Raw genomic sequence first — 90,794 nt, 5'->3', positions numbered from 1 at the left:
AGGGACTTTTCATTTGCCTATTTTGGATAATTGCATATGAAAAGTGCCTCACTTAAATTTTAACTCTAAGTGTTGCACTTTAAATTTCAATCGAGGAAAAAGTGTTTTTAGCACTTTTTTTATTTTTTTATTAAGAAAATAAAAAAAGAACTAAGCAACAAGTCCTTTTTTCTTAAGAGTTTTAGCTGTTTTAGCAGAAACTTTAATTTTTTTCTTTTGTCCGTTTTCGATAACTGTAACTTTTTGTAAGTTAACACCGAAAGTTCTCTTAGTTGCGTTTAAAGCATGAGATCTATTGTTCCCTGACATTGGGCCTTTTCCTGAGATTGAACATCTTCTTGCCATGATTCCTCCTTATAATTTATATTAATATTTTATTACATATTAGGTATCATTATTATAAACTAAAAACTAAAAAATAGGTAAAAAATATATATTTAATGGTTTATGTTAGTATATATATACAAGTATATATATGAAATAAATGGTATAATAGATTGGTAAATTAAAGGGGGCTTAAATGTCAGAAACAAAAATTCAAGTATTAAAGGAAGGAATAATTAATGCTATTAGTACCGTTCCTGGTCTTGTTGGATTGGTAAATAAAGAATCAGAAGCACTTAATCCAAGAGTGCTATCTGAAAAAAATTACACAAAAGGAATTGATGTAGTTCAAACAACAAAAGGTATAGATATAAAGGTATTTATTATTATTTCCTTAAATGTTAGAGCTGAAATAGCATCTCGTGAATTATTATCTGCAATACAGTCATACTTTAAAACAATCGAAGAAAAAATATTGAAAGTAAATATTTATATTAAAGGAGTTAAATAATGAAACAAATTAATGGTAAGTTACTAAAAGAGGCTCTTGTATCAGGAGTTAATGGAGTTAGGAATGATGCAAATAGAATAGATGCATTAAATGTTTTTCCAGTTCCTGATGGAGATACTGGTTCAAATATGTCTGCAACAGCAAAATATGCTTCTGAAGAAATTCAAAAAATTGATTCTGACTCAATTTCTGAAATATCAGCTAAATTCGCAAGAGGTATGCTATTAGGTGCAAGAGGTAATTCAGGTGTTATTCTTTCACAAATTTTTAAAGGTTTTTCAGTAGGTCTTAAGGATAAAAAAGAAGCAAACGGATTTGATATAGTAAAGGCGTTTACGCAAGCAAAAATATATGCTTATAAATCAGTTATGAAACCTGTTGAAGGAACTATTCTTACTGTTATTAGAGAAACAGCAGATGCATTGGAGAAAGTTGTTACTCCTTCAATGTCAATTACTGAAATCTTTTCATTAGCAACAAAAGAAGCTAGGAAATCAGTAGATAATACACCGAACTTATTACCAGTTCTTAAAGAAGTTGGTGTTGTCGACTCAGGTGGAGAAGGATTATTCCAATTCCTACAAGGTATGTCTAAACATCTTGAGGGGGAAGCTACACCATTTATTGAATCAACAGGTGAAGCGATATTACTTTCAGAAGAAACATTTGATGGTGAATTTGGATATTGTACAGAATTTATTGTTAACTTAAAAAATCAAAAAACATTTAAAAAAGAAAAATTTGAACAAGGTCTTAATAAATTAGGTACATCAGCGGTTGTTGTTGTTGATGAAGAGATTCTTAAAGTACATATTCATGCATTAAAACCTGGAACAGTCTTAAATTTTGCACATAAGTTTGGTGAGTTTTTCAAAATTAAAATTGATAATATGACAGAACAAGCGACTGAAAATAAAGCTGCTTCTCAAAAACAATCTTCACCAGCTGCATCAAAATCCAAAACTATGAATATAGGAATTGTATCTTGTAATGTTGGTCAAGGTATTATTAATGATATGAAAGAATATGGTGCTAACTTTATTATTGAAGGTGGTCAAACTATGAACCCTTCAGCTTCAGATATTATTAAGGCAATTAATGATGTTGAGTCAGACAAAGTAATTATTTTACCTAACAACTCAAATATTATTTTAGCTGCTCAACAAGCAGCACAAACAATTACCGATAAACAAGTGGTTATTGTACATACAAAAACTCAAATGCAAGGAATCTCAGCAATATTAAATTTTGATCGTGAAGGAACACTTTCGGATAACAAAGATGAAATGCAAGAAGCAATTCTAGCTACTAAAACAGTCCAAGTAACTAAAGCTTCAAGAACAACTAGAATTGAAGGAGTTAAAGTTACTGAAGGAGAATATCTTTCAATTGCAGATAAAAAAATTCTTGGTACAAATCCATCTTCAGTTCAGGCAGCAATCACTGCTATTAAAACTGTTATTAATGATGAAACAGAAATTATTACAATTTATTATGGTGATGATTCTACTAAGAGTGACGCTTCTGAAATATCAAGTTATTTAGAAAACAACTATGATGTTGAAATAGAAGTCAAAGCAGGAGATCAACCAGTTTATAACTTCTTGATTGCAGCTGAATAATTTTAAATATGAAAGGAAGTAAATATGACAACGATAGCATTTGATGTAATGGGTAACGATAACGGACCAAAACCTGCCGTTGTTGCTTCTTTGAATTTTATTAAAAAAAATCCAAACTATAAGATTATTTTAGTTGGAGATAAAAAACAAATTGATAAATTTTTAACTGAAAAACATGAAAGAATTTCTATACTAGACATACCAATAACTGTAGATGTAAAAAAAGGTGCCATGGTAGTTAGAGATAGAACAACTTCAATGTATAAAGCAATTGAATTGGTGAAAAAAGAAGAAGCTGACATCGTTCTTTCTTCTGGATCGTCAGCAGGTTACATTGCTTATGCAACTTTAGTTTTAAAAAGACTTAAAGGTGTTTCCAGACCAGCATTTATGCCTGTTTTTCCGACAAATAAATCAGGAAAACGTTTTGTAATGATGGATGTGGGTGCAACTTTGGAAGTAGAAGGAGAATTGCTTTATCAATGAGCTAAAATAGGAAATGTATTTGCTGAGCATATTTTAGGCGTTGAAAATCCTAGGGTTTCTATTATTAATGTTGGTACTGAAAAAGGTAAGGGTATGAAATTCCATAATGATGCATATGAGCTTCTTGAAAAAGATGAAAATATTAATTTCCAAGGCTTTATTGAATCAAGAGGATTATTAACACATACAACTGATGTTGCTGTTGTTGATGGTTACGCTGGTAATATGATACTTAAATCAATGGAAGGAACTGGACTAACAATTGGGAAAACTCTTAAAAAAGAAATTAAGAAAAATCCTCTAAGATTATTCGGTGCTCTACTTTCTAAGGGTGCTTTCAAAAATCTTAAAAGCACTATGGACTTTAGAACTGTTGGAGCTGCTTGAGTTATTGGTGTTGATGGAATTGTTATAAAATGCCATGGTTCAAGTGATGTAAAAGCTTTTGCAGGTGCTTTTGGTCAAATTAAAGAAGCTGTTAATAATGATGCTATGAATAAGATTAGAAAGGTTACAGAATAATGGAAAAAATATTAGATCAATTTGGAATTAAACCAAAGAATATCGATATTTATTATCAAGCGTTCACACACCAAACGTTTGCTAATGAAAAGAGATATAACTACACATATCAACGTTTAGAGTTTGTTGGTGATGCTTTAATAGATGCAGCGGTGGGTGTTTATTTATTTAATAATTTCCCAAAACTTTCAGAAGGTGAGATGACACTTTTAAGAGCTAAGGCTGTTAATAAAGATTCATTTGCTAAATTATCTAAAAGATTAAAATTAGGTGAAATACTTCGTGTTGGTAATGGTGCAGAAGAATTAAGAGAAAATGATTCTATACTTGCTGATTTATTTGAATCATTTACAGCAGCAATATTCTTAGATCAAGGTAGAGAAATATTTGAGGCATTTATGGATGTTACTGTATTCGAAAAATTAAGAAAATTTTCAAAGAAAGAATTAAAAGATTCGAAGACATTATTACAAGAATTCTTACAAAGTGAATCAAGGGAAGTTGTAAAATATAAAACTCATAAAGATGGTGAATTATTCTTTTCTAAAGTTGAACATGATGGACATCACTTTGGTGCTGGAAAAGGAGCATCCAAAAAAGAAGCGGAACAAAGGGCAGCAAAAGCAGCACTGAAATTATTAAAAGGGGGTAAATAATGAAATTAGTAAAAGTGGTAGCGCATGGTTTTAAGTCATTTGCGGACAAAACAACATTAAATTTTGATGGTGGTGTAGTTGGAATTGTTGGTCCAAATGGATCAGGTAAATCAAATATTAATGATGCTATTAAGTGAGTTTTAGGTGAACAATCATCAAAATCACTTCGTGGTGATTCAATGGAAGATGTAATTTTTGCAGGTTCAAAAACAGTTAAAGCAATGAATCAAGCAGAAGTAACACTTACTTTTGATAATTCAGAAGGAAAGGTATCCATTCCACATAAAAAAATATCTATTACAAGAAGATTAAAAAGAGGAAAAGGTGGGAACCAATATTTTATTAATGGAGAATTAGCAAGATTAAGAGATATTAAAGAAATAGCCATGGAAACAGGTATGTCAAAATCTTCATTAGCTATAATTTCTCAAGGAACAATTTCAGATATAGCTCAAGCAACACCCGAAGAAAGGCGTGGAATTTTTGAGGAAGCTGCTGGTATTTCTAAATATAAATCTAGAAAAAAAGAAGCTATGAAAAAATTAGATAATACAACAGAAGCTTTAGAAAAAGTTCAAACTGTTGTTTACGAGTTAGAACGTCAATTAAAACCATTGAGAAAACAAGCTGATAAAGCTAAATTATATTTAGAAAAAACAGCTGAGTTAAAAGATGTTGAAATAGGGTTAATTGTCGAGGATGTTAAATTTTATAATGCTGAATTAGAAGTACTTAATGACAAATTAGTTGATGTCATTGAAACAAAAGAAGATTTAGAGTCAAGAATTAGAACTTCTGAAGATGAAGTAGAACAAAAAACATCATATAAATTAAATCTTGAAAACGAAGTTTTAAAATTAAATACAAGATTTCAAGAAGTTTCTGAAAGTATTCGCGATTTAGAACTTAAGGATTCAATTAACGCACAAAGACGTCAAATGATAATTGATGGCCAAGTATCTTCTTCTGCGACTGCTAAAACTGATGCTATGAAAGAACAACTTGAAGAAATGTCTATGAAGTTGTTGCAATATAAATCATGAATCACAAAGGCTGAAGAGGATGTAAAATCTAAAAAAGCTGAAGCTTCAGAAAAAGAACTTCAAATTACAAGTCTTAAAAATAAAAAAGAACTTGATTCTTCAAAACTACTTAAAATTAAAACTAAAATAGATATTTTAGAAGATCATAAAAATAATAAAACTAACTTATTTCAAGGTACAAGAACAATAATGAATAATAGAACAATATTTCCTGGTGTTAAGGGAATAGTTGCAGATTCATTAGAAGTTCCGGAAGAGTTTGCTCTTGCTACAGAAACAATTCTTCAAAATGCATTACAACATATCGTTGTTGATAAATCAGAAACAGCTGTAAAATGTGTTAATTTCCTTAAAAGGAATAGAGGTGGGCGTGCAACATTTATACCGCTACAATCAATACAACCAAAATCAGTTAGAGAAGATCATAAATTAGCTCTTCAATCACAAGATGGGTTTATTGGTGTAGCAGCAGATTTAGTGAAATCAAAACCTCAATATAATATACTTAGAAAATTCTTATTGGGAAATATTATTGTTGTAGATCACATTGAGAATGCAACATCTATTTCTAAATTACTTGGTCAACGTTATATGGTTGTTACTAAAACTGGAGATATTATTCGTGTTGGTGGTGTTATTGCTGGTGGTCAAGCTGGTAAGTCAAGAGATTTACTTGGTGTTGATAAACAAATTGAAAAATTGAAAAATGCTCAACCATTAATTGAACAAGAAGTTTCTAAAATAACTTCAACTATATCCGCATTATCAAATGTTATTTCAGAAGATAGAGCAATCATTGGAGAATTGTATGTTGAAGTTGCCAAAACAAAAGAAAAACAATCTAACATCCAAGAACAATACTCATATTTAAAAGATAAGTATGAAGCTGCTTCTAATCAAAAATTCAATATTTCTAAGACACAGGAAATTTCTCTTGGATCTGTAGAAAACCTTGAAGCTGAAAAATCACACTTATCAGCTAATCTTAAAGCTAAGCGTGAAAAAATCATGTTTATCAATAATGAATTGACACAAGTGACTTTGGTTAAAACGGAACTTGAAAAAACATTGCGTAAAATTAATTCTGATTCATCAGAAAATATGACTAAAAAGAATCAAGCAGAATTTTATGTTAAGACTGCAACAAAACGTCTTTCTGAAGAATACTCATTAACTATTGATGCAGCAACAGAAGAATTTAAACTTGAATTAGACAAAGAAGAAGCAAGGGAAATAGTTTCAGTTTTAAGAAGAGAAGTTTCTGAAATAGGACATGTAAACCTTGATGCAATTGATGCATTTGAGGAAGTTAATACAAGATTTGAAAAACTTAAGACTTCTGAGGAAGAATTATTTTCAGCACAACAAACAATCCTTTCTGCAATTAATGAAATGGATAAAATTATTATTACTAAACTTGATACAACAGTTAAACAAACAAGAGAAGAATTTCAAAGAGTTTTTGAAACAATGTTTGGTGGTGGTACTGCTGAAATTAAGTATACAAATCCAAATGACTTATTAGAAACTGGTATAGACGTTATCGCACAACCTCCTGGTAAATCGGTTAGAAATTTAAAATTATTCTCAGGTGGGGAAAAGGCCATTATTGCTATTTCACTACTATTTGCAATTCTTAAATCTAAACCGCTTCCTCTATGTATATTGGATGAAGTTGAAGCCGCACTTGATGAAGCTAATGTTTTAAGGTATGCACAATTCCTTCAATCTTTAAAGGAGTCTACACAATTCATTGTTGTTACTCACCGTGTTGGTACAATGGAAAATGTAGATCATCTATTTGGTGCTACAATGCAAAATAGAGGTGTTACTTCTTTCTTCACTGTTAAGTTAGAAACAGCCAAAGAATTAATTGAAAGCTAGCGCTTTCTTTTTTCTTTTTAATTTTTGATATTAACATTTTAAACCATCTAAAATTTATTCTTTATTAATGTTAATAAATAAAATACCTATCCGAGTATATATTGGTTTTTTAATAACTTCTAATATTATTTTCTTAACTATTTAACACTCATTTTTAATTAAAAGAAATATTGATAAATTTGCAAGAAGATAGACATAAATAAAGAGTTCTACATTTTTTAAAGACGCTATTAATTAGGTGAATTAAGGAATCAATGAAATTTCAAAAGGAAGTTTTCTTATAATGGATGAAAAAATATTTTTCATTTACGTTTTAGTTTTTTTTATTAGCTGATTTATTATTGACATATTAATTTCATATTTTACATGTATATATGTGAAAACATAGATTAAAAATACCTTTTTTGAATAATATTCTTCAGCTTAAGCATATTAATAATTTGTTTCTATTTTTTTATTTTAAAATACCAATGTTAGTTTTTGCTTGCATATAATTGAGATTGTACTCAAAAATGTATAATTTAAAAGCATATAGGGTAAAACCCTAAAGTAATGCGATAATTTAAAAAAACAACAAAATAAAATTAGGAGAAAATAAATGATTAAATCAAAAAAAATTATGACGGGTGCACTTGCTACAATGGGAGTAATTGCAGTTCCTGTTATTTCTGTAGTTTCGTGTGGTGTTAAGGGTATCGAACAATATGATACTGATAATGATGGCCAAATTATTATTCAAACAGGTTGAAGTGCAACTGGTAACCAAAAGAAAGCTTTAGATCTTGCTGTTGCAGAATATAATGCACAACAAAAAGGTACAAAAGGATTTATGCCTGTCAAGGTTGTTGGTATTGAAGGCGGGTATGGTAAAATGGCTTCTACACTTTCAAGTAAAATTCAATCCAAAAAAACTAAAGGTATGCCAAACTTACTTATTGAGTATGCAGATGCATTAGGTATTATTAATAAATATAAATTTGCATTTGATATGAATAAGACAACACCTAGACTTGATAAAGGTCTTATTTCTGATAAGTTCATGAAAATTAATTCACAAATTGGTGGAGCAGATTCTTCAGGTGCATATATGGTTCCACTTGGTAAATCAACTGAAATGGTAGGAGTGAACAATGTTCTTTTATATATGGTATTACACCAAGCTGGATATCAGCCTGGTAAAAATCCTAAGCTAGATAATATTTATAATGATGTAATTAATAAAGCAGATGCTACTGAACAAGAGAAACCTAAAAACTGAGGAAGTTTAAAACCCGGAACTCAAAAGGCTATTGTAGATGCTGCTGATGACTCAATCTTCGACTCTTGAGAATCACTAATGAAATTCTCGGATGCTGTTGCAAAGGGATATGGGCTTAAAGCTGATGGAGAAAAATTTGTTGTTGGGCATGATTCAGGTACAAACCTTGTCTACTCTCTTGGATATCTAAAAGAAAATAATGATATGGATAAATTCTTATTTTCTAAAGAAAAAGGCGGAAAAGGTTATGTAGACTATAAGTTATTTGATGAAAAATCTGAGCAAAATAAAATATTTAAGGATATCTTGGGAGAACTTAAAAAACATGTTGAAACAGGAGCGCTTAAAATTGCTGGTGGTGGTGAATATACTTCTTCACTAATGCAACAACATGGTGTTATATTCTCAATTGGATCTAGTGCTGGATATTCACACTTATCAACTAAAGGCGGTATGGTTAATATTATGGAGGAAGCTAAACTTTCAACTGGAAAAACTGTTTCAATTGGTAATTTTAAACCTTACAAAATATTTGAAAAGGCTGGAAAATTAGTTGGTCAAGCATCAAAAAACTCTCATTACAATCCTATTGTTGCAACCAAAGATAAAAATGATAAAAACCAAAAATATTACATTGAAGTTGGTGAGGATGCCATAAAAGGTATTAACGAATATGCAAAAACACACAAAGAATTCGTATTATTAAAAGACGCATCTGATGGAACAAAAGCTAGCTCTTTAAATCTTAAGGATTACAAAGAAATTAAGGGTGGGTACGGTGTTATTCCAATTGGTGAATCAACTATTATTCCCTATGCTAAATCTTCTAATGAATCATTACAAGAAAATGAAATGCAAGCATTTCCTGGTATTTCAAAATTAAATAAAGATTCTAAAAAAACAATGGCATTTGCACAAGGACCTTCGTTTGTTGGGATTCATGCAAATAAACCAGAGGATAATGCAACAGTATTATTCTTAAATTGATTTTATAATCAAAAAAGTATGACTAAAACAGAGTGAAGTGGTAAATATAATGTTAAAGTCCCAGCTGGTAATTCAATTGTTGAAGCATTTGATAAAATGTCAGGATATATGACACCTATTTCAGGATTTGAAGAAAAATTAAACCCAATTTTTAATAGTGCAACGCAAACAATTCATACAAAAGGTGCTCAAATTGCCTTTAATTCTTACAAAGAACAAGTTAAAAGTGATAGTGGAAGTGTATTCTTTACACCAGTTGATGATTACTCTTCAAGTTTAAGACAAACATTATCAGCAACTATTAAATCTATCTTTACAAATGCTCATACAAGTAATGGTAAAGCTGAATCTGTAAGTAAAATTTATAGCAAAATTAAAATTGCTGCAAGAACAAATAAAATTATTTAAGGAACAAAATATGAATAAAAAAATTAAAATAACACTTGGAACTGCTGCTATTTCATTAGCTGCAATTGCCCCTGCTGCATTTGTGGTTTCGTGTGGAAGTGAAAATAAGGATTCAAAGCCAACATTTGAAAGTAGAAATAATACCTTTGAAAAAGCACTTCAAACTTTAAAATCTTCTTATAGTATTGAACCTTATAAGGTTAAGATAGTTAATTGGCATGATGGTGACACTCCAAAAGTTAAATTTTTAGATAAAAAGATATGAGGTAGACCAGGTGTTGATATCAAAACTGGAATAGCTAAAATAAGAATAGCTTCTATAGATACTCCTGAAATTGGAACTGGTGGATATGGTGGCAAACCATATGCCCCTACAACAGGAGATGAATATAAATATGCTAAAGCAGGTAAAGATTTAGCTGATAAAATAATGCCTGTTGGTACTACTGTTTCAGTATTTACTTCATTTTCCCAAACATATGACAGAATCGCAGGTAGTATATTTTTCGATAGTGATAATAATGGTTCTTTTGAATCAAGTTGAGCAGTTACAATAATGAATAAAGGATTAACTCTTCCTTTTGTTTCTAGTCCAAATGATGTAATTGATGAAAACAATATACTTCACTATATTGGTATTCCTTTTGCAGATGCATTTAATTATGCTTACAATAATAAAATTGGTATGTTTTCTAAAAATATAGAAGAAATTTCCAAAATACATGGTTCCACTGACTTCTCTAGCGTTAAATGGCATAGTGCAGATAATGATAGTGCACCACGTAACGTATATGATTATTACAAAGCATGAGAAGAAATTAATGCTGAATAATAAATTTAATTTAGATAAAGGTTCACACTTATAAAGTGGTGCCTTTTTATTCGCTATTTTTATTTGCTTATACATTTATCTAATGCTCTTTATAGATCTTTTATGTTAAATTTAAGTTGGTTTTTGTTTTATAAATAATATTTTCTTATTATCATGCTAATATCATTAATTATAATTGCTAACAAGAACAAAAGTAAGGTATGTTTTATTTTGTGTAAGATATGGCATTGTCTTACTTTTTAAAGACTTTTTATAGTAAAATATATATAGTAAAATATAAAATAAAAATTAGAAATATCTAAGGAGAAATAAATGTCTGAAAATTCTAAAAGAATTATTGAAGATAACACAATTGAAGTTGTTACTAAGTTTGGTTTAAAAAATAAAGAGATGAATAAATCTGCACCCGCAATTGAAATCAAAGATTTGGTTATTGATTTTGGTGAAACTGTAGCTGTAAATAAAATAAACTTTAAAATTAATGAGGGTGAATTGGTTACTTTATTAGGCCCTTCTGGTTGTGGTAAGACAACAACATTGAATGCAATAGCAGGATTGTTGACACCAACGTCTGGTGATATTAATTTTTCTGGTAGAAATGTTACCAAACTTTCTCCTCAAAGAAGAAAATTAGGGTTAGTTTTTCAAAACTACGCTCTTTATCCTCATATGTCAGTTTATAAAAATATAGCTTTCCCTTTGTACAACGATAAAAATTGAAAAGATAAACTAATTAAAAATAATAAAAAAAATAAGCTGAAAATTGAATTGATAATTTTAAAAGCTAATGGACTTACAAAAGAGAAAGAAGATAAATTAATTGAGGCTTCTCAAAGACGTTTTATTGTTGCTCAAGAAACTAAATTATATCTTCAACAATTAAGAACTAATTACTTAAAAGAAGTTAAAGAAGCTAAAAAGAATGTTGGTTTAGTATCTTCTCATGAACAAGGAAAAAAATCTCTTCTTAATAAGGAAATTTTAAAACATATTAACGTAATAGATTTAGAAAAAAAATCAAAAACTATTACAAGTGAAGAAGCAAAACAAAAAATTGAAAAGTTAAAAAGTGTTCATAAAGAAAAAATGGAACAAATAAAAATTGAAACTGCTAGAGAATTAGAAGAAACTAAAAAACAATATGAAATTGCAAAACAAAAGGCTGCTAAAACTTCTAAAGAAGACAAAGCATTAATTGCTGAAGCTAAAAAGAATCGTTGAAAATTACCTACTCTTGCAGAAAAGCAATATAAGCAATTATTAAATGATTTAAAAAATGAATTTGGAAATTCTGCAAGTCTTTCTAAAGAACAAGAGGAAAAAATTGAACAAATTAAATCCAATATACTTTCATTTAAGCAAGCGGTTCATAAATCAGTAATGGATGTTTCTGAAAAAGTTGATATTGTTAAAAATTTGAAAAAAAGACCAACAAAACTTTCAGGTGGTCAACAACAGCGTGTTGCTATTGCAAGAGCTATTGTTAAAAAACCTAGAGTTTTATTAATGGATGAACCACTTTCTAACCTTGATGCTAAATTACGTATTTCAACAAGAGAGTGAATTAAAAAAATAGTTAGAGAACTTGGCATGACTACAATCTTTGTTACTCATGATCAAGAAGAAGCTATGTCCATTTCAGATAAGGTTGTTTGTATGTCTGAAGGATTGGTTCAACAAGTTGGAACTCCAATGGAACTTTATGGAAAACCAAAAAATGATTTTGTTGCAAAATTTCTTGGAATGCCTGAAATGAAATTATTTGATGCAGAAGCATTAAAGGGGATTGTTAAAGTTGGTACTACTCAAGTTGCAACCATTAAAGGAAAGACTAAACAAAATATAAGAGTTGGTATGAGAGCGGAACACTTTCAAGAAGTTGAAAGAGGTGGAATGAAAGCAACTATTAAACATGTTGAGTACTTAGGGAGAGAAGTTTTAGCTTCTGTTGAGTTTGAAAAACACGGAGAAGCAAAAGTATTTTTAAGAAAGAAATCTGAATACAAAATTGATGAAGTAATTAAGTTAAGCTTATCAGAGAAAGATATTCACATATTTAACTTAGAAGGGAAGCGTATAAACTAATGTTCTGAACTTGAATAATTAAAAAAGGATCAAAAACAAGAGCTAACGACCTGTCTTTTGTTAATAAGAGAACGCCATTTTGAAAAGCGTTTTTACTATTATCACCAGCATTAGCAATAGTTATATCTTTCATAATTGTACCCTTCATATTTGCTGTCCAAAATGGGTTTCTATTTGCACCTGATAAACATGACTTAAGTGTTTTAACATTCGGTACTAAAAACTTTACGGATATTTTTGCTGATCCTAACTTTATTAAAGCAATAAAGAACTCTATGGGTTATGCAGCATTTGCTGTGCCTACAACAATATTTGCTTCTATTATTATTTCAGCATCTATTGCTCATATATCTGGTAAAAAAACAAGGGGAATAATACAAACATTATTCTTTTTACCATATGTAACTTCAGCAGTTGCTATTTCCATAGCATTTGCTTATTTGTTTGACTTTGATAGAGGTCTTATAAATGTCATAATTGGCAAAAAAATTCCTTGACTAACAGATCCACAAGGTAATAGTGCTATGAAAGCAATGATTATTTATGGTATTTGAAGAGGATTGGCTTTCCAAATATTGATATTTACAACTGCTATGCTTACAGTTGATAAAACTTTATACAAAGCAGCTTCTATTGATGGTGCAGGTCCAATAAAACAACTTTTTAGAATTACTTTACCTGCAATAAATAGGACTACAAACTTCATAATAACTATGGCTATTATTGGTGCATTAAAAGTATTCCCATTAGCATTGTTCCAAAACAATCCAACTGATGCTATGACATATGGTGGTTCTACATTGATGCTTTATGTATATAACTTAGTTAAAATTGGTGAACCATATATGGCTGGAGCAGCTTCTGTTCTTCTTGTTGCTATTTCTATTGTGTTCTCTGCGATTGTAAAACAGGGTATGAATATAATTGTAAAACTATGTTTGAAAGCAGGTGAGAGAAATGTTTCGAATAAAATTAAAGCTTAAAATAATTATTAATAAATTAAATTTATCTAAAAAGGCTGAGAAAACTTCGGCTATGGCTGGTCATCAATCAATCACATCCGTTATTTTAGGTATGTTGGTTAAATGAATTATCATTGCATTTTTTGGTGCAATTGTATTATTCCCATTCTATTACATGCTTTCTTATGCATTAATGTCAGATACCGAAGTTGCGGATACGCTACATGTTCATCTTGCACCTAAAAAACCGATGTGAGAAAACTTTGGAAGAGCATTTGAAAGTGGATATTGAAAAGCTGTTTGGTTTACACTAGCAGTAACAACACTTTCTATTGTTATCAAATTATTTGTTACCATGCTTGCAGGATATGCATTTTCACTTCCCAAATGAAGAGGTAAGAAGATTCTGTGGTTATTATTCTTATCATTAATGATGTTACCTGAAGTTGCACTTTTAACAGGGCAATTAAAAATAATGGTAGATTTTGGATGGGATTATGGGAAACAGGTTATTTTAGCACTTGTTGTTCCATTTGCCGCTTCTGTATTTTCTGCGATTATGTTTAGAAATGCATTCTTAGCTATTCCTAGCAGAATTAAGGAAGCATCTTTAGTTGATGGTGCAAATGGTGCAAAATACTTTTGAAAAGTAGCTGTACCAATGATTTCACCAACAATATGAACTGTGGGTATTTTAACAGCGTTTGCTGCTTGAAACTCATATCTATGACCTTCTTTACTACTTGCAGGACAAGAAGATCAAGTTATTAATACTTGAGTATTTACAACAGGATTCCCAAAAACGGGAACAGATACAAGGATTCTTGCCAATGTTCGTATGGCTGCTGCTATATTGGCAATTCTACCAATGTTTATTACCTACTTCGTTATGAGAGGTAGAATAATGAGAGCTATCTCAAGACAGGGTTCAGCAATTAAAGGATAATCCAATGGATTATTTTTTTATCTCTAAAGTTTTTGTATAATTTAATTATGAAAATAGCTATCTTCCCAGGATCTTTCGATCCATTTCATGAGGGACATAAATCAATTTACTTAAAAGCGCGAAAATTATTTGATGAAGTTTTTATCTATATAACCAATAATGAAGAAAAAACCAAACAAAAAAGTTTTTTAGAAAGAAAAAAAATAGTGGAAACTTTCTTGCCTAATGTAAAAATTATCACTGATTCAGATCTTACAATTAATGTAGCAAGAAAGTATAATGCTTCATATATCATAAGAGGTCTTAGAACTATAAAAGAAGTGGAATATGAGCAATTTTTAGCATCCGTTAATAAAAAATTAGCTTCTGAAATAGAAACTATTTTGATTTTTGCTGATGATGATATGAGTAATATTTCCTCAACTATAATTAGAAAATTAAAGGAAAAACATAAGTAAAACATAATGATGTATGCAAATTTAGATTGCAAATGTTATGTTTTTTTAATATAATTATTTTATGACATTAAGAAACACACTACAAATTTACTTTGTTACAGACGTAAAAAGAAAAGAATATAATGAATTATCAGAAATTTGAGCCGCATATTTTAATATGAAAGTATTTTATATTGAAGAGAAAAAGGTATCTGAATTAATTGGCAAAAGAGTTGATTTTATTTTCATTGATAATGATATTAAAAGAAGCAGTGTAAACTGAGAATTTTTAAATGAAATTAGAAAATTCAATCCTTATTTTAAAAATATTTGATTCCACAATAAATTTTTCCCTGATAGAACTTATGAATTCTTAAAAGCAGGTGCTGATGATATTATTTACTTTGAAGCTGAAGCAGAATATATGAAATGAAAAACAATTGCCTTATTAAGACGTAGGTGAGAAACTCACTCTAACGACAATGTTGTTCTCCATAGAGGACTTATCGTTGATAAAATTAATAATGAATGTGTTTTAAATGATAAAAACATTGAACTTTCTAAAAAAGAATTTCAAGTTTTAAAAGTATTAGTAGAATCTGATCCAGATGAATTTGTACAAAGACAATATATATATAAAACTGTTTGAAAACACGATGATAATGATCCAACACGCGTTGTTCAACAAATAATACAAAACTTAAAACGTAAAATTGGTAAGGACTATTTTGAAATAGTGCGTAACAAAGGTATTAAATTAGCATAATTTTATGCTTTTTTTAATATAATTAATTTATGAGAAAATTAGATTTACATGGATTAACAGAAAGCGAAGCTATTGGTAAGATTCAAATGGCTCTTTATTCTTTTGAACAAAATTATGACGATGAAATTGAAATCATTACTGGGTTTGGCAGCGGTAGATTAAAAGCTGTATTGGAGGACGAACTTTATAGATCGGGTTTTAGATGACACCATAGAAATGGAAATAAAGGTTCTTATATAATAACTAAATAAGAAAAGTTATTATTAAAAATTACATATTAAATTTATAACACTAAATTCTATTAGTGTTTTTTTAATGCTGCCTTTCTTATATTGGGATTTGCATATAATTTAATATACTTTTCGGCATTAAAACTAGTGCATTCTAATTTCAAATTTTACTAAGTGTATAACTAAGTAAATATTTATACAAGGAATTTTGTTATTTTATTCATATTTAAATATTATGTTCCTTAATTGAAGTGAGGTGTGATACTTTTTATTTTAATCCAACTAATGCATCGAAGGCTAATTTATTATGTTTTGTAAGAATGAATGAAAAATTACTAATAAAAATACCACCTTGTTTTGAATGATGTTTAATTTAATGAATATATTTAACATAAGTATTTTTGTTATAAAAAAAGAATGCATTTAAAAAACGCTAGCATATGCTAACGAATTTGTAAATTACAAAGCTTATTTTTCTTTAAGTGTAGATTTTTTTTCAGTTTTTTCTGCAGTTGCTTTTTTTGTTTTTTTGTATTTTGAAATCTTAATTTCTGTTGTACCTTTAAATCCGTTGGCTTCTTCAAATACTTTAGTAATATTATGAATTTTACCAATTATAGTTAATTTATCATTTTCTTTAAGCATTAAACTACCATGAGGAAGTATAACTTTAGAATTTCTATTAATTGAAACAATAGATACACCCATTTTTACAAAGTTCATATTTTTAAGTGCGCGTTCAAATCAACCTGCATTTTTAATTATTGTTGTACCGATTGCATAACCATCACCAACCTCTTGAAGCCCTTCTGCATATTTAATGAAAGAAGAATTTGTTGCGATTATAGCTGTACGTATACCTGATTCAGCTTCTGGTCTAACAATAATGTCTACACCAATTTGTCTTAAAACACGTTCATGTCTAATTGATCTTGCTTTTGCAATAACGTGCTTAACTCCAATTTCTAATAATGCAGCAATAATTTCTATATTATTTGAAACTCCTACAATAACTGTTTCAAATGTTTCAAGACCCAATCCTTTTAGTCCTTCAATGTCTGCACCATCAGCAATCGCTACAGAGTTGGCGATTCTAGACACTTGTGTTAGATTTTTTTCATCATTATCAATTGCCATAACATATCTATTCATGCTTACTAATTGTTCAACAACCGAAGTTCCAAAACGCCCTGTACCAATAACGGCAATATCTTTAGTATTTCCTTTTTTAGCCATTTTTCATCTCCTTATTTAAATGTGATGTTAAATATTTATTAATTATATTATAGGTGATATTTATTTTTTTACTATAATTTATATATGCTTTTTAAAAATAAAAACAAAAACACTAAAAAAACAAATAGTAAAAATTTGTCTCAAAAGTCATATGATGGACAATGATTTAAAAAATTGATATATAGAATAAAAAGTTTATCAATCCTTAAACATATATTGATATTTTATTTATTTATTACATTTATTGGTTCTGCTGTATTAATGCTTCCATTTTCACATAAGGTTCCAATTAAATATATTGATGCACTATTTACATCTGCTTCTGCCTTTTCAGATACAGGTCTTGTTACGATGCAAACTTCTACAACATGAACTATATTTGGCCAAGCTACAATATCCATCTTAATTTTATTTGGTGGTATTGGATGATTTGCACTTAAAATATTTTTCTTCAATATATTATTTGGAAAACCAATATCACTTACATCTCGTACAGCTCTTTCTGCTGAAAGGGGTAACGTTAGGATTGGTGAGACAAGACAATTAATTAAAGTTTCAGTTATCGCTATTTTTACAATGATGACAATAGCTGGATTGATATTATCTATATATTTCTACTTTTCAAATACTTTTTGAGTTGGTGGGCCAGGTGCTAATATGGGTATGAATCCACATGGGAATTGAGACCTTTCAATAAGATATGGTGTTTTCCATTCAATATCGGCAATTAATAATGCTGGATTTGATATTATGGGTGGCCATTCAATTGCACCTTACTTTTCAGATTACTTTGTTCAAATAATATTTATCGTCTTATTTGTTTTTGGTGGAATTGGTTATCCTGTTATATATGATGTATGACAATTCTTTAAATATAAAAGAGAGGGTAAAAAATTCAAATTCTCTTTATTTACAAAGATATCTTGTATTACTTACTTCTTAATATCTATTATCGGTATTGCAATAACTTTTGGGATAGAAACTACGGCTAAATCCACAGTGAACAATCCTTCATTTTGGAGTTCCACTGAATTATTATTTGATGGTCAGGGAATAGGTGAAGGTCAAGTTATGACAACAAGTAATAAAACTATGGCTCTAATATTTAATACATTATCTACACGTAATGCTGGATTTGGAACAATTAATTTACATCACTTTACTTCAGCAACATTAGTTGTCCACTCAGTTATGATGTTTATTGGTTCTGCACCTTCTTCAACGGCTGGTGGTATTAGAACAACTACTTTCGCGATTGTTGTAATTGGGTTTTGAACAAAAATACGTGGAAAATCATCTGCACGTGTATTTAAAAGAAGACTTAATAGAGACACAGTATGGAATGCATATGTTGTAACCACAATATCTGTATTTTTAGTAATTGTAGCCACATTAATAGCTACAACATCATTTAACACCCATGGTGGGCATATTAAATTTGGTGCTAATTATGATAATCAAAGAACGCCTAGTTATGATTTTATAGATTTATTCTTTGAAGTTTCTTCTGCCTTCGGTACTACTGGTCTTTCGACTGGACTTACTTCACAATTAAACAACGCAACAAAAATATTATTAGTTATTATAATGTTTATTGGTCAATTAGGTGTTTCTTCAACAATATTTGCTTTTGGTTCTAAGAAACAAAGATCAAGACACTATAAATATGTAGAAGAAGATGTAACTATTGGATAAAAATACTCCTGCTTCGCTTGAGTATTTTTATTTTTAACGCTCTTTAAACCTTATTAAATGGGACTTTTCGATAAATTTATGAAAAAAAATAAAATAATTGGTGCAAGTTGCATTTTTTCACTTATAATAATTAAGCACATTCATCAATGTTGCCGATTTAGCTCAGTGGTAGAGCAGCTGGCTGTTAACCAGTTGGTCACAAGTTCAAATCTTGTAATCGGCGCCAATGGCCCGTTGGTGAAGCGGTTAACACACATGGTTTTCATCCATGCATTCACGGGTTCGAGTCCCGTACGGGTCACCATTTTGGAACGTTAGCTCAGTTGGGAGAGCATCGCCCTTACAAGGCGAGGGTCGTGGGTTCGAGCCCCTCACGTTCCACCATATGCTGGTTTAGCTCAGCTGGTAGAGCAACGGTCTTGTAAACCGTAGGTCGTAGGTTCGACTCCTATAACCAGCACCATACGCGCCCTTAGCTCAGTTGGTAGAGCAAATGGCTTTTAACCATTGGGTCAGAAGTTCGAATCTTCTAGGGCGTACCATATGTCTAATTAACGACACCAAATTAACCTAAACCCTGCGCGGGTGGCGGAATTGGCAGACGCGCTAGTTTTAGGCACTAGTACTTTACAGTGTGAGGGTTCAAGTCCCTCTCCGCGCACCATATCATCCCAATAAAGGATGTTTTTTTTATTCTTTTTTATTATTGAGTTATGTTAAATAGTGTATAATATTTAAGCGGAATGTTAGCTCAGTTGGGAGAGCATCGCCCTTACAAGGCGAGGGTCGTGGGTTCGAGCCCCTCACGTTCCACCATATCATCCATACGGATGTTTTTTTATGCCATTTTCTTATTTTAGGGTAAAAATATTCAAAAATTTAATTAGTCTAAAATTTGCATTTAATGAAGAAATATGGTAAAATTTATAAGAATTATTCCTCATTGGAAAATTCATCAATCACCACAGAGGATTCGCTAGGGTGTGCTTGAGAAAAGTGCTTAGCGTTAGAATCTATGGGCAGAACAACAAACATTAAGGAGACAAATATGTCAGAAAACGTACAAAAAGAAGCAAAAAAAGAAATTGTTTCTAAACAAAAACTTCTTGAAGCTGGAACATACTTCGGTCACAGAACAGCTCAATGAAACCCAAAAATGAAACCTTATATCCATATGGCTAAAAAAGGTACTCATATTATTGATATTCAACAAACACAAAGAACTTTAGAATTTGCTTACCAAATTATTAGCAAATTTGCATCAAGAGATGCATCATTTATCTTTGTTGGTACAAGAAAACAATCTAAAAAAGCAGTTAAAGAAAATGCTTTAAGAGTTAGACAATCATATGTATCAGAAAGATGATTAGGTGGTATCTTAACTAATAATAGAACAATCTTCCAAAGAGTTAGAAGAATGCAAGAACTTGAAAGATTACAAGAAGCTGGTTACGTAGGTTACACTAAAAAAGAAGGTGTATTATTTACTAAAGAATTAGAAAAATTACAAAGAAACTTAAACGGTATTAGAAACATGAAAGGTAGACCTCACGTTATGATCGTGGTTGACCCTCAACATGACCTAAATGCTGTTAAAGAAGCAAGAAGATTAGGAATGAAAATTGTTGGTATAACAGATACTAACTGTGATCCTTCATTAGTTGACATCGCTATCCCCGCAAACGATGATTCAGCAAAATCAATCACACTTATTCTTACAATTTTAGCAGATGCTATTGCTTCAGCTAAAGGTGGAACAGAATTATTTGCATTTAAATCAGATGAAGAAATTGTTTTACCAGAAGAACCAAGAAAAGAAAGAACTTTCAATAGAGGTCCAAGAAGATTCAATGATAATAGAAGACCTTTCAATAGAAATGAAAGAACAAACACAAGAAGAGAAGAACCTAAAAAAGAAGAAGTTAAAAAAGAAGTTAAAGAAGAATCAAAAGACTTATCATCACATACAGTTGCAGAATTAAGAGAAATGGCAAAAGCTAAAAAACTTAAAGGTTACTCAACACTAAAAAAAGCAGAGCTTATTGAAGCTTTGAAAGCGTAAGGAGATAAAATGGCAGTTACAGCACTACAAGTTAAAGAACTTAGACAAAGAACTGGAGCAGGAATCTTAGATTCTAAAAAAGCTCTTGAAGCTACAGATGGTGACATCGATAAAGCTATTGAATGATTACAAGAAAGAGGAGCAGCTAAAGCAGCAAAAAAAGCTAATAGAATTTCTGCTGAAGGTCTTGTATCAACAGCACAAAATGATCAAGCAGCAGTTATGATTGAAATTAATTCAGAAACTGATTTTGTTTCAAAAAATGCTCAATTCCAAAAATTAGTTAAGGAAATTGCTGAAGGTTTACTTTCAATTGATTTCTCAAGCGATGCAGAAGCAGCTAAAGCAGTTATCAACGGTAAAACTGTTGAAGAATTATGTATGGAAGCTACAACTACAATCGGTGAGAAAATTTCATTCCGTAGAGCAACTAGAATTATTAAATTAGAAAATCAATTCGTAGGAGCTTATACACATGCTAACGGACAAATTGCTTCATTAGTTACTATTGAAGGTGGAAATGCAGAAGCAGCTAAAAATGTTTCAATGCATGTCGCAGCTATGAATCCAGAATTCCTTGATGCATCTTCAATGCCTCAAGAAAAAATTGAAGCATTTAAAGCTGAAATCATGGATGAACTTAAAGATGTTCAAAAACCTGAAAATATTAAGGAAAAAATGGCTGAAGGAAAACTAAGAAAAGTTCTTTCTGACTTAACATTAGTTGACCAAGAATTCGTAATGGAAAAAATGCCAGTTTCTAAATATCTTAAAGGGCAAAATGCAACAGCATTAGCTATGACTAGATTCCAAGTTGGTGAAGGAATTGAAAAGCAAGAATCTGATTTTGCAGCAGAAGTTGCAGCTCAAATGAGTGCTTAATTAATTCAAAAAAAATAACTTTTCAAAGAGGTTATTTTTTTATTGCCTTTTTTTAAATAAGTATTTGTAATTTACCTTTATAATTTAATTAAATACTTTTAAAAAGTAATATTTAGGAGAAAAAATGTATAAAAAAATAGAATTAGAAGATAAAGTAATACAAGAGGCTATTAATAATGAATTTAAAAGGCAACAAAATCATATTGAATTAATTGCCTCTGAAAATTATGTTTCGGATGATGTTATGAAAGCTACTGGATCAGTATTAACAAATAAATATGCAGAAGGTTATCCAGGTAAAAGATACTATGATGGAACAGAATTTGTTGATATAGTAGAAAATGCTGCAATTGAAAGAATTAAAAAATTATTCAATGTTGGATTTGCCAATGTTCAACCACATTCAGGTTCATCTGCTAATGCTGCTGCAATTGCCGCTTTAATTAAACCAGGAGATACTATTTTAGGTATGTCTCTTGATGCTGGTGGACACTTAACACATGGTTACAAAATTAATTTCTCTGGTAATTTTTATAATCCAGTATCATATGGTGTAGATGATAATGGTCTTATTGATTATGATGAAGTTTTAAGAATTGCTAAAGAAACAAAACCTGATTTAATTATTTGTGGTGCTTCTGCCTATTCAAGAACTATTGACTTTTCAAAATTTAAGGAAATAGCTGATGCGGTTGGTGCGAAATTAATGGCTGATGTTGCTCATATTGCTGGTCTTATAGTTGCTGGATTGCATCCATCACCTGTTGAATATGCTGATGTTATAACATCTACTACTCATAAAACATTACGTGGTGCAAGAGGTGGGTTAATAATTACAAATGATCCAAAAGTTGCAAAGAGTATAAATAGATGAATTTTTCCAGGATATCAAGGGGGACCATTATTGCATTCCATTGCTGGAAAAGCAATTGCTTTTGGAGAAGCGCTTAAACCTTCTTTCAAAAAATATCAAGAACAAATTATTAAAAATGCTGATGCATTTGCCAATAGATTTATTGAATTAGGCGCTCCAGTTGTTTCTGGTGGAACAGACACTCATTTATTCACTGTTGATGTAAAAAAAGGTTACGGAATTACTGGTAAAGATGCCTCTAATATACTTCAAGGACTTGGTATAACAATCAATAAAAATACGGTCCCAAACGATACTGAATCTCCATTTGTAACATCAGGGATTAGACTAGGGACTCCCGCAATGACTTCAAGGGGTTTAAAAGAAAAAGATTTTGTTGAAATCACTGATATTATTCACTCAGCATTAAAAGACTCAAATGATCAAAAAATAATGGAATCGCTTAAAAAAAGAGTTGAAAAACTAATTAATGATTTTCCTATAGTAACTAAATATTAGTTTCTATTTTTTTTATGCTAATTTTCTTTTCCAAATAATGCAAAAAGGAGTAAAATTATATTGGGTATTACAAAGTAATATAAATTAAGTTAAAACTTTGGGTTAATCCCAAGTGTTTTTGTTTAATTAAAAATGACTTCCTAAATATACCCGGAGGTATAAGTGCTAAAAGATTCTTTAATGAGAAAAATACTAATCACTTTAGCGATTATCAGTTCAATATTGATAATTGTTTTTGGTGTAATTGCTATTTGGAACTGGACTCTTTTAATTGGATTTGTAATAGGGGTTTTTGCTTCTTTTATATCATTCATGTTTAATGCCTTCTCAGCAAAAAAAATGCTTTCTAAAAAGCGTAGCAAAAAAATAGCATCTCTATTTGGAGTTGCTAGAATAACATTTCAAATGACTTGATACGTCATATGTGTATTAGCTATCATTGCAATTGATAGTTCTACACAAGGTTATGGATTTGGACAAGGTGGAATTAAATCTCTACTCAGTCCAGTTCATTTCATAACATTTATAGTGGGAATTAGTATGGTGGCTATAAGTATATTTGTTGTTCACATCCCTAGTTTCTTTAAAAAGAAACAAAAGGAGAGTGAAAATGGATAAAATAGCTAAAAACATTGGAAAATGATGACAACCACAACTTGTTTCACTAATTTTGGTAACTATTATTCTTATAGTTATCGCAATAATCATTTATAGCAAAGTAAAGAAAACACAAACAAACAAAGCACCAAAAGGTGTCGCATTTGTTGCAGAACAATATGTAATGGGAGTTGACAACTTATTCAAATCTGTTACCGGAGAAAACAAGCTACAACCTGTAGCACCTTACATCTTCACACTATTAACATTTTTAATGGTAGGTAACTTATTTGGACTAATAGGTTTAGAACCACCTACAACATCTTATTCAGTACCCCTAACACTTGGTATGGTTACTTGAATAGGAATATATGTTGTTGGTATTATGTATCAGAAACACAGATTCTTCAAGAAATTTTTAAATCCTCTTGAAATAATCGGACAGTTTACACCACTTATTTCAATCTCTTTCCGTTTATTCGGAAATATGATTGGTGGGTCAACTATTATGTTTCTTGTATATCACCTAACAGGGGCAATGTGATCACACATTCCTTATTTAGGTGAGGTCAATCTATTGGGTTCACTAATAGCACCACCTCTACATTTCTACTTTGATGTTTTTGACGGAATTATACAAGGATTTGTTTTCACTCTTCTTACTACAGTGTATTGATCACTAGAAACAGTAGAGAATGATGAACAACGTCCAGTAGTTAAAGATGAAAAAGTTATCGCATTTGCTAAACAAAAAGGAAAGCTAAAAACACAAACAAATTAAAATTGCTTACAAACAATTAATATATAAATAAAATATAAATTTAAAGGAGAAATATTATGATAGAACTTATCACACAAAACGCAAGTATTGTTAAAAATGCTAGCACAAATATATCTACAGGTACAGGACTTGCTTATGGACTAGTTGCTGTTGGTGCAGGACTTGCAATGGTTGGTGCAGCTGGTGCTGGTGCTGGTCAAGGTATTGCCGCTGGTAGAGCCGCTGAAGCTGTTGGTAGAAACCCAGAAGCAGAAGCAAAAATCCGTACAATGATGATTGTTGGTTCAGCTATCGCTGAATCTGCAGCTATCTACGCGCTAATCATTTCAATTCTTTTAATCTTCGTTTACTAATTACTAAAAAATGAACAAGATTACATCTTTAGTGGAACAACGTGCAAATTTATCTGAAGATTTAAATGATAAATTTAGTGCTTTATTTCCATCATGAGTAACAATCGTTGCTACTGTATTAGCATTTACCATTCTTCTTATAGTTCTTACACTCTTAGTGTGAAAACCTGTTAAGAAAATGGTTGCTGATAGACAAGCATACATTCAAAATAATATCGATGCAGCTGATGCTCAAAAAGTTGAAGCTACAAATGATAGAGAAAAAGCTAATCAAGAATTAGTTGAAGCAAGAGTTGAGTCTGCAAAAATAGTCTCAGATGCTAAAATTGCTGCGGAACTTAAAAAATCTGCAATTAACGAAAGTGCAAAATTAGAATCTAAAAAAATTCTAGCTGATGCTAAGCAAGAAATTGAAGCAGAAAAAGTTAGATTAGAACGTGAAACTAAACAAGAAATAGTTGAAGTTGCTCTAGCTGCTGCTGCAAAAATAGTTGAAAAAGAAGTTGATAGCAAAGTTAATAGAAAACTTGTTAACGACTTTATTAAACAGGCATAATGCAAGAATACATTAACGGATATTCATTAGCATTACTTGATATAGCAAAAGAAGAAAAGAAACTTAGCGAATACAAAGAACAATCAACAATTATCGTTGATGTGTTAACAAAGAATTCAGGATATGTTGAAATCCTTAGTTCATATAATATTGAAACTAAGAAAAAACTGGACTTAGCCAAAGAAACTTTCGGCGGTAAATTAGAACAGTCTTTAGAAAATTTCATTTTACTTTTAGTAGAAAGAAAGAAGACAAAATATATCATACCTTCACTCAAAAAAATGATTTCATTTATTAATGATATTAATGACATTCATGAAGGAATTGTATATTCTGTAAAAAAATTAACTGCAAAACAAATTAAGGGTATTGAAGAAACTTCTTCAAAAACACTTGGGTTTGCTGTTACATTAACTAACAAAATTGATATTGAATTAATTTCTGGTATCAAGGTAGTAGTAGAAGATCAAGTTCTTGATAATTCTGTAACTACAAAAATAAATAAACTAAGACAACAATTATTAGAAGGGCAGGTACAATAATATGGCCTTAAAAGCAAGCGACATTAGTGCTGTTATTAAGTCACAGATCAAGTCATACGGATCTAAAGTTGAAACTGCAGAAATTGGAACAGTAATTTCTGTAGGTGATGGTATTGCTCTAGTATCAGGTCTTGATAAAGCAATGCTAGGAGAACTTTTAGAGTTTGAAGGCGGAGTTTATGCAATGGCACTTAATCTAGAAGAAGATGCAGTCGGAGCCGTACTTATGGGTTCAGACCAAAATATTAAAGAAGGTGACACTGTTAAAAGAACTGGGAAAGTTATCTCAATTCCAACAGGGGATCAATTACTTGGACGTGTAGTTAATGCACTTGGACAAGCGCAAGATGGTGGAAAAACTATCGAGAAGAAAAATCAAAGGGAAATTTTTAGAATTGCTCCAGGGGTTATGTCTCGTGAAGAAGTTAACCAACCATTAGAAACAGGTATTGTTGCAATTGACTCAATGATTCCTATTGGTAAAGGACAACGTGAATTAATCATCGGGGATAGACAAACTGGTAAAACAGCTATTGCTCTTGATGCGATTATTAACCAAAAAGGTAAGAATGTAAATTGTGTTTATGTTGCTATTGGACAAAAAAATTCAACAGTTGCACAAATAGTTGAAAAACTTAAAGCTTCAGGAGCGTTAGAGTATACAACAATTGTTACTGCAACTGCTTCAGAATTAGCACCTTTACAATATATTGCTCCTTACTCAGGAGTTACAATTGCCGAAGAATGAATGGAACAAGGGAAAGATGTCTTAGTAGTATATGATGACTTATCTAAACATGCTGTTGCATATAGAACATTATCACTACTACTTAGAAGACCACCTGGACGTGAAGCTTATCCTGGTGATGTATTCTACTTACACTCTCAATTATTAGAGCGTGCAGCTAGAGTTAATAAGGAATATGGTGGTGGTTCAATTACTGCTTTACCAATTATTGAAACACAAGCAGGTGATATCTCAGCTTATATACCTACAAATGTTATTTCAATTACAGATGGTCAAATATTTACAATGTCTGACTTATTCAACTCAGGGCAAAGACCTGCTGTGGATCCTGGATTTTCAGTTTCTCGTGTTGGTTCAACAGCTCAAATTAAAGCTATGAAACAAGTATCTGGTACTTTAAAATTAGAATTAGCTCAATATAATGAAATGGCAGCTTTTGCTCAATTCGGTTCAGACCTTGACGAGTCAACAAGAGCTATTTTAAATCATGGTGGACGTGTATTAGAAATACTAAAACAAGGGCAATATGCTCCAATTGATCAAATTGATCAATCAATTATTCTTTTAGCAGTTAAAGAAAGATTAGTAAATCCTATTCCTGCAAAAGAAATTATCAGATTTAAAGAAGAACTTATTAGTTTCTTTAATGTAGATAAAGACGCTAAAGCTTTAAAATCTGTTTTAGCAGAAACAAAAACTTACGATGACCTATTACAAGACAACATTAAATATATTATTCATGAATTTGTTAAAAAATTCATTACAACAATAACAAACTACAACGAAAAAGAAAACGATAAATTACCAGAAGTTGCAAAACCAGGTAAATATAAAGCTCCAGCCAAAAAAGCTCCAGCCAAAAAAGCTGCCGCAAAAAAAGCTCCAGCCAAAAAAGCTGCCGCAAAAAAAGCTAAAGCTAAAAAACCCGCAACAAAAAAAGTTACTAAAGCAACAAAAAAGAAAACAACTACTAAGAAGAAATAATGGCTTCATTACAAGAAACAAAAAGTAGACTCCAATCAATTGGGACTACTAAAAAGATCACAAAAGCAATGCAACTTGTTGCAACTGCTAAATTAAGAAAAGCTAAAAGTAACTTAGAGTCAATTCAAGAATATTACACTGCAGTATATGAAACATTTCAAAAACTATTGAACAGTGTTTCAGATGTTAAAAAATTATTTCCACAAAATGCAGAGGAATCAACTTTATATATAGTTATCACATCAGATTTAGGTCTTTGTGGTGGTTATAACTCAAACGTGCTTAAAATGTTAAAAGCAGATTGAAAAAAATCTGATAAAGTAATTATTTTAGGTAATAAAGGTATTTCTCATTTAAAAGCAATTGGTAAACAAGCTTTTAAAGAATATTCATCAGTTGGTGATGAACCAAATTATGACTATGCATCAGGTGTTGGGCAAGAAGCAATTGCTCAATTCTTATCAGGGAAAATAAATAAAGTTAAGTTAATTCACACTAAATTTATTAACTCAGTAACATTCGAAGCAAAAACAACTCAATTACTACCAATTGAGAAACCAGAAGGAGTAGAAAATTCTTCAAACGGAATTAGTGCCGTTACAGAATTCGAACCATCACCAGAAGTTGTTTTGAAAAAATCAATTCCTCTATATGTTTCAGCTATGATTTTTGGTTCAATGGTTGAATCAAAAGTTTCTGAAATGTCTTCGCGTAGAACAGCAATGGAAAACGCAACAGATAATGCAAATGAACTTATTAAAAAATTAGATCTTGAATACAATAGAGCTAGACAAGCAGCAATTACACAGGAAATTTCTGAAATTGTTGGTGGATCTGAAGCTCAATAATTAAAGGAGACATTATGAAAAATATAAAAAATACAGGTAAAGTGGTTCAAGTACTTGGACCCGTAATCGATGTTAGATTTGATAATGATAAATTACCAAATCTTCTTAATGCTCTAGTAATTGTTAAAGGTAAAGAAAAATTCGTTGTTGAAGTAGCACAACATATTGGTGATGATACAGTACGTACAATCGCTATGGGTGCAACTACAGGTCTTGTTAGAGGGTTAGAAGTTAAAGATACAGGTGCTCCAATTTCAGTTCCTGTTGGTAAAGAGGTATTAGGGCGTATGTTCAACGTTCTTGGTGAACCAATTGATGAAATAGAAGCTCCTAAAGATGCTATAATTTCACCAATTCACCGTCAGGCTCCTTCATATGAAGAGCAAAGAACTTCTGCTGAAGTATTAGAAACAGGTATCAAGGTTGTTGACCTTCTTGTTCCTTATGCAAAAGGTGGAAAAATTGGTCTATTTGGTGGTGCTGGTGTTGGTAAAACAGTTCTTGTTCAAGAACTTATCAATAACATTGCTACACAACATGGTGGACTTTCAGTATTTGCAGGTGTTGGTGAGAGAACACGTGAAGGTAATGATCTTTATTACGAAATGAAAGCTGCTGGTGTTTTAAATAAAACAGCGCTTGTCTTTGGACAAATGAACGAACCTCCCGGGGCACGTATGCGTGTTGCTTTAACAGGTTTAACAATGGCGGAATATTTCCGTGATGAATTCGGGCAAGATGTTTTACTATTTGTTGATAACATCTTTAGATTTACACAAGCTGGTTCAGAAGTTTCAGCCTTACTTGGTCGTATGCCTTCTGCTGTTGGTTACCAACCAACACTAGCAACAGAAATGGGTGCTCTTCAAGAACGTATAACTTCAACTAAGAAAGGGTCAATTACTTCAGTTCAGGCTGTTTATGTTCCTGCTGATGACCTTACAGATCCAGCTCCTGCTACAACATTTACTCACCTAGATGCTAAAACAGTTCTAGATCGTAATATTGCCGCTCTTGGTATTTATCCAGCGGTTGATCCTTTAAATTCAGCATCAAGAATGTTAGATCCTGAAGTTGTTGGTCAAGAGCACTATGATACTGCTCGTTCAGTTCAACAAATTCTACAAAGATTTAAAGAATTGCAAGATATTATTGCTATTCTAGGTATGGATGAATTATCAGAGGAAGATAAAAAAGTTGTTGCTCGTGCTAGACGTGTGCGTAACTTCTTATCTCAACCTTTCTTCGTTGCAGAGAAATTCTCTGGACTTGAAGGTAAATTCGTTAAACCTTCTGATACAATTAGAGGATTTAAAGAAATTATTGAAGGTAAACATGATGAACTTCCAGAATCAGCATTCCTATATGTTGGTTCAATAGAAGAAGCAATTGCGAAAGCTAAAAAATAATAAAGGGGTATTAAATGGCAGATAAAAACAGAACACATCTTAAGATAATTACTCCTGAAGGTATTTTCTATAATCAACCAGTATCAATAGTCACTGTTAAAACAACAGAAGGATATATTGGTTTACAACCAGGAAGAATTCCAATTGTAGGTTCGATAGAAATTTCACCTTTAATCATCGGAACAAAAGGGCAGGACAATTATATGGATTGTGCTATTGCCGGTGGGCTGCTATACGCAGATAAAACTTCAGTTACTATTATTACTGATGCAGTTGAGGAAAAAGCGAAAATTGACCTTAAACGTGCTGAAAGTGAAAAAGAAAAAGCTGAACAAGCTCTTAAATCTCAAAAAGACGCTGCAGAAGTTATGAAATTAAAATTGTCACTTCAAAAGGCAATTAATAGAATTAGTGTTGGTAGGTCATAATGCTACCTGCATGAGTTCAAATATTAATTTATTTAATCTCAACTTTCTTAGTTGGTTTTATACTAATTGTAGTTGATTGAACAAAAGTCGTTAGAAAGACTCATAAGTCTTTTGGACTAGCTTTATATTTAGTTGTATCTATTGCACTTGGATATGGCGTAGGAAGTCTATTCGTCACTATGCTAAACTTAGCGATGAGTTAGAATTAAAGCAATAAACAATGACTTTAAAAGTCTTGAAAAACTCCTGATTCCGCAGGAGTTTTTTTAAATATATTGAATAAACAATTAGCAATATTATTGTTTATTCAATATAAAATTTAAAAATTTTTCTTAAAATTTGAAGCAATACAATATTTTTTTAATTAGAAATAATTATATTTGTCTTTTAACCATGTATTGATTATATAATTTAAGAGTAAATTTACAATTAAGGAGACAAAATGTCATTTGAAAACAAACTGATTTCTATTTTAAAAAACAATCAAAATAAAAAGCATATTTTGCTAATTGATGGTTTAGATTCGAGAAGTATTGAAGCTGCCAAGAAACATCAAGAACAAGGTCTTGTGAATGTTTCTATTTTAGTTAGAAGTAAAGAAGATATTAAAGAACCATCATTGAGATATATTATTATCGATGATTATTTATCTAAAAAAGAAGAACTAATTGAATTATATTTAAAAGTAAGAAAAGGTAAAGAAACAAGGGAACAAGCAGAAAATAATATATTTGAACCTCCCTATTTTGCTATGCTATTACTTAAAAGTAATGAAGTTGATGGAGTTGTTGGAGGACTTAGTTATCCAACTTCAGGAATCTTAAGACCAGCCTTTAAAGTTATAGGGCCAAAGGCAGGAGTTAAAACTATTTCTTCATCAATGGTAATGTCTAAAGAAGATGAAACATATTTATTCACTGACATCTCTGTTATTCCTGAACCAAATAAAGAACAATTGGTAGATATAGCAAATAACTCTTCTTCTTTTGCTAAACAACTCAACATGGAACCTAAGATAGCATTTTTATCTTTTTCAACATTAGGATCTGCAAAGCATCCGAGAGCATCAATGGTTCAAGAAGCAACGATTTTATTTAATGAAAAAACAGGGGATAAAAATAAAGCTATTGGAGAAATTCAATTTGATGCTGCATTAGATATCGATATAAGAAAAATGAAATATAAAAAAGAATCTTTTGAGGGTTCAGCTAATGTTTTTGTTTTTCCTTCTTTGGAAGCCGGTAATATCGGATATAAAATTGCTCAAAGATTAGGTAATTTTCTAGCAATAGGTCCTATAATAACTGGATTGGATAAACCAGTAAATGATTTATCAAGGGGTTCAACAATTAATGATGTATACAATACAATCTTAGTAACTGCTTTGCAGTCATAAAATAAATTTTAATAAAAAAATGTATCATTGAATTAAAAATATAAGCAATAAATGTAATTATTAATGTCAAAATTAATTGCATTATTTATTTTAATCTTATAATCAATATATAGATTTGTAAAATCATTATCTTCAATTATTTGAATATATTGTTTGGACATATAAAAAAGTAAACTTTAAGTTTACTTTTTTATATGTCTATCTTTTTTTATGTAAATTAGCTATTATCGCTTTATCGCTAAAAGGTAATTCATCAAATCTATGCATTCAAACCAAGGTTAGATAATTAACTAAAATTTTTGCATTAAATAATTTATTTTTATCATATTTACCATAGGCATCTAAAAATACTTTTTCTTGATTTTTATCAAGGTAAGAACCATCAATTGTAAATGCCAAATCAAAATGTTTATCACCTAAACTTGCATATTCTCAGTCAATTAGTCAAATTTTCTTGTTTGATAATATAAAATTATTCATTCAAGGATCATTATGAAGCGGTGTATTTGTATCAAATTCATCAACTATATCCAAAGCAATTTTATAAAAGTCTTCAATCTCTTTTGGTTTTGTTTTTTTAAATTTTAAATCATTAAAACAATCTTGAAGTCTAGACTTATGATTAGATGCTGGTAATTCAATGTTGGAAGTATGTAATTGTTTAAGGATGGTAGCCATTTTTCTTAAATTTTTATCGTTTAGTTCAAGTTTTTCTGTTTCAATGAATTCCCATTTTATTTCTTCTTTATTTTCAGAAATTAATGTAGGAACAAAATCAAATTTAGTCACAATTTTATAGTTTAATTTATGATTGAATTTATCATACTTTTTAACCTTGACAAATATTTGTTTATCCCCTTCAATTAACTTGAAAGTATCGTTTTTAAATCCACCTTTAATTCTAATTTTTTTATATGAGTCCATACATAAATAATACACAATTATTTACCTTGTGTGTTATATAGATATTTATAAAACATGATTATTAAATCTTTTGCTATAATATAAATACTTAAATTATTTAAGGTGTAAAAAATAAAGGAGAAAAAAATGACAAAATCAGTAAATTTTAACTCTGAAATTGAGGAAAAAAAATATATTCCAAACTCAAAAAAAGTTTGGGGTGTTAAACTTTCAGCGGAGTTTTTAGGTACTATTTTTCTAACATGAATGATCGGTTTGCTTGGGATTTCATTTGGAGGAACTAAGTTTGAGGTTTTACTTTCTGGAGGGCACGAACCATCTAGATTGGCAATTGGTTTTTGGCTTTGATTAGATATATTCTTATGTCTTGCAATATTTGCTAGATGATCATGTGATTTAAACCCACTTGTATCAACATATAGAATGTTAATAAAAGAAGACTCACTTAAATATGGTCTTATTAAAATTGGGGTACAAATGCTTGGTGGTTTAGCTGCTGGTATGGTTATTGTTGCAACACAACAAATGGCACATGCAATTTCAGGTAATCCATTGGATGCTATAAGAAATAGCAATAGTAGTTGAGCTTCATTTACAAATCAAGGTAAAGCTATATTTGGTTATATTAAAAAAGGAACTGCTGGACATCACGCTATTGCATTCTTAGGAGAAGCAATGGGCGGGCTTATCTTAGTTTGATCAATTTTTAATAAATCAATCAAAAACCCAGTTATTAAAGATATGATAATCGCTTTAGCTGTAGGTGTTGGTGTTGCAGCGATGTTGGATTTTGAAACTGTTGTTTGGAATCCAGCTAGATTATTAGCTACACAATATATATATGATATTTTCAAAGGCGGACATCATGCTATGAGTATGGTACCTACATATGCATTTGGAGAATTCGCTGGAATATTTATTTTCTTTGGAATGCAAATTTTCATGGAAAAATACGGAATTGAGTTATGAGAAAAATGGATGTCTTTTGGTAAGGTTAATGAACCTTCATTACCTGCTAAAAAATCACCAGTTAAAAAAGAAAAAAAACAAATTAAACATTAAAAAAAATAGAATAAGTATTAAAATATTAATGAGGAATATTTAAGAATAAAAATTACGAAGAAAACATATAAATAATCAAGGAGAAATAAATGTTAAAAATTAAAACAAGAAAAGTTGCCTTAATCGGTGCTGGAGCTGTGGGTACATCATTTCTATATTCAGCAATGAATAGAGGAGTTGCAGAAGAATATGGAATTATAGATATTAATAAAGAAGGTGCAATGGGTAATAAATTAGACCTTGAAGATGCATCACCAACAAACTTCTACCCTTATCAAACAGAGGTGTATGAATATGAAGATCTTAAAGATGTGGATGTGCTAGTTATTACAGCTGGTAGACCACAAAAACCTGGTGAAACAAGAATTGAAATGGTTTCAGATAATGCTAAAATAATGTCTTTCATTGCAAATAGCGTTAAAAAATCAGGATTTTCTGGAATTACAATCATTGCATCAAACCCTGTTGATGTTATGACACAAGTTTATCAAGAAGTTACAGGATTCGATAGTAAAAAAGTTATTGGTTCAGGTACTGCACTTGACTCAGCTAGATTACAACAAGCGATAGCATTAAAAATTAATGTTGCCCCTCAATCAATCGAAGCTTATGTAATGGGTGAACATGGTGATTCTGCTGTTTCAGCATTTTCATCAGCGATGGTTGGATGTAAACCATTTATGGATTATGTTGAATCAGGACAAGTTGACAAGGCAGAACTTCCAAAAATTCATGAAAGTGTTTGAAAAAAAGCTTACGAAATTATCAATAGAAAAAGAGCTACTTTCTACGGAATTGGTTCAGCATTAGCATCATTAACAGATTCAGTACTTAGAAATACAAGAAAAGTATGTACTATTTCTGCTAAACTTGAAGGCGAATATGGAGAAAAAGATTTATATATCGGTGTACCAGCAATAATTGGTTCTGAAGGTATTGATAATGTTCTTGAAATTCCTTTAAATAAAGAAGAAAAAGCACAATTTACTAAATCTGCAAAAATGTTAAGAGAAACAATGGATTCAGTTAGAAAAACAATTACAAACAAATAATTAATAAAATAAAATTTATGTTTTAAATATGAAAAAAATAAACTAAGATAAATAACACTACACTTCATTAAAGAGGTGTAGTTTTTATGTAAAACACAAAACAAAAGAGAAATGAATAAAGTGAATTAAAGTATATGAAACAACTTTTTAAATACCAAAAGAGTATTTTGAATTTATAAATTTTTAGGAATAAAATTAAAAGATGGGTACCACCAATCATTAAAAAATAAAACTAAGGGGATAAGCCACAGATTTATTAATAAGTATAAAAAGCTAAAAAGAGGTGTGTAAGGGTTTATCAAAACTTAACTTACAAACAAATAGAATAAATTGCAAATAAACATATTAAACAAAACAGAAAAAGAGTGAAAAAAGAACAAGTTATAGCCATTTCTCTAAAGCGGAAATAACTTTCATTTTAAATATTTACCAAGCAACACTTTATAAAACTAATAAATTAGAGTTTATAAGTTGTATCTATTCGAAGAAGAAATTTGCAACATCTTCCACAAAAGTAAAGGGATATACAGAAGTCAAAAAATATAAGACGCCCCTACACAAAAAGGTGTTCTAGTGAGTTCATGAACTTTAGATAGATTTTAGTGTTTTGGATCTAATAACAAGAGTAATTATGGATACTATTATTCTAAAAATTCGATGAGTAGAATTGGCAATTATTTAGACAATAGTGAAGTAGAATAATTCTTTGGTTGCTTTAAAGGAGGATACTTGAATCATATGACAACCTATAAAATAAGTTTTGAAGAAATGGAAAAATATACCTCTTGATATAATACAAAAAAAGATTGCAATGAAAAAGTGCTGGCCATTGCCAACACTTACGAAACCAAAAGTGTAGAATTTATTTGTCCCACTTTTATCAAAGTATCAGTTCTATTTTACACATATACTAGTGGAGTGGTTCTTTTAGTTTTATTATATTATTTATTTTAATTACGGCTATAGGAACCATAACTAGGGTTGAAATAATACCAAAGAAGATTGATCCAATATAATTCATGGTATTATGTGTCATTGCTAATTCATAAATCAAATATGAGATGATTATTGCGTTTCCTATTATAAAAGTTATTTGTAGTGGTAATGACATGGATTCAGTATTTCTTGATTTTATTGTCTTAAGTGACTGAGGCATCAAAGCAAAGGCTGTTATGGCAGCACCAATTGTCCCAACTATTAATATAACTTCCTTTGGTATAGTGTAATTATTTCTTTCAAAATAGTGACTATAAATAGTAAGAATACAAATAATAGAAATAACCATAAAATCCATAATAATCCTAAATATAAATAATTCCTTTCTAAAATGATCCTTGTGATAACGCCCCTTTGTTTTTTCATTTCTCATTATGTAGTAAATTATCGGAACCGTCATTGCTGCAATTAATCCCTGAGCAATTAGGATGAAAATTCCACCAATTGTCCCTAATAAAAAACCATAAATACATCAGAACATCCTACCTATAAACATGATTATTCAAGATTTCAGTGATACTTCAATTGTGTGCTTTCTTGTTGTCATCTGATATCACTTAAACAGGAAAGAAATTGTTAAAATGCAAGTTCCAATAAGTAAAAAAATATCTGTAGGTTGTAATTTCATAATAAAATGATAGCACTATAAGGCAAAAATGATTATTTTATTTAATTATTAACTATAATATCTTTATGCTTAAAAACTTTATAGTGAACACAAAAACAAAACCTTCTAAATCATTAGAGATATTTTTTGATTTTATAATAATTGCAACTGTATCTATAATTTTCAATGGTTTTGTTCTTAACTCACATGCTGCACCTACATATCAAAAAGTATTTATGTGTTTTAACGCAGGTCTTGTAACTACATTTTGATTTGCGCACACTTTCTTTAGACAAAGGTTTGAAAAAAGTAATCCATTCTTTAGGGTGGTTACAATGTTTAAAGTTATTTCACTTGGGATAATTGCAGCTGGGTTGGATTTAATGATTTTCAGATTAAATACTTCACCTGGGAAAGACCCTCAATGAATAGCTAAGATATCAATGGTTATTTGAATAGGTGGATATATATTTTCTAGGATGTTATTTTTTATTGAGTATTCATTATGTTCGTTTGTCAATAAAGAAAATAAAGTTATATTTAAATTAACAATAGGAAAGTCACTTTCAAGATTATTTGTTGTGATTTTAGCAATCGCTCATTTGATTTTAATTGCTCTTGATTTCCAAATTACAACATTAACATATATATTCTTACCACTTTATTTAGCTAGTGAGTTTATAGGTAATGTTATCTTTGTAACTAATAAGAACTTAAAAAAAGCTCCTAAAGTTTCAATTGCTTATGCTTCTGAAAGATACAAAAAACTTACTTATCTATATATTGGTTCTCTATTCATTTCTGGAACTATCCAATTTGCTTATTACTTTAAGAAAAGTACGGATTTATATATGTTGGGTAATTTGATGGCGATATATTTAATTGGATTTCTAATGTGATGATTCTATTTAGAATACTCACATAGACTAATAATAAAACAAAGTGCTAGAAACCTAATTAAATTAGCTTTCTTAAATATATTTGTTACAACCTCAATGGCTATTTTTGGTGGAAGTATAATAAACTCGCATAATGACAGTAATAAATTATACATAATGATTTCATCAGTTATTGCTTTAGCACTGATATTCATATTAATAAATTCTTTTCTTTCTTCTTTATATAGAGATGATAAAATCACAATTTTAAATTTTAAAAAGCAATCATGAATGCTGTGTATTACAAATGTAATAATTTTAGGCACTTTTGCTATTATAAATATTTTTGTAAATTTACCTATGTGAAGTTTATATATAGTTATAATAACAACATTAATTTCATCGATCTCTTTGCCATATATATTAAAAAGAATTAATTGCACAAAATTAAGATAGTATTCAAAATTACGATAGTTTAAAATATTAAGTTTATTACAAAGCTTTTTATTTTATGATAATTCATTTGAAGTGGTTGAAAACCCCAAGTTTTATATATAATATATGTATAAAATGAATAGTTTTCAATGAAGAGAAGGTATTTAAGTAAACACTTTTTTAGAGAGTCAGGATGGTGGGAACTGACAAAGTAAAGACTTGAAGAGTTATCTTGGAGAAAAAAAGTTTAAAACACTATAAGTTTAAGAGTCCTAATAAGGGTGGTACGTTGGCCCCTTTGTTTTGGGCTTTTTTTATTTAAAAAGGAGAAAAAAATGCAAACAAAATACAATCATAAATTAGTTGAAGAAGGTAAGAATAAACAATGAATGGAAAAGGAAATTTTTTCAAAACATGATAAATCAAAAGAACCATTTACAATAATTTTACCACCACCAAATGTTACTGGTAAATTACACTTAGGACATGCATGGGATGTTTCATTGCAAGATTCTATTATTAGATATAAAAAACTAAAAGGGTTCGATACTTTATGAATGCCTGGTATGGATCATGCTGGTATTGCAACACAAGCTAAAGTAGAAGTTAGGTTGCAAGAACAAGGAATATCTAAACATGATTTAGGGAGAGAAAAATTCATAGATAAAGTTTGAGAATGAAAGGATGAATATGCATCCACAATTAGGAAACAATGAGGTAAACTTGGTGTTGCTCTAGATTATAAAAAAGAACGTTTCACATTAGATGGTGAGGCCAATAAAGCTGTTAATAAGGTTTTCATAGATATGTATAATAAAGGCTTAATTTATAGAGGGAAAAGAGCAATAAATTGAGATCCAATTTTACAAACTGCTCTCTCTAATATAGAAGTTCTTCCAAAAGAAACTGATTCTACAATGTGATACTTTAAATATAACATTAAAGATTCTGAAGAATTTTTAGAGGTTGCTACAACTAGACCAGAAACAATGCCTTCTGATGTTGCTGTTGCTGTTAATCCTAAAGATGATAGATTCGCTCACTTGGTTGGTAAAATAGCTATATCTCCTTTTAATAATAATGAATTACCTATCATTACTGATGAGTACATTGATATTGAAAAAGGAACTGGAGTTATGAAAGTTTCTGCTCATGCCTCTATTGATATTGACATTATTAAAAAAAATGGATTGATAATTAATGAATCAATTGAAAAAGATGGAAAAATGAATTCTTTAGCTCTTGAGTTTGAAGGAATGGATCGTATGGAAGCAAGAATTAAAATAGTTGAAAAACTAGAATCAAATGGATTGATGTATAAATCTGAAAAAGTTGTTAATAATGTTGGATATTCTGAACGGAGCGGAGCACCAATTGAAACGCTAGTTTCCGATCAATGATTTGTTAATATGGAACCTCTTTCAAAAGATCTATTGGACAACTTAAATGGTGAACATGGAGTTAATTTTGTTCCTTCTAGATTTAAGAAAACTATTGAACGTTGAATGGAGAATGTTTATGATTGAACTATATCTAGACAACTATGATGAGGTCATAGAATTCCTGCTTGATATAAAGGCGAAGAAATAAAGGTTCAAGAAACTTCTCCGGGCGAAGAGTGAAAACAAGATGAAGATGTTCTAGATACTTGATTTTCTTCAGGTATTGCTCCATTCTCATTTTTAGGATGACCAAATTCAATGGAAGATGTTAATAGATACTATCCAACTAATGTTCTTGTAACTGGTTATGATATCATATTCTTCTGAGTAGCAAGAATGTATTTCCAAGGATTAGAATTTATGAAAGAAAAGCCTTTTAAAGATGTATTAATTCATGGACTAATTAGAGATGAACAAGGTAGAAAAATGTCTAAATCTCTTGGTAATGGTATTGATCCAATGGAAACTATTGATAAATATGGTGCCGATGCATTACGTTGATTCTTATTAACTAATTCAGCACCAGGTCACGATATTAATTACTCACCTCAAAAACTTGAGGCAGCCTGAAACTTAAATAATAAAATTTGAAATATTTCAAGATTTATATTAGAAGTTATGGAACATAAAACTGATGAAGTGACTGACGCCGATAAGTGAATTTTAGGTAAATTATCTAAATTGGAAAAACAAGTATCAAGACACATGGATAAATATGAATTTACAATTGTTGGTAAAGATATTTACAACTTTATTCAAAATGATTTTTCTTCATGATATATTGAAATGGCAAAAGCTCAACCTAATAAGGATATTGCAAAAGATGTATTGAGAAAAACTTTAATTATAATAGCACCATTGCTTCCATTTATTTCTGAAGAAATATTCTCAAAATTTAATGAAGGTACAATTTTTGAACAAGAATGACCAACAATTGAAACTAAAGAAGCTGATTATATCGATGATGTTATTGCTGCTGTTAAATCAATTAGAGAATTTAGAGTAATCCATAGTTTATCAAATGCTGAAGAAATTAAATATTCAACATCAAAAAATATTAATGAAAAAACAAAATTATTCATTTCTAAATTAGCAAATGCTTCTTATGAATTAAATTCAGACGCATTGTTTAAATTAGAAAACTTTGATATTACAATTAAAATGACAAAAGAAATGAAAGAAGCAGAAAAAAAACGTATTGAATCTGAAATTAAGCGTCTTAGAGGTGAGATTAAACGTTCTGAAGGAATGTTAGGTAATGAAAGATTTGTTAATAATGCTTCTCCAGAAAAAGTGCAAATAGAAAAAGAAAAGTATGAAAAATACAAAAAAGAATTAGAAGCTCTTGAAAACTTATAATAAATTTAAACATTGGCTAGGGTCAATGTTTTTAGCTTCTCAAAGTATTTTATTTTAGGTTTTACCAGTTCTTTGAGTATTTATTCAATGATATAATTTATTTATGAATTATGCTTTAAAAAGGAGAAAATAATGAACAATAAAATGAAGGCTTTTGTTGTAAAATCGCCAGGCAATTGGGGTATAAAAAAAGTTAAAATTCCGAAGCCAAAAAACAAGGAAATTTTAATTAAAATGGAGACATCTGGAGTATGCCACACAGATTTACACGCTGCTAGATTTGACTGGCCAGTAGAACCTAAGTTTCCATTGATACCAGGACACGAAGGAATTGGTATTGTTGCTAAAATAGGTAAAGGGTGTACGAGAATTAAAGTTGGGGACAGAGTCGCTCTTGCTTGATTGCATGATGCTTGTGGGGATTGTGAATTTTGCCTTACTGGTAGAGAAACACTATGCCCTAAACAAAATATGACTGCCTATACAAAAGATGGATCATTTGCTGAATATGCAATTGGTCATGAAGATTTTGTAGGCATGGTCCCTGACAAATTAGATGTTATTGAGGGAGCACCAATCGTTTGCGCTGGAGTAACAACTTACAAGGCTATTAAACGTTCAAATGCCAAAGCTGGCGATTGATTAGCAGTCGTTGGGGTTGGAGGTTTAGGACAACTTGCAATACAATATGCAACAGCTATGGGTATTAAGGTTATTGGTGTTGATATCGATGATAAAAAGTCTGAGTTGGCACTGAAATCTGGTGCTAAATTAGCCGTTAATGGTAAAAAAGTAAATCCAGTTGAGTATGTTAAAAAGATAACTAATGGTGGGGTTGGTGCTGTTGTTAATACATCTGTTGCACCTATTGCTTTTGAACAAGGTTTTGAAATGTTGAAACCGGGTGGGCGTGAAGTTCTTGTTGGACTCCCTGCATCTGATAAAATATCAATTTCAATATTTTGGACTGTATTGCAAGGTAAGGAAATTGTTGGTTCTATTGTAGGAACCAGACAAGATCTTAAAGAGGCTCTTGATTACGCTGCAGAAGGACTTGTAAAATCAGAAATAACAAAAGTAATTCCTTTAGAAGGTGTTGAAGAAATTTTTGAGAAACTACAAGATGGAACTTTTATTGGTAGAGCAGTTATTGACTTTAGAAAATAAAATTCATAATAATAAAAGTTTAAGTTATTGAAATATATTTGGATAAATAAGATGAATTCAAAGCATAAACAACATGTGATAATATTTGCGTGTTGTTTTATTATTTAAACATCTTTAGATATTATTATACTCCGTTATTTAACAAATTCCTTTTGGATGTCAAAGATTTTATTGTGCCACTTATTTCTAATAAACTTTGAAATTTATAATTCTCATACTCTACCTCTAACAGTAGAAATAAAGGCTTATTTAGCTTTTATTTCCCTTGCTGTTCAATCATTTTGAAGTTCAACTTCTACTTGCTTTAAAATGCTTTATAAAAAACTATATTTTAAGATAGTTCTTAAATAATTTTCTTAATATAAGAACCAACTAAAAAAGAATACATTCTAAACATTAGATGGCATAACTTGCAATCTAATGTTTTTTTATAGAAATATTAAGGAGCATAATTATTAAAATGGAGTTTTTTAAATGTTATTTATGAGTAATTATTTATTGTAGGAATATATTTTTAATAAAAAAGTTATATTTAAAATACTAGCATGATTTAATTTAAGGAGTGTCTAAAAACTTGGGAATTAGGGTCACTAATCTTTGCATCTTTAATCAGTAAAATTCTATTTATGTAAATTATTTTCAATTATTTAGAATATTACAAACTTAATTATTGATATTTAGATTACAGATTCATTCTTTTTAATATATTCACAATCCTATGAATTCATATATTAATTATTACTAACATATAAAAAAAATAGTTGGTATTATAATTTAACTATAATGAAAATATTTTAATTCACTCTTCAGAAATAAAATCTTTTAAGAAAGTTGGATGTTTTTTCATTTCTATTATAACTATTTCAAAGCAGGGTTTAAAGATTCATTTCTATAAATCTTTTTATAATTTTAAACACATTTTTTTAAATTTATTGATAATAAAGTTAATTTCAAATACATTGAAATTACCAAATTTTAAACAAAGTTTAATGCTGAATTGTAAGAAGAATTTATGAATTATTATTAATATTAAATTAGAAAATTTCAATTAATATCATTCAAAATTCTCTTTGGTGTTGAACACTTTTGTAAATATGTCAGGTTATATATTTGGAATGAAATACGCAATATATTTAAGATGAAATTAAACTAATAATCCTCACTATTTTGACAAAATAAAAGCAATGTTTTTAATAATTAAGCTTATTTTGAAAATATATATGATCAAGAATTTACTGAAAAAGAAGTGATTGATAAATTTGTCTTAATATTTAAGAATTAAACATTGATTAAAGAAGGCTTTTTGGAAATTTATAATTAAAAATATGATTTATTATGAAAAAAACGAAATATTAAAAATAAAGGAAAAAAATATGAAAAAAATATTAAATAATAATTTGGAAAAAATTAGATATCAAAATTCAAGATTGAACAATGCAATACTTTTTATTGTTGTCTTAGAAGCTATTCTTGCTATTTTTTGTTTAGTTGCATCGGCATACATTATGGATTCAGTTATTTTTTACAGGAATGGTAATGGCAAAATATACTTTTATATTTTGGTTGCAGTAACTTTATTTTCTTTTTTAATAGAAATACCATTTTTTACATTAAAAAAGTTCCTTACAAATAAAGTGATGGAAATAACAAAAAGAGAGCTGAGGGAACTTGTATCTAAAAGAATTTCTGAGATCTCTTTTTCTGAATTTAATTCTAAAGATGTAGGAGAGTACATATCAATTTATAACTACAATATAAATGTTTTTTGTGCTAATAGAGTTCAAGGAAGATTCAAAATTTTATCATTCACCATAAAAGTTTTATTGTTGATTGTATTTCTCTTCTATATTTCATGAATCATTGGTTTAATAGCATTGTTCTTTATAATTATGAATTATTTTACTAGCTTAATAGTTAAGAAGTATATCCCTAAGATTAAGGAAAAAATGGCGATTCAAGAAAATACTTATAATGCACACACATTAGATTTATTGGAAAAATTTTATATATTTTTCTATTGAAATAAAAAGAAGGAATTTCAGCAAAAAATGATCAATAATAATTCTGTATTGGCTAAGAAACAATCAAAAGCATTTCTAGATAAAAACTTACTTTCGATACCATTCTCAATAACTGTTATTGGTCTTCAAGTAATATTAATGACAATAATATCATTGCTAATTCATTACAAGTTTATTCCTTTTGGATATTTATCCGTTGTATTATTTTGCTCAAATACTTTAATTGCAACAGCCTCGTCATTATTTTTGACTATAACTCACTTACATTCCGCTGATAAATTACTTGAGTTCTCTTTGGTTGAATCTAAATATGAAAAACTCATCAATATAAAAAGAATTACTTCAATTGAATTTCAAAAAATCAATTTTATATTTGATTCAAAAAAGTTGCTCAAAAAACCATTAAGCGAAGAATTTAAAGTCCCTAAAAAATACTTGATTAATGGCAAATCTGGAACTGGTAAAAGTACTTTAGTTAGAACAATTATGAAGTTAAATGACGATTATGAAGGCAAGGTTAAAGTAAATGGAATTAATATAAAAAAAATAGATAAAGAAAATTTTTATAATGAGATTTCTTTTATTGATAGAAATACTTCAATAATAAATGAAACGGTAAGAGAAAATATTGTGTTTGGATTACCATATGAAGAAATTAAATTTAAAAAAGTACTTTCGATTGTAAATTTACATAAGTCATTTTCGCAAAAAAGCATCTCTATAAAAGACATTAATATTTCACAAGGTCAAAAACAAAAAATACTAATAGCCAGAGCTTTATACAAAGCACCTTGTTTCTTTATCATTGATGAGGGTATGGTTAATATTGATCAAAAAAGTAAAACCTATATTGAGGAATATTTAATGAATCAAAATGATATGGCAGTAATAAGGATAACCCACAATAAAAATAAAATGATAGAGGAAAAATATGAAAAAATTATCACTTTATAATAAAAGATACATATTTAAAAAACCTTTTATGATTTTTGGGTTAGTATTCATAATGGTTAGTTTTTCTGCTTTGTCTACTGGATTATCATACTTGAATAATGTTGTTATAAATTCTATGGAAAATAATGACAACTCAATGTTTTATAAATTCCTTGCTATAATGGCGATAATGGGTTTGATTTGCTCTATTTGATATTTAATAAGATCATATTTTTGTAAATATATGGCGATTAAGGTAGTGCTTTCATTGAAAAATGATATCTCAACCCACATTAGTGAAAATAAAGGTAACTTTTTCAAAGAAAAAAATTCAAGTAAATACTTAAACTGATTAACTCAAGATGCACGTTATGTTCAAGAAGAACACATTGAACAAATATTCAATATTGCATCAAGGTTTATAGCGTTGGTGCTGGCAATTGTCGGAATAATGTTGATACAATGGATAATTGGAATTTTCATTATATTTAGTGCCTTAATTTTATTGATAATAACTGATATAACTAAGAAATATTTGTCCAAAAAGAAGATTGAAATGTCGAATTATAGAGTTAAATTCAATCAAGAAATTAATGCTGGATTAAGCTCCTTTGAAACATATTATTTGAATAATAAAGAACAATATGTAAGTAAAAAAATAAGTGAAAAATCAAATGAATATTATAAACATTTGTGAGCATTTTCAAAATCCAACGCTTGAGTTGAGTTAATTTCTTGAATATTCTTAGAAACAATCAATTACTCCATTTTAATTGTGGTTGGATTCTTGCTTGTTTACAAGAATAATATTGGAGTTGGTTTATTTGTGGCATCAATGCTATTATTGACAACATCATTACGTTCAATAAGATATATTTTTAATTCCTTTATTTCAATACGAGCAAATAGCAATATCACAAGAAAACTATTGAAAAACGCTACGACAAATGAAATTGAAGTAAGTAATCATATTCTAAATGAATGTGCAATAAAAGTGGATAATGTAAGTTTTTGATTCGATGAATCTAAAAAAATATTTGAAAACCTAAATTTCAAAATTAATACAAATCAAAAATATGCACTTGTAGGAGCAAATGGTAGTGGTAAAACTACGTTGATTAAATTACTTTTAAAAATACTCACTCCCAAAAGTGGAGAAATCACTTGAGAAGGAAAAGGTATTGATGTACAAGCAATACTAAATAATATATCGATGATAAATGATGGATTGAGTTTATTTCCGGGAAACATATCTGAAAATATTTCTTTTAAAAATAATGATATTGACATGAAATTTTTTAAAGAGATTTGTGAAATAGTTGATTTAAAAATAATAAACGAAGGAAATATTTATAAAGATGTAAAAGAGTTTAATTTCTCCTCTGGGGAAATTCAAAAATTACTTATCATTAGAGCCTTATATAATAAAAGGAAAATACTTATATTTGATGAAGCTTTTTCTAATATAGATGCTAAAGCTAAACAAAAAATATTTAATTATTTAATTAATAATAAGGAACTGACCTTGATTATGATTTCTCACCAATTCTCTAAATCAGATTTAATGTTATTTGATGAGGTGATTAAATTAACTCCTTCTTCAATTTCTTAATTAAAAATAATTATCAAAAAAACACAATGCAAATTGCTTTTAATGCGCATTGTGTTTTTTAATATTTGTTTCCGTTTGTTTTATTGATTGTAAATTCACAAGCTTTATACAAAGGTATTAAAATAGCTACGTAAATTGGTGTAATTATAGGTGTCTTTAATACTCTTGCTCATAAGGCTATTTTATAATATTTTTCATATGTATAGTGATCAATGGAATATTTGGAATATCCTTGATTTGCAAGTCTTTGCAAGAATCTTACATAAGCAATGGGTCCTCAAATTCAAATTCAAATTATGATAATCATAGCAACTAATGTCGTTATTGAAATTACTAGTTTTAAATTATCATTTTTCTTAAAACCATATACTATAAACATTATTAATTCTATTAAGAATAAAAATCCTGCCATACAGTAAATCATTATTTGTGTATTTCCATCAAAGTTATAATTCCTCCTTGATGCTGTTTGTAATAATGGATTATTACTTGAAATTAAAATTACTATAAAAATTCCTATTATCGTTATTGAATTGATTGCAACCATTGATATTCATCAATATTTTTGCTTTATAGTAAAAAGATATTTGAAAGCTCATGCCATCAAAGGTATTCCTACTGTCATTATTTCATATTCTCACATTCAAGCACCGATTCCATATGTTCCAAGTGCTAAAGTTATTGTATCTGCAATTAAAGCAAAAAATACACCTTTAATAGGACCAAAAATTAACCCAAACATTATTAGGAATACAAATGTAATTCCAATATCCATAATACCTTGTAATTTAATTGAAATAAATAATCCTGAAATTATAAATAATCCAATTAATATTCCTGCCAAAACTATTTCATGAATAGTTATTTTAAAATTGTCTTTTATCCTATCTTTGAAGCTTTTTTTATCTTTTGTTAATGACTTTTCATTAACATTTTCTTTAGTTGTTTCTTTATTCATTTTCTAATATTTCTCCTATTGAATAGAAACTACCTATATATAATGTGTCTTTCTTTTGATTTTTGTAAAAATACTTTAAGTCCTCAATATTAATTGCATTCATTTCTTTGGAATCAACAAATGATTCATCTAATTGATAAACAAACAAATCTTTACCCTTGAATATATCAGGTATTTCAGAATGTTCTTTTCTCTTTGAAATGGTTAAAACAACTTGATCGTATTCAATTTTATTATTTTCTAAAAATTCTTTAGTGGCTCTTATTCCAGAGTGATTGTGAGCAACATCTAAAATAGCTTTTGTATTATTTGTATTTTGTATTTTAGACCTTCCCATTGGTTCAGTGAAATTAATGTTTAAATTAAACTCTTTTTTTAGTATTGCAGAAGCTAGTCTTTGATTTCTTATTCTATAATCTCTACCTTCATTTTTTACTAAGATATGTTTCGCTTTTTGTTCTAAACATTTTTTTTGAATAATTTCATTAAACTCTATCCCTAAATTTGTGCCTGAGTAGAAATTCATTTTATTATTTATAATTCCGATCTTATCATTTAAAACATCCAATAAAGTATTTCCAAATAAGTCCATGTGATCTCTGCCAATTGAAGTAATCACTCCTATTGCTCCATCTAAAATATTAGAAGGATCATGAGTTCCTCCAATTCCAGCTTCCAAAATTACATAATCACATTTTTGTTCTTGGAAATATTCCATAGCGGATAAGAACATTATTGCAAAAAAGTGCAAATCAGTATTTGTATATTTAATGATGTAACTTTCTAAAGTTTCCTCATTAATCTCTACATTTTGAATCTTAATTCTTTCAGTTGCACTAAAAATATGAGGAGAGGTAAATGTTCCTACTTTATATTTTTTGGATAAACCTTCAGTTAAGTAGTGGGAAACACTCCCTTTTCCATTAGTTCCAACAACATTAATTATTTTGAATTTTTCTTTTTTTATAAATGTATTTAAATATTTTTTTATTGTACTGTTTTTAGTATTTTTTCTATTGTTAAAAATTGATTTTATTATTTTCATATAGTAGTCCTGCCACTATAAATTAGACCATTAGTGGATGAAGTGTTTTATCGCCTACAAATGTAGTTCGTTCAAAGGCTATACTCCCGTCCTTTGACACTTAACGCTAGACACCGGCTCTAATAGTGGCATTTTAATTATAAAACAATTATCAATATGTTTTTGAAATTATGGGAAATATTTTTAATCTTGTAACCTTAATTAAGATTATGTGTCTAGGTATATTGTTTATTTAGTTTTTTTATATAAAATAAGTGGATATAATAAGCAAATTACGGAATTTTTATAATATATTTATTATTCCAATAATTACAATAAATATTTTTAACAAATATACTATAATAGTTAAGTTAATAAGAGTCATTTATATCTCTAATATGGTGAGATGTTTCTACAAGGTACCTTAAATACCACTAATGATTTATTTTTTTCAATGGCTATAATTAACCAGAAAAATTATTTTAAGGAGAAAATATGTACAAAACAAAAGTAGTAATCGGCGCCCAATGAGGCGACGAGGGTAAAGGTAAGGTTTCGGATTATCTTGCACAAAAAGCTGATTTAGTAGTTAGATATCAAGGTGGTAATAATGCTGGCCATACAATTGAATTTGGTGGTAATAAATATGCACTTAAGCATATTCCTTCAGGTGTTTTTAATCCTAAGACAACAAATATTATGGCACAAGGTATGGTCATTAATCCTAAAATGCTATTAGATGAAATAGCTGAATTAAAATCAAAAGGCATTAGTGATTTTAAATTATTAATTTCAGATAGAGCACACGTGATACTTCCTTATCACTTAGATCTTGATGGAGCAATCGAAGAGTTAAAAGGACCAATTAAAAAAATTGGGACAACTAAAAAAGGTATTGGTCCATGTTATGAAGATAAATACGCAAGAATTGGTATTAGATATGGTGATTTTATCAATGAAGATGTATTTTTAGAAAAATTAGAGGATACTCTTTTAATTAAAAATAAAGTTTTGAAAGCTTTTGACTTAAAAACTTATACAGCGAAAGAAATTTTTGAAGAATATAAAGAATATGCAGCTATTTTAAAAGAAAGAGTTGTTGAAACTGGTTCATTGCTTGCTAAAGAAATTGAGTCTGGTAAAAGCGTTGTTTTTGAAGGAGCACAAGGTGTAATGTTATGTATTGATAATGGTACTTATCCATTTGTTACTTCATCTTCACCAACAGCTTCAGCAATCCCTCTTTATGCAGGTCTTTCTAACAAACACGTAACATCAACAATTGGTATTGTTAAAGCTTATACAACTCGTGTTGGTGTTGGTGCACTTCCTACTGAGATACATGAAGCATCTATTAATGATGATATTTGTGAAAGAGGTAGAGAATATGGAACTGTTACAGGTAGAAGAAGAAGAATTGGTTGATTGGATACTGTTGTTCTAAAACATTCAGCAAGAGTTTCAGGATTTACAGAGTTAACAATGACACTACTTGATGTTCTAGACAATAGAGAAACAATTAAAATTGGTTATGCATATGAATTAGATGGAAAAGAAATTGATTACATCCCTGGTTCAAATACTGAATATGATAGAGTTGATGTTAAGTATATTGAAATGCCTGGTTGAAATGAAGATATTACAAAAGTTAAAAAATATGAAGACCTACCAAAAAATACAAAAGCATATATTGAAAAAGTTGAAGAATTGGTTGGGGTTCCTGTGAAAATATTCTCAGTCGGACCTGATAGAGAACAAACTATTGAAATTAAATAATTGATTGGAGCATTAAATGATTAAAAGATATAGCACTGAAGAAATGAATAAAATTTGAAGTGAACAAAATACATTCGATTCATGATTGAAAGTTGAACTTTTTACAGCTAAGGCGTTTTCGGTTATAAAAAATGAAATTCCAGAAAGTGATATTGATAAACTTTTTAAAAATGCTAAATTTGATTTGAAAAGAATTAAAGAAATTGAGCAAATTACAAAACATGATGTAATTGCATTTACAAGAGCGGTTTCCGAGTCTTTAGGTTCTGAAAAGAAATGGATTCATTATGGACTTACTTCAACAGATGTTGTTGATACAGCGTTTGGGTACAGGTTAAAACAAGCCAATGAAATAATCAAAAAAGACCTAAGTATGTTCATTGATACTTTGAAAAAATTAGCTATTGAGCATCAACATACATATCAAATAGGTAGAACTCATGGTATTCATGGCGAAATTACAACATTTGGTTATAAAGTAGCTTTATGATTTGATGAAATGACGAGAAACATTGAAAGATTCGAAGAGGCTTCAAGAATTATTGAAATTGGTAAAATATCTGGTGCTGTTGGTAACTATGCTAATATAGATCCAGAAATACAAGATTATGTTTGTGAACAATTAGGTATTAATTCTTCAAAAATCTCTACACAAACATTACAAAGAGATAGGCATGCACAATATATATTCACTTTATCACTAATTGGTTCATCATTGGATAAAATTGCTGTTGAGCTTAGACATTTACAAAGAACTGAAGTAGGGGAAGTTGAGGAAGGATTTGCTAAAGGTCAAAAGGGTTCTTCTGCAATGCCACATAAGAAGAATCCAATTTCTTCAGAAAATATTTCAGGGCTTTCAAGATTGCTGAGAAGTTATACTTTCACTGCGCTTGAAAACGTTCCTTTATGACATGAAAGAGATATATCACATTCTTCAAATGAGAGAGTTATATTCCCTGATTCAACAACTTTGATTTCTTATATGTTAAGAAGAATGAATAGAGTTTTAAATAATCTTGGTGTTAAAAAAGAAAAAATGATGGAAAACATTGGTCTAACACATGGTTCAATATTCTCTCAAAGAGTTATGTTAACTATTATTTCTGATAACGGAATCACACGTGAGGAAGCATATGATAAAGTTCAACCAATCGCTATTGATTGTTATTCAAATAAGAAAGATTTTAAAACAGAATTACTTTCAAAAAATGTTATTTCTGATAAACAAGCAACTAAGATCTTTGATTATTCATACTATTCAAGAAACATTGATAAAGTATTTTCAAAATTAGGTATTAAATAACGAATTGTATTAAAAATAAAAAATATTTTATATTAGCTTTTGCTAATTTTTTTATTGATAATTAATAGCATTGCTTAGTCAAAAATATTAAAAATATAATTAAAAAAACATAACTCTTCTGAGTCATGGCTTAAATAATTGAGTTAATACAAATTTATTTATTATTTTTAACTTTCACTTCAAACGTTGCTGATCAAATAGAACCAGGAGAAAGAGAGATTATCTCCTCTTTTTTACTTACTTCTGATGGTGCTTTGTATCAAGCGTCATTTTTTCCATATCATGGTTCTATACAAATAAAATTATCATTTTTTGGTTTTCAAATTTGTAAATGTGGTGAATCGAATTTCATATGCAATTGATGATTTTCAGTATTTAATATGATTGATTTATCCTCAATATTTTGAGCTATTAAAGTATCGTAGTCTTCTCCAAATCCAAGAGAATCAATTAATAACCCTCTAATTGAAAGTTCGCGATTCGTTAGTTTGCCTTCTAAATCTATTATTTTTGTTTCTGGTAGGTTTGAAATAAATGTTGAGTCATCAATTTTAAATGCTGGGTGAATTCCAAAATGGAAAAATGACTCTTTGTCTTCTAAATTAGCTATTTCATAATTTATATAAAAAGTATCTTGATCCACTCCTATTCTTTGAGTTATATCCAAAAAGAATGGGAATTTTTCTTTATCCATTAATGTGGCAACTGATAAAATTTCTCCATTTTCAAAAAAACTTTCTCATGCTAAATTTTTTCAAAAGCCATGTTTTGGCATTTCAAATGTTTTTCCATTGTGTGAAAAACCCTTCGATATTCCTAATGAAGGAAAAATTATAGGGAATTGTTTTTTTCATGTCTCGTTTGCCTGATATAAAAGTTCCTTGTCTTCAAATTTAACTGAAATGATTTCAGCATTGTCATTTATTTCTATTTCTATATATTCATTATTTAATTTCATATTTTAATATTAACATGGAGAACAATATTTACAATAAATATATGCTTTTTTTACTTTTTTTGATATACTATAAGAGCAACATGTAGTTGCAGAAAGTAGATTACTTCTCACCTGATGGTTATTCCATGGGTCTTGCTACAACAATTTATGTAGTCTGATGAGAAGTGGTAACACCACTTTTTTATATACAAAGGAGATTTATTATCGCTAGAATTCACAATAGAAAAAAACCTAAATCTGAGCATTTAGTTAATAGAGATATCCCTTATCCAAAAGTATTTGTTATTGATGATAAAGGTGAAAAGTTAGGCGTAATGCCAACTAGAGCTGCAATTGAAAAAGCAAAGGATGCTGGATTTGATTTAGTTATTATTTCAGCTAATCCTAAGCAACCAGTTGCTAAAATTCTTGATTACGGGAAATTTAAATATGAACGTAAGAAGAAAAGAAAAGAAGCAAAAGCTAAACAAGTAGTAACAAATAATAGGGAAGTTAGATTAACACCAATGATTGGTGATCACGATCTAAAAGTTAAGGCAAAAAAAGCTAGAGAATTTATCATGGCTGGTGATAGAGTTAAAGTTTCTCTAAAATTTAGAGGACGTGAAATGGCTCGTCAAGAACTTGGACACGATACTTTAAAAAGATTTTTTAATGAAATCGAAGATATTGCGTTAATTACCAAGAAACCTCAATTGAATTCTAGATTTTTGGATATGTACATTCAAAGAGATAATAAAAAGAAACCTAAGGAGGCTGAAAATGGCAAAAATGAAAACTAAGTCAGCTTTAACAAAACGTGTTAAAGTTACTGGAACAGGAAAAGTTAAAAGAGGTCAAGCATATAGATCTCATTTAGCACAAAACAAATCAACAAAACAAAAAAGGCAATCTCGTAAGTCTGATCTTATGTCAAAAGGTGACATGAAAAGACTTAAGGGACTGTACTAGGAGGTAACTAATGGCTAGAGTTAAAGGCGGAACAGTTACAAGAGCAAGAAGAAAAAGATGACTTAAACTTGCTAAAGGATACTGAGGACACAAATCAATCGGATTTAAAGTTGCTAAGCAACAAGTAGTTAAATCATGAACATATGCATTTAGAGATAGAAAACAAGTTAAAAGAAATTTTAGAAAATTATGAATTTCACGTATCAACGCAGCAGTTAGACCAATGGGACTAACATACTCAAGATTTATTAACGGACTTAAAAAAGCTGATATTACAGTTAACAGAAAAATGTTATCTGAACTTGCAATCCACCAACCAGAAACATTTAAACTGATTGTTAAAGAAGCAAAAGCAGCATTAAAATAGAATAATATATTTTAGAATGAATTATTATTCATTTTTTTTATGCCAATTTTAGTAAAAATAGGTAAAATTATTATATGAACTTTACAAAAATATTAAATATGCAATCTGAACTTGACAGGAACATTGAGAAAGCACACAATGTTACGGGCGAAGATTTAACAAACAGAAAAATAGTTGCCTTAATAGTTGAAATAGGGGAATTTGCAAATGAAATTAGACCTTTTAAATACTGAAAAAAAACTATTAATATAAATGAAGATTTAGTGAAAGAAGAATTTGTTGATGGTATTCATTTCTTTTTATCGCTAACATTGAATATTGGAAACTCCCCAATTGTTGAACCAATTATCATTTCGGATGATCAAAATATACAACTCGCTACTTTATTTGAAGAAACAAGTAAACTAAATTCTAATTTTGAGAAAGAACAACTTGCAAAAGCTTTTGGTATATACATGGGAATGGCAAAATTAGTCGGTCTTAAAGAAGATGAAATCGAAAAATTCTATATCGAAAAAAATAGAGTTAACTATGAAAGAATACTTAATGGATATTAGTTTAACTAATCCATTTTTTATTTATAATTATTTATATGGAAACAATAAGCTACTACTTTGATAAGAAAATATTCAAAATTCATGTTATCTGAACTAATAATAAAAATATGTACTTGAAAATGGATGGAGACAAAGTTATTTGTTCTGCTCCAAAAGGCACATCAATCATTGATGTTAAACTTTTTGTTAATCAACACGCAACAAAATTCTATGAACATTCAAAAAATATTAAGAAAAATTTACTTTATTCAGTAAGAGAAGACTTTTTATATTTATTTGGTAAAAAGTTTTTAATAGTAAGATTAACAGGTCTTAAAACACCAAGAGTTAAAATTATGAATGATAAGATTTACATTTATGCTTTTGATACATCTGATGAAAACATTGAGAAAGTTATTAAAGATATTCTAAAAAAAGAAATTATTAAATACATAAATAAAAGACAAAGAAGATTTGAAAAAGAAATGGGAGTTTCTTCACATGCATGTAAATTTGTATATAAAACAAGTACTTGGGGATCAAATTATGTAAACCAAAGAAGGATTATATATTCTACAAAATTAGCACATTATAGAGAAGCAGTTATTGATTATGTTATTATTCATGAGTTAGCACATCATTATCACCAAAACCATTCTAGAGACTTTTGGTGATTTGTTGGTAAATTTGAACCATACTATAAAGATTTAAGGAATGAATTAAAGGCGGATTCAGAAATGAAAGATGAATAGGAGAAATTATGAGAGAAATAATAAAATCACTAGATAATTCAAGAGTAAAACAATGAGCAAAACTTTTGACTAAAAAAGCAAGAAAAAGTACCGGATTATTTTTAGTGGAAGGTCATAATATCGTTGCCGAAGCAACTGCTGCTGGTAATGTTCGAGAATATATAACAACAGATGAAAAACTAGAGGGCATTCTAGTTTCTCAACAAGTTATGAAAAAAATCACTGGTGCAGTAACACCACAAAGTATCGTTGCAGTTTGCGAAAAACCAAAAGAAAAAGAATTGGGTTCTAGAGTTCTTGTTTTAAGAAATGTTCAAGATCCAGGTAATGCAGGAACTTTAATCAGAACTGCAAAAGCATTTAATTTTACAGATGTTATTATACAAGGCGTTGATCCATTTTCCGATAAGTCTTTAAGGTCGTCACAAGGTTCTATATTTAAGTTGAATTTAATCCATACAAAAGATGCACTTTCTTACTTAAAAGATCATCAAATTATCTCTTCTATTTTAGATAAGGAAGCCATCACATATAATGAGTTTAAACCTACTGGAAAATTTGCTCTTGTACTTGGTAACGAAGGTCAAGGAATTGATCAAGAAATGATTGATGCAAGTGATGCAAAAGTGTATATTCCGATTGATTTTGAGTCTTTAAATGTCGCAATTGCTGGTGGAATTTTAATGAATGAATACAAGGGATAATCTTAAATTATTTAAATAAACTAATTAATACTCCTTATTTTTTTATTGTTTATTCCAAACAATTAGAAGAGTTTAAATATTAGATATTTAGTAATGGGAATTATACTTAAATTGCTTGGGTATAACTATATTGATACTAACTTTGGATATCTTATTCTTTTTTTTAATAACTAATTATTTAATATAAAAACAACGAAGGTGTTAATGTGCCTTTGTTGTTTTTATATCTTCTTTAAATTTTTTATATCTTATTTCTCTAACTCTTTTAAGTTCCTTTTCAGTATTGTCAAGTAAGTAATTAATGTACTCCCCAACTCCACCTCTTTTATTAGATTTATGAGTTACGACAAGCGCTTTTTCTTGGATATCTTTTGAAGCATTTGACATTGCAACACCCACACCAGCAACTTCAAACATTGGTATATCATTATAACCATCACCAAATGCAACAACATTATCTACATGTATATCATAATATCTTGAAAGTAATGATATAACTTTAGATTTCTTAACACCAACCCCGGTGATATCAAATACAGGAGTTAGCCCTTCACCTTTTGATCATGAAGAAAATTCAGCTAAATCACCATATTTACGTGTAAGATAATCATTTAATTCTTGAACGTTAACACCTTTTTTAGTATCAAAAATAATTCCTGTTGGCTTTAAAGGTAATTTATTAAGGTCTATACCAATTTTTAATTTTGAAGCCGTATTAAAACCAAATACTCTTGCTAAATCTTCATCCTCTCTTTCAAGTTGAACTCAACCTGGTCCTTCAATGGCAATATTAGATTTTGCTTCTTGCACTTTTGGGTCTCCAAGAATATACATCACTTCATTTAAATTTAAATAATTAATATAAGGTATAAAGTTATAGTCAGAAGGGTTATGTATATGAGCTCCGTTGTAATTTCCGACGATTGTATCAAGATTTAAATCCTCATAAATTGGTTGTGTTGCCCTTCATGGTCTACCAGTTATAATACAAACAATATGCCCTTCATCTCTAGCTCTTTGAATTGCTAGTTTTGTTACTTTATGAACCGAACCTTTTGATGAATCGGATAAAAGTGTTCCGTCTAAGTCAATTGCAAATAAAAATTTTTCTTTTTTCATAGATATCTCCTAATTTCTCTTTAATTCTAACAAAAAAGTTGTTTTTTAGTATAAATTATAGGATTTTAATTAAAAAAATGATGTTCTTGGTTAATTAAAATAAGTAATTTAATAACTTTTATAGAAAAGAATAAATTTCTAAAATAAGTTAAAAAATTGGTAAAATTATTATATTAGTAAAAGTAACAAATTAAATATATTGGAGGACCAAAAATGGTTAAAGTATTATCGCACCCGTTAATTGAACAAAAATTAACAAAGATGAGATCTAAGGAATGCTCATCACTACAATTTAGAAAGAATTTAAATCAAATTGCATCATTAATGACATATGAAATTCTTTTAGATTACAAAATGAAATCTAGAGAAGTTCAAACACCCACAGGCGCAACAGCAAAGGGATGTGATTTTGATAAGGAGATTGTTATTGTCCCTATCTTAAGAGCGGGTCTTGGGATGGTTCAAGGTATTGAAGAATTAGTTCCACAAGCAAGAATAGGACATATTGGACTATATCGTGATGAAGAAACTTTTGAAGCCGTTGAGTATTTTTATAAAATGCCAGCTGTCGCAAAAGATTCAAGAATGCTAGTTGTTGATCCAATGCTTGCCACAGGAATTTCTGCTTCAGATACTATTGCAAGACTTAAAAAAGACGGATTTACAGATATAACATTAGTTTGTTTAGTTGGTGTTCAAGAAGGTCTTGATAAAATTGCTGAATTACATCCTAAAGTGAATGTATTTTTAGCTGCGCTTGATCCTGTTTTAAATGATAAAAAATACATCATGCCAGGACTTGGTGATGCAGGAGATAGAATTTTTGGTACTAAATAGATACATTAATGTATCTTTTTTTATATAATTCTTTTATGAATAAACAAATGACTCGTATGGAAAAGTGAAAAGTTTATAGAATTGAAATACAAAAAAATATTTCATTGCAAGAATCTATTGCTAATTCAAATAAAAAATTAAACATATTATCCAATAGGTTAATTAAAGCCTTCCCTGAATATGCAGCTAAATATCCATTTAAAAAAGAAGAAGAATTGATTGATATTAATTTAAATGATACTTCTGAGCCAGAGTTATTTTCAATAGAAGATTCAAATAAAATTATTGAGTTGATAAATACTTCTGAATCTAACGAAGAACAATCTTTACAATACATTGAAAAATTTAATTTTTCTTCTGGTGAATTAGATTCAATTATAGATGAAGTTAAGGTTGGTAAGGTTTCTAAGGTAAAATATATAAATATTGACGAAACGAGTGAAAAGAATATGCAATTCCAAAAAGTGCAATTGCCTAAAAAGGAGTAAAAATGAATAAAAAAAATATAGCCATTGACGGACCTGCTGGTTCTGGTAAGTCAACAATTGCTAAAATTATTGCTAAAAAATTGGGATACACTTATATTAATACAGGTTTAATGTATAGAGCAATTGCTTATTTTTCAATTAAGAATAATATAGATTTAAGTGATGAAAAGGCAATTTCCAAATCATTTGTTTCTGGGATGATTGAATTGCTACCAAATGAAGAAGTTAAACTTAATGGTGTTAGGTTATCAAAAGAACTTAGAGAGGATGAGATATCCCTTGGAGCTTCTACTGTTGCTAAATATGAAAGCATTAGAAAAATTTGTGTTTCAGAACAACAGTTAATGGCTAAGGCTAAAGGGGTTGTAATGGATGGAAGAGATATAACTTCGATTGTTTTACCTGATGCGGAAGTAAAAGTATTCATGTGAGCTTCTCCAGAAGAAAGAGCTAATAGAAGAGTTCTTCAAAATAAAGAACTTGGATATTCTACTAATTTTGATAAAATTCTTAATGAAATTAATAAAAGAGATTATCAGGATATGAATAGAGAAGTTGGACCATTAATCCAAACTGATGATTCAATTAGATTAGATACTACTGATATGAGCATAAGTGAAGTGGTTGAAAAAATAATAGAGATTACAAGGAGCAAACATGCGTAAAAATTTAGTAGCTATAGTAGGTAGACCAAATGTTGGTAAGTCAACATTAGTAAATAAGTTAATTGGTAAGAGATCATCAATTGTTTATGATGAAGAAGGTGTAACAAGAGATAGACTTTACTATGATGTTGAATGAGTTGGGAATAAATTTGAAATTATTGATACTGGTGGAATTTCAATCGAGGGTAAACCATTTCAGGAACAAATTAAAACACAAGCAGAAATTGCGATTGAAGAGGCTGAAGTTATTGCGATGGTTGTGGATGGTCTTGAAGGTCTTAATCCTGATGATGAATATATTATTTCCATCCTTAGAAAATCAGGTAAAAAAGTTTTAATACTTGCGAATAAACTTGAAGGAAATAGAGAGATTGATTATTCTATTTGCTCAAGTGGATTTGATGTTTATCCTATTTCTGCAATTCATGGAGAAGGGATTGGTGATGTTCTTGATACTATTTCTAGTTATTTAGATTTCTCTAATGTGGAAACTGAACAATCAAGAAAATTAGCCATAATCGGTAAGCCTAATGCAGGTAAATCTTCTCTTCTTAATTCTCTTTTTGGTGAGGAAAGAGCAATTGTATCTCCAATTGCCGGAACAACAAGAGATTCAGTGAAAGCAGAAGTTGATATTAATGGGGAAATGTACCATGTTGTTGATACTGCAGGTATTTCTAAAAAGTCAAAATTAATTGAATCTGTTGACCATTATGCACTTGGTAAAGCAAAAGCTTCATTGGCTGAATCGGATTTAACTTTATTGGTTATTGATGCAACTAAAGAGTTATCACATTTTGATGCCCGTATTGCTGGATATGCAATGGAAGAAATGAAACCAATTATACTAGTTATAAATAAATGAGATTTAATTAAAAAGAATACAAATACAATGCATGAATTTGAAAAGAAAGTTAGAAAAGAATTTAAATTCCTTTCGTGAGCTCCAGTTGTATTCATTTCTGCTATTAATTCTTCAAGGTTAGATAGATTAAAGAATACCATTAATATGGTTAATGAAAATCTTACAAAAAGAATTAAAACTTCATTACTTAATGAGATGATTCTTGATATTCAAATGATGCAGCCTGCTCCTTCATTTAATGGTGGTAGATTTAATATTTCATTCCTAAAACAAGTTGAAGCAGCAATTCCTACATTTGTCCTATTTGCTAACAATAAAAATTATGCTCATTTTACATACTTGAGATATGTTGAAAATCAATTTAGGGAATATTTTGGATTTGAAGGAACACCTATAAAACTTATCGTAAAAAATAAAAATGGTGGAGGAGCTTTTAATGATAAATAAGATAACAATAATCGGATCAGGTGCATTGGGAACTGCACTTGCTAAAGTTTTATTTGATTCAGGACATGAAAATATATTTGTTTATGGAATTGATAATCAAGAATTGAATGAGTTAAAAAATGGTAAGAATACTAAATATTTTCCTGAAACTATTGACTTACCTAATTTTAATGTTGAATCTGATATTAAGAAAGCATTAGATGGAGCAAGTTATGTTATTACTGCAACACCTTCATTTACTATGGCTTCTGTGGTTGAAAGCATTCAAGAAAATATGAATTCAGAATTCTTATTAATCAATGGCTCAAAAGGTTTCTTTCCTGGAACATCCAAATCATTGCATGAGGGTATGAAAGAAGCTACTAGAAATAACCCTAAAATAAGAGGTGTCGTTTCACTAATTGGACCTTCGCATGCTGAAGAAATAGTTAAGCAAGCTCCAACAACTATTTGTGCTGTTGACAACGATAGAAATCTTGCTTCTGAAGTTCAAAACATATTTAGGAATGATTATTTTAGAGTTTATGTCCAAACAGATGTAAAGGGTGCAGAAGCTGGTGCTGCGTATAAGAATATATTGGCAATAGCTGCTGGTATTGCAGTAGAAAGTGGTTTAAATATTAATACTCTTGCAGGTCTTCTAACAAGAGGTTTAAATGAAATGCTAACTTTCGCTAAGACTATAGGTGGAAAAGAAAAAACCATCATTGGATTAACTGGTGTTGGTGATTTAATTGTTACTGCAATGTCTGATTTATCGAGAAATAGACAATTTGGTAGAGAGTTTTTTAAAAATGGTAAAAAAGCTCTTGAAACTAAAAAAACTGTGGAAGGATTAACTGCATTAAAACACGTTTATAAAATTGGTAGAGAAATGAAAATTGAATTACCAATTGTTAATGCATTATATTCCGTCATATTTGGCGAAGAAAAACCCGAGGATTTAAAAAAATACTTGTGAAAAAGAAGTCTAACAAATGAATAAGGTTTTGAACCTTATTTTTTTATTACCTAATATCTTATGCATGTTAATGGTATAATTTATAAGTCATGTGAATTATTGACTAAAATTAAAAGGAGCAACTATGAACAAAGCAGAATTAATTGAAGAAATCTCAAGAAAATCAAACTTAACAAAAGCTGATGCTGAGAGAGCACTAAACTCACTTATTGAAACAATCACTTCTTCAGTAAATGAAGGTGTTAAAGTTACCGTTGCAGGTCTTGGAACATTCGAAAGAGTTTCAAGAGCAGCAAGAGTAGGTATCAATCCTCAAACAAAAGAAAAAATTCAAATTGCAGCTAAAAATGCGCCAAAATTCAAGCCAGCCAAAGTTTTTAAAGAACTTGTTGCTTAATTAACGTATAAGTAAAAGGCGAGTATTCGTCTTTTTTTATATTCATGCAGCAAAATCTAATATTCCAGGAAAAATCAAATCTAACTCTATTCCAAACTCATTTGCAATTTCTAATGAAAGAGATTTTTTAGATAAGTTATCTATTATTTCTGTTGAAATTAAGAAATATTTATCATAACTTTTAAAAGAAATGATATAAAAAGCTATTCCTCCATGTAATTCAATATCTTTTAAATACTGATGTTGGTGTCTTTTTATATTTTTAAGTGGTAGCGATTTTTCATTTGTGCTTTTTGCCTCAAAGGAAACAAATCTACCTTTTAAAATTCCATAATAATCAGTAGTTGATTTTGATTTTATATAAGCATTTTCTACTTTAAACAACTTCCCGGTTTTGTTTATTTTGCCAAATGTTATTGGTAATTCTTTTTTATGGAAAATGCCCACACCATTCTCTTTATATATACTAATAGTTTTATTTAGTATTGATTCAAGCATCATACCCCTGTTTTTCATAATATCACCCATACTTATGTAGCTACTTTTAAATTAAAAAGAAAAAATTAATTTGTTTTGTATAATTAATTTATGAAAAAATTAAATTTAAAATCTGAATTAATATTAAATAAAAAATTCTCCACAGAATTATCTGGTTATAACGCGAAAGAGGTAGATCAATATTTAGATGAAATCTTAAGTGATTACAGAGTTTATGAAGAAAAAGTTAGAGTGCAGCGACTTTCTATTAACGAAAAGAATGAATTACTTTCAGATAGAGATGAAGAAATTGAGAGAATGACATTGGAAATAGAGACTCTAAAATCTCAGTTATCAAAGGCAGAAGAAGCTTCTTCTGGTTCATTAAAACAAGAAATAGAAGAACTTAAAAGACAATTTTCAAAAATTAAATAATAAGTTATAATATTTATGCACCGGCTAACTGCTGCAAATTTTAAATTTGTAGAGGAAAGTCCGCGCTAGTACAATCTGAGATGGTTGTAGTGATCGTGTTAGCCCAAATAAGGCTAAGCTCGTACGTCAGGTAGAAACTCTAGAAGTCAAAACCTAAAGTGCCACAGAGACGAGAAGGGGCGACCCGGAAATGAAACGCGGTAAACACCACGAACTAGAAACCCAAATTATGGTAGGGGAACTAAACTAAGAGAATTCAATCAAGGTTTGGTGCCGAAAGGTAAGAGAAATAGTTAGCATCCGTAAGGATACAGAACGCGGCTTATAAGTGCTAAAGAGCTTTGCTCTTTATTTTTTTTCATCTTTTTTGATACAATTTAATTACTAACATATTGAAAAGGAGATTCAAATATTATGAACGGAACATGAATGTGAGTTGTATTAGGTGTATTAATTGCCATCGTTATAGGTTTTTTATTAATGTCTGCTATTTTAGACAGAAAAAAACATAAGAAATTAAAAATTGAAAATGATAGATTTAAGAAAATAGCAAATGAAGCAAGAGGACAAGTTGCAATCCTTGTAAATGTTTTAATTTCTAAGAATGAGATTAAATTAAAAGAATTTGTTCCATCTGTTGGAAAATTGAAAATGTCAGATATTAACAACCTTGCAAGAGATGAATTTTCTAAATTGGAAATGACTGAAGGGTATAAAACTATTAAAAATGATGAAACAGCCAAAGAATTTTTAGAACATTATACTTCTATTTCTAAAGAGAAATCTAACAACTGAGCTAAAAAAAATAAAGCTGATATAGAATACTTTAGAAAATTTGAGGATGGATTAGAAAAAGAAGAATATAAAATTTATACTAAAAATCTTAAATCTAGATTAACAAGGAAATATAAATAATGAATACTGCAAATAAGTTAACTATTTTAAGGTTATTTTTAGTTATTCCATTTATTGTTTTAATGTCAACAATAACTTACTTAGTTAAAGATGGCAATAATTCTTTGGATTATAATTCATTAGATACGTCTACAATTTTATTTATAATTTCTGGAATTATTTTTGCCTTTGCTATGTTTACAGACTTTTTAGATGGTTATATTGCAAGAAAAACAAATACCGTAACAACATTCGGGAAATTATTCGATCCACTTGCTGATAAATTTATGACTACTTCTGCATTAATATTTTTAGCTGTGTTAAATATTGTTCCAGTTTGAGTTGTAGTTATATTTATTTTAAGAGATATATTAGTTGATGGATCAAGAAATATTGCTGCAAAAAATAATTTAGATGTTGCTGCAAATATTTGAGGTAAATTAAAAACATTATTCCAGTCATTTGGAATTATCTTGTTATTTGTATTGTGACCTGTATGTATTGAATGTCATGATATAAATAGTTATAAATATTATTTATTAAATACAATTACATTTGTAGCGCTTGGATTTTCTGTTGCCTCGGGCATTATATATTTTGGGCAAATAAAACACGTGATAAAATTAAAATAATTGATAAAATACCACAAAGGTATTTTTTTATTTTTAATAAAATATATTTGTTATTATGAGTCTTTTTAGATATTTATAATATAATTTCAATAATAAAATTGTTAACTTAATTAAATAAAGGGAGATGAATATGGAAAAGAAAACATTCTTTTATGAAGTTGAACCAAAATACTTCATGGATGGTACAGGAAATGGTTGCGGAGATTTAAAAGGCCTTTCTAAAAAATTGGATTATTTTAAATACTTGGGTATTGATGCGATAGTACTACCTAATTTGCTTTCAGCTTATTCGGATGATGAAGAACAAGGTTTTAAATCAGTTGCTAGAACATACGGAAGTATTACCGATTTTAAAAAGGTTTTATCTAACTCTAAAAAACTTGGGATTAATATTTTAGTTGAAATCAATATAGGTTCAATTAAAGAAACTCATAAATGGTTTAAGAATGCTCTTAAAAATGAAGAAACATTTGCTAAAATTGTTGATTTTCAAAAGCAAAGTAATGAGTCTATGGAAGGTAAAACATATAAGTTCAATGAAAAAACAAAATCATATTACCTTATAAATGAGCATACAAGAGAAGTTGTTCTTAATTGAACAAGTCAAGAAACATTGGATAAATTTATTGAAGTAGCTAAATTTTGGATTGACTTAGGAGTAAAAGGGTTTACCTTTACTAACTTTGAACAAATAGATAATAATAAAAATTCCGGAGAAATACTTACAAAAGAAACACTAAATCAACTTCGTAAATTCTATATTTCTATCAAGGAAATTGATAAGAATATTTTGGTTGTTGGTAAATCTAATACCCTGCACCCCTCAGCTACAAAAGAACTTGCTTCTGGAGATTCAAAAATATTTGATCAAACTCAGTTGACTGGAATTTCTATGCTTGGTACATCTAAACAATTTGGTACTGATAAGATTGGTTCATTTTCGCAAAAAGCATTAGTTAAGCAAATTTCTAAATTAGCAGAAACAAATGACAACGTACTATCATTTGCATCTTCATTTGTTGGTAGAATTACATCAAGATGAGGTGATGAAAAACAATATCATGCTGAATCAGCAAAAGCAATAGCACTTATGCTCCTTACTTCAAACACATCGTCTTCAATTTATTATGGGGATGAATTAGGTGTAAAGAATATTGGTCTTACTCATTTGGATTATTTTCAAGATATTACACTTCACGAAAGAAAAAGGGCTCTTGCAAATCAAAAGGTATCTGAAAAAGAATTTATGGATGCTCAAATTCTTCAAAACCCAATTAATGCAAGATCACTAATGCCATGAAACTCAGGAGAAAATGGAGGATTTTCATCAGCGGATGAAACTATTACTCCAAATTCACAGGATTTTGTAAATATAAACGTTGAAACACAGTTTTCTGATAAACACTCACCATTAAACTTTTATAAAACACTAATTCAATTCTCGAAAGATCCTGTTTTTGAAAGAATAATGAATAATGGTTCTTATAAAATTTCAGTTCAAAAATTTGGGGCTGGAGTCACACACATAACAAGAACATTAGGTGATAAAAATATTCATATTTTTGTAAATTTATCATCAAAAGAAAAAAATATTTTATTTAAAAAGCAAGGAAGAGTTATTTTATCTACATATGGAGATAAAAGATATATTGATACTCCTAAATCACTTTTACCATTTGAAGGTGTTGTGATTACAAGTGGTTTTAATTTCTCTAAAAATTCCGCACCTAAAGAAGAGTTAAAGTCTGAAGAAACACAACAAGATTAGTATTATTTAGGGTTTTTATTTAAGAAACCCTTTTTTATTTTTGAATTAAAATAGATTTTTTTGTTATAATAAATAAGCCATACATAAAGACCGCAACAGGCATATGCCTTAATATGTTGCCGAGTGTATTCTCGAAATGGGTCTTTATACCCATTTTTTCATTTGTATGAGCAAAATAAATAAGAGGAGGTTTCATGAGCGCTTTAAGACAAGCAAAAGAAGCACAAGTACAAGAAATTTCAACAAAAATTTCTACATCAGCAGGTCTTGTTATTGCTGAATATCATGGTCTTACTGTTACTGAGTTACAAGAACTTAGAACACTTGCAGAAGAAAAAGATGTTGAACTAAAAGTTTATAAAAACAGAATTTTCAAAATTGCGGCTAAAGAAAATGGTATTGAAGCAATTAATGAAGAACTTGTTGGACCTAATATCTTTGCCTTTGGTAAAACAGACGATATCTCTCCAGCTAAAGTTTTAGCTGAGTTCGCTAAAAAACACGAACAACTAAAACTAAAAGCCGGAACTTACGAAGGACAAGTTATTGGTCTTGAAGAAGTATTAAAAGTTGCAACTCTTCCATCACTAGAAGAAGCACTTACAATGCTTGCGATGTCAATGATGGCACCGTTAAAATACACATCAGTTGGACTTAACACATTAGTTGAAGAAGGACATATTGGTGGAGCAGCAGCGGCAGTTGAAGAAACAGCACCTGTAGAAACAAAAGAAGAAACAAAAGAAGATGAAACAAAAGAGGAGGCTAAATAATATGGCTAAACTAACAAAAGAATCATTTATCGAATCACTTAAAGAAATGAACATCAAAGAAGTTATGGAACTTGTTGATGCAATGAAAGAAGAATTTGGGATTGACCCAACAGCAGTTGCAGTAGCAGCTGGACCTGCAGCAGAAGCAGCAGAAGAAAAAACAGAATTTAACGTTACACTTAAATCATTTGGTGGAAACAAAGTTGCTGTTATTAAAGCAGTTAAAGAAATTACTGGTGCAGGACTAATGGATGCTAAAAAAATGGTTGAAGCAGCGCCTTCAGTTATTAAAGAAGCAGTTAAAAAAGAAGAAGCAGAAGCAATGAAAGCTGATTTAGAAGCAGCTGGAGCTGAAGTTGAACTTGTTTAATAAGTAAGCATTTTACTTTTAATGCAATTTTAAAATAACCCGTTTTGGGTTATTTTTTTTGATAATATTTTAATATGATTGATATCAATAATAAAAAAACAATTTTTTCTTGAAGAGAAATGAAGAATAAAGGTTATAAACTTTGAGACAAAAAACTAATAAAAACAATATTTAAAATTGGAGTCCCAATTATAATTTCGACCATCATTTTTAGTGTTGTTGATGTTGTTGATGTTATGTCTCTTGGATTTTGAGGATCTAAAGATTCGATTGCTGCACTTTCGATCTCAACTAGATTGTATTGATTTAGTTTAATGTTGGTATGAATAATACCTAATTTATACTCTTTTTTATTAGCTCAATTTTTTGGAGCTAAAAAATATGAACAAATGCAAGATGCTTTCAAATCCAGTGTTGTTTTTTCAACATTAGTCTCATTTTTTATACTAATAATAATGTTTACCCTTGGTAAACCTATAATGAAATTATTTTTAGGCCCTGATTCATCAAAAAATCCACACGTTATTGATATGTCTTTCAATTATGTAAGGGTTTATGCAGTTTTGATTTTAATTGAAGGTTTTGCAGAAGCTTTTATGAATGCTATGTTTGCACAAGGTAAACAAAAACAAGTTATGTATATTATAGTGCCAACTGTATTATTGAATATTCCATTAAATTACATATTAATGGTTGTTTTTGGGCTTGGTTATATAGGTTGTGCTGTTTCTACGCTTATCTGTTTTTTGGTTACAAATATAGTATCTCTAATTTATATGTTTTACGGGCACAAGAAGAAAATTCTTCACTTTACATTTCCTGTAAAAGAGTTATTTAAATTAGATAATCAAATAAATAAGATGGCTATAAAACGGATTTTTGGTGCGTTATCAGTTCTTCTTGGTAGGGCAATACTCTTAACTAGTATGATGATACTTTCGCGTGAATTTGGTACTTTTGGTGTATCTGTATTAGGTATCATTACTCCTTGGACACAAATACTTCTATTTGCTAGCAGAGGTGTCACTTCATCCAAGAGTTTACTTGTTGGTAAAGAACTTGGGGCAAACAATTTGGAGAAGGCCTATGCTAACGATTATAGGATAAATATATATACTTTTGTTGTTGCTTTTTCCAATATGTTATTAATAATGATTTTGGCATATCCCATACCTAAAATATTCATAAAACAAAGTTGAAAAGTTCAACACGAAGCAACTTTATGTATGTTGGTATTTGCAATATCATATATTTTTATTGCAATGGGTTCTTCGTTTATTCAAAGCCTTACTATTGGTGGACAATCATTTCAAAAATTCTTATCAAAGTCGGTACTACCACTTATATTTGAGGTCGGTATTTTATGAATAATATCAGCCAATACTAGTTTAAGATTTTGATATATGTTTGCAATATATAGGTTATTTAAATCATTGATTATTATACCTTCATTCATATTTTGATATCAAAAAAAATGAATCGTAAATGTTTCAAAAGAGTATAAACATAAGAAAATTATATAGCACATTATTTCAGGGTATTTATACTCTGATTATTTTATATTTCTTTACTAAAAAATGTATTTTTAAGTGTTCAAAAAGACTAAAAAAATCTTTGAAAAAATGAATGGATGTGTTATACTTTATAGGCATATTGTAAATATGGAGTATTTCCGCATGAAAAGGAAATAAATAATGAAAGAGGCGAAATGGCAACACAAAAATACCAATTAAAGAAATTTGGACCACTTACAGAAAGAAGAGATTATTCAAAAACAACACATGAATTATCAACACCTAACTTACTTGCTGTACAAAGAAAGACTTTTAATGAGTTTTTAACAAATGGTCTTGAAAAAACAATAGAAACAATTTATCCAATTACTTCAACAAGTGGAAAAACAAGAATCCACTTCTTACGTAAAACATTAAAATTCGTAACACCAGTTGAACAAAGAAAAGATAAAGAGAAAAGATTAGCATTAGCTAAAAAGAAAAATAACTCAAAGACTGCTCTTAAATTTTCAAATGAAATTGAGCAAATGCCTAAAAATGAATATGGTTGATTAAAGCAACATAAGCAAAAAGGTTCTACTTATGAAGCTAAAATTCAATCAATCCTTATCCGTATCAATGAAGAAAATCCTGTTGATTCTGATCTACAACAATTAAAAGATATTGAATTAGATAAAATCATGGACAAAGCACAAACAAAAATTAGAATTGCAAATCATGAAACTGGTGAAATCATCGATACTATTGATATAGCACTTTTAATTAAAAATACAGATGATTTAACAAAAGATGCTAAATCAAAAGCAGAAGCTAAAAAAGCTAAAAATTATGGAATTATCGCAAATGAAGTATTATTTGGTGCTGTTCCTCTTATGACAGAAGGTGGAACATTCTTGATTAATGGTTCTGAAAAAGTAATTGTTTCGCAGCTTATTAGATCTCCTGGAGCTTACTATGGTTTACGTGTTCGTAACCAACAAGGTGGGGATGACTTATTTAATAAGTTGGAAATTCTTCCACAACTTGGTTCTTGAATTGAAATCTTCCATAGGGTTACTGGTAACTCAATTGACTGAGTTAAAATAAGATTAGATAAAAACAAACGTGTTCCAATTTCAGTATTTTTAAGAGCAATGGGGATTACAAAAGAAACAATAGTTAACCTATTTGGTGAATCACAAGTTCTTTATAATACATTTGCAAAAGATAAATTTACTACTGAAGATGAAGCTTTAGAAGGTTTACATCGTGTAATTAGAAAAGGTGACCGTATTACAGACGAGTCTAAAAGAAATCTAATTTCTAATTTATTATTCAATGAAAAAAGATATAATCTTTCAAAAACTGGTAGATACATGATAAATAGAAAACTTAACTTAGTTGAAAGATTAAGAAATAGTATTCTTGCTGAAGATGTTAAAACAACAACAGGAAAAGTTCTGTTTGCTGCTGGAACACCACTTTCTAATGAAGATGCTATCGAAATTCAAAAAGCATTAAATTCAGGAATGATTGAAACAGTTGGTATACCTAACATCACTCCAGAAGTTTATGGTGTTCAAATTAACGATAATCCAGAGCTTGCTGAAAGAACTAAAATAGCTATTGTTAAAGCATATCCAACTAAAAAATGAATGGATGCTGGGAAACCTGCATTGAATGTTATTGCCAATGATCCAAAAACAACTGAAAACCACATTGTTGTTTCAGATTTAGTTGCTGCTATCTCATATTATTTCAATATTATGGAAGGTCTTGGTACTGATGATGATGCCGATTCACTAATTAATAAAAGAATAGTTAATGTTGGTGAATTACTACAAAATCAATTCAAAATTGGTCTTACAAAAATGGAGAAAAATGCTAAGGAGAGAATGTCTTCAAAAGAAGTTGATAAAATTACTCCAAAAAACATTACAAATAACAAACCTATTTACAACCAATTTAAAGCATTTTTCAACTCTTCACAACTTTCACAATTTATGGATCAAATTAATCCATTAGCTGAAATTTCAAATAAACGTAGAATTACTTCTCTTGGGCCTGGTGGTTTAAATAGAGATACTGCTCAATTCGATGTTCGTGATGTACACCCTACACACTATGGTCGTATTTGTCCTATTGAAACACCTGAAGGACCAAATATTGGTCTAATTCTTAACTTTGCTAATTACTCACGTATTAATGATTTGGGATTTGTTGAAACACCTTACTTCCCAGTTAAAAATGGAGTTGTTGTTACTACACCAACTTACTTATCAGCTGTTCAAGAAAAGGGTAAATCATTTGCTCAATCAACAGTTACATTAGATAAAGATGGAAGAATTACTGATGAGCACGTTACTGTAAGAAAAAACCATAACTATACAATTATTTCTGGTAAAGATGTTGATTATATTGACGTTTCTTCTAAACAAGTTTCTTCAGTTGCTGCTGCATGTATTCCATTTTTAGAAAATGATGATGCTAACCGTACACTTATGGGTTCTAACATGCAACGTCAAGCTGTTCCTTTATTAAAAGCGGAAGCACCATTTGTTGCTACTGGTATTGAATCAGAAATCGCTAAATATTCTGCGATGAATGTTAGATCTACAAAAGATGGAGAAATTACATTTGTTGATTCAACAGAAATTAAAGTTAAACACGGTTCAAAAACAAAAACATACAACCTTAGAACTTTTGAGAGATCAAATCAAGGTACAGTAATTTCACAAAAACCAATTGTTAAAGTTGGACAAAAAGTTAAAGAAGGGGAAATTCTTACTGATGGTTCTTCATTCGATAGTGGTGAATTATCAATTGGTAAAAATGTTCTTGTTGCATTCTCTACATGAAATGGATTTAACTATGAAGATGCGATTATTATCTCAGAACGTTTAGTTAAAAAAGATGTTTATACTTCATTACATATTGAAGAATATTCACTACAATTCAGAAAATCAAAAGCTGGTGATGATGAATTAACAACAGAACTTCCAAACGTTTCTTCAAATGCTAAAAGATTCTTAGATGAAAGAGGTATTGTTTCTATTGGTTCAGATGTTTCTGCTGGAGATATTCTTGTTGGACGTATTTCGCCAAAAGGTGAAGAAAATTCAACACCTGAGGAAAAATTAATCGCTGCTATTTTCTCACAAAGATCTAAAAATCTTAAAGACACTTCTTTAAAAGTTAAACATGGTCAAGGTGGAACAGTTATTAATGTTGAAATCTTATCAAGAGATAATGGTGATAAATTAGAAGATGGTGTTGATAAAATCGTTAAGGTTTATATCGCTCAAAAAAGAAAAATTAAAGTTGGGGATAAAATGGCTGGACGTCATGGTAACAAAGGTGTTATTTCAAGAGTTCTTCCAGTTGAAGATATGCCACACTTACCAGATGGTACACCATTAGATATTATGCTTAATCCATTAGGTGTTCCTTCACGTATGAACATTGGTCAAGTGCTTGAACTTCACTTAGGTATGGCTGCTAGAGAACTTGGTGTTAAATTTGTTTCTCCAATTTTCGATGGTATTAAATTTGATGATATTAACAGTGCATTAGAAGAAGCAAATCTTCCAACAAGTGGTAAATTTAAACTTACAGACCCAATTACAGGTAAAAAATTCGATAATGAAGTTTCTGTAGGTGTTATGTATATGCTAAAACTTTCACACATGATTGATGATAAAATGCATGCTCGTTCAGTAGGTCCTTACTCACTAATTACACAACAACCTTTAGGTGGTAAATCACAAAATGGTGGTCAAAGATTTGGGGAAATGGAAACATGAGCTATTGAATCATATGGTGCTACAAATATTCTTCAAGAATTACTAACTTACAAGTCAGATAATATTGATGGTCGTAATAAAGTTTATAACTCTCTTGCTACTGGAGCACCAGTTCCAAAAGCCGGAATGCCAGAATCATTTAACGTTCTTGCTTATGAATTGCGTGGGCTTGGACTTAAGTTAGAAGTTGAAATTGATAATGACAAACAATATAATGAACAAGATACAATAGAAGGGGAGGTTGAATAATGGGTACAATTGAAAAAGTAACGCGTAAATACGCAACAGTGGCGCCGAATGCAGTAAAAAGTGTTTCACTTTCATTAGCAACATCAGAAGATGTTAGAGAATGATCAAACGGTGAAGTAACTAAACCAGAAACAATCAACTATAAATCATTTAAACCAGAAAAAGAAGGTTTATTTGATGAACTTATTTTTGGACCTACAACAGATTACAAATGTGCAATTTGTGGTACAAAATACAAAAGAACTAATGAGGGTCAAATTTGTGAAAAAACTGAAGAATGTAAATTAAGACAACCAGAAATTCTACCTAAATCTTCAAGACGTAATAGAATGGGTCATATTGAATTGGCATCACCAGTTATTCACTTTTGATATTTCAAAGTTGACCACTCAATAATTTCTAAATTACTTGGTCTAAGAGAAGAAGGTAAAACTAAATTACACCCAAGAGCAGCTATTGAAAATTTAATTTATTTTAAATCACATATCGTTGTTAAATCAGGTGGAATTAAGGCACTTCCTAAAAACTCAATTATTAATATTAATGATGCTGCTATTTTATATAGAGATGCTCTTAAAGAAATCCAACAAAAATATGCTGGTGATTCAATGGAAGCTGAAGATATACAAATGGCTATTGAAGAGTTAGAAGAAACTGCTTCATCAAAAATGGGTAAAGATTATGGTATTGATTTCTATGAAATTAATACAATCATCGAACAATATTCAGATGCTAGAATTATGACTGGTTCAAAAGCTATTGAATATCTATTAGAAAATCTAGATCTTGAAAACGAATCAAAAACTATTCAACTTCAAATCGATAAAATTAATTCATTATTTAAGAAAACAGGTAAAATTCCAACAACAAAAATTCAAGAGAGAAATAAACTCTACAAGAGATTGCAAGTTGTAAACTCATTTATTGAATCAGGTCAAAAACCAACATCAATGATGATTAAAAATTTACCAATTCTTCCTGCTGATTTGCGTCCTTTAATTCAATTAGATGGTGGTAGACACTCAACAACTGATGTTAACGAATTATATAGACGTATAATTATTAGAAACAATCGTTTAAGAAAATGATTTGAATTAGAAGCTCCTATTCTAATTGTTCAAAATGAAATGCGTATGCTTCAAGAAGCAGTAGATGCATTAATTGATAACCAACGTAGAAAACCAGCACCTGTTCCTTCTAAAGATGGGCGTCCATTGAAATCAATTTCAGATGCTTTAACAGGTAAAAAAGGTAGATTTAGACAAAACTTACTTGGTAAACGTGTTGATTATTCAGGTCGTTCAGTAATTGTTGTTGGACCTTCATTAAAAATGCATGAAGTTGGTATTCCTCGTGGAATGGCTGCTAAATTATTTGAACCATGAATTGTTAAACAACTAATGGATGAAGAAATTGCTTCATCAATTAAAATGGCTAAAAAATTAATCGAAGAACAAGATAATTCAATTTGACCACATGTTGAAAAGTCAATTGAAGGTAAACAAGTTCTTCTTAACCGTGCCCCTACACTTCACAGACTTTCAGTTCAAGCTTTTGAACCTGTATTAGTTAGAGGTAAAGCTATTAAATTACACCCACTTGTTTGTGGTGCCTTCAATGCCGATTTTGATGGTGACCAAATGGCTGTTCACGTTCCTATTTCTCCAGCTGCACGTCGTGAAGCAAAAGAACTTATGTTAGCGAATAAAAATATTCTTGGACCAAAAGATGGTGAACCAATTATTAATCCTTCACAGGATATGATTTTAGGTTTATTCTATTTAACACAAGAAAAAGCTGGTGCTAAAGGTGAAGGAAGATACTTTGGTAGTTTCGAACAAATGCAAAAGGCTTATGATTTAGAAGAAGTTTCTGTTCATGCACGTGTTGCATTACCAACTTCAACATTTGAAAAACCTTCATTACTTGATAAAGAAGGTTATGTGATTTCAACTGTTGGTAAATTCATATTTAATAAATCATTCCCTAATGACTTCCCATTTATTTTCGATAATAAATCTGCTACATCAAATAATGCTGATGTTCAAAAATATATTGCTCCAAAAGGAACAAACTTTAAAGAATTTATTAAAGGGATGGAAATTAAGAAAGCCTTAGGTAAAAAAGATATTGCTAAAATTGTTAGAGCGGTATTTGATACTTATGTAGCTACTATAACAATGGAAGACATTGCTAGAGTTATAGAACAATTAAATAATGAAAACTACGAAGATTCATTGATTATGTTCTGCCAAATTAAAGATTATAAAAATGAAGAACTTTCATATAAACATGCCACTTCATTAGCAATGTTTGTTAAAGAAGGATACTCAAAAATATCTCGTGAACTAACACTTGCAAACGAGGGTGTAACTCCAATATTTGAAGTTGAAGATAAAGTTCAATTATTAGAGTATGTATGATTTAACTATACAAACCTTGTAGCTGATGTTCTTGATAAAATTAAAGGATTAGGATTCAAATTCTCAATGCTTTCTGGTTCATCAATATCAATTTCTGACATTATTAAATCAGATATTAAAAATGACAAAGTTAAAGAAGGTGAGAAATATGTTGATGATCTTACAGAATTATATGCTGATGGTTTCATAACGGAAGCTGAAAGATATAATCTTGCTATTGGTCGTTGAGCTGAAATCAAAAAAGAAATTGAATCTGACCTTCAACAAAAAGTTGAAGAACATCCAGAAAACTCAATCTTTATGATGATGGAATCTGGTGCTCGTGGAAATATTGCCAACTTTGTTCAACTTGCTGGTATGCGTGGACTTATGGCCAATAACTCTAAAACATTTAAGGCTGATGCTGAAAATGATGTTCTTGTTAAATCAACAATTGAAGTTCCAGTTAAATCTTCATTCTTAGAAGGTCTAACAGGATTCGAATTCTTCTCATCAACTCACGGTGCTCGTAAGGGTCTAACTGATACAGCGCTTAATACAGCTAAATCTGGTTATTTAACTAGACGTTTAGTTGATGTTGCTCAAAATATTGTTGTTAAAGAAGAAGATTGTTTCTCAGATTTTGGTTTCTCAGCTAAAAACATTATTGATACTAAGACAAATACAACAATTGTTTCAATGGAAGAACGTATTACAGGAAGATTTATCAATAAAGATGTTATTGTTGATGGTCAAATTATTGTTGCTTCTGGTGAACTTGTTTCTCCTAAAAAAGCTGCTGAAATTTCTGCTAAAGGAGTTAAAATTGTTGAAATTAGATCAATCCTTGGTTGTCATACACGTCATGGTGTATGTAAGAAATGTTATGGTATTGATCTAGCAACTAATAGAGTTGTAAATATTGGTGAAGCGGTTGGTATTATTGCTGCTCAATCAATTGGTGAACCCGGAACACAACTTACAATGCGTACATTCCATACAGGTGGTGTTGCTGGTGTTGAAGATATTACGGGTGGATTTACAAGACTTATTGAACTTATAGATGCTTATGACAAACCTTGAGGTCGTCCAGCTGTAATTTCAAAAACAAAAGGTAAAGTTGTTTCAATAGAACAACAAAAAGATACACCAAACATTACTAAAATTGTTGTTGATGCAACAAAAAATAATGGTGAATTAATTAATTCTTATGAATATAAATTTACTTCTGATAGAAAAATTAGAGTTAAGCTAGATCAACAAATTATCCCTGGACAAAAACTTGTTGAAGGTCCAATTATTCTTAAAGAACTATTAGAAGTTGCAGATTCTCGTGAGGTACAACATTACTTACTTAAAGAAATTCAACGTCTATATAGAATGCAAGGTATTGCTATATCAGATAAATATATTGAAATTATTATTAGACAAATGCTTTCAAAAATCGCTATTACTGACCCTGGAGATTCAACATTCTTTGCTGGAGCTTTAGTTGATGTATATGATTACCATGATGAAAATACTAGATTAATCTCTGAAGGTAAGAATCCTTCATATGGTGAAGTTATTATTAAAGGTGCCAAACAAACACCTCTATTATCAAGTTCATTCCTTGCTGCTGCTTCATACCAAGAGACAGCCAAGATTCTTGTTCACTCATCAATTTCAGGTAAAAAAGATCATTTAATAGGTCTTAAAGAAAACATTATACTTGGACATAGAATTCCTGCTGGTACAGGTGCTGCCTATGAAGAAAAAGGTAAATTCGATATTAGAGATCCAAAAACATACTTTATTAAAAAATAATAAAATTAGAATAGCTTTCAAAGAGCTATTTTTTTTATTTTAACAATTGTTTTGCTATTATATTTATTGAAAAGTAGTATAATTTTTAAGAAATATTTACATTAATAACAAGGAGAAAAAAATGAAAAAATCAATAAACGATGTTCAATTAAAGGATAAAAAAGTTTTACTACGTGTAGACTTTAATGTTCCAATTAAAGATGGGGTTATCACTTCTGAAAAAAGAATTGATGCTGCATTACCAACAATTAAAAAAGTTATTTCTGAAGGTGGAAAAGCAATACTTTTCTCTCACCTTGGAAGAATCTCTAAAGAGGAAGATAAAGCTGCAAATTCACTAGAAATTGTTGCAGCTAAATTAGCTGAAAAATTAGGTAAAGAAGTTAAATTTATCGACGCAACAAGAGGTGCTGAATTAGAAGGGGCAATTGATTCAATGAAAGCTGGAGAATTAATTATGTTCCAAAATACAAGATATGAAGATCTTAATGGAAAAGCTGAATCAAAAAATAATGAAGAATTAGGTAAATATTGAGCCTCACTTGGTGATGTATTTATTAATGATGCGTTTGGAACTGCACACCGTGCACATGCTTCAAATGTAGGGATAGCTTCAAACATCTCTGAATCTGCATTAGGATACTTAGTTCAAAATGAAGTTGAAATGCTTTCAAAAGGACTAGATGCACCTTCACACCCATTTGTTGCAATCGTTGGTGGAGCTAAAGTTTCAGATAAAATTGCTGTTATTGAAAACTTACTAGTTAAAGCTGATAAAATTCTTATTGGTGGTGGAATGGCTTATACATTCTTAAAAGCTATGGGTCATGAAATTGGTGCTTCTTTACTGGAAGAAGATTACATCGATTTAGCTAAAAAATTCTTAGATGAAGGTTCAGATAAAATTTTATTACCAGTTGATCATGCTATCTCTGAAGGATTTGCTGATAATTCAAGAATTGTATCAGAGGGAATTGATGTTCCTGCTGGATATATGGGTCTTGACCTTGGTGACAAGTCAATAGAACTATATAAAGAAGCTCTTAAAGGTGCTAAAACTGTTGTTTGAAATGGACCAATGGGAGTTGCTGAGTTTGAAAACTTCAAACAAGGTACAGAAGCTGTTTGTGAAACAATCGCTAAACAAGAAGGAGTTTTCTCTGTTATTGGTGGTGGTGATTCAGCAGCAGCAGCAATCAAATTAGGATTTGAAGATAAATTCACTCATATCTCAACAGGTGGTGGAGCTTCATTGACTTATATGGAAGGTAAACCTTTACCTGGTATTGTTGCAATTCAAGATAAATAATACAAAACAATAAAAAATCTATACTCCTAATAAAGGTATAAAGATAAGAAACACATCCATAGCGTTATGCATCATGTGAACATATTCACACGATGTTTTTTATGTCTTTATTTTTATAAAATACTTAATAATATTGAATTTATTTATCAATCTTCATTTTTTTTCATTCCATTTATTTAAATTGTATTTTTTTGACTTAATACTAGTTTTTTAAATTATAAGTATTAAAAAAATAGCATTCAAACCGCTAAAAAAGAGGTGTTTTTGAGTTGCATTTATTTGTCTTTGGAGACTAAAATGATAAAATAGTTTTATTCGCAAACAATATTGGCGAATTTATTGGAGATTAAAATGAAAAGAAAGTATAAAGTAATAGTTAGTTCAACAGCTCTTGGAGCTCTATTGACAACTGGTGTTTTAGCTACTGCAATTTCTTGTGGTAAACAAAAAACAGATAAATATGCTAATAGGATACACTTTTTCAAGTTTGATGGTAAAAAGTACGATACTTTTAAACAAGCTGAAAAAGCACAAAAACAGTATATTGATGATAAATTAGACAAAGAATTAAATGATTCATCAAATAAGGTTTATGCTTATAAATATAAAGGTAAGGAATACCTTACAAAGAAAGAACTCTTTGATGTTTACCGAAAGGATGTAAAAATTCAAAAAGTATACTTTAAAAATACTGGGAATATATTTAATGATGCCAAAAAGACTCACATATTAAAAGATGTGCAGGATAAGGAAGTTAAGGCAAAATCAACAATATTCACTCTTAACAATAAGGGATTTTTAAATATGGATGATGCAATTGATGAATATTTAAAAGGTCCAAATGGTGATAAAAGTGGCAAGGTTTATTCAGAAAAATTTTATGATAAAAATACTAAAAAATTCGGTAAATCTGGAGCTATATTGGGAATTAATAAAGTTAAACTCGATAATGTTGGTAATGAGGATGGGAAAGTTTATGTTACTAAAAATAATATAAAAACTACCAGCGCAAATCACACAACGATTATTGAACAATTAAAGGACTTAAGTCTTGCTGAATATACCCCAAAATATAAAATTATTGATCATTCAAATGAAGTTTCTAAATATAAAAAAGAATTTTTAAAAGTGATTTCCACTTTGAAAAAATATACAAATGAAGCGAGTTACGTAGAAAAAATTACTAACTCACCAGTAGCAGGTGAGAATATTGCTAAAATAACACTTCCTTCTGGGAGGGCATATACAAATACTAAATTATTTTTAGATGAGACTTTATTTGAAGGTAAAAATTACAAAGCAACAAGTATTAAGAAAATGGTTGATGATTCAAATACAATTAATGATCTTGATTATTTATGAAATTTAATGAAGTCTAGAACATGGGAAATTCAAGTTTATGAAGATGAAGATTATAGTGATACAATATCATTTAAATGATTGATTGACGATTACGAAGATTATGGGCTTAATAGATATGTAGAGGATGATGGATTTAATTTTGAAAGAAAATTTGAAGTTAATGGTAAATGATTTAATTCAAAATTAGAAGCACTTAAAGAAGTTGAAGGAACTTCTAAAAAACAGCCTATATCAAGAGTTAAAAAAACTTTTTCTGAAATTAAAAATATTGATTTAACGTCAATAGAAGATCTTAAAGTTATATTGAAAACTAAGTTAGAAGAGGCACTTAAAAAAAGATGTTGGTTCTGTTTCAGATAGGAATAATGGTCTATATATATCATCAACTGGTTTAACTTCTAATAGTTCATTAAAATCAATTGAAACTGATTCTAAACTTTTTGTATTTGATTTATTAAAATTAATAAATAAAACTCAAACAATTGATAAGCTTAAGTTAATTTATAATTTCATAAAGGACAAGACAATCGAAGCTCAAGATAACGATGAAACTACCGATCTTGAATTAGACACATTAAAATTTATTTATGATAAAAAAGCCTTTGCTACAAAAGATGAGGCTTTTAAAGAGTTCGCTCTTATAAATCACTTAAAAGGAGCATTTTTACATAGTGTAGGTAATTTTACTCAATTTTCAGAAATTGAAAATCGTAAAAATATTGAAGATGCAATTAAAAAATCTAAAATTGCTTTTGCGGCTGACAAAACATTACCGTTATTTGATTATGAAACTGGTAATGCTGCACCCGTTAAGTCTGTGGTTGGTGAAAATACACATATTTTTGCAGGTACTGGAGATTGTACTGGGAATATATATGTTAAAGTTAAGGCAACTGCTAATAATGAAATTGGTGGAGCTAATTCTATTGTTGGAAAAAACTATTCAAAAGAACAAATAGAGGCAGAACTTAAAAAAGTGTCAACTTGAAAAAATCCTTCCACACCAAATAATGTAATTAAAAAAACGACTACAGAAGAAGCTGCAAAAGGCTCATTAAAAAATATTTTGGTGGGTAGAGTTGTAGTGGCTAATGATGGTAAAATTAGTCCCTCGGATAAAGTTTATTTTGATGGCACAGCTCAAAATGAAGAATTAATTGAGAAATCTAAAACATTCGTGAAATCAAGAACTCATAATTTTATGCATGTAAAAAATGGAGTTATTTTAAATAAAAAAGAATTCAAAAAGAAAATGTTGAACGATTTAATTTCTACTAAATTTTCACAAATAGATGAAATTAATATTAGTAAAAAAGAGCCAAAAATATTTGATGATGTTGAATTAGATCCCATCATTATCAATGGCTTAAGTGGTACGGGTTCAATTGAAGAAACTATTACAAAGAATGATTTAACTGGAGCTTTGGACTTAACTTTTAATGTTAAACATTCAAATGGCAAGACTGAAGATATTACAAATAGGATTAATTCAGCTGCATTACAAAATGGAGATATTGTTACGGTGACAATTAAAAAAGGTGAAAGTTTCATAACAAGAACTATCAAAATAACAAGTTTAAAAATAGGGTTAATCGATTTCTTTAATTCTTCAGATCCAAATATTTCAGCTTCAAGAAAAATTGTTATGGATAAAATAAAAGAAGAAATAGGCGGATTATTGCCAAAAATAGGGGAATCATTTACTCAATTAAGTGATGCTTTTAAAGAATATATTGGTACAAAAACTGCATTAAGAAAAAAAACTGATAAACTTAAACTAGCGAAAGAGATTTTTGCTTCTAAAGATACTATTGATAATCAAGTCTTTGATAAAATTGCAGAAAGTAAAGATTCGATTATTAATATTCTTGTTGAAGAACTCTATAAAAACAACATCTTTTTAAACTCAATTTCTAAAGATGGTTCAAAAATTAAGGATGGAATAAAAAGTGAGATCAATGATTTATTAGATATTTTTAAAGTTATTGTTGACCACACATTAGAATTCTTAGGAAACTCAATATATTGAGAAAAAGAATGAAATAAAAAAGAAAACTTCGTAGCCAAAACATCGACATTAGATTCTAAGATTACTGAGTTAATATCTGCAAAACCTATAAATGGTTCAAAGGAATCAAGTGATTTAAAATTCTTGAAAAAATTAAAAGTAGATGGTAATTTCTTCGCTTCTAAAGAAGAACAAAAAAATTCAATTTTTAAGACAACTAATGAATTAATGAAAGATAATTCTAAAGAATATGAAATTTATAGAGAAGCAGTTAAGGATAAAAAAGGCAATATTATTAAAGGCGAATTTATTTATCACATTATTAAAGATGTTAATGCTAGAAAAATAACTAATACTTTCAAAAAGAATTTTAATTACACTGAATTCAAAAAACACGGAACATTAGATAATTTCGGTATTATAAAAGGCGAGGAAGCTGATAACCTTATTGGAGGAATTCTTGATAGAGCGAAAGAAAGACAAAAAAAAGATTGAAAAAACATTGATCTTAAAGACATTAGTCTTAAAGAACTCTATAAAAAACATGTATCAGATGGAAAAGATGCATCAACACACACTTCTAATAAAGGAATGGATTTTACAAGCATATTGCCTATGATTAAGAGTGTTTTAAGTGGGAATTCAATATCGAATATTCTTAGTGCTGCAGGTGAAGAAGGAGGGAAACTTTTAGGTGTTAATGGCATTGAAAATATTCCGGAAATGTTCAATTCTTTCACAAATTCAGGGTCTGATGTATTAATTGGTGTTGAAAACAACATGTTTGCCTTATTAACTTACTTAATTGGTGATAAAGCTCAAATTGTTATTGATATTAAGGAAAATACAGATGGAACACTAAAACTTGATAATTACTATTCACCACAAATTAGAGTAATTGATAAAGCTAATAATGACAAAATAACATATAGAAAGGATAACCTAGATAAATTCTTTAATCGTCTAAAACCATTTATGGATTTAGTGTATGAATTTTTAGGAGCAAAGGGTAAATAATATGAAATTTAAATTAAATAAAAAGATTGTTCTAACAAGTATGGCAATTCCCGTTGCAATTGCAACTCCTATTTCTGTTGTTGTTTCATGTGGAGTAGCAAATGAATCTACAATTAAAAATTTAAAACCACAAATACAAACAGACAGATACTCTGAAAAGCAATTGTCTCAATATTCCGCCACTCCTTATTCAAAGAATGCTATTAAAGGTGTTTATTCTTCGTTTTTAAATACTATGAAATTCACTGAAAATTTCAAGGGTAAATTAAAATTACAGGCACTTAAAGTTACAGATTTAATGGTTATTTCTTTGCTTGGTTATTTAAGGGAAAATGATTCAGCAAATGCTGGCTCTGACGATTCTAGTTCAAAAATAAAATTGGAACATATTAAAAAACTAAAAGCTGCTAAATTACACTTTTCAGAAAATCTTAAAAAGCTTAAGGTACAAGTTGATGAATTATTCAACTTAATTGCAATGGGGGATAATGAAACTATAATAGGCGACTTATTTGGTAGCGTTGCAGATAAGCAAGAAACACCTATTAGTTCAAATTCTAAAGAAACAAAAGAAGAAGCAACTAAAGAAACTAAAAAGGATGCCAAAAAAGAAAGTTCGATGGTTTTAATGGCTAAATTAGCATTCGGGAAATTAAAATTAGTTTTGGATAATGTAATCGACACTTTAATAAACATTGAACATCCAAATTCACCTACTTGAAAAACGGAATCAAATGTTGAAAAAATAGGTTCTTTAAAAGAACTTGAAAATTCTTCAGTACCAATAAAAAATGCTTCAACCACAGCTAATATTACCAATACTGATAAACTAGAATTAAGTAAAAAAATACACGCATTCCTTGATGGCAACCTTACAAAGGCAATTAGCAAACAATTAATTAGATCTTTTAAAACTGGTGGAGTAGATATAGTAGAAGACTATTCTAATGCAATGCTAATGGAAGCTAGTATTGCAAAAGAGATGGTTAAACCTATTGATCAGCCTGAAAATGCTATTAATGATAATGGGTTTAAAAGTGGTCTAAAGTTTCTTAAAAAAATTGCTAAAGACTCTCCTGATAAATTAATTATTTATAGAAATTCCGTAAATAAAAATATTTATTTTGAAATTGATACAACTGCACATGATTTAATTAACACAGCTAGACAAAATATTAAATATAATGAAAAACATGTGGGAGCATTGCTAGAAGACGGATTGTTGAATGATGTACTTATTGGTCCTATGTTAAAATCAAAGGATACAAAAACAAAAATGCCTAGTAGTGAAACTATCCTTGGAATTCTTGGACACCCCGAAAAAATATCTGGTCTGTTAAGCAAGGTTGATAGTATGCTTGGTGACTTTGGTAAAGCACTCCAATTAACAGAATTAGATTTACAAGCAGCAATTTCAAATATCTCAGGTAATCAAGCTCAATACTATGGTCAAATTGATTTTGATGCAAAATTAAAATCATATAAAATGCAAAAAAATGCCTTTATATCACCACAGTTCAATATTTTTGATATTAAAAATTATGGCTCAAATAATAACAAAATTAAAGAAGGTATTAAAAATAAAAAAATTACCGAACCTCACATTAAAAAAGAGGTTAATGGAATTAATGTGGATATTCCGATTCTTGAATTTATAGACAAGTTAACAGTTGATCCCTATTCAAACTATACATTTAGTCTTATGGAATTAGCATTAGCTTTAAAACTGAAGGATGTTGCACTTTAATTAAATATTTTATTAAACCTTGATTGAAATTTAAAATGCCTTTCTTATATTTAAGATTTAAGTGAGGTATTTTTCATATGTAAATATTCAAAGCGATAAAGTTAAAAGTTACATAAATAAAAAAATATATGAGTAGCAAACAATATCAAAACTGACTTTAAAGGAAGAGTGGCGGAAAGTATATAAAAGTCAAAACCTTAAGGTAAAATTTAAAATACACATTATATACGATTGTAATTTCTAAAAAGCATTAAAAGATGTGCTTTTTAAGCCTATTATTGCATAAAATAGTAAAGTACTACTTTTCTATAAGAATGATGTCTCATAAAGGCAAACTTGAATTAAAAATATCTTGGACAATTACTAGATTAAATTGCAATGGATATATTTCTAGCATCCATTTAGAGAATATATAATACAAACAAGAACTTTCAAGTGTAAGATAAAAAATATTTTTTAAAGTAACTAAAGACTTTAATTAATTTGATTCCAATTTTAAAAGTGCTTTTATTTTTAAAAATAAGTTTTTAGGTCTTAATATTAAGGTTGGGAAAAGGGCGAGAAAAAACTCGGTAAACGAGATTTTTTTTATAAAAAATTTATTTTTGCATCTTGTTATGTCACATATCTGAAAGAATCACATCTATTTCATGTATATCTTCATTTAATGAAACTTTAGCCATTTTTTTAAACATCTCAAGGAAATGTATTCTAAATATACCTTGATAAAATTCATTTATTAAAATTGTATAACTTTTATAGAATTTTTTATTAACCGATAAAATATTTGATCTTAGACCTTTTACCTTTTCTTCTATAACTATCCCGTCAGCAACAAGTTCTTTTATAACTTTAGAAGTATTTCCTGCATCTTTTTTCAAATGTTTAGAAATTAATTGTTTTGTAACTAATTCATCAAATACAATAGCATTGATAACTAAAATTTTATTAAAGTTTAAATTAGGATTTATTTTTTGCAATTTATGCAAGCATTCTTGATTAAATTCATCTTTTGAAGCTCTAAACATATGCCATACACCACGAATAAATTGTGTTGTTAATGGCACCTGTGTTCCAAAGTAGTCACTTTTCATATCTTTTTCTCCTTACTTTTATATTTATCTGAAGAAACTAAATTTAATAAAATGTTTCTACATAATATTAATAATAAAGGTTTTTATGTACTTTTACAACAATTAAATTTTAAAAAAAATATTTGTAAGTATATTACTATATAAAAAACCATTTTTTTACTTAAAGAGATAAGTGAATGTGATTAAAGTTGAAATTGACTTTAAAATGTGCTATTTTTTGTAAAATAATAACTAATATTTTATTTATTTTAATAAAAATAATTGTTTTTTACAAGTTTGACGTTTTGTTGTGGTAAAATTATTTTATCAAGTAAGTTCCGTGTACAAGAATGACATATGAAGTAAATTAATTAATAATAATTACATTCTTCCGGCTTTGATTTTAAACATAAAAACATTTACAAGGAGAATTAAAAATGTCAGAAATTAAAAAAGAAGAATTAGCAAAAAATACTAAGAATAAACCAACTGAAGTAAAAAAAGCTGCTTCGGAAACTAAGGAAATTACAACAAAATCTGCTACTACAAAAACTGTTGCAAAAGAAGAACCCAAAAAAGAAGTGAATAAAAAACCAATTATTTTAAATGTTAACTTTACTGTTTCAAAAAAAGGTCTTAAAAAATGAACTGTTAAAAAAGATGGTGTAGTTGGTTATACACATCATAAAACAAAAGCGGAAGCATTTGCTATTGCTGAAAGAAAAATAAGAGAAGTTAAAGGTAGACAAGGAAGAATTAAAATTCATGAAGATGGTAAATATACTTCAAACTGATTGATTGAAGCTAATAAACAAGCTAAATTGGCTTCAGGTAGTCAAGATACAGAAATCATTACTTTACTTAAAGAACAAAAAGCTAAAATTTTAGAATTAAGCCAAGTTAGAAAAGTTACTAAAAAAGAAGATGCTATGGAAATTGCTAAAGAAGCAAGAGAAGAAGCTAAAAAAGCAAATGAAGCTATTGTAAAAAATACAAATGAGCATGAAGAATTAAGAAAAGCAGATAGTGAAACAAATAAAGAAGTTGCAGAACTTAAAACAGAAGTTGCGAATTTAGTTAAAGAAAACAAAAAAATTAAAAACTCTTCAAGAATAGAAGAAATCCTTTTAATTGTTATATTCGTATTGGTTGTTGCAATGTTTATTTACATTACACTTGTTGCTACAGATGTAATTAACGCTCCATGAAAATAAACTTATTAAAATAGGCATTTTGTCTATTTTTTTTGACCTTTTTAACCACTAAAATGTTAAAATATATTTATATAATAATAATTATCATAACTAAGGAGAAAACAATGAGAAATCAAATTATCGTAGGAAATTGAAAAATGAATAAAACACCAGCAGAAGCTAAAGCTTTTATGGAAGAGTTTAATTCTTTATTTGAACAAAATAAAGATAAGATTGCATCAACAATGAAATTTGGAATAGGGGCACCAGCTATTGACTTAGCAGTATTATCAGAAACAGCAAAAGACAATTTTATTGTAGCAGCTGAAAATATGCATTTTGAATCAAACGGAGCATTCACAGGGGAGTTATCTGTTGAGATGATTAAATCTGTTGGATCAAATGCAGTAATTCTAGGGCATTCAGAAAGAAGATCAATGTTTAATGAAACAGATGCTGATGTTAATAAGAAAACTAAAGTTGCTTTAGCAAATGGAATTACACCAATCGTTTGTGTTGGAGAAACATTAGAACAATATGAAGAAGGTAAATCAAAAGAAGTTGTTAAAGCTTCTACTCTTGCTTCATTAGAAGGAATTACTGATTGAGCAAATGTTGTAATTGCTTACGAACCTGTATGAGCAATTGGTACTGGTAAAACAGCTACTTCAGCATATGCAGAAGAAATGTGTGCTTACATTAGATCAATTACTTCAGAAGAAGTATTGATTCAATATGGTGGTTCAGTTAAACCAGGAAACGTTGAAGAATTAATGGCACAACCAAATGTTGATGGTGCATTAGTTGGTGGTGCATCAGTGCAACCTGAGTCATTTATCAAATTGCTTACATTAAACAAATAATTACTAATAAATGGGTTAAACCATTTTTTAATTAAATAATAAGACATTAAAAGGAGAAAAAAATGAAAAAACCAGTAGTATTAATGGTAATTGATGGTCTTGGAACTATTGATAAAAAAGAAGGAAATGCAGTACAACAAGCTAATACACCAGTATTCGATAAAATATTTGCTGAATACCCAAATATTCTTGTTAATGCAGCGGGAGAACATGTTGGTTTACCTGCAGGTCAAATGGGTAATTCAGAAGTTGGACATCTTAATATTGGGGCAGGACAGGTTGTTTATACTGGACTTTCACTAATTCAAAATGCAATGGATAATAATACATTCAAATCAAATGAAGCATTTATGAAGGCTATCAAACATTCAAAAGAAAACAATTCTACATTGCACTTAATGGGACTTCTTTCGCCAGGTGGGATTCATTCATTAGATAAACATTTATGAAAACTACTTGAAATGATTGATGAACAAGGTGTTAAAGATGTTACAGTTCATGCATTTTCAGATGGTAGAGATGTAGCACCGGATGCTTTTGCTGAATCATTAGAGGAGTTAATGCCAAGACTTGAAAAATATGGATTTAATTTAGGTTCAGTTTCAGGAAGGTTATTCTCGATGGATCGTGATGCTATGTTTGAAAGAACAGAAAAAGCTTATCAATCAATAATGGGTAATGCAAACGAATCATTTGATGATATTTATGAATATGTTAAAAATCAATATGCAGCAGGTAATACTGATGAATTTATAGAACCGGCAATTAACAATAATTCTAATGTTAAATTTTTACAAGATAATGACTCGGTAATATTCTTTAACTTTAGACCAGATAGAGCTAGACAACTTGCTCATTTAATGGTTGGACACTCAAAAGTATATGATGTTAAACCATCAGTGCAATTAAAAAATGTCCCAGTTGTTTCAATGATGAAATATGAGGGAGTTCCAACAGAAATTGCATTTGATATGATGGATGTTCCAACACCAATTGGTAAAGTTATTTCAGAAGCAGGTCTAAAACAATTGCGTATAGCTGAAACTCAAAAGTACGCTCATGTTACATTCTTTATGGATGGTGGGGTAGATGTTGAATATAAAGGAGAAGATAGAATTCTTATCGACTCTGTAAAGGTAAAATCATTCACTGAGGCACCTAAAATGTCTGCTGAAGGAATTGCCACAAAATTAATTGAAGTTGTTGATAAATATGATTTAACAATTATGAACTTTGCCAATCCTGATATGGTTGGTCATACAGGAGACCTTGATTCTGCCATTGTTGCTATGGAAGAATTAGATCTTCAAGTTGGTCGTATTTTAGATAAATTAAATTCAATTGGTGGAACATTATTTATTACGGCTGACCATGGTAATGCTGAAATAATGATAGATGAAAAAGGTGGTCCAGCAACTAAACATACTTCTTCACCAGTATTATTTGTATGTTCAGATAAAAATATTAAGTTAGCTTCAACGGGTAAGTTAGCTAACGTTGCACCTACCGTACTTGATTACATGGGTGTTGAAAAAGGTTCTTCAATGAATGAAGAATCATTACTAATTAAATAATGGATGAAAAGTGCTTTGAGGCACTTTTTTTAATAAAAACTTATAAAAATATTTATTTTTTACTAAAAAGTAATATAATTTTTATGAATAAGACAAGATTGATATTTGTGATATTAAATAGCGAGTCCCAAGATGGTGAAAGTGGGAATAATATTGAATATTGATTACTACTTATTTATTAAAATAACAATAGCAAAAATAAGAGTCTTTTAGGAGTGGTACGTTAGCCTTCTAAACGGCTCTTTTTATTTTGAAAGGAAATAAAAATGAAAGTAAATAAAGAATTAAACCATACTGCTTCACACCTTTTGGCTGCCGCAGTTTTAAAGTTATATCCAGAAACAAAGTTGGGATTTGGACCAGCTATAGAGGAAGGATTTTATTATGACTTTGAGTTTGTAGAACCAATCCAAGAATCAGATCTTAAAAAAATTGAGAAACAAATGTCTAAAATGCTTGCTGGTGGATATAAAGTTCAAAGAACAGATGCTGTAGATCTCTCTGATCAACCATACAAACAAGAATTGATTAATGAATTTACATCTCAAGGTAAAGAAATTACTTATTATGGAATGATCAATCCTACAAATAAAAAGTCACTATTTACAGACTTGTGTGCTGGAGGGCATGTTGAAAAAGTATCGGAAGTTAAACATTTTAAACTTCTTAATTTAGCTGGTGCATACTGAAGAGGTAACTCAGATAACATCCAGTTAACAAGGATTTATGGTACTGCATGAGAAACAAAAAAAGAATTAGAAGATTATTTGACTATAAGAGCTGAAAGAGCTGAAAGAGATCATAGAAAAATTGGTAAAGAAATGAATTTATTTATGTTTTCAGAACTTGCAGGTAAAGGGTTTCCAATTTATTTACCTGATGGACAAATAATGAAGAATATAATCCAAGAATACGTTAGAAAAACTGAAAAAAGATTTGGTTTTACAGAAGTTCAAACACCTGCTTTTGGTTCAAAAAACCTTTATATACAATCCGGACATTGAGCACACTACAAAGATGATATGTATGAACCTGTTTCAGTTGATGGTGAAGAATTAGTTATGAGACCTATGACTTGTCCGCATCATTTCATAATACTTAACTCTCAAAGACGTTCTTATAGAGATTTCCCATTGCGTTTATCAGAACAATCACGTTTATATAGATATGAAAAATCAGGTGCACTTTCTGGACTTGAAAGAGTTAGATCAATGGAATTAACTGAAGGACACATTTTCTGTAGAGAAGATCAAATTATAGAAGAATTTAAAAATTCATACAACCTAATTAAAGAAGGTCTTGAAAAATTCAATATTGAAATTGATTATGTCTCTCTTTCATTAAGAGATCCAAAAGATAATGAAAAATATCACGGTGATGAAAAAATGTGGTCTCGTGCAGAAGATGATTTAAGAAAGGTTTTAAAAGATTTAGGAATCGAATATAAAGAAATGATTGGTGAAGCTGCATTTTACGGACCTAAAATAGATATCCAAGTTAAAACTGCTCTTGGGCATGAGGTGACACTTTCAACATTACAATTGGATTTCTTACTTCCTGAAAAATTTGATGCTCATTATTGAGATGAAAATGAGAACAAGGTAAGACCTGTACTAATACACAGGGGATTCCTTTCTACATATGAAAGATTTATTGCAACTATACTTGAACAAACAAAAGGTGTATTGCCATACTGACTAGCACCAAAACAAGTTTCAATACTCCCAGTTTCTAATGAACACCATTTAGACTATGCACTTGAAGTTATGAAAGAATTGGAATCAAAAGGTGTAAGAGTCACAATTGATGATTCAAAGGAAAGACTTGGTAAGAAAATGAGGAACGCTCAACTTTCAAAAGTTAAGTATCAATTTGTTATTGGGGATGATGAAAAAGAAAATAAAACAATCAATGTTAGAGCATATGGTTCAAAAGAACAAGAAACAATGACAATTGATGAATTTATTAAGAAAGAAAAGTAATATTAAAAGAACTTTATTGTTCTTTCTTCATTGTAATTTAAAGTGCAACACTTTTACAGTTATAAATAAATTATACAAAAATTGTATATTAAAGATTCGGACTTGAAATGAGTTCGA

The 90,794-nt window shown here is 29.4% G+C and carries 76 protein-coding genes, 7 tRNA genes, 1 other RNA gene and 2 riboswitches; of the genes, 74 read left to right on the top strand and 10 right to left on the bottom strand.

Going from position 1 to position 90,794, the window contains the following annotated elements; all coding sequences use genetic code 4:
* Window positions 1–150: 150 nt before the first annotated feature.
* A complete protein-coding gene (rpmB, locus tag C4B24_RS00420; protein ID WP_131598260.1) occupies window positions 151–345 on the bottom strand; it encodes a 50S ribosomal protein L28 in 195 nt (64 codons plus the stop codon).
* Between the two features lie 175 nt (window positions 346–520).
* On the opposite strand from rpmB, the gene C4B24_RS00415 reads away from it, so the two are divergent.
* From C4B24_RS00415 to C4B24_RS00355, 13 genes are all read left to right on the top strand, one after another.
* Window positions 521–835 (top strand): Asp23/Gls24 family envelope stress response protein, encoded by a 315-nt coding sequence (locus C4B24_RS00415; RefSeq protein WP_131598259.1) that lies wholly within the window; start codon window positions 521–523, stop codon window positions 833–835.
* On the top strand, window positions 835–2,457 hold the full coding sequence (locus tag C4B24_RS00410) for a DAK2 domain-containing protein (protein WP_246005060.1): 1,623 nt from the start codon (window positions 835–837) through the stop codon (window positions 2,455–2,457). The genes C4B24_RS00415 and C4B24_RS00410 overlap by 1 nt, the downstream gene beginning before the upstream one ends.
* Before the next feature lie 24 nt (window positions 2,458–2,481).
* A complete protein-coding gene (plsX, locus tag C4B24_RS00405) occupies window positions 2,482–3,465 on the top strand; it encodes a phosphate acyltransferase PlsX (protein WP_131598257.1) in 984 nt (327 codons plus the stop codon).
* Window positions 3,465–4,121 carry a ribonuclease III gene (gene rnc, locus C4B24_RS00400; RefSeq protein WP_131598256.1) on the top strand — a complete coding sequence of 219 codons (657 nt, stop codon included), beginning with the start codon at window positions 3,465–3,467 and terminating at the stop codon, window positions 4,119–4,121. The genes plsX and rnc overlap by 1 nt, the downstream gene beginning before the upstream one ends.
* On the top strand, window positions 4,121–7,048 hold the full coding sequence (locus C4B24_RS00395; protein WP_131598255.1) for an AAA family ATPase: 2,928 nt from the start codon (window positions 4,121–4,123) through the stop codon (window positions 7,046–7,048). The genes rnc and C4B24_RS00395 overlap by 1 nt, the downstream gene beginning before the upstream one ends.
* 598 nt (window positions 7,049–7,646) lie before the next feature.
* Window positions 7,647–9,701 (top strand): P68 family surface lipoprotein, encoded by a 2,055-nt coding sequence (locus C4B24_RS00390; protein WP_131598254.1) that lies wholly within the window; start codon window positions 7,647–7,649, stop codon window positions 9,699–9,701.
* A gap of 10 nt (window positions 9,702–9,711) precedes the next feature.
* Window positions 9,712–10,533 carry a hypothetical protein gene (locus C4B24_RS00385; RefSeq protein ID WP_131598253.1) on the top strand — a complete coding sequence of 274 codons (822 nt, stop codon included), beginning with the start codon at window positions 9,712–9,714 and terminating at the stop codon, window positions 10,531–10,533.
* A gap of 312 nt (window positions 10,534–10,845) precedes the next feature.
* Window positions 10,846–12,618, top strand: a complete 1,773-nt coding sequence (locus tag C4B24_RS00380) for an ABC transporter ATP-binding protein (protein ID WP_131598252.1) — start codon at window positions 10,846–10,848, stop codon at window positions 12,616–12,618.
* Complete coding sequence (locus tag C4B24_RS00375) at window positions 12,618–13,601, top strand: carbohydrate ABC transporter permease (protein WP_131598251.1); 984 nt, start codon at window positions 12,618–12,620, stop codon at window positions 13,599–13,601. The genes C4B24_RS00380 and C4B24_RS00375 overlap by 1 nt, the downstream gene beginning before the upstream one ends.
* A complete protein-coding gene (locus C4B24_RS00370; RefSeq protein WP_131598250.1) occupies window positions 13,576–14,526 on the top strand; it encodes a carbohydrate ABC transporter permease in 951 nt (316 codons plus the stop codon). The genes C4B24_RS00375 and C4B24_RS00370 overlap by 26 nt, the downstream gene beginning before the upstream one ends.
* Window positions 14,527–14,573: 47 nt before the next feature.
* Window positions 14,574–14,984, top strand: coding sequence for a pantetheine-phosphate adenylyltransferase (coaD, locus tag C4B24_RS00365; protein ID WP_131598249.1), 411 nt, complete (start codon window positions 14,574–14,576; stop codon window positions 14,982–14,984).
* Between the two features lie 61 nt (window positions 14,985–15,045).
* Window positions 15,046–15,729, top strand: coding sequence for a winged helix-turn-helix domain-containing protein (locus C4B24_RS00360; RefSeq protein ID WP_131598248.1), 684 nt, complete (start codon window positions 15,046–15,048; stop codon window positions 15,727–15,729).
* A gap of 29 nt (window positions 15,730–15,758) precedes the next feature.
* Window positions 15,759–15,980: a Smr/MutS family protein gene (locus C4B24_RS00355; protein WP_131598247.1), complete on the top strand. Its 222-nt coding sequence runs from the start codon at window positions 15,759–15,761 to the stop codon at window positions 15,978–15,980.
* 447 nt (window positions 15,981–16,427) lie between these two features.
* Here the strand turns inward: C4B24_RS00355 and C4B24_RS00350 are convergent, their stop codons facing one another.
* Window positions 16,428–17,195 carry a potassium channel family protein gene (locus tag C4B24_RS00350; RefSeq protein ID WP_131598246.1) on the bottom strand — a complete coding sequence of 256 codons (768 nt, stop codon included), beginning with the start codon at window positions 17,193–17,195 and terminating at the stop codon, window positions 16,428–16,430.
* Between the two features lie 84 nt (window positions 17,196–17,279).
* Here C4B24_RS00350 and C4B24_RS00345 point away from each other — a divergent pair, with 84 nt between their 5' ends.
* The 22 genes from C4B24_RS00345 (at window position 17,280) to C4B24_RS00240 (ending at window position 31,848) form a co-directional block, all read left to right on the top strand.
* Entirely contained in the window at window positions 17,280–18,890 is a 1,611-nt protein-coding gene (locus C4B24_RS00345; protein ID WP_131598245.1) for a TrkH family potassium uptake protein, read from the top strand.
* Between the two features lie 151 nt (window positions 18,891–19,041).
* A tRNA-Asn gene (locus tag C4B24_RS00340) sits at window positions 19,042–19,116 on the top strand.
* Between the two features lie 2 nt (window positions 19,117–19,118).
* Window positions 19,119–19,194 (top strand) — tRNA-Glu (locus C4B24_RS00335).
* Between the two features lie 4 nt (window positions 19,195–19,198).
* A tRNA-Val gene (locus C4B24_RS00330) sits at window positions 19,199–19,274 on the top strand.
* A 3-nt stretch (window positions 19,275–19,277) separates the two neighbouring features.
* Window positions 19,278–19,353, top strand: a tRNA-Thr gene (locus C4B24_RS00325).
* A 3-nt stretch (window positions 19,354–19,356) separates the two neighbouring features.
* Window positions 19,357–19,432 (top strand) — tRNA-Lys (locus C4B24_RS00320).
* Between the two features lie 37 nt (window positions 19,433–19,469).
* Window positions 19,470–19,554 (top strand) — tRNA-Leu (locus tag C4B24_RS00315).
* 76 nt (window positions 19,555–19,630) lie between these two features.
* Window positions 19,631–19,706, top strand: a tRNA-Val gene (locus C4B24_RS00310).
* A 232-nt stretch (window positions 19,707–19,938) separates the two neighbouring features.
* Window positions 19,939–20,952 (top strand): 30S ribosomal protein S2, encoded by a 1,014-nt coding sequence (gene rpsB / locus C4B24_RS00305; RefSeq protein ID WP_168388298.1) that lies wholly within the window; start codon window positions 19,939–19,941, stop codon window positions 20,950–20,952.
* Between the two features lie 9 nt (window positions 20,953–20,961).
* Window positions 20,962–21,834, top strand: a complete 873-nt coding sequence (tsf, locus tag C4B24_RS00300; protein WP_131598244.1) for a translation elongation factor Ts — start codon at window positions 20,962–20,964, stop codon at window positions 21,832–21,834.
* Between the two features lie 124 nt (window positions 21,835–21,958).
* On the top strand, window positions 21,959–23,206 hold the full coding sequence (glyA, locus tag C4B24_RS00295; RefSeq protein WP_131598243.1) for a serine hydroxymethyltransferase: 1,248 nt from the start codon (window positions 21,959–21,961) through the stop codon (window positions 23,204–23,206).
* Window positions 23,207–23,368: 162 nt separating this feature from the next.
* Entirely contained in the window at window positions 23,369–23,824 is a 456-nt protein-coding gene (locus C4B24_RS00290; protein WP_131598242.1) for a hypothetical protein, read from the top strand.
* Complete coding sequence (locus C4B24_RS00285) at window positions 23,817–24,584, top strand: F0F1 ATP synthase subunit A (RefSeq protein WP_131598241.1); 768 nt, start codon at window positions 23,817–23,819, stop codon at window positions 24,582–24,584. The genes C4B24_RS00290 and C4B24_RS00285 overlap by 8 nt, the downstream gene beginning before the upstream one ends.
* 56 nt (window positions 24,585–24,640) lie before the next feature.
* Complete coding sequence (gene atpE / locus C4B24_RS05190; protein WP_131598240.1) at window positions 24,641–24,937, top strand: ATP synthase F0 subunit C; 297 nt, start codon at window positions 24,641–24,643, stop codon at window positions 24,935–24,937.
* Window positions 24,938–24,947: 10 nt separating this feature from the next.
* A complete protein-coding gene (gene atpF / locus C4B24_RS00275; RefSeq protein WP_131598239.1) occupies window positions 24,948–25,493 on the top strand; it encodes a F0F1 ATP synthase subunit B in 546 nt (181 codons plus the stop codon).
* Window positions 25,493–26,035, top strand: coding sequence for a F0F1 ATP synthase subunit delta (locus C4B24_RS00270; RefSeq protein ID WP_131598238.1), 543 nt, complete (start codon window positions 25,493–25,495; stop codon window positions 26,033–26,035). Before atpF ends, C4B24_RS00270 begins: the two co-directional genes overlap by 1 nt.
* Before the next feature lies 1 nt (window position 26,036).
* The gene (gene atpA / locus C4B24_RS00265) at window positions 26,037–27,767 is read left to right on the top strand and encodes a F0F1 ATP synthase subunit alpha (RefSeq protein ID WP_131598237.1); all 1,731 of its coding nucleotides are present in this window, start codon (window positions 26,037–26,039) and stop codon (window positions 27,765–27,767) included.
* Window positions 27,767–28,615, top strand: a complete 849-nt coding sequence (gene atpG, locus C4B24_RS00260) for an ATP synthase F1 subunit gamma (protein ID WP_131598236.1) — start codon at window positions 27,767–27,769, stop codon at window positions 28,613–28,615. Before atpA ends, atpG begins: the two co-directional genes overlap by 1 nt.
* A 14-nt stretch (window positions 28,616–28,629) precedes the next feature.
* The gene (gene atpD / locus C4B24_RS00255; protein WP_131598235.1) at window positions 28,630–30,024 is read left to right on the top strand and encodes a F0F1 ATP synthase subunit beta; all 1,395 of its coding nucleotides are present in this window, start codon (window positions 28,630–28,632) and stop codon (window positions 30,022–30,024) included.
* A gap of 14 nt (window positions 30,025–30,038) precedes the next feature.
* Window positions 30,039–30,452, top strand: a complete 414-nt coding sequence (atpC, locus tag C4B24_RS00250; RefSeq protein WP_131598234.1) for an ATP synthase F1 subunit epsilon — start codon at window positions 30,039–30,041, stop codon at window positions 30,450–30,452.
* A complete protein-coding gene (locus C4B24_RS00245; RefSeq protein WP_131598233.1) occupies window positions 30,452–30,655 on the top strand; it encodes a DUF1146 family protein in 204 nt (67 codons plus the stop codon). Before atpC ends, C4B24_RS00245 begins: the two co-directional genes overlap by 1 nt.
* A gap of 239 nt (window positions 30,656–30,894) precedes the next feature.
* A complete protein-coding gene (locus C4B24_RS00240; RefSeq protein WP_131598232.1) occupies window positions 30,895–31,848 on the top strand; it encodes a phosphate acetyltransferase in 954 nt (317 codons plus the stop codon).
* A gap of 198 nt (window positions 31,849–32,046) precedes the next feature.
* On the opposite strand, the gene C4B24_RS00235 is transcribed toward C4B24_RS00240, so the two are convergent.
* Window positions 32,047–32,772 carry a phosphotransferase gene (locus tag C4B24_RS00235; protein WP_131598231.1) on the bottom strand — a complete coding sequence of 242 codons (726 nt, stop codon included), beginning with the start codon at window positions 32,770–32,772 and terminating at the stop codon, window positions 32,047–32,049.
* Between the two features lie 126 nt (window positions 32,773–32,898).
* On the opposite strand from C4B24_RS00235, the gene C4B24_RS00230 reads away from it, so the two are divergent.
* Together C4B24_RS00230 and C4B24_RS00225 are read left to right on the top strand one after the other, a co-directional pair.
* Complete coding sequence (locus C4B24_RS00230; protein WP_131598230.1) at window positions 32,899–33,834, top strand: aquaporin; 936 nt, start codon at window positions 32,899–32,901, stop codon at window positions 33,832–33,834.
* Between the two features lie 89 nt (window positions 33,835–33,923).
* The gene (locus tag C4B24_RS00225; RefSeq protein WP_131598229.1) at window positions 33,924–34,886 is read left to right on the top strand and encodes an L-lactate dehydrogenase; all 963 of its coding nucleotides are present in this window, start codon (window positions 33,924–33,926) and stop codon (window positions 34,884–34,886) included.
* Window positions 34,887–35,796: 910 nt separating this feature from the next.
* Here the strand turns inward: C4B24_RS00225 and C4B24_RS00220 are convergent.
* Window positions 35,797–36,429 (bottom strand): PQ-loop domain-containing transporter, encoded by a 633-nt coding sequence (locus C4B24_RS00220; protein ID WP_168388297.1) that lies wholly within the window; start codon window positions 36,427–36,429, stop codon window positions 35,797–35,799.
* Between the two features lie 146 nt (window positions 36,430–36,575).
* Here C4B24_RS00220 and C4B24_RS00215 point away from each other — a divergent pair, with 146 nt between their 5' ends.
* From C4B24_RS00215 to C4B24_RS00195, 5 genes are all read left to right on the top strand, one after another.
* The gene (locus C4B24_RS00215) at window positions 36,576–37,823 is read left to right on the top strand and encodes a low temperature requirement protein A (RefSeq protein ID WP_131598227.1); all 1,248 of its coding nucleotides are present in this window, start codon (window positions 36,576–36,578) and stop codon (window positions 37,821–37,823) included.
* Window positions 37,824–38,137: 314 nt separating this feature from the next.
* Window positions 38,138–40,603, top strand: a complete 2,466-nt coding sequence (locus tag C4B24_RS00210) for a valine--tRNA ligase (protein ID WP_131598226.1) — start codon at window positions 38,138–38,140, stop codon at window positions 40,601–40,603.
* 132 nt (window positions 40,604–40,735) lie between these two features.
* Window positions 40,736–41,770 (top strand): alcohol dehydrogenase AdhP, encoded by a 1,035-nt coding sequence (gene adhP / locus C4B24_RS00205; protein WP_394343183.1) that lies wholly within the window; start codon window positions 40,736–40,738, stop codon window positions 41,768–41,770.
* A gap of 1,373 nt (window positions 41,771–43,143) precedes the next feature.
* A complete protein-coding gene (locus C4B24_RS00200; protein WP_168388296.1) occupies window positions 43,144–44,745 on the top strand; it encodes an ATP-binding cassette domain-containing protein in 1,602 nt (533 codons plus the stop codon).
* Window positions 44,723–46,336: an ATP-binding cassette domain-containing protein gene (locus tag C4B24_RS00195; RefSeq protein ID WP_131598224.1), complete on the top strand. Its 1,614-nt coding sequence runs from the start codon at window positions 44,723–44,725 to the stop codon at window positions 46,334–46,336. The genes C4B24_RS00200 and C4B24_RS00195 overlap by 23 nt, the downstream gene beginning before the upstream one ends.
* A gap of 58 nt (window positions 46,337–46,394) precedes the next feature.
* On the opposite strand, the gene C4B24_RS00190 is transcribed toward C4B24_RS00195, so the two are convergent.
* Both C4B24_RS00190 and C4B24_RS00185 read right to left on the bottom strand, forming a co-directional pair.
* Window positions 46,395–47,294 carry an ECF transporter S component gene (locus C4B24_RS00190; RefSeq protein ID WP_131598223.1) on the bottom strand — a complete coding sequence of 300 codons (900 nt, stop codon included), beginning with the start codon at window positions 47,292–47,294 and terminating at the stop codon, window positions 46,395–46,397.
* Complete coding sequence (locus tag C4B24_RS00185; RefSeq protein WP_131598222.1) at window positions 47,287–48,339, bottom strand: Mur ligase family protein; 1,053 nt, start codon at window positions 48,337–48,339, stop codon at window positions 47,287–47,289. Before C4B24_RS00185 ends, C4B24_RS00190 begins: the two co-directional genes overlap by 8 nt.
* Window positions 48,340–48,368: 29 nt before the next feature.
* Window positions 48,369–48,463: riboswitch (THF riboswitch) on the bottom strand.
* 216 nt (window positions 48,464–48,679) lie between these two features.
* A riboswitch (purine riboswitch) is annotated at window positions 48,680–48,776 on the top strand.
* Between the two features lie 37 nt (window positions 48,777–48,813).
* Between C4B24_RS00185 and C4B24_RS00180 the strand changes: the two genes are divergently transcribed.
* Together C4B24_RS00180 and purB are read left to right on the top strand one after the other, a co-directional pair.
* On the top strand, window positions 48,814–50,094 hold the full coding sequence (locus C4B24_RS00180; RefSeq protein WP_131598221.1) for an adenylosuccinate synthase: 1,281 nt from the start codon (window positions 48,814–48,816) through the stop codon (window positions 50,092–50,094).
* A 16-nt stretch (window positions 50,095–50,110) separates the two neighbouring features.
* Complete coding sequence (gene purB / locus C4B24_RS00175) at window positions 50,111–51,400, top strand: adenylosuccinate lyase (RefSeq protein ID WP_131598220.1); 1,290 nt, start codon at window positions 50,111–50,113, stop codon at window positions 51,398–51,400.
* A gap of 154 nt (window positions 51,401–51,554) precedes the next feature.
* Here the strand turns inward: purB and C4B24_RS00170 are convergent, their stop codons facing one another.
* Complete coding sequence (locus C4B24_RS00170) at window positions 51,555–52,358, bottom strand: aldose epimerase family protein (RefSeq protein ID WP_131598219.1); 804 nt, start codon at window positions 52,356–52,358, stop codon at window positions 51,555–51,557.
* Window positions 52,359–52,444: 86 nt separating this feature from the next.
* Here C4B24_RS00170 and infC point away from each other — a divergent pair, with 86 nt between their 5' ends.
* The 6 genes from infC to C4B24_RS00140 all read left to right on the top strand — a co-directional run bounded on the left by infC (window position 52,445) and on the right by C4B24_RS00140 (window position 55,668).
* Window positions 52,445–53,140: a translation initiation factor IF-3 gene (gene infC, locus C4B24_RS00165; RefSeq protein WP_246005059.1), complete on the top strand. Its 696-nt coding sequence runs from the start codon at window positions 52,445–52,447 to the stop codon at window positions 53,138–53,140.
* A complete protein-coding gene (gene rpmI, locus C4B24_RS00160; RefSeq protein ID WP_131598218.1) occupies window positions 53,121–53,309 on the top strand; it encodes a 50S ribosomal protein L35 in 189 nt (62 codons plus the stop codon). Before infC ends, rpmI begins: the two co-directional genes overlap by 20 nt.
* A gap of 10 nt (window positions 53,310–53,319) precedes the next feature.
* Window positions 53,320–53,676 (top strand): 50S ribosomal protein L20, encoded by a 357-nt coding sequence (gene rplT / locus C4B24_RS00155; RefSeq protein WP_131598217.1) that lies wholly within the window; start codon window positions 53,320–53,322, stop codon window positions 53,674–53,676.
* A gap of 74 nt (window positions 53,677–53,750) precedes the next feature.
* Window positions 53,751–54,233, top strand: a complete 483-nt coding sequence (locus tag C4B24_RS00150) for a dUTP diphosphatase (protein WP_131598216.1) — start codon at window positions 53,751–53,753, stop codon at window positions 54,231–54,233.
* Between the two features lie 35 nt (window positions 54,234–54,268).
* Entirely contained in the window at window positions 54,269–54,964 is a 696-nt protein-coding gene (locus tag C4B24_RS00145) for a M48 family metallopeptidase (RefSeq protein WP_131598215.1), read from the top strand.
* A gap of 8 nt (window positions 54,965–54,972) precedes the next feature.
* A complete protein-coding gene (locus tag C4B24_RS00140; protein ID WP_131598214.1) occupies window positions 54,973–55,668 on the top strand; it encodes a TrmH family RNA methyltransferase in 696 nt (231 codons plus the stop codon).
* Window positions 55,669–55,869: 201 nt separating this feature from the next.
* On the opposite strand, the gene C4B24_RS00135 is transcribed toward C4B24_RS00140, so the two are convergent.
* Window positions 55,870–56,787 (bottom strand): Cof-type HAD-IIB family hydrolase, encoded by a 918-nt coding sequence (locus tag C4B24_RS00135; RefSeq protein WP_131598213.1) that lies wholly within the window; start codon window positions 56,785–56,787, stop codon window positions 55,870–55,872.
* 213 nt (window positions 56,788–57,000) lie between these two features.
* Between C4B24_RS00135 and upp the strand changes: the two genes are divergently transcribed.
* From upp to C4B24_RS00105, 6 genes are all read left to right on the top strand, one after another.
* Complete coding sequence (upp, locus tag C4B24_RS00130; RefSeq protein ID WP_131598212.1) at window positions 57,001–57,624, top strand: uracil phosphoribosyltransferase; 624 nt, start codon at window positions 57,001–57,003, stop codon at window positions 57,622–57,624.
* Between the two features lie 35 nt (window positions 57,625–57,659).
* The gene (locus tag C4B24_RS00125; RefSeq protein ID WP_131598211.1) at window positions 57,660–58,112 is read left to right on the top strand and encodes a hypothetical protein; all 453 of its coding nucleotides are present in this window, start codon (window positions 57,660–57,662) and stop codon (window positions 58,110–58,112) included.
* 2 nt (window positions 58,113–58,114) lie between these two features.
* Window positions 58,115–58,777: a (d)CMP kinase gene (cmk, locus tag C4B24_RS00120; protein WP_131598210.1), complete on the top strand. Its 663-nt coding sequence runs from the start codon at window positions 58,115–58,117 to the stop codon at window positions 58,775–58,777.
* A complete protein-coding gene (der, locus tag C4B24_RS00115; RefSeq protein ID WP_131598209.1) occupies window positions 58,770–60,089 on the top strand; it encodes a ribosome biogenesis GTPase Der in 1,320 nt (439 codons plus the stop codon). Before cmk ends, der begins: the two co-directional genes overlap by 8 nt.
* Window positions 60,079–61,074 carry an NAD(P)H-dependent glycerol-3-phosphate dehydrogenase gene (locus C4B24_RS00110; protein ID WP_246005058.1) on the top strand — a complete coding sequence of 332 codons (996 nt, stop codon included), beginning with the start codon at window positions 60,079–60,081 and terminating at the stop codon, window positions 61,072–61,074. Before der ends, C4B24_RS00110 begins: the two co-directional genes overlap by 11 nt.
* A 100-nt stretch (window positions 61,075–61,174) precedes the next feature.
* Entirely contained in the window at window positions 61,175–61,447 is a 273-nt protein-coding gene (locus C4B24_RS00105) for an HU family DNA-binding protein (RefSeq protein WP_131598207.1), read from the top strand.
* Window positions 61,448–61,483: 36 nt separating this feature from the next.
* Here the strand turns inward: C4B24_RS00105 and recU are convergent, their stop codons facing one another.
* Entirely contained in the window at window positions 61,484–61,963 is a 480-nt protein-coding gene (gene recU / locus C4B24_RS00100; protein ID WP_131598206.1) for a Holliday junction resolvase RecU, read from the bottom strand.
* Between the two features lie 72 nt (window positions 61,964–62,035).
* Here recU and C4B24_RS00095 point away from each other — a divergent pair, with 72 nt between their 5' ends.
* From C4B24_RS00095 to C4B24_RS00030, 14 genes are all read left to right on the top strand, one after another.
* The gene (locus C4B24_RS00095; RefSeq protein WP_131598205.1) at window positions 62,036–62,359 is read left to right on the top strand and encodes a DivIVA domain-containing protein; all 324 of its coding nucleotides are present in this window, start codon (window positions 62,036–62,038) and stop codon (window positions 62,357–62,359) included.
* 16 nt (window positions 62,360–62,375) lie between these two features.
* Window positions 62,376–62,689: RNase P RNA component class B (gene rnpB, locus C4B24_RS00090), an RNA gene on the top strand.
* A gap of 84 nt (window positions 62,690–62,773) precedes the next feature.
* The gene (locus tag C4B24_RS00085; RefSeq protein WP_131598204.1) at window positions 62,774–63,274 is read left to right on the top strand and encodes an MHJ_0274 family protein; all 501 of its coding nucleotides are present in this window, start codon (window positions 62,774–62,776) and stop codon (window positions 63,272–63,274) included.
* The gene (gene pgsA, locus C4B24_RS00080; protein WP_131598203.1) at window positions 63,274–63,885 is read left to right on the top strand and encodes a CDP-diacylglycerol--glycerol-3-phosphate 3-phosphatidyltransferase; all 612 of its coding nucleotides are present in this window, start codon (window positions 63,274–63,276) and stop codon (window positions 63,883–63,885) included. The genes C4B24_RS00085 and pgsA overlap by 1 nt, the downstream gene beginning before the upstream one ends.
* 130 nt (window positions 63,886–64,015) lie before the next feature.
* A complete protein-coding gene (locus tag C4B24_RS00075; RefSeq protein WP_168388295.1) occupies window positions 64,016–65,653 on the top strand; it encodes an alpha-amylase family glycosyl hydrolase in 1,638 nt (545 codons plus the stop codon).
* A 194-nt stretch (window positions 65,654–65,847) separates the two neighbouring features.
* A complete protein-coding gene (rplJ, locus tag C4B24_RS00070) occupies window positions 65,848–66,426 on the top strand; it encodes a 50S ribosomal protein L10 (RefSeq protein WP_131598201.1) in 579 nt (192 codons plus the stop codon).
* Between the two features lies 1 nt (window position 66,427).
* A complete protein-coding gene (gene rplL / locus C4B24_RS00065) occupies window positions 66,428–66,796 on the top strand; it encodes a 50S ribosomal protein L7/L12 (protein ID WP_131598200.1) in 369 nt (122 codons plus the stop codon).
* Window positions 66,797–66,870: 74 nt separating this feature from the next.
* The gene (locus C4B24_RS00060; RefSeq protein WP_131598199.1) at window positions 66,871–68,319 is read left to right on the top strand and encodes an MATE family efflux transporter; all 1,449 of its coding nucleotides are present in this window, start codon (window positions 66,871–66,873) and stop codon (window positions 68,317–68,319) included.
* 185 nt (window positions 68,320–68,504) lie between these two features.
* The gene (gene rpoB, locus C4B24_RS00055; RefSeq protein ID WP_210725189.1) at window positions 68,505–72,341 is read left to right on the top strand and encodes a DNA-directed RNA polymerase subunit beta; all 3,837 of its coding nucleotides are present in this window, start codon (window positions 68,505–68,507) and stop codon (window positions 72,339–72,341) included.
* The gene (gene rpoC / locus C4B24_RS00050) at window positions 72,341–76,549 is read left to right on the top strand and encodes a DNA-directed RNA polymerase subunit beta' (protein ID WP_131598198.1); all 4,209 of its coding nucleotides are present in this window, start codon (window positions 72,341–72,343) and stop codon (window positions 76,547–76,549) included. Before rpoB ends, rpoC begins: the two co-directional genes overlap by 1 nt.
* Window positions 76,550–76,670: 121 nt before the next feature.
* On the top strand, window positions 76,671–77,858 hold the full coding sequence (locus C4B24_RS00045; protein ID WP_131598197.1) for a phosphoglycerate kinase: 1,188 nt from the start codon (window positions 76,671–76,673) through the stop codon (window positions 77,856–77,858).
* Between the two features lie 351 nt (window positions 77,859–78,209).
* The gene (locus C4B24_RS00040) at window positions 78,210–79,580 is read left to right on the top strand and encodes a hypothetical protein (protein ID WP_131598196.1); all 1,371 of its coding nucleotides are present in this window, start codon (window positions 78,210–78,212) and stop codon (window positions 79,578–79,580) included.
* Between the two features lie 457 nt (window positions 79,581–80,037).
* A complete protein-coding gene (locus C4B24_RS00035) occupies window positions 80,038–82,245 on the top strand; it encodes a hypothetical protein (protein WP_131598195.1) in 2,208 nt (735 codons plus the stop codon).
* 1 nt (window position 82,246) lies between these two features.
* Window positions 82,247–83,992 (top strand): hypothetical protein, encoded by a 1,746-nt coding sequence (locus C4B24_RS00030; protein ID WP_131598194.1) that lies wholly within the window; start codon window positions 82,247–82,249, stop codon window positions 83,990–83,992.
* 599 nt (window positions 83,993–84,591) lie between these two features.
* Here C4B24_RS00030 and C4B24_RS00025 read toward each other — a convergent pair.
* Entirely contained in the window at window positions 84,592–85,086 is a 495-nt protein-coding gene (locus C4B24_RS00025; protein ID WP_131598193.1) for a MarR family transcriptional regulator, read from the bottom strand.
* Between the two features lie 416 nt (window positions 85,087–85,502).
* On the opposite strand from C4B24_RS00025, the gene C4B24_RS00020 reads away from it, so the two are divergent.
* The 4 genes from C4B24_RS00020 (at window position 85,503) to thrS (ending at window position 90,677) form a co-directional block, all read left to right on the top strand.
* Window positions 85,503–86,279 (top strand): hypothetical protein, encoded by a 777-nt coding sequence (locus C4B24_RS00020; RefSeq protein WP_131598192.1) that lies wholly within the window; start codon window positions 85,503–85,505, stop codon window positions 86,277–86,279.
* Window positions 86,280–86,383: 104 nt separating this feature from the next.
* Window positions 86,384–87,121: a triose-phosphate isomerase gene (gene tpiA / locus C4B24_RS00015; RefSeq protein ID WP_131598191.1), complete on the top strand. Its 738-nt coding sequence runs from the start codon at window positions 86,384–86,386 to the stop codon at window positions 87,119–87,121.
* A gap of 62 nt (window positions 87,122–87,183) precedes the next feature.
* Window positions 87,184–88,695, top strand: a complete 1,512-nt coding sequence (gene gpmI, locus C4B24_RS00010) for a 2,3-bisphosphoglycerate-independent phosphoglycerate mutase (RefSeq protein WP_131598190.1) — start codon at window positions 87,184–87,186, stop codon at window positions 88,693–88,695.
* A 266-nt stretch (window positions 88,696–88,961) separates the two neighbouring features.
* Window positions 88,962–90,677, top strand: a complete 1,716-nt coding sequence (gene thrS, locus C4B24_RS00005; protein WP_131598189.1) for a threonine--tRNA ligase — start codon at window positions 88,962–88,964, stop codon at window positions 90,675–90,677.
* The last annotated feature ends 117 nt before the right edge of the window (window positions 90,678–90,794 follow it).

Source organism: Mycoplasma marinum (genome assembly GCF_004335975.1).
In the GTDB taxonomy this organism is placed as follows: domain Bacteria; phylum Bacillota_I; class Bacilli_A; order Mycoplasmatales; family Metamycoplasmataceae; genus Mycoplasma_K; species Mycoplasma_K marinum.
The sequence above is the reverse complement of the archived record's forward strand: the minus strand, read 5'-3'. Positions and strand labels throughout refer to the sequence as shown.